The organism is Sphingobium sp. TKS (assembly GCF_001563265.1).
Classification (GTDB): domain Bacteria; phylum Pseudomonadota; class Alphaproteobacteria; order Sphingomonadales; family Sphingomonadaceae; genus Sphingobium.
Genome location: NZ_CP005083.1, coordinates 3,452,663 through 3,565,952 on the forward strand (window position 1 = coordinate 3,452,663; position 113,290 = coordinate 3,565,952).

114 protein-coding genes, 2 tRNA genes and 3 pseudogenes (1 of these 119 only partly in view) are annotated in these 113,290 nt (G+C 61.0%); 48 read left to right on the forward strand and 71 right to left on the reverse strand.

Annotation, left to right across the window (positions count from 1 at the left end; all coding sequences use genetic code 11):
* Window positions 1-26: 26 nt before the first annotated feature.
* Window positions 27-1,727 (reverse strand): long-chain-fatty-acid--CoA ligase, encoded by a 1,701-nt coding sequence (locus tag K426_RS17060; RefSeq protein WP_066561924.1) that lies wholly within the window; start codon window positions 1,725-1,727, stop codon window positions 27-29.
* Window positions 1,728-2,810: 1,083 nt separating this feature from the next.
* Between K426_RS17060 and K426_RS17065 the strand changes: the two genes are divergently transcribed.
* Window positions 2,811-5,006, forward strand: coding sequence for a TonB-dependent receptor (locus K426_RS17065; RefSeq protein WP_066559593.1), 2,196 nt, complete (start codon window positions 2,811-2,813; stop codon window positions 5,004-5,006).
* A 136-nt stretch (window positions 5,007-5,142) separates the two neighbouring features.
* Here the strand turns inward: K426_RS17065 and K426_RS17070 are convergent, their stop codons facing one another.
* Window positions 5,143-6,795 carry an acyl-CoA synthetase gene (locus K426_RS17070; RefSeq protein ID WP_066559595.1) on the reverse strand — a complete coding sequence of 551 codons (1,653 nt, stop codon included), beginning with the start codon at window positions 6,793-6,795 and terminating at the stop codon, window positions 5,143-5,145.
* A 258-nt stretch (window positions 6,796-7,053) separates the two neighbouring features.
* Here K426_RS17070 and K426_RS17075 point away from each other — a divergent pair, with 258 nt between their 5' ends.
* On the forward strand, window positions 7,054-7,833 hold the full coding sequence (locus K426_RS17075) for an SDR family NAD(P)-dependent oxidoreductase (RefSeq protein WP_066559597.1): 780 nt from the start codon (window positions 7,054-7,056) through the stop codon (window positions 7,831-7,833).
* Between the two features lie 46 nt (window positions 7,834-7,879).
* Here the strand turns inward: K426_RS17075 and K426_RS17080 are convergent, their stop codons facing one another.
* From K426_RS17080 to K426_RS32945, 17 genes are all read right to left on the reverse strand, one after another.
* The gene (locus K426_RS17080) at window positions 7,880-8,938 is read right to left on the reverse strand and encodes a LacI family DNA-binding transcriptional regulator (protein ID WP_066559599.1); all 1,059 of its coding nucleotides are present in this window, start codon (window positions 8,936-8,938) and stop codon (window positions 7,880-7,882) included.
* Between the two features lie 37 nt (window positions 8,939-8,975).
* Window positions 8,976-9,941, reverse strand: a complete 966-nt coding sequence (locus K426_RS17085; RefSeq protein ID WP_197672724.1) for an MBL fold metallo-hydrolase — start codon at window positions 9,939-9,941, stop codon at window positions 8,976-8,978.
* Window positions 9,942-10,012: 71 nt separating this feature from the next.
* On the reverse strand, window positions 10,013-10,930 hold the full coding sequence (locus K426_RS17090; protein ID WP_066559601.1) for a hydroxymethylglutaryl-CoA lyase: 918 nt from the start codon (window positions 10,928-10,930) through the stop codon (window positions 10,013-10,015).
* Between the two features lie 15 nt (window positions 10,931-10,945).
* Window positions 10,946-11,737: an enoyl-CoA hydratase/isomerase family protein gene (locus tag K426_RS17095; RefSeq protein WP_066559605.1), complete on the reverse strand. Its 792-nt coding sequence runs from the start codon at window positions 11,735-11,737 to the stop codon at window positions 10,946-10,948.
* Window positions 11,734-12,888 (reverse strand): CaiB/BaiF CoA transferase family protein, encoded by a 1,155-nt coding sequence (locus tag K426_RS17100; protein ID WP_066559609.1) that lies wholly within the window; start codon window positions 12,886-12,888, stop codon window positions 11,734-11,736. The genes K426_RS17095 and K426_RS17100 overlap by 4 nt, the downstream gene beginning before the upstream one ends.
* 293 nt (window positions 12,889-13,181) lie before the next feature.
* Window positions 13,182-14,039: a fumarylacetoacetate hydrolase family protein gene (locus tag K426_RS17105; RefSeq protein WP_066559612.1), complete on the reverse strand. Its 858-nt coding sequence runs from the start codon at window positions 14,037-14,039 to the stop codon at window positions 13,182-13,184.
* 30 nt (window positions 14,040-14,069) lie between these two features.
* Window positions 14,070-14,495 (reverse strand): nuclear transport factor 2 family protein, encoded by a 426-nt coding sequence (locus K426_RS17110; protein ID WP_066559615.1) that lies wholly within the window; start codon window positions 14,493-14,495, stop codon window positions 14,070-14,072.
* Window positions 14,496-14,602: 107 nt separating this feature from the next.
* Window positions 14,603-15,229 carry a VOC family protein gene (locus K426_RS17115; RefSeq protein WP_066559618.1) on the reverse strand — a complete coding sequence of 209 codons (627 nt, stop codon included), beginning with the start codon at window positions 15,227-15,229 and terminating at the stop codon, window positions 14,603-14,605.
* A 5-nt stretch (window positions 15,230-15,234) separates the two neighbouring features.
* Window positions 15,235-16,770: a class I adenylate-forming enzyme family protein gene (locus tag K426_RS17120; RefSeq protein WP_066559620.1), complete on the reverse strand. Its 1,536-nt coding sequence runs from the start codon at window positions 16,768-16,770 to the stop codon at window positions 15,235-15,237.
* A complete protein-coding gene (locus K426_RS17125; protein WP_082748662.1) occupies window positions 16,767-18,392 on the reverse strand; it encodes a spinster family MFS transporter in 1,626 nt (541 codons plus the stop codon). The genes K426_RS17120 and K426_RS17125 overlap by 4 nt, the downstream gene beginning before the upstream one ends.
* A 145-nt stretch (window positions 18,393-18,537) precedes the next feature.
* Window positions 18,538-20,880, reverse strand: coding sequence for a TonB-dependent receptor (locus K426_RS17130; RefSeq protein WP_145907368.1), 2,343 nt, complete (start codon window positions 20,878-20,880; stop codon window positions 18,538-18,540).
* Window positions 20,881-21,044: 164 nt separating this feature from the next.
* Window positions 21,045-21,464 (reverse strand): nuclear transport factor 2 family protein, encoded by a 420-nt coding sequence (locus K426_RS17135; protein WP_145907371.1) that lies wholly within the window; start codon window positions 21,462-21,464, stop codon window positions 21,045-21,047.
* Between the two features lie 103 nt (window positions 21,465-21,567).
* Complete coding sequence (locus K426_RS17140; protein ID WP_066559627.1) at window positions 21,568-21,999, reverse strand: nuclear transport factor 2 family protein; 432 nt, start codon at window positions 21,997-21,999, stop codon at window positions 21,568-21,570.
* Window positions 22,000-22,039: 40 nt separating this feature from the next.
* Complete coding sequence (locus tag K426_RS17145) at window positions 22,040-22,630, reverse strand: hypothetical protein (RefSeq protein ID WP_066559631.1); 591 nt, start codon at window positions 22,628-22,630, stop codon at window positions 22,040-22,042.
* A gap of 80 nt (window positions 22,631-22,710) precedes the next feature.
* Window positions 22,711-23,403 carry a nitroreductase gene (locus K426_RS17150; protein WP_066561929.1) on the reverse strand — a complete coding sequence of 231 codons (693 nt, stop codon included), beginning with the start codon at window positions 23,401-23,403 and terminating at the stop codon, window positions 22,711-22,713.
* 138 nt (window positions 23,404-23,541) lie between these two features.
* A complete protein-coding gene (locus tag K426_RS17155; RefSeq protein WP_066559633.1) occupies window positions 23,542-23,916 on the reverse strand; it encodes a DUF1330 domain-containing protein in 375 nt (124 codons plus the stop codon).
* A gap of 657 nt (window positions 23,917-24,573) precedes the next feature.
* Window positions 24,574-24,966 carry an NAD(P)H-dependent flavin oxidoreductase gene (locus tag K426_RS32945; protein ID WP_066559641.1) on the reverse strand — a complete coding sequence of 131 codons (393 nt, stop codon included), beginning with the start codon at window positions 24,964-24,966 and terminating at the stop codon, window positions 24,574-24,576.
* Window positions 24,967-25,662: 696 nt separating this feature from the next.
* On the opposite strand from K426_RS32945, the gene K426_RS31370 reads away from it, so the two are divergent.
* The 3 genes from K426_RS31370 to K426_RS17170 are packed head-to-tail and all read left to right on the forward strand — an operon-like array spanning window position 25,663 to window position 27,715.
* Window positions 25,663-26,061 carry a surface-adhesin E family protein gene (locus K426_RS31370; RefSeq protein ID WP_145907374.1) on the forward strand — a complete coding sequence of 133 codons (399 nt, stop codon included), beginning with the start codon at window positions 25,663-25,665 and terminating at the stop codon, window positions 26,059-26,061.
* A gap of 2 nt (window positions 26,062-26,063) precedes the next feature.
* Window positions 26,064-27,221 (forward strand): hypothetical protein, encoded by a 1,158-nt coding sequence (locus tag K426_RS17165; RefSeq protein WP_145907377.1) that lies wholly within the window; start codon window positions 26,064-26,066, stop codon window positions 27,219-27,221.
* A 47-nt stretch (window positions 27,222-27,268) separates the two neighbouring features.
* Window positions 27,269-27,715 (forward strand): hypothetical protein, encoded by a 447-nt coding sequence (locus K426_RS17170; RefSeq protein ID WP_066559645.1) that lies wholly within the window; start codon window positions 27,269-27,271, stop codon window positions 27,713-27,715.
* 37 nt (window positions 27,716-27,752) lie between these two features.
* Here K426_RS17170 and K426_RS31375 read toward each other — a convergent pair whose 3' ends face one another.
* The 4 genes from K426_RS31375 to K426_RS30390 form a co-directional block, all read right to left on the reverse strand.
* Window positions 27,753-28,049 carry a hypothetical protein gene (locus tag K426_RS31375; protein WP_145907379.1) on the reverse strand — a complete coding sequence of 99 codons (297 nt, stop codon included), beginning with the start codon at window positions 28,047-28,049 and terminating at the stop codon, window positions 27,753-27,755.
* Between the two features lie 180 nt (window positions 28,050-28,229).
* Entirely contained in the window at window positions 28,230-29,579 is a 1,350-nt protein-coding gene (locus tag K426_RS17175) for an IS1380-like element ISSp1 family transposase (RefSeq protein ID WP_013039775.1), read from the reverse strand.
* Window positions 29,580-29,657: 78 nt separating this feature from the next.
* A complete protein-coding gene (locus tag K426_RS17180; RefSeq protein WP_066559647.1) occupies window positions 29,658-30,050 on the reverse strand; it encodes a hypothetical protein in 393 nt (130 codons plus the stop codon).
* A 298-nt stretch (window positions 30,051-30,348) separates the two neighbouring features.
* Window positions 30,349-32,301, reverse strand: a complete 1,953-nt coding sequence (locus tag K426_RS30390; protein WP_082748664.1) for an AAA family ATPase — start codon at window positions 32,299-32,301, stop codon at window positions 30,349-30,351.
* A 310-nt stretch (window positions 32,302-32,611) separates the two neighbouring features.
* On the opposite strand from K426_RS30390, the gene K426_RS17190 reads away from it, so the two are divergent.
* Genes K426_RS17190 through K426_RS17200 form a run of 4 tightly spaced genes read left to right on the forward strand, consistent with a single transcriptional unit; the run spans window position 32,612 to window position 33,763 of the window.
* Entirely contained in the window at window positions 32,612-33,085 is a 474-nt protein-coding gene (locus K426_RS17190) for a hypothetical protein (protein WP_066559656.1), read from the forward strand.
* 2 nt (window positions 33,086-33,087) lie between these two features.
* On the forward strand, window positions 33,088-33,378 hold the full coding sequence (locus K426_RS30395) for an excalibur calcium-binding domain-containing protein (protein WP_082748666.1): 291 nt from the start codon (window positions 33,088-33,090) through the stop codon (window positions 33,376-33,378).
* On the forward strand, window positions 33,378-33,578 hold the full coding sequence (locus K426_RS17195; protein WP_066559659.1) for a DUF5818 domain-containing protein: 201 nt from the start codon (window positions 33,378-33,380) through the stop codon (window positions 33,576-33,578). The genes K426_RS30395 and K426_RS17195 overlap by 1 nt, the downstream gene beginning before the upstream one ends.
* Window positions 33,575-33,763, forward strand: a complete 189-nt coding sequence (locus K426_RS17200; protein WP_066559666.1) for a DUF6961 family protein — start codon at window positions 33,575-33,577, stop codon at window positions 33,761-33,763. The genes K426_RS17195 and K426_RS17200 overlap by 4 nt, the downstream gene beginning before the upstream one ends.
* Before the next feature lie 3 nt (window positions 33,764-33,766).
* Here K426_RS17200 and K426_RS17205 read toward each other — a convergent pair whose 3' ends face one another.
* The 12 genes and pseudogenes from K426_RS17205 to K426_RS30400 all read right to left on the reverse strand — a co-directional run.
* Complete coding sequence (locus tag K426_RS17205; protein WP_082748668.1) at window positions 33,767-34,252, reverse strand: thermonuclease family protein; 486 nt, start codon at window positions 34,250-34,252, stop codon at window positions 33,767-33,769.
* Between the two features lie 35 nt (window positions 34,253-34,287).
* Window positions 34,288-34,887 (reverse strand): SOS response-associated peptidase, encoded by a 600-nt coding sequence (locus K426_RS17210; protein WP_066559675.1) that lies wholly within the window; start codon window positions 34,885-34,887, stop codon window positions 34,288-34,290.
* A gap of 9 nt (window positions 34,888-34,896) precedes the next feature.
* Window positions 34,897-35,259, reverse strand: a complete 363-nt coding sequence (locus K426_RS17215) for a hypothetical protein (protein ID WP_066559677.1) — start codon at window positions 35,257-35,259, stop codon at window positions 34,897-34,899.
* A gap of 331 nt (window positions 35,260-35,590) precedes the next feature.
* Entirely contained in the window at window positions 35,591-35,782 is a 192-nt protein-coding gene (locus K426_RS17225; RefSeq protein WP_066559686.1) for a hypothetical protein, read from the reverse strand.
* 214 nt (window positions 35,783-35,996) lie between these two features.
* Entirely contained in the window at window positions 35,997-36,287 is a 291-nt protein-coding gene (locus K426_RS17230; RefSeq protein ID WP_145907382.1) for a hypothetical protein, read from the reverse strand.
* A gap of 88 nt (window positions 36,288-36,375) precedes the next feature.
* The gene (locus K426_RS17235; RefSeq protein ID WP_066561932.1) at window positions 36,376-37,536 is read right to left on the reverse strand and encodes a tyrosine-type recombinase/integrase; all 1,161 of its coding nucleotides are present in this window, start codon (window positions 37,534-37,536) and stop codon (window positions 36,376-36,378) included.
* 295 nt (window positions 37,537-37,831) lie between these two features.
* On the reverse strand, window positions 37,832-39,097 hold the full coding sequence (locus tag K426_RS17240) for a VapE domain-containing protein (RefSeq protein ID WP_066559692.1): 1,266 nt from the start codon (window positions 39,095-39,097) through the stop codon (window positions 37,832-37,834).
* A 5-nt stretch (window positions 39,098-39,102) separates the two neighbouring features.
* On the reverse strand, window positions 39,103-39,447 hold the full coding sequence (locus K426_RS31385; RefSeq protein WP_145907385.1) for a hypothetical protein: 345 nt from the start codon (window positions 39,445-39,447) through the stop codon (window positions 39,103-39,105).
* Between the two features lie 119 nt (window positions 39,448-39,566).
* On the reverse strand, window positions 39,567-39,899 hold the full coding sequence (locus K426_RS17245) for a hypothetical protein (protein WP_145907388.1): 333 nt from the start codon (window positions 39,897-39,899) through the stop codon (window positions 39,567-39,569).
* A gap of 390 nt (window positions 39,900-40,289) precedes the next feature.
* Window positions 40,290-40,526, reverse strand: coding sequence for a hypothetical protein (locus K426_RS17250; protein ID WP_066559698.1), 237 nt, complete (start codon window positions 40,524-40,526; stop codon window positions 40,290-40,292).
* On the reverse strand, window positions 40,517-40,732 hold the full coding sequence (locus tag K426_RS31390) for a hypothetical protein (RefSeq protein ID WP_145907392.1): 216 nt from the start codon (window positions 40,730-40,732) through the stop codon (window positions 40,517-40,519). The genes K426_RS17250 and K426_RS31390 overlap by 10 nt, the downstream gene beginning before the upstream one ends.
* 218 nt (window positions 40,733-40,950) lie before the next feature.
* Window positions 40,951-41,745, reverse strand: a pseudogene (locus tag K426_RS30400) (IS110-like element ISShsp1 family transposase); the annotation flags it as partial.
* Between the two features lie 139 nt (window positions 41,746-41,884).
* Here K426_RS30400 and K426_RS17265 point away from each other — a divergent pair.
* The 3 genes from K426_RS17265 to K426_RS17275 are packed head-to-tail and all read left to right on the forward strand — an operon-like array spanning window position 41,885 to window position 45,482.
* Window positions 41,885-43,117: a site-specific integrase gene (locus K426_RS17265; RefSeq protein ID WP_048574961.1), complete on the forward strand. Its 1,233-nt coding sequence runs from the start codon at window positions 41,885-41,887 to the stop codon at window positions 43,115-43,117.
* Window positions 43,114-44,481: a tyrosine-type recombinase/integrase gene (locus K426_RS17270; RefSeq protein WP_053085586.1), complete on the forward strand. Its 1,368-nt coding sequence runs from the start codon at window positions 43,114-43,116 to the stop codon at window positions 44,479-44,481. Before K426_RS17265 ends, K426_RS17270 begins: the two co-directional genes overlap by 4 nt.
* Window positions 44,478-45,482 carry a site-specific integrase gene (locus K426_RS17275; RefSeq protein WP_048574814.1) on the forward strand — a complete coding sequence of 335 codons (1,005 nt, stop codon included), beginning with the start codon at window positions 44,478-44,480 and terminating at the stop codon, window positions 45,480-45,482. The genes K426_RS17270 and K426_RS17275 overlap by 4 nt, the downstream gene beginning before the upstream one ends.
* A gap of 111 nt (window positions 45,483-45,593) precedes the next feature.
* On the opposite strand, the pseudogene K426_RS30405 reads toward K426_RS17275, so the two are convergent.
* Window positions 45,594-45,848: pseudogene (locus K426_RS30405) on the reverse strand (IS110 family transposase); the annotation flags it as partial.
* A gap of 88 nt (window positions 45,849-45,936) precedes the next feature.
* Here K426_RS30405 and K426_RS31395 point away from each other — a divergent pair.
* On the forward strand, window positions 45,937-46,167 hold the full coding sequence (locus K426_RS31395; protein WP_066559708.1) for a hypothetical protein: 231 nt from the start codon (window positions 45,937-45,939) through the stop codon (window positions 46,165-46,167).
* 94 nt (window positions 46,168-46,261) lie between these two features.
* Here the strand turns inward: K426_RS31395 and K426_RS17290 are convergent, their stop codons facing one another.
* The 3 genes from K426_RS17290 to K426_RS30410 all read right to left on the reverse strand — a co-directional run bounded on the left by K426_RS17290 (window position 46,262) and on the right by K426_RS30410 (window position 47,583).
* Window positions 46,262-46,660, reverse strand: coding sequence for a hypothetical protein (locus K426_RS17290; RefSeq protein WP_066559711.1), 399 nt, complete (start codon window positions 46,658-46,660; stop codon window positions 46,262-46,264).
* A gap of 72 nt (window positions 46,661-46,732) precedes the next feature.
* Window positions 46,733-46,924, reverse strand: a complete 192-nt coding sequence (locus K426_RS17295; protein ID WP_066559714.1) for a hypothetical protein — start codon at window positions 46,922-46,924, stop codon at window positions 46,733-46,735.
* Between the two features lie 41 nt (window positions 46,925-46,965).
* Window positions 46,966-47,583: a DUF805 domain-containing protein gene (locus K426_RS30410; protein WP_082748670.1), complete on the reverse strand. Its 618-nt coding sequence runs from the start codon at window positions 47,581-47,583 to the stop codon at window positions 46,966-46,968.
* Between the two features lie 495 nt (window positions 47,584-48,078).
* Between K426_RS30410 and K426_RS17305 the strand changes: the two genes are divergently transcribed.
* Together K426_RS17305 and K426_RS17310 are read left to right on the forward strand one after the other, a co-directional pair.
* Window positions 48,079-49,821 carry an AIPR family protein gene (locus K426_RS17305; RefSeq protein WP_158511754.1) on the forward strand — a complete coding sequence of 581 codons (1,743 nt, stop codon included), beginning with the start codon at window positions 48,079-48,081 and terminating at the stop codon, window positions 49,819-49,821.
* A 114-nt stretch (window positions 49,822-49,935) separates the two neighbouring features.
* Window positions 49,936-50,580, forward strand: coding sequence for a UPF0149 family protein (locus K426_RS17310; RefSeq protein ID WP_066559719.1), 645 nt, complete (start codon window positions 49,936-49,938; stop codon window positions 50,578-50,580).
* A 121-nt stretch (window positions 50,581-50,701) separates the two neighbouring features.
* Here the strand turns inward: K426_RS17310 and K426_RS31745 are convergent.
* Window positions 50,702-50,806, reverse strand: a tRNA-OTHER gene (locus tag K426_RS31745).
* A gap of 202 nt (window positions 50,807-51,008) precedes the next feature.
* Here K426_RS31745 and K426_RS31400 point away from each other — a divergent pair.
* Both K426_RS31400 and K426_RS31405 read left to right on the forward strand, forming a co-directional pair.
* Window positions 51,009-51,407 (forward strand): surface-adhesin E family protein, encoded by a 399-nt coding sequence (locus K426_RS31400; RefSeq protein ID WP_145907398.1) that lies wholly within the window; start codon window positions 51,009-51,011, stop codon window positions 51,405-51,407.
* 5 nt (window positions 51,408-51,412) lie between these two features.
* Entirely contained in the window at window positions 51,413-52,570 is a 1,158-nt protein-coding gene (locus tag K426_RS31405; RefSeq protein WP_145907401.1) for a hypothetical protein, read from the forward strand.
* Window positions 52,571-52,682: 112 nt separating this feature from the next.
* Here K426_RS31405 and K426_RS31410 read toward each other — a convergent pair whose 3' ends face one another.
* Window positions 52,683-53,021: a hypothetical protein gene (locus tag K426_RS31410; RefSeq protein ID WP_145907404.1), complete on the reverse strand. Its 339-nt coding sequence runs from the start codon at window positions 53,019-53,021 to the stop codon at window positions 52,683-52,685.
* Window positions 53,022-53,281: 260 nt separating this feature from the next.
* On the opposite strand from K426_RS31410, the gene K426_RS31415 reads away from it, so the two are divergent.
* Genes K426_RS31415 through K426_RS33110 form a run of 4 tightly spaced genes read left to right on the forward strand, consistent with a single transcriptional unit; the run spans window position 53,282 to window position 54,454 of the window.
* Window positions 53,282-53,728 carry a hypothetical protein gene (locus K426_RS31415; RefSeq protein WP_145907407.1) on the forward strand — a complete coding sequence of 149 codons (447 nt, stop codon included), beginning with the start codon at window positions 53,282-53,284 and terminating at the stop codon, window positions 53,726-53,728.
* Between the two features lie 50 nt (window positions 53,729-53,778).
* Window positions 53,779-54,021, forward strand: coding sequence for an excalibur calcium-binding domain-containing protein (locus K426_RS30415; RefSeq protein WP_237230067.1), 243 nt, complete (start codon window positions 53,779-53,781; stop codon window positions 54,019-54,021).
* A complete protein-coding gene (locus K426_RS17320) occupies window positions 54,021-54,221 on the forward strand; it encodes a DUF5818 domain-containing protein (RefSeq protein WP_066559723.1) in 201 nt (66 codons plus the stop codon). The genes K426_RS30415 and K426_RS17320 overlap by 1 nt, the downstream gene beginning before the upstream one ends.
* Window positions 54,218-54,454, forward strand: coding sequence for a DUF6961 family protein (locus K426_RS33110; protein ID WP_066559734.1), 237 nt, complete (start codon window positions 54,218-54,220; stop codon window positions 54,452-54,454). The genes K426_RS17320 and K426_RS33110 overlap by 4 nt, the downstream gene beginning before the upstream one ends.
* A gap of 12 nt (window positions 54,455-54,466) precedes the next feature.
* Here K426_RS33110 and K426_RS17330 read toward each other — a convergent pair whose 3' ends face one another.
* From K426_RS17330 to K426_RS17380, 12 genes are all read right to left on the reverse strand, one after another.
* A complete protein-coding gene (locus tag K426_RS17330) occupies window positions 54,467-55,066 on the reverse strand; it encodes an SOS response-associated peptidase (RefSeq protein WP_066559737.1) in 600 nt (199 codons plus the stop codon).
* Window positions 55,067-55,074: 8 nt separating this feature from the next.
* Window positions 55,075-55,437, reverse strand: a complete 363-nt coding sequence (locus K426_RS17335; protein ID WP_066559739.1) for a hypothetical protein — start codon at window positions 55,435-55,437, stop codon at window positions 55,075-55,077.
* Window positions 55,438-55,441: 4 nt separating this feature from the next.
* Window positions 55,442-55,765 (reverse strand): hypothetical protein, encoded by a 324-nt coding sequence (locus tag K426_RS30420; RefSeq protein ID WP_082748674.1) that lies wholly within the window; start codon window positions 55,763-55,765, stop codon window positions 55,442-55,444.
* Between the two features lie 3 nt (window positions 55,766-55,768).
* Window positions 55,769-55,960, reverse strand: a complete 192-nt coding sequence (locus tag K426_RS17340) for a hypothetical protein (RefSeq protein WP_066559741.1) — start codon at window positions 55,958-55,960, stop codon at window positions 55,769-55,771.
* A gap of 830 nt (window positions 55,961-56,790) precedes the next feature.
* Complete coding sequence (locus tag K426_RS17345) at window positions 56,791-57,111, reverse strand: hypothetical protein (protein WP_066559743.1); 321 nt, start codon at window positions 57,109-57,111, stop codon at window positions 56,791-56,793.
* A gap of 257 nt (window positions 57,112-57,368) precedes the next feature.
* Entirely contained in the window at window positions 57,369-58,400 is a 1,032-nt protein-coding gene (locus K426_RS17350) for an IS110 family transposase (protein WP_066561936.1), read from the reverse strand.
* A gap of 147 nt (window positions 58,401-58,547) precedes the next feature.
* Window positions 58,548-59,720, reverse strand: coding sequence for a tyrosine-type recombinase/integrase (locus K426_RS17355; RefSeq protein ID WP_066559746.1), 1,173 nt, complete (start codon window positions 59,718-59,720; stop codon window positions 58,548-58,550).
* A 265-nt stretch (window positions 59,721-59,985) separates the two neighbouring features.
* Complete coding sequence (locus tag K426_RS17360) at window positions 59,986-61,326, reverse strand: VapE domain-containing protein (RefSeq protein ID WP_066559747.1); 1,341 nt, start codon at window positions 61,324-61,326, stop codon at window positions 59,986-59,988.
* A 373-nt stretch (window positions 61,327-61,699) separates the two neighbouring features.
* Window positions 61,700-62,098, reverse strand: a complete 399-nt coding sequence (locus K426_RS17365) for a hypothetical protein (RefSeq protein ID WP_066559748.1) — start codon at window positions 62,096-62,098, stop codon at window positions 61,700-61,702.
* 68 nt (window positions 62,099-62,166) lie between these two features.
* Window positions 62,167-62,511, reverse strand: coding sequence for a hypothetical protein (locus K426_RS17370; RefSeq protein WP_066559750.1), 345 nt, complete (start codon window positions 62,509-62,511; stop codon window positions 62,167-62,169).
* A 209-nt stretch (window positions 62,512-62,720) separates the two neighbouring features.
* Entirely contained in the window at window positions 62,721-62,957 is a 237-nt protein-coding gene (locus K426_RS17375) for a hypothetical protein (RefSeq protein ID WP_066559752.1), read from the reverse strand.
* A 10-nt stretch (window positions 62,958-62,967) separates the two neighbouring features.
* A complete protein-coding gene (locus K426_RS17380; protein ID WP_066559755.1) occupies window positions 62,968-63,495 on the reverse strand; it encodes a DUF4352 domain-containing protein in 528 nt (175 codons plus the stop codon).
* Window positions 63,496-63,974: 479 nt separating this feature from the next.
* On the opposite strand from K426_RS17380, the gene K426_RS17385 reads away from it, so the two are divergent.
* The 4 genes from K426_RS17385 (at window position 63,975) to K426_RS17400 (ending at window position 66,110) form a co-directional block, all read left to right on the forward strand.
* Window positions 63,975-64,343: a PH domain-containing protein gene (locus tag K426_RS17385; RefSeq protein ID WP_066561938.1), complete on the forward strand. Its 369-nt coding sequence runs from the start codon at window positions 63,975-63,977 to the stop codon at window positions 64,341-64,343.
* Window positions 64,340-64,714, forward strand: coding sequence for a hypothetical protein (locus K426_RS31420; RefSeq protein WP_145907419.1), 375 nt, complete (start codon window positions 64,340-64,342; stop codon window positions 64,712-64,714). Before K426_RS17385 ends, K426_RS31420 begins: the two co-directional genes overlap by 4 nt.
* Window positions 64,715-64,810: 96 nt before the next feature.
* Window positions 64,811-65,557 (forward strand): hypothetical protein, encoded by a 747-nt coding sequence (locus K426_RS17395; RefSeq protein WP_145907421.1) that lies wholly within the window; start codon window positions 64,811-64,813, stop codon window positions 65,555-65,557.
* A gap of 190 nt (window positions 65,558-65,747) precedes the next feature.
* The gene (locus K426_RS17400; RefSeq protein ID WP_066559772.1) at window positions 65,748-66,110 is read left to right on the forward strand and encodes an HNH endonuclease; all 363 of its coding nucleotides are present in this window, start codon (window positions 65,748-65,750) and stop codon (window positions 66,108-66,110) included.
* 170 nt (window positions 66,111-66,280) lie between these two features.
* Here K426_RS17400 and K426_RS17405 read toward each other — a convergent pair.
* A tRNA-Thr gene (locus tag K426_RS17405) sits at window positions 66,281-66,356 on the reverse strand.
* 182 nt (window positions 66,357-66,538) lie between these two features.
* Between K426_RS17405 and K426_RS17410 the strand changes: the two genes are divergently transcribed.
* Both K426_RS17410 and K426_RS17415 read left to right on the forward strand, forming a co-directional pair.
* Window positions 66,539-67,810, forward strand: a complete 1,272-nt coding sequence (locus K426_RS17410) for a PAS domain-containing protein (RefSeq protein WP_066559788.1) — start codon at window positions 66,539-66,541, stop codon at window positions 67,808-67,810.
* A gap of 373 nt (window positions 67,811-68,183) precedes the next feature.
* A complete protein-coding gene (locus tag K426_RS17415) occupies window positions 68,184-72,839 on the forward strand; it encodes an NAD-glutamate dehydrogenase (RefSeq protein ID WP_066559791.1) in 4,656 nt (1,551 codons plus the stop codon).
* 45 nt (window positions 72,840-72,884) lie between these two features.
* On the opposite strand, the gene K426_RS17420 is transcribed toward K426_RS17415, so the two are convergent.
* Entirely contained in the window at window positions 72,885-73,850 is a 966-nt protein-coding gene (locus K426_RS17420; protein ID WP_066559793.1) for an MlaA family lipoprotein, read from the reverse strand.
* Between the two features lie 257 nt (window positions 73,851-74,107).
* On the opposite strand from K426_RS17420, the gene K426_RS17425 reads away from it, so the two are divergent.
* From K426_RS17425 to K426_RS17440, 4 genes are all read left to right on the forward strand, one after another.
* Complete coding sequence (locus tag K426_RS17425) at window positions 74,108-74,764, forward strand: PepSY-associated TM helix domain-containing protein (RefSeq protein ID WP_066559796.1); 657 nt, start codon at window positions 74,108-74,110, stop codon at window positions 74,762-74,764.
* 17 nt (window positions 74,765-74,781) lie between these two features.
* Complete coding sequence (locus tag K426_RS17430) at window positions 74,782-75,312, forward strand: DUF2271 domain-containing protein (protein ID WP_066559799.1); 531 nt, start codon at window positions 74,782-74,784, stop codon at window positions 75,310-75,312.
* 75 nt (window positions 75,313-75,387) lie between these two features.
* Window positions 75,388-76,272, forward strand: a complete 885-nt coding sequence (locus K426_RS17435) for a DUF4198 domain-containing protein (protein ID WP_082748678.1) — start codon at window positions 75,388-75,390, stop codon at window positions 76,270-76,272.
* Window positions 76,273-76,373: 101 nt separating this feature from the next.
* Window positions 76,374-77,246 carry an FAD:protein FMN transferase gene (locus tag K426_RS17440; protein ID WP_066559803.1) on the forward strand — a complete coding sequence of 291 codons (873 nt, stop codon included), beginning with the start codon at window positions 76,374-76,376 and terminating at the stop codon, window positions 77,244-77,246.
* 87 nt (window positions 77,247-77,333) lie between these two features.
* Here K426_RS17440 and K426_RS17445 read toward each other — a convergent pair whose 3' ends face one another.
* Window positions 77,334-78,014, reverse strand: coding sequence for an OmpA family protein (locus K426_RS17445; RefSeq protein ID WP_066561943.1), 681 nt, complete (start codon window positions 78,012-78,014; stop codon window positions 77,334-77,336).
* Between the two features lie 153 nt (window positions 78,015-78,167).
* On the opposite strand from K426_RS17445, the gene K426_RS17450 reads away from it, so the two are divergent.
* On the forward strand, window positions 78,168-79,484 hold the full coding sequence (locus K426_RS17450; protein WP_066559806.1) for a hemolysin family protein: 1,317 nt from the start codon (window positions 78,168-78,170) through the stop codon (window positions 79,482-79,484).
* Window positions 79,485-79,486: 2 nt separating this feature from the next.
* On the forward strand, window positions 79,487-80,296 hold the full coding sequence (locus K426_RS17455; RefSeq protein ID WP_066559808.1) for a kinase: 810 nt from the start codon (window positions 79,487-79,489) through the stop codon (window positions 80,294-80,296).
* 22 nt (window positions 80,297-80,318) lie between these two features.
* Here the strand turns inward: K426_RS17455 and K426_RS17460 are convergent.
* Together K426_RS17460 and K426_RS17465 are read right to left on the reverse strand one after the other, a co-directional pair.
* Window positions 80,319-80,768 (reverse strand): annotated as a pseudogene (locus K426_RS17460) (GNAT family N-acetyltransferase); the annotation flags it as partial.
* Between the two features lie 89 nt (window positions 80,769-80,857).
* On the reverse strand, window positions 80,858-81,493 hold the full coding sequence (locus K426_RS17465) for a c-type cytochrome (RefSeq protein ID WP_066559810.1): 636 nt from the start codon (window positions 81,491-81,493) through the stop codon (window positions 80,858-80,860).
* A 188-nt stretch (window positions 81,494-81,681) separates the two neighbouring features.
* On the opposite strand from K426_RS17465, the gene K426_RS17470 reads away from it, so the two are divergent.
* From K426_RS17470 to K426_RS17495, 6 genes are all read left to right on the forward strand, one after another.
* Window positions 81,682-82,572 carry a prephenate dehydratase gene (locus tag K426_RS17470; protein WP_066559813.1) on the forward strand — a complete coding sequence of 297 codons (891 nt, stop codon included), beginning with the start codon at window positions 81,682-81,684 and terminating at the stop codon, window positions 82,570-82,572.
* A 45-nt stretch (window positions 82,573-82,617) separates the two neighbouring features.
* Window positions 82,618-83,343, forward strand: coding sequence for a sterol desaturase family protein (locus K426_RS17475; RefSeq protein ID WP_066561946.1), 726 nt, complete (start codon window positions 82,618-82,620; stop codon window positions 83,341-83,343).
* Between the two features lie 35 nt (window positions 83,344-83,378).
* A complete protein-coding gene (locus K426_RS17480; protein WP_066561944.1) occupies window positions 83,379-83,777 on the forward strand; it encodes a DUF2141 domain-containing protein in 399 nt (132 codons plus the stop codon).
* A gap of 200 nt (window positions 83,778-83,977) precedes the next feature.
* The gene (locus K426_RS17485; protein ID WP_066559816.1) at window positions 83,978-84,889 is read left to right on the forward strand and encodes a tetratricopeptide repeat protein; all 912 of its coding nucleotides are present in this window, start codon (window positions 83,978-83,980) and stop codon (window positions 84,887-84,889) included.
* A 13-nt stretch (window positions 84,890-84,902) separates the two neighbouring features.
* Window positions 84,903-85,511, forward strand: a complete 609-nt coding sequence (locus tag K426_RS17490; protein WP_066559818.1) for an LON peptidase substrate-binding domain-containing protein — start codon at window positions 84,903-84,905, stop codon at window positions 85,509-85,511.
* A complete protein-coding gene (locus K426_RS17495; protein WP_066559820.1) occupies window positions 85,508-85,687 on the forward strand; it encodes a Trm112 family protein in 180 nt (59 codons plus the stop codon). The genes K426_RS17490 and K426_RS17495 overlap by 4 nt, the downstream gene beginning before the upstream one ends.
* Window positions 85,688-85,771: 84 nt before the next feature.
* Here the strand turns inward: K426_RS17495 and K426_RS17500 are convergent, their stop codons facing one another.
* The 11 genes from K426_RS17500 to K426_RS17550 form a co-directional block, all read right to left on the reverse strand.
* Window positions 85,772-86,455, reverse strand: coding sequence for a Fe2+-dependent dioxygenase (locus tag K426_RS17500; RefSeq protein WP_066559823.1), 684 nt, complete (start codon window positions 86,453-86,455; stop codon window positions 85,772-85,774).
* Window positions 86,449-87,210: a tetratricopeptide repeat protein gene (locus tag K426_RS17505; RefSeq protein WP_066559826.1), complete on the reverse strand. Its 762-nt coding sequence runs from the start codon at window positions 87,208-87,210 to the stop codon at window positions 86,449-86,451. Before K426_RS17505 ends, K426_RS17500 begins: the two co-directional genes overlap by 7 nt.
* The gene (locus K426_RS17510; protein WP_066559828.1) at window positions 87,210-89,705 is read right to left on the reverse strand and encodes a TonB-dependent receptor; all 2,496 of its coding nucleotides are present in this window, start codon (window positions 89,703-89,705) and stop codon (window positions 87,210-87,212) included. Before K426_RS17510 ends, K426_RS17505 begins: the two co-directional genes overlap by 1 nt.
* 116 nt (window positions 89,706-89,821) lie before the next feature.
* Window positions 89,822-90,580: an energy transducer TonB gene (locus K426_RS17515; protein WP_066559830.1), complete on the reverse strand. Its 759-nt coding sequence runs from the start codon at window positions 90,578-90,580 to the stop codon at window positions 89,822-89,824.
* A gap of 177 nt (window positions 90,581-90,757) precedes the next feature.
* Complete coding sequence (locus tag K426_RS17520; RefSeq protein WP_066559832.1) at window positions 90,758-93,346, reverse strand: TonB-dependent receptor; 2,589 nt, start codon at window positions 93,344-93,346, stop codon at window positions 90,758-90,760.
* An 85-nt stretch (window positions 93,347-93,431) separates the two neighbouring features.
* The gene (locus K426_RS17525; protein ID WP_066559835.1) at window positions 93,432-93,707 is read right to left on the reverse strand and encodes a ribbon-helix-helix domain-containing protein; all 276 of its coding nucleotides are present in this window, start codon (window positions 93,705-93,707) and stop codon (window positions 93,432-93,434) included.
* Window positions 93,707-94,429 (reverse strand): acetoacetyl-CoA reductase, encoded by a 723-nt coding sequence (gene phbB / locus K426_RS17530; RefSeq protein ID WP_066559837.1) that lies wholly within the window; start codon window positions 94,427-94,429, stop codon window positions 93,707-93,709. The genes K426_RS17525 and phbB overlap by 1 nt, the downstream gene beginning before the upstream one ends.
* A 36-nt stretch (window positions 94,430-94,465) precedes the next feature.
* On the reverse strand, window positions 94,466-95,437 hold the full coding sequence (gene hemH / locus K426_RS17535) for a ferrochelatase (protein ID WP_066559840.1): 972 nt from the start codon (window positions 95,435-95,437) through the stop codon (window positions 94,466-94,468).
* Between the two features lie 5 nt (window positions 95,438-95,442).
* Entirely contained in the window at window positions 95,443-97,713 is a 2,271-nt protein-coding gene (locus K426_RS17540; RefSeq protein WP_066559842.1) for a xanthine dehydrogenase family protein molybdopterin-binding subunit, read from the reverse strand.
* Between the two features lie 39 nt (window positions 97,714-97,752).
* Window positions 97,753-98,187: a CoA-binding protein gene (locus K426_RS17545; protein ID WP_066559844.1), complete on the reverse strand. Its 435-nt coding sequence runs from the start codon at window positions 98,185-98,187 to the stop codon at window positions 97,753-97,755.
* 101 nt (window positions 98,188-98,288) lie between these two features.
* A complete protein-coding gene (locus K426_RS17550; protein WP_066559846.1) occupies window positions 98,289-99,257 on the reverse strand; it encodes an Mrp/NBP35 family ATP-binding protein in 969 nt (322 codons plus the stop codon).
* Window positions 99,258-99,477: 220 nt separating this feature from the next.
* Between K426_RS17550 and hflK the strand changes: the two genes are divergently transcribed.
* The 8 genes from hflK to K426_RS17590 all read left to right on the forward strand — a co-directional run bounded on the left by hflK (window position 99,478) and on the right by K426_RS17590 (window position 108,963).
* Window positions 99,478-100,602, forward strand: a complete 1,125-nt coding sequence (gene hflK / locus K426_RS17555; protein ID WP_176392232.1) for an FtsH protease activity modulator HflK — start codon at window positions 99,478-99,480, stop codon at window positions 100,600-100,602.
* On the forward strand, window positions 100,602-101,447 hold the full coding sequence (gene hflC / locus K426_RS17560; protein ID WP_066559848.1) for a protease modulator HflC: 846 nt from the start codon (window positions 100,602-100,604) through the stop codon (window positions 101,445-101,447). Before hflK ends, hflC begins: the two co-directional genes overlap by 1 nt.
* A 123-nt stretch (window positions 101,448-101,570) precedes the next feature.
* Entirely contained in the window at window positions 101,571-103,088 is a 1,518-nt protein-coding gene (locus K426_RS17565; RefSeq protein ID WP_066559853.1) for a Do family serine endopeptidase, read from the forward strand.
* Between the two features lie 118 nt (window positions 103,089-103,206).
* On the forward strand, window positions 103,207-104,835 hold the full coding sequence (locus K426_RS17570; protein WP_066559856.1) for a helicase HerA-like domain-containing protein: 1,629 nt from the start codon (window positions 103,207-103,209) through the stop codon (window positions 104,833-104,835).
* A gap of 21 nt (window positions 104,836-104,856) precedes the next feature.
* Window positions 104,857-105,255 (forward strand): hypothetical protein, encoded by a 399-nt coding sequence (locus K426_RS17575; protein WP_066559858.1) that lies wholly within the window; start codon window positions 104,857-104,859, stop codon window positions 105,253-105,255.
* A 129-nt stretch (window positions 105,256-105,384) separates the two neighbouring features.
* A complete protein-coding gene (locus K426_RS17580) occupies window positions 105,385-106,689 on the forward strand; it encodes an MFS transporter (RefSeq protein ID WP_066559860.1) in 1,305 nt (434 codons plus the stop codon).
* Window positions 106,686-107,603: a cysteine synthase A gene (gene cysK / locus K426_RS17585; RefSeq protein ID WP_066559863.1), complete on the forward strand. Its 918-nt coding sequence runs from the start codon at window positions 106,686-106,688 to the stop codon at window positions 107,601-107,603. Before K426_RS17580 ends, cysK begins: the two co-directional genes overlap by 4 nt.
* A 31-nt stretch (window positions 107,604-107,634) precedes the next feature.
* Window positions 107,635-108,963, forward strand: a complete 1,329-nt coding sequence (locus K426_RS17590) for a cell wall hydrolase (RefSeq protein WP_066559866.1) — start codon at window positions 107,635-107,637, stop codon at window positions 108,961-108,963.
* Between the two features lie 9 nt (window positions 108,964-108,972).
* On the opposite strand, the gene K426_RS17595 is transcribed toward K426_RS17590, so the two are convergent.
* Window positions 108,973-110,067, reverse strand: a complete 1,095-nt coding sequence (locus tag K426_RS17595) for a helix-turn-helix transcriptional regulator (RefSeq protein WP_237229829.1) — start codon at window positions 110,065-110,067, stop codon at window positions 108,973-108,975.
* A gap of 202 nt (window positions 110,068-110,269) precedes the next feature.
* On the opposite strand from K426_RS17595, the gene K426_RS17600 reads away from it, so the two are divergent.
* Entirely contained in the window at window positions 110,270-111,406 is a 1,137-nt protein-coding gene (locus K426_RS17600; protein ID WP_237229830.1) for an MFS transporter, read from the forward strand.
* Here the strand turns inward: K426_RS17600 and K426_RS17605 are convergent.
* Window positions 111,386-113,290, reverse strand: partial view of a TonB-dependent receptor gene (locus K426_RS17605; protein ID WP_082748680.1) — the 3' portion only. Its footprint extends 396 nt past the window's final position; the window shows 1,905 of its 2,301 coding nt (coding positions 397-2,301); its start codon lies beyond the right edge, outside the window; it ends in the stop codon at window positions 111,386-111,388. The genes K426_RS17600 and K426_RS17605 overlap by 21 nt on opposite strands.

Genomic DNA, 113,290 nt, shown 5'->3' on the forward strand with positions numbered 1-113,290 from the left:
CATTCCCTCGGCAGGTTGAACCGCCCCTAGCTGACCGGGCTTGACGCCCGTTCACCCTGCACGCTGGACGCGCCGATCGCACTGTCCGAAGCGGCTGCACCATATTGGGCGCGAAGCCGCTTCTTGTCGATTTTGCCGACGCTGGTCTTGGGCAATGCATCAACGATCACAAAGCGGTCCAGCTTCGCATAGCGCGTGATGGCGCTCTTCGCGATGGCCTGTTCGATGGGGGCGTTGATTGCCGCCAGCGTAACCTCGGCCATGAAAGCAGGCACGATGACCGCGAGCGGACGCTCGCCCCAGTGATCATCCGGTACGGCGACTACCGCCACTTCAGCGACACCTTGGGCATTCGCCACGATCCCTTCCAAAAGAATGGAATCGATCCACTCGCCGCCGCTCTTGATGACATCCTTCAGACGGTCGCAAATTGTGATGTTTCCATGCGCATCGATCGAGGCCACGTCCTGCGTGTGAAGCCAACCGCCACGCCACAGCGCGGCGGATCCCGCTTCATCGCCGACATAGCAGGGCGTGAGCCAGGGCGCGCGAACAACAAGTTCTCCCCGCGTCCGGCCGTCATTGGGCAGCGTGTTCATGTTCTCATCGACGATCCGCGCGGAAACGAGCGGGATCGGCACCCCTGCCCTGGTCAGCAGACGCCCCTCGTCTGCGCTGCCGGCCTCGGTTCCGGGAAGCCGGCGGGTGATGGTCAGGATCGGTCCGCTCTCCGACATGCCATAAGCACAGACCAATTCCATACCGCGGCGGCGCCCTTCCTCAAACAGCGCGGGTGTCAGCGCGGATCCGCCAATCACCATCATCCAGCCCGAGAGGTCAGTGCCGGTTCGGTCCGCTGCCGAAATCAGCAACTGGAGGATGGTGGGGACGCCGTGCGAATAGGTCACGCCGTGCTCCGTCCGCAGCTTACAGATCAAGTCGGCGTCATATCGACCGGGATAAACCTGCTTCAGGCCCAGCATGATCGCAACATAGGGCATGCCCCAGGCGTGGACGTGAAACATCGGCGTGAGCGGCATATAGACATCGTCGATGCCGAAACCGCGATGGCGGGTGTCTCCGGAATGTCCGCATAGAGCAAGCGCATGCAGAACCAGTTGCCTGTGGCTGAAGCAAACGCCCTTCGGATTTCCCGTCGTGCCGGACGTGAAGAATGTAGTGGCGATGGCGTTCTCGTCGAAATCCTTGAACTCGAACGCAGGATCGGCGGCCTGGCTCAAGGCTTCATATTCGCCAACCGCCCAATCGGGCAGAGGATCGTCCGTCCCGTCCATGATCGCAATGATCGCCTTTAGCCCAGGCACGGCGCGCCGAATGTCTTCCACGAACGGGAAGAAGTCATGGTGGATAAGGATGACACCGGGGCTCGTGTGGACGAGCGTGTAGAGGATCTGCTCGATCGGAAGGCGCACGTTCACCGATTGCAAAACCGCACCCATCATGGGGACGGCAAAATAGGCCTCCAAATAGCGGTGGCTGTCCCAGTCCAGGACGGAGATCGTCATCCCTTCCTCCCCGCCAAGTGACGAGAGGACAGAAGCCAGCCTGCGGATGCGGTCGGCGAACTCACGATAGGTGAAGCGAGCCTGGTCGCGATATATGATCTCCTGATCGCCCGAGGTGATCAGTGCCCGGTCCAGCAAATGCTTGATTGTGAGAGGGTATCGGTAGGCTTCATCGGCTACTTCAGCAAAACGCAGGGGCATTTCCCTCTCCATTCGTTTATCCACTTGACCCTGCCGCCAGTTCCGATCGGATCGCGCTGATGATAACCATCCCGCGTTCGTAGCCGTCACCCTCCGACGGACCGACGTGAAACCTCCCGAAGATACGGAGCCAACAGCTGTCATCATCAAAGTAGCGCACATGCCACGGGCATTCGTTCCGAAGAACACCGCCCAGGGCCACTGCCCGAGCATTATCTAACGTGATTAGAGGGTTTGGCGGAAAGCAATGCCGCAAACCGCGTCCGCGCGTCGGCGTCTGCCGCTCATCGCTCGCTCCTGGTGCCCAGCGGATTTATCTCAAGATATTCGCGCGCGCGGAACCGGGGAGCTGGCTCCGTCCTCCTCGCATGGGAGCTGCGAAGCTCAGGTTTTGCGACTTTGGATCAGGCCGCGCGCGGCACACTAACACCCGCGCAGCCCCTTTCGGCGCGTGTTCGAGTCACCATTCACCTTAAAATCTGGGATCACTGACGCATTGATTCGCTGGAAACTTGTCCAAAGGAGGGACGGAGTGACAGGCGCTCAGTGACTTCAACTGGCCGATTCCGGCCTGTCAGGTTCAGAGAGGCAAAAGCGATAGCTGCCCTTCATTGGCACGCGTTTTGCCGAAAGTGGGCAACATAGCGCTACGCACGCAAGCAGATTTCCCGCCATCCCGACGGACAATCCCTTTAGTTCGCTTCCGCCGCCAGCGGTGGATCAGGCTCGGATGCATGTCCGCCGGTGCTCCCGCCCAGAAATAAACGTCATCCGATCCGTCGCGTCCTCGCTAACTCCAGTGCAAACCACGACGCTTGCACTCACGCTAACTCCGACGCCGGTCACATCAGAACAAGGCGGCACCTAGCGGCGGCATATGCCTCTAGAGACTCACACAAAGCAGCCGCTGTGTGTAGATGCCCCGCGTCCATCCACCACCATGATAGGGCTTTACACCATCAGCGCTCGCTGGCATTAGAAATGAAACGTTTCATTCTTAGCGGATAAAAAGATGGAGAACCGTAAGAAGAGATTGCTTCGACAAATCACCAATGCTCCAGCAACAAAAAGGGGAGAGGCATAATGACCATGGACGACCCGGCCGACCGGAATAATTGGTTCGCGCCGCCGCTAACCGAGCCACGTCACCGATACCAGCCGATCATCGCGTGCGCCTCCGCAGCCGCGCTTGCCGTCACGATGATGAGCGGGTCCACTCTGGCACAAACCTTGCCATCCGCTACCGGCGGAAGCGGTGTCCAGACGTCCGACGCACAGCTTGAGGAGATCGTCGTCACCGCACAGCACCGCAGCCAGCGGTTGCAGGACGTTCCTGTGGCGGTCACCTCCCTGTCCGCGACCGCTCTGGAACAGCAGGGCGTATCGGGCACATCCGACCTCGCCCAGGCGGTACCCAGCCTGATCTTCACCAGCCAACTCAGCGCGGCGAACCCCTATATTCGCGGCGTCGGTTCGCAATTGTTCGACCCGGTGTCGGAATCTCCCGTCGCGGTTTATGTCGACGACGTCTACATAGCCAATCCGCAGGGCAATGTCTTTTCACTGGCCGGAACAAGGCAGATCGACGTTCTCAACGGCCCGCAAGGGACATTGTTCGGCCGCAACGCGACCGGCGGCGTCATCCAGATCCAGACACTCGATCCCGAACAGACGATGCGGCTGGATCTGTCGGGCACCTATGGCAATTACGATATGACGGGCGCGTCAGCCTATCTGAGCGGCGGCCTCACCGATGGAGTCGCCGCGTCGATTTCGGTTCTCTACGAAAATCAGGCCAAGGGGTTCGGGCGCAACCTGCTGTCGGGCGACTATGTCAACCAGCAGGCGCGGCACAATATTTCGCTGCGCAGCAAGTGGCTGTTCGAACCGTCCGACAGCACCACCATCCGCCTGTCGGCCGACTATGCGCGGCTGGGCAACACTAACAGCTACCAGCGGCCACGCGGATCGGTTTCGCTGCTGCCTGACGCCATTCCGCCGATCGGCTATCCCGGCGAATATAACAGCAATGGTGGCCTGCCCAACTTCACCCGGCTGAAAACCGGCGGCGGATCGATGAAGATCGATCAGGACATCGGATCGCTGGCACTCACCAGCATCACCGCCTATCGCGAGTTGCGGAACAGCAATTCGCTCGACCAGGATCAAACCTCGGTCGTGGCACTCGACCTCACCTGGCGCACGAAGTTCCATAGTTTCTCGCAGGAAGTGCGCCTGCAAAACGCCTCGGCGGGCAAGTTCAACTGGATTCTTGGCGCCTTCTATTACAATGCGCTGGGCGCCTATGTGGATCTGCGCGCCGACGGCATGAGCTTCATCGATTATGAGCAGCAGCGCAGCGAATCCTTCGCCGTCTTCGGTCAGGCGACGCTGGAACTGTTCCGCAACCTCAATCTGACGGGCGGCATTCGCTACACGACCGACAAACAGACACTGAGCTTTCCGACCTTCGCCATAGCCGCCAGTCAGAATGTGAAGAAACTGACCTATCGCGTGGCGCTGGACTATCGCTTCTCGTCCGACATCATGGGCTATATTTCCTATAATACGGGCTTCAAGAGCGGCGGCTATAATCTGCTGGCGCCCGGCAACGCCTTCCAGCCGGAGGAACTGGACGCGCTGGAGTTCGGGCTGAAGACCGAATTGTTCGATCGCTCTGTCCGCCTGAACCTGGGCGCCTTTTTCTACTGGTATCATGACCAGCAGGTTTCGCTGCCCGACATTGGCGGCAATCTCATCAAGAATGCGGCTGGGTCACGGATCAAGGGGCTTGAGGCCAGCCTCGACTATCGCGCCAGCAGCCGGCTGAAGATCAGCGGCGGACTGTCGCTGATGGATGGCCATTATACCGACTATCCGGGCTTCCAGGCCTATGATCCCAACGGCCTGCCGCTTGGCCCGCCGGCCAATATGAAGGGGCGAACGACGGTGCAGACACCCGATTTCGTGGGGAATATTTCCGGCCAATACACCTTGCCGACGCAGGTCGGGGATTTTGCCGCCACTCTGGGCGTCCAGCATAATGGCGGCTTCTTCGCGACGCCCGACAACCGGCTGGAGCAGCCGTCCTACACGCTCGTCAACGCCAGCCTGTCGTGGCTGTCCAACGACAAGCGGATAGGGGTAAAATTGTGGGGCAAGAATCTGTTCGACGACACTTATTATGTGATCCAGTCGGCCAGCCCACAGCCGGTCGCCGATACCCAGATTCAGGCGCCGCCCCGGACGGTCGGGGTCACGCTGTCCTATCATCTTTAGGGCAGCGTGGACCCATCCAGCTGTAGAATGGCTGCATTGGGTGGAGAGCGGACCTTTCCAAATCCTCCCCATCGTTAGATGGGGAGGATTTTATTTCCGCAATGCTCCAACGTCAGACCTCCCAACTTCGCCTTGTTCAGAGCCTTTCGGCCGCTTCACGCAGGGAAAATTTCTGCACCTTCCCCGTCGACGTCTTGGGGATAGCGCAGACGATGAAATGTTTCGGTATCTTGTATCCGGCCAGATGCTGACGGCAAAAAACCTTCAGCGCATCGGCGTCCGTTTCGGCGCCTTCCCGCAATTCCAGGAAGGCACAGGGCACCTCGCCCCACCGCTCGTCCGGCTTTGCGACCACCGCCGCCAGGCTGACGGCCGGATGCCGGTGCAGCACCTCCTCCACTTCGAGCGAGGAGATATTTTCGCCTCCCGAAATGATCACATCTTTCGCCCTGTCGGTGATCCGGACATAGCCGTCGGGTTCGACCACCGCGAGATCGCCGGTGTGGAACCAGCCTCCGGAAAATGCCGCCTCGGTCGCGGCGCGATTCTTCAAATATCCGCTCATCATGATGTTGCCGCGGAACATGATTTCGCCGACGCTCCGCCCGTCGGCAGGAACCGGCTCCATGGTTTCGGGGTCGAGCACGCACATCGCCTCCTGCAACATGCTGGCGACGCCCTGGCGCGCGTTCAACCTTGCACGTCCTTCCAGCGGCAGTGCCCCCCATTCCTCCTGCTTCACGCAAATGGATGCGGGTCCGTAGACTTCTGTGAGGCCATAGACATGGGTGATTTCAAATCCTGCCCGCTCTGCCCCCTCAATCATCGTCGTTGGCGGAGCGGCGCCCGCAACCAGGCCGCTCACCGGATGATCGAGCCGTTTCCCTTGCCGTTCCGCCTCGTCGATCACCATCGAATAGACGATGGGCGCGCCGCACATATGAGTGACCCCATGCGCCTCGATCAGGTCGAGTATCAGCGGCGGATCGACTTTCCGCAGGCAGATGTTGACACCGGCATGGGCGGCGATCGCCCAAGGAAAGCACCAGCCGTTGCAATGGAACATCGGCAATGTCCAAAGATAGACCGGATGGGCGGCCATGCTCCAGCTGACGATCTGCGACAGGGAATTGAGATAGGCTCCGCGATGATGGGTGACGACGCCCTTGGGATCCCCGGTCGTGCCGGACGTATAGCTCAGCGAGATAGGATCGCACTCGTCGGCGGGCAGTGACCAGACAAAGCCGGCGTCGCCGCCGCGCAGGAAATCTTCATATTCGATCTCGCCGATCCGTTCGTTGCGGCCGTCGTAGAGCGGATCCTCTATGTCGATGACCAGCGGCCTTTCATGAACCAGTTCCAATGCGCGTGCGATGGTCCCGCTGAATTCGCGATCGGTCAGCACTATGCGCGCGCCGCCATGATTGAGCTGGAAGGCGATCGCTTCCGCGTCCAGGCGGGTGTTGAGCGTGTTGAGCACGGCTCCAGCCATGGGCACGGCGAAATGCGCCTCATACATTGCTGGGATGTTCGGCGCGATGATGGCCACCGTGTCGCCACGGCCGATCCCCTGCTTCTGAAGCGCGGAGGCGAAGCGGCGGCAGCGCGCATAGGTTTCCTCCCAGCTTTGGCGGAGGCTTCCATGGACGATGGCCGTGCGGCGGGGATGGACGGCGGCGGCCTTGGGCAGGAAGCTCAGCGGCGAGAGGGGGACATGGTTCGCCGCGCATGGCTGAAGACCGGAATGAAACGGAGAATTCGCTTCAGACGATTTGGGCGCGCTGGTCATGTTAGGCTCCTTTCCGCCAATATTGCATATATTTTGGGCCCCGCCCCAGAGGGCTTCCGCCGGCGCCGGACCACTTCATTGTCCGCCAGCGTGGCAATCGCCGCAACTATACAATGAAACGTTTCATTGCAACATCAAAGAAGGACTGATAGATAGTCCGCGGCAGGCGCGATGCCGCCTGTATTGCACACCGGGCGCGGCTCTGGCGCCAGTCCGCCCGGATCGCCTATAACCCGGACGCCAAGGAGGGATATTCCAATGTATCTTGAGAGATTTCGGCTCGATGGCCGCAAAGCGGTGGTGACGGGCGGCGGCCGGGGAATTGGCGCGGAAATCTCGCGGGCGCTGGCGGAAGCGGGGGCGGAAGTCGTGATCGTCGACATCGACGCCGAAACCGCGGAACGCAGCGCCTCGGCACTGAATGCGGCCGGTCTTGCCGCGCATCATCGCCAGGCGGACCTATCGGACGCGGATCGCGTCGAGGCGCTGGCCGAAGACATTGCCGGGGCCATCGGCGTCGTCGACATATTGGTGAACAATGCCGGCATCGTCCTCGTCTCCGACCCGCTCGAAACATCGGTGGAAGACTGGAAGCGCACGATGGAGGTCAACACCGACGCGGTCTATTATTGTTCGAAGGCATTTGGCCGCCGCATGAAGGACAAGGGCGCCGGGGCCATCGTCAACATCGGATCGCTCGCCGGATTCGTGGCGACGCGTCCGCAAAATCCGGTCGCCTATGCCACCAGCAAGGGCGCGGTCCATATGCTGACCAAATCGCTCGCCGTTGCGTTTGCGCCCCATGGGATACGCGTCAATGCGGTCGCGCCCAGCTACGTCGCGTCCGACATGATCGACCCGGAAAAGGCGAGCGGCGAATTCGCTGAATGGTACAGGATCTGGATGGACATGACCCCGATGGCACGCCTTGGCCAGCCCCATGAGATTGCGTCGGCTGTGCTTTTCCTCGCCAGCGAAGCGGCCAGCTTCTGCACCGGAGTGGTGCTTCCGGTCGACGGCGGATATGGGTCGATCTGACCTTTCCGCATACAGCCGCCGCCTGAACTGGCCGATCCCGACCAGTTCAGGCGCGGCGTTTTGCACCCTTGCTTATCGCCGGAGCCGGTGAAGGCGGGCCGATGGATGCCCTCTCGATGAACTGTGTCGGCACGATGACATGGCGCGCCTCGTCCCCGCCGCCCCGGATGCGGTCGAGCAGCAAATTGGCGGCGATCTTGCCGACATTCGCATAATCCCAGTCGATCATCGCGATCGGCGGCGAATACAGTTCCGCCAATTCCGAATCGCCCGCGCCGATCACCGAAAGATCGCGGGGAATCTCCAGCCCGCGTGCGCGAACGGCGCGCAACACGCCGGACAGCATGTCCATGCCCCCGGCCACGATCGCCGTCGGCGGCTCCGGCCGCTGCACCATCTCCGTCACCACGCCGAAAGCCGCATCGGACAGGAAGCTTTTGGCGCTGATCATGCCTTCGTCCGGTGCCAGCCCCAGCGCGGCAAAGGCGTCATGATAGCCCTGCACACGCTGGCTTGCCGGATAGAACCGCTGTTCGCCGGTGATAAGCGCGATGCGCCGATGGCCCAGCTCCAGCAGCCGCTTGACCGCGCGATACATCCCGTCGCGATGGTCGATCATGACCGAATCCAGCCAGGCAGCATCGTTACGGTCGAGTAGCACGATGGGCACTTTAAGTTCCGACAGAAAGTCCCGGAACTCGCCCGCGATGCGCGTATAGGGGGCGATGATGATGCCGTCGACCCGGCGCTGCGCAAGATTGACCAGAAGCGTACGCTCGCGCTCCTCCCGCCCCTCCGTATTGGAAATCAGCAGCGAAAAGCCCGCGCCGTGGAAAGTGTCGTGCGCAGCCCTGACAAAGTCCGTGAGCAGCGGAATCGTCAGGTCGCGCAGAATGCATCCGATAGTGTGGGTCGAACCGACGCGCATGCTCTGCGCGATGGCATTGGGCGCGTAGCCGAGCTGCTCAATCGCCTGGCGGACCTTTTCGCGGATGGCGGGCTTGACCGATGCGTGGTTGTTGACGACGCGGGAAGCGGTGCCCAGAGACACATTCGCCAGAATAGCGACATCCCGGATCGTCGGCCTGGAATCTCGTTTCGGCACCCTGTCATCGCCCCTTATTCCGCCGAACCGATCTGCCTCACATATCGAGAAGCTCCGGTTTCTGGACAAGCCTATATCCCGCCCCGTTCCGGGCAATATTGCCAAAGCCGGGGAAATGCAAATGGGCGCCCGCGACGGTCAGCCCCTCCGTCACGACCTTCTCGATAAGCTTGCGCCGCGACGCCCTGGCGTCTTCCGGGGTCCAGTCGAAAATGACCGTCACATCGGGAAAGGGAAGCTGCACCTCCTGCACATGCACGGTGTCGCCCCACACCAGAATGGCGCCGGGGCCGAAGCCGATCTGATAGGCGGTATGGCCGGGGGTATGGCCCGGACAGGGGACCGCCGCGATGCCGGGAAGTATCTCGCCCTCGGTGAAGGTGCGAACCCGGCCAGCATCTATATAGGGCTGCAACTGCCTGCGGCCCATTTCGAAATAGCGCACCCTCGCCCGCTCATCAGCGCGCGCCATCTCCCCATCGTCGAACCAGTGGGCGAGTTCCTTCTCATGCAGCAGAATGTCCGCATTGGGGAACATCCGCACGCCGGTCTGGAGATCGATGAGGCCGTTGCTGTGATCGGGATGAACATGAGTCAGCATGATCATTTCGACCTCGGCAGGATTCATACCGGCGGCCTTCATGCTTTCGAACAGGCGGCCGCAGGTCGGACCCATCGTATCGCCCGAGCCGGTATCGATCAGGTAGATTTTCCCTTCCACCCGGATCGCATAGGCATTGACCGACGCTCTGGGCGGGCCGTCCCGATGGCCCATTTTCAGGAGCAGCTGGATATTTTCATCCGGAATGTCGCGCAGAAACTTGAAACCGGGATCAAGATAGCCGTCGGTCAGCGGAATGACCGTCATATTGCCGGCCTGCCGGTCGAAGCAGACCTTCAACGGCTCCATGGGAACGGTTTCCGGAACGCCGGAATGGCCATCGACCTCCGGTCCCTTCATCTGAAGGCCGAAACCAGGCTTGGGGGCTTCTGTCGGGTTCATGTTACGCGCCTCCTCTTCCCTGCGCCGCAGCTTAGCATATTTTCCGCCGGCGGCCGCACCATCCTCCCCCATTATCCAGCCTGCCTCCTCGGCAGGCCCGCGACCCCCACTCCCCGTGCGAATTGTTCGCCCGGCAGCCATTTTTCGATATCCTGCCGCAGCGCCATCAGCGCCTCCAGGTCGACGCCGGTGCTGAGCCCCAGCCGTTCCAGCAGGAATATGGCGCCTTCCATATCGACATTGCCGGAAGCGGATGGCGCGAACGGGCATCCGCCAATGCCCGCCAGCGATGCGTCGAAGGAGCGGACACCGATATCGGCCGCCGCCAGAATATTGGCGAGACCCAGACCGCGCGTGTCGTGAAAATGGCAGGCCACTGGAAGCGGCGCCACTTCGTCCATCACCGCCTTCACCAGGCGCCTTACCTGCGCCGGGTCGCCATAGCCCACCGTATCGGCGACATTAATGCCATCCGCCCCCGCCTCAGCAAGCCGTGCCGCGATTTCCAGTACCCTCGCTTCGGGCACCTCGCCCTGAATGGTACAGCCGAACGCGGTGGCGATGCCCGATCCGATCCACGCTTTCTCGCCGGGCAGCGAATTGCGATAGGCGATGATCCGCCCGAATTCCTCGATCGACTCCTCAGCCGTGCGGCGGACATTGGCGCGGTTATGCGCATCGCTCGCCGACATCACGAAATAGAGCGACCTGATACCGGCATCGAGGGCAAGCTGGGCGCCCTTGAGATTGGGAACGAGGGCCGCCGGACGGCAACCTTCAATCTCCAGCGCTCCCCTCGCCACCTCGGCCGCATCCGCGAACTGAGGCGCTATCCTGGGCGAGACGAAGGAAGTGACTTCGATATCGGCAAGGCCGGCCGCGACCTCCCTCCGGCACCATTCCAGCTTCCGCTCGGTGGGAAGGATCGTCTTCGTCATCTGCAGGCCGTCCCGTGGGCCGACCTCGCGCACCTGCACAGTTTCGGTCATGCCGATGTCCTCAACTCAGAGCCCTCTGAAGACCGGGCGCCGCTTCTCGTTGAAAGCGAGCACGCCTTCGCGCCTGTCCTCGGTCGGAACGCACCGATTATACGCCTCTATCTCGAAGGCGAGCCCGTCCCAGATCGACATCTGACCTCCACGCGCGATCGACTGTTTCGCCTGACGCACCGCGATGGGGCCGTTGCCGGCGATCCGCCGCGCCGTCGCGACCGCCGCCTCCATCAGCTCGCCTGGCTCACAAATGCGATTGATGAACCCCCAGGCCAGGGCTTCCTCCGCAGAGAAGGGAAGCCCCGTAAGGATCACTTCCTTCGCCCGGCGGTCCCCGATTGCGCGCGGAAGAGTCTGCGTGCCGCCCGCGCCCGGTATGATACCCAGCGTCACCTCGGTAAGCGCAAAGCGCGCATGGCTGGCCGCGTAGATGAAATCTGCCGCCGCCGCGATCTCGCACCCGCCGGCATAGGCGGCGCCGTTCACCGCCGCGATGATCGGCACCGGACAGCCCAGCATGGCGCGTATGAGCCGCTCAAAGACGAGATGCTGGGCCTGCCATTGGGCGTCGGTCATCCCCTTGCGTTCCTTGAGGTCACCGCCCGCGCAGAATGCCTTCTCGCCGCGAGCGGTCAGGACGATGCAACGCGCCGCGTCAGGCTCCACCGAAAATTTCTCGAACAGCGCGACCAGTTCACGGCCCATTACCGTATTGGTGGCATTGGCCGCTTCGGGACGATCCAGCGTGACGACGAGCACACCGTCATCTGTTTCTTCCAGCGCAATCGCTTCGAAAATGCTCATCCTGCCGCCTCCTGCCGCCTGGCGTCCGACAGAATGGCATTATGCTGGCCAAGGGCGGGCGCCGGCATTGCCGAACGAGGGCGTGCGCCATCCAGGCTGATCGGAATGCCGGCCAGATCAAGTTCGTCCCCGTCGCATTTTTCCAGCATTTCCAGGGCCAGAGTCTGGGGATGAACGGCGACCTGATCCACGGTCAGCAAGGGTGCGTTCGGAACCCCCGCCTCGTCGAGCAAGCTCCCAAGCTCGTCCATGGTGTAGCGTTTCACCGCCTCGGCGATCACGGGTATCAGCAAGTCCCGGTTGACGACTCTCCCCGGATTGGTCGCAAAAATCGGATTTTGCGCCTCGGCCTTCAGGTCCAGGGCATGCATGAATTTGCGGAACAGATTGTCATTGCCCGCCGCGATCATGATCCAGCTGTCGGACGTCTCATAGGCCTGATAGGGCACGATTTCGGCCGTACCCGATCCATAGGGACGCCGCACCTCACCGGAGGCCGCAAAGCCGGCGAGCGGCACCGTCATCCAGGACAGCCCCGTTTCATAGAGTGATGTCGACACGCGATGCCCCTCCCCCGACTGGCGGCGATCGAGCAGGGCTGCCAGCGCCCCTATGACGGTCCACATGCCCGATCCCATATCGACGATCGACACCCCGACGCGCACGGGCGGACGATCATGTTCGCCCGTCACGCTCATGATGCCGGTGCTGGCCTGGACCAGCGGATCATAGCCCGGCTTGTTGCGCAACGGCCCGTTCGCGCCGAACGCACCGATATCGCACCAGATCAGCGACGGCTTTTCCTCGCGCAGCCGCTCATAGGTCAGCTCGAACCGTTCGAGGATACCGGGACGCAGATTCTGGATGACGACATCCGCCTCGGCCAGGATGAACGCCCTCAGCCGCTCTACGTCCTGCTCCTTCGTGAAGTCGGCCGCCACGCCCTCCTTGCCGCGATTGAGCGAATGGAAGGAACTGGAGGTATCGCCCCAGAAGGGCGGCCCCCAGCCGCGCGCATAGTCTCCGCCCTCGGGGTTTTCGACCTTGACGACCCGCGCGCCGAGATCAGCGAAAATTAGGCCCGCATAGGGCGCGGCAACGCTGTGGCCAAGCTCGACGACCACGATCCCTGCAAGAGGCTTGCTCGTCATGCCTGTACCCACGCACCGGAACGGCCGTGCACCCCGTCAAATCCAAATGGGATCGGCACAAAATAATGTGGCGCCTCGATCATGACTAATTTCCCAAATTATGTTTCTCGGTGAACCTGAATTGCGGCAAGAGACGGGCGCGTGGCGGCGAACGGACGCCTGCCGCATCAGGCACTGACCGCACCGGCTTTTGAACGGCGCCAGTCCCTCCAGAACCTTCTCTAACCTTATGGAACAATTCGCCTCGGCTTGTCAATGAAACGTTTCACATTGGTCGATCTATTCGGAAATCTTCAGCTTTCCGCCCGCACCGGGTTGCGCAGGGTTCCGATGGCTTCGATTTCTACCTCGCATATGTCGCCCGCTTTCATCCAGAGCTGGGGCGTCCGTGCAAAGCCCACGCCCGAAGGCGTGCCGGTGGCGATCACATCGCCGGGCAGGAGCGTGAATGCCTCGCTCAGAAGGGAGATCAGCTTGGCCACGCCGAAAATCAGTTCCCCGATCGAGGAGGATTGGACGGTCTGGCCGTTCAGCCTTGTCCGGATCGCCAGGCCGGCGGCGCCCGCGGGCAGGGAATCCGCCGTCACAAGCGCGGGGCCGAGCGAGCCGGAACGATCGAAATTCTTTCCGACGGTCCATTGCGATCCGTGGAACTGGTAATCGCGAATGCTCCCGTCGTTGAAGCAGCTGTAACCGGCGACGTGATCCAGCGCCTCGGCAGGGCAGATATAGCGACCCGCCTTGCCGATGATGACGGCAAGCTCCCCTTCATAGTCCAGATCGCCGGAGACCTTGGGCAGCATGATCGGCGCCTCCGGTCCGACGATGGACGACGGAAAGCGGGCAAACACGGTCGGTTTTTCCGGGATCGGCAACCCCGATTCCCTTGCGTGGTCCGCATAGTTGAGCCCTATGCAGATGATCTTGGACGGGTTCACCGGCGGCAGCAATTCGACATCCATGAGACTGATGCCCGTGCCGTGCCGGCGCAATATTCCCGCCGCGTCTGCCAGCGCCGTTCCGCCCCTCGCAAGAAGATCGTCGATGATGCCGGGAAAACAAGGCTGACTCTCGTCCAGCCCCTTATACGTCCCGCCCAGGTCCAGGGCGGTGCCCAAGCCATTTACGGATCGATAGGAAATGAATTTCATGCTTTCCCCCGCCTGTTCAATCCCATGAAATCATTCATATTCGGGCAGGCGGGTCATCTTGGTCCCGAACAGCGCGACCTCCAGCTGAACGGTGTCCAGATATTCGATGATCTCCGCATAGCCGTCGCCTTCGACCCGGAAATAATAGCCGTAATAGGGTTGCTCATAGACGCCATAAATGCCTTCGCCCTTTCCGGACGCGCGTAGAAAGGCCTGGTCGCCGTCCACAAGCACATGGGAAAAGGCGATCGCCGGGCGGTTCTTGTAATTCGCCAGCAACGGCGCAAGGCGGTTGAACACATCTTCGCGGTTGAAGAAAATGCCTGACGCCGGCGTCTTGCCGATCATGATGAAACGGCCATCCGGATTGAGCTTGGCATAGACATTTTCATATGTCTGCGCTTCGACATTATCGATAAAATACTGGACCAGCTCGCGGGTCTTTTCTTCAGGCATTTTTCTCTCCCTTGGCGACTGCCCTGTCTGTGATTCCCATTTGTGTCCGCCAGCCTATCGATGGACGCCCAAATCGTCAATGAAACGTTTCATTTCATGTGCGCATTTTAGCCCTCCAGCCCCAGAACCTCGCCCATCCGGGCCATGTCCAGGATTTCGATGACCGCTGGCGTGGTGCCGTCCCACTGCGCGTTCAACAGCTGGATCTTGTCGAAAACGGGTACCAGCGCCGGATGCCGGACCTCGCTGATCTCAAACTGCGGAAATCCGCCATTGGGGTGCGAAAAATAGGCAAAGCGGAACGGCGTGCCCTGCATCCGACCCTCATGAACCAGTTCCAACCCGTTTCCGATCAGCTTCGCAAAGGCGGCGTCATAATCCTCAGGCGAAGAAAATTGGGGCGAGACATGCTGCATGCCTTCCATGCCGGCGTCGATATAGTCGCGAAATCCGCTCGGCGCGTCATTGAGCTGCTGGATCAGCTCGAACTGAATGTCCCCGGAATAGCCCAGGGCCAGGTCGACGACCGGCGGCTTCGCCGGTTTGCCGCGGTAGCGATAATCGTCCTCCAGCTCGACGTTGCGGAAGACCACGAAGGGTCCCACGCCCGTCAACTCGCTCCAATAGCGCATGGCCGCGTCGATATCGCGCACGATCACACCGATCTGCCGGATCGGATTCGGCAGCTTGTTCAGCCTTCTCACTCCCTGGGGCCATTGCGCTGTGTTGGTCATGATTTTCAGCCTTTCTTCGCTTCCTGCATGCTGGACAGCATCGGGATTACCTCCCGTCGCAGGACTTTGCCCGATGGATTGTGGGGCAGTTCCTTCACGATGCGGATGATGCCAGGAATCTTGGCCTCCGCCAGCCGCGCGGCACAATGCGCCCGCATCGCCGCTTCGTCCGCCGTTGCGCCCCCGCGCAACACGACCGCCGCCGCGACCGATTGTCCATGATCCGGGTCGGGCAAGCCCACCACGGCGACCTGTGCCACAGCGTCCAGCTCGCTCAGAACCTGCTCGACCTCAGCGGGGAAGACCTGCGTCCCGTTCCTGACGATGGCGTCGCTCGCCCGGCCGAGAATATAGACATAGCCGTCCCGGTCCACACGGGCGCAATCACCGATGCGATACCAGCCATCCGACGTCATCGCCTGGGCGGTCAGTTCCGGCTCTTTCCAATATTCCATCAACATGCAGGGCGCGAGACCCTGGGCCTCCCCCACCTCACCGGGCGCGACCTCCTGCCCCTCTGGCCCGACCAAGCGCAGCCTGGCGCCTTCCACCAGCTTCCCGGCGGAGCCTGGGGGCGGAAGGGTGGCGATGCCCGGATCATGGGTCACGAAAGGCCAGCATTCACTCGCCCCGTAGGAATCCAGCACCGGAATACCGGTCAAGTCCCGCCACTCACCGAATATGGCCTCATTGCGGGCCTCGCCGCCGGAAATGCAGCAGCGCAGCCGGAACTCGCCCGTCGCCCCCCTTTGATGCCATGCATTGAGCATCTTCACATAGCTGGACGTCGGCCCGAAGAAGAAGGTGACGCCGTGGCCGGTCAGCGCGTCGAGCGCATCCTCGGCCGTCAACCGGCGCAGCAGGTGGATTTTCGCGCCGCAGCTGGTGGCCGTGGTCGAAAGGATGATCAGCCCCGCGAGCCAGGAAAGCGGCATCGACACCAGAATCGTGTCGGCGGAATCGATCCGCCAGATTTTCGCGCAGGCCTGGGTGCCGTGTCCGATCGTGCCATGGGACAGGGCGACGGGCTTGGGCATGCCGGTGGTGCCCGACGTATATCCGATGACGCCGGCGGCGGCTGGGTCCGCCTTCGGCAATTCTCCGTCGAACGCCGCCATGCCGCCCATCGGTTCGACGCACATCTCCAGGTCGATGATGCGCGCCGGCGTGCCGGTTCGTTCGAGGGCCGCTTGCGCCGCCGCCCGATATTCCACTTCGGCAAACAGGAAATGCGGCTCGGCATTCCTCACCGCATAGTCCAGTTGCTCCGGCGCGAAGGATGCATGGACGACCGCCATCGTGCCCGCGGCTCGCCACACGGCGAAGCAGCTGATAAGGAATTCGGGTGAATTTTCGCTCAGGATCATGACGCTCTGGCCTGGCGCAAGCCCGGCGGCGACCAACCGCCGCGCGAGACGCTCCACTGCCTCGTCAAACTCGGACCAGCTCAGGGCGCGGCCGTCATTTTCGATCGCGATCTGCCGTGGATAGGATAGCGCCGCTTTCCTCAGATGATCGCTCGCCAAATCCGTCAAACTCATGCTCCCTTACCTTCGGCCATCCTGTCACCGGCGGCCCTTGCCCGCTCGACCTTGGAAGTCTCAGCCGACTGGACCCGGGAGCCCGCCAGCCACAACGATATCAGCGCCACGGGCACGGCCAGCAGGCCCGCCAACACGCCGGTCGCCAGATCGCCTTGCGAGGAGGACACCTTGCCCACCAGATAGGGGCCGAGCGCCGACCCCAGCAGCGTGCTCACCAGAAAATAAGTGACCGATGCCGTGCCGCGCATGCGGGGCATCACCAGTTCCTGAATGGTCGCGGCGCCTGCGGCCATCCACATGATGCCGATGAAGACCACCGGAATGTTGAGCAGGAAGAAAATCCATGGATTGTGCGTCAGGCACATGCCTATGACGAACGGCACCGGGATCGATGCTGAGGCCAGCCCGACATGGATGCGCCCGGCGGGGTGGCGGCGCAGCATCATGTCCGACAGCTTCCCGCCCAGAAAAACCCCGGCCATGCCGCAAACCGCCGCTGTGATGCCCAGCACCAGCCCGACGGTCGCCTTATCCACGGGAAGGGAACGGAGCGCCAGCGGCGCGGTCCAGAATCCCATGTTGAGATTGAGCATCGATGCGAAGCCGAAACCCACCATCGTGAAGAGGAAGGCAGGTGTCCTCCATGTCAGGGCGAAGGTTGCTGGATCCCGGTGGTACAGCATCTGGGCCGACGAAAAGGCCGCATAGCCGCCAACGCCCAGCGCCATCCATTGCAACGGATCGCCGCTCAGCCGGACAAGCCCCAAGGCGAGCAGCGCCACCGCCACCGCAACGGCGAGATTGAGGGCGAGCGTCTTCCTGCCGCAGCGCGCGGCCTGATAGACCGTGAACGGCGGGATGACGCTCCCCATATCGTCGAAGAAGCGCGGCCAGATATTCTTCTCTTCGGGCGGATAGCTCTGGTCGGACAGCCCCCGCCGAGGCTCGCGAAGCCTGCTCACCAGCGCCGCCATGATGACGCCGGGCATGCCCACGATGAGGAAGGCCGCCTGCCACCCCTGCAATCCGAACGGGCCGGAATCCCCGAAGGACGCGGCCCATTGGGCGAGCGCCAGCCCGCCGATCGCGAAGGCCAGCCCCTGCCCCAGATAGAAGCCGCCGCTGTAGATACCCAGCGCCGTGCCGCGCCGTTCGCGGGAAAACCAATCGGACAGCAGCGAATAGGCGGAAGGATTGGCCGACGCCTCCCCAATCCCGACGCCGATGCGGGCCGCGATCAACTGGCCGACATTGGCCGCCAGGCCGCAGGATACCGTCATTGCCGACCACAGGGTGATGCAGATGGACAGCAGGCGTACACGGTTCCAGCGGTCCGCCAGGCGACCGAGCGGATAACCGAACAGGGCATAGAATACGCCGAATGCCGTCCCGTGCAGGAAGCCGAGCTGCGCGTCCGTCAGGCCGAAATGCGCCTTCAGATCTTCGGCGAGGATGGACAGTATGGTGCGATCCATCCAGCTAAACGTGTAGACGCCCATCAGGACGACAAGGACATACCAGCTATAGCGGCTGTCGGCTGCGTTCGGATCCGTCACTACCGCCGCCCTGCCGCTTCTGTCGGCTGCCGCTGTCGATCCGGTCGCTTCCAATCCTGTCATATCACTCTCTTTCGGTCCCGGCGGCCGGAGTCGGGCAAAAGCTGGCGGCCGGACCATCATCCGGCCGCTGCACCGGAATGAGGGAGGGAAATCCACTTGTGCAGAGTGCATCCCCGTCCATCATCGGCAACCTCCCACGCGTTCACTACATATTGAAGCCCAGCTTCACGCCAATCTGCCGGCCGCGCGAATAGGAACCGACGGTGGAGGTGCTGCTGCCCGGCACGACCGACGAATATTCGACGATCCGCTGATCGGTTAGATTGCGGCCGAAAAGCGAAAGTTTCCAGCGGCCATTTGCCGGGCCATAGTCGATATGCGCGCCAAGCTGCGCATAGCCTTTCTGGACCATGCGGGGGTCATTATAGAGGCTTGAGTCGTATTTGCTGCGCGCGAAGACCGACAGGCCGACGCCCAGTTCATTATCCCCCGATCCGATCGGCGTCACATAGTCGACATAGAGCGAGCCGGTCCATTTGGATGTGAACTGGGTCGGCACCCCCGCGAAATTCTGTGCCCGGCTGACGCAGCCGGGGGCAAGCCCGGCATTCTGGGCGGAATTGCACGGTCCCTTGTCGAAATCGATATATTTGGCGTCGAGATAGGCTCCGTTGAAGCCGACATGCCAATGGTCGTCCGGACGGAGATGAAGCTCCAGCTCCACCCCCTGAGAACGGGCCTTGCCCACATTGGTCACGATGAACTGGAGGTTGGACTGGGCCGATGTCTGCAAGTCAGCGAAGGTCTCGCGGAAGACGGCGATCGAATATTCCAGCATATTGTCCAGCAACAGCCCCTTCGCGCCGAGTTCCACCATCCAGGCGGATTCCGGCTTGAAACCGATGCCGGACACGCCGACCTTCAAGGGGTCCGTATAGGCATAGTCGAACCCGCCGACCTTGTAGCCCTTCACATATTTGGCATAGATCATGTTCCGGGGCGCGACTTCATATTGCGCGATGAACTGCGGTTGCCAGTGATTTTCCGACAGGCTCATGGCGCCGAACGGATATACATGCCTCTCGCCACCCAGCACCGGGTTGTAAACGACGTTCACCGCAGTGCTATCGGCCGCCAGCAGGTCGGCGCGGGTCGTATCGAACGAGGTGTGCGGGACGATATTGCCGCCCCACACCGAATGCGCCCCGCGCTTTTTCAGGTCCGTATAGCGCACGCCGGCGGAGAGGCTGAACCGGTCCGTCACATGATAGCTGAGGTCGACAAAGCCCGACCAAGTCCTGCTCTTCTGATCGAAGGTGAAGAAACGCGCAAAGGGCGTGGCGAAGGCTCCGGTGAATCCCAGCCCTGCCAGCGTAAATTCCTGCGCCACGTCGAGGTTTAGCGTATTGCGTTCATAATATCCGCCGACCTGAACATCCAGCTTGCCGAACGTACCGTTGTAGCGGAGTTCCTGGCTGAACTGCTTGTAATGCGTCCATTGCGGATTGAAGTAGAATTGCGTGTGATTGAGGCCGTCGAGGCCCCATTGGACGAGGCCGTCCGACTTTCGCCACGCGGTGGTCGAAGACAGCGTCCCGCCAGCCACGTCGTAATTGACGTCGATCTGGTAGAGTTCGGCTTCCAGTTCGCTGATCTCGTCCGAATAATAGGGGGCCACATCATAATTGGCGTAGCGGTGATCGTCGTCGCGGATCACCGGATAGAGCGAGGTGTTGCCGACGAGCGGCTGGTTGGTCGGCACCAATGTGCCGCCCCTGTCCTTGAGCCGGTCGATCTCCGCACGCAGCATGATTTCCAGACCATCGACGGGCTCCAGGCGCAGTGTCGGGCGGATGGCGAAGTTGCGCGTGGTCGGCTCATGCTCGCCCTTGATCGGGTTGTAATAGCGGCCCTTGTTGAGATCCTGGAACAGGGCGGCCAGGCGGAAGCTGATGCCATCCGTCAGCGGAACGGTGACGCCCATCTGCGCCTGAAGCTCTTGCCCTTCAAATTCATAGCCAATCGATCCGTCCGCCGAAAATTCCTTTCCGGGCTTCCGGGTGGTGATGTTGATCGCCCCCGCGGTCGCGCTGTTGCCGAACGCGATCACCTGCGGCCCCTTCAGAACCTCGACGCGTTCGACATCGAAGATCGGAATGCGGGCTTCCTGGTCGCGGCCATAGGAGACATTGTCGACAAACTTGCCGACGGACTGCTCGAAGCCGGCGTTGCTGCCCGAACCGAAGCCCCGGATATAGGCATAAGCATTAGCGGCACCATAGCTGTAGGTGAAATTGGGCGTGGTCTTGGACAGGTCGATCATCTGGGTGATGTTCTGCTGAACCAGCATATCACCGCTGATCGCCGTGATGGCGACTGGAACATCCCGAAGGCTTTCCGCACGCTTACGCGCAGTGACGATGATGTCGCCGACACCAGCCCCCTCTTCGGCCGCCGTCACCCGGGGTGTGGCGGAGTCCTGCCCATAGGCGCCGGTGCTCAGAGCCGTAGCCGAAAGAATAAGGGCTTTTACCAATAACCTGTTCACTTTCCCCTCCTTAATGACGTTATATTTGCTGCTGTATGATCAATTATTTCCGCCCCAGGCCGCGTGGAAAACATTCCCTCGGCGGGGCGGGCGGAAGTCAATCCGCCCATCGCAGGATCAATCATATCCAACCGTTCACAGGCTGTCAATGAAACGTTTCATTTTTATGTTGCGCGAAGAGACGCCTTGCCGGCTTTCGCGTCGACCAGTTCCTTCCCGAACAGCGAAATTTCGAGTTGAAGGGGATCAAGATATTCGATCATCTCGGCAAAGCCTCCGTTTTCCACGCGGAAATAGAAGCCGTAAAAGGGCTGCTCATAGCGCCCGTACAGACCGCATCCCTCGCCAGAAGCGCGAAGAAACGCCTGGTTGCCATCCACAAGAATGTGGGAAAACTGCATGCGCGGACGCTCAGTGAAGTTCGACAGCAACGGCGCCAGCCGTGCGAAGACATCGTCCGGACCGATATAGGTACCGGACGCCCTGGTCTTGCCAATAAGGGTATAGCGCGCATCCGGGTTGAGCATGCGATAACATTCCTCAAAACGACCGGCCTGGTTATGCTCGATGAATTTCTCGATCAACGCGCGTGTCTTCTCGCCTGACGCGGACATTGCCTCGCCCTCCTCATGTCAGTGAAACGCCCGGCCCGGTCCGATCGCAAACCGACCTGCGCCTGGGAGCCAGTCACGCTTTCCCGGGTGTCTCCGCAGGCACCAGCTTCTTGCCGTAAAGCGCGATCTCAAGCTGAACGGTGTCAAGATATTCAACGATTTCGGCCAACCCTTCCCCCTCGACACGCAGGAAATAGCCATAATAGGGCTGGTGATAGGGGCCATAGGCGCCCGCTCCAGCGCCCACCGCGCGTATAAAGGCTCTGTCTCCGTCGATCAGGATGTCGGAGACTTTTATCATCGGCAATTGTGTGAATCCCGCCAGCTTGGGCGCGAGCCGGGCGAAGATATCCTCCAGCCCCTCATATACCCCCGAAGCGGGCGTATCCCCGATCATTACGAACCGTCCGTCGCGGTTCAAAAGGCGATAGGCCTGTTCGAAACGCTGGGCTTCGAGATGGTCGACAAATTGCCGAACCAGCGCGCGCGTTTTTTCCTCTGCCATCCATTCTGTCCCCGTCGATGCGCTCGGTCACTGACCGCCGTCAGGACATCCCCGGTTCCGGAACCTTGTCGAGCAGCGGCATCAGCTTTTCAATGCACTCTTCCCTGGAGATCACCTCCTCCGGGGGACATTTGCGGAAGGTGCCGCCGCCGACCCAGATATTCTCGCCGATCAGGCGGCTGTCCTCCGCATAATCCCACACCATGATACGGTCGCTCGTCTGAATGAAGATCTCATCCATGTCATCAACACCAACCGAAGCACCGAAATGCAGCGCCACCTTGCCCGGCATGAATATCTGGAAGGTCGCTCGGCTCGAAAAGCCGTTGTCATCGACACGTAGCACCTCATTTTCGAAGTGCATGACGCTGGCGTTGATCTCGACCATCGATTTGTAGAGTGCCTTGACCCGATCCATGCCATGATATTCGATCGGGAAACCACCCACATACATGAGATATTTGGGATCTTCGACCATCGAATCGGGCGCGCATATTTCCTCATACATACCGCATACTTCCCACATCGCGTGACGGCGGTAATTGATGAGGATCTTGCGATGGCGCGGATTGGTGACCGTCCGGAGCAGATCGTCGGCGGCCTTCGTCAACAAACGGATATCATATTTCATTTCGATCTCCCTCCCAGCCTAAATGCTGCATCCGAACAGAATTAATTGCCCCAATTTTTGGCGTTTGGATGCGCCGGGCATTAATTATGGAAAACGACATTTTCCCCAATCGGTGCTCTACCTATGCGGTATTTACTGCCGTTCGAATTCAGATCGGGATAACCGAACGAAATTCCAAACAACATCTTCATCTTGGGATCGATGTCGAGTACCTTGCGGACGGTACCGGCGAAAAAGCCGAGCAGGGTCTGTGGGCATCCTTGGAGACCGTGCGCGGTCAGCGAAAGCAAAAATGTCTGGCCATACATGCCGACATCTCCCGCGATGCGGACGCTATCATAAAATGGCGGCATGAATAGGAGACAGACGTGCGGAGCCCCGAAAAAGTCCAGATTGCGGAGAAATTCCACACGGCGCAGGTCTTTCGCTTCGCGCGGAACCCCAATTGACTGGTAATATTCCGATGCCTGCTTGATCTGACGCTCACTATAGGCGCCGTAAAGCTCATCATAACCAAAGGGATAGTCTGGCGACAGCTTTCCTTCCAGTTCATCGGCGAGCATCGCACTGCTTAACTCGTCACGCGCCTTCCCCGAGACGATGTGTGTTTCCCAGGGCTGGATATTGGCATTGGACGGCGCGGTTTGCGCATCCTCGAGCACCGCCCGGATCGTTTCCTGTGGGACGGGATCGGGAAGATAGGTTCGAGCAGAATAACGTTCGCGGACCACATCCTGAAAAAATTTGGCCTCGGGCACGTGAAGAATCTCCATTTTCTGTTCCGTCGAAGGTTCCGAAACCATCCTTCAACGAGTCTGGACGCCGGGATATCTAGTGCGTTGGACAAGGGCGTGCAAGCATTTATTGAAACGTTTCATTTTTTAAATTTAGCCTTGGCGCAGTCCTCGAAGTCATTCTCTTCGCGACGCCGGGCCGCTCAGGTGCACAGCATTGTTGATATCACCATCTGGCCCAACGGCATAATCCCCGCCAATAGCGTCAACGAACATAATCTGTGATTGCGCCGCTTCCATCCGCAGCTTTTTCAGCGGCGCATATTCCTCGCTATCGTAAAAACGATCTGCCGCCTCTCGCGAGTCAAATTCGATCAGGATAACCCGCTTGATGCCAAGGTCGCCCTCAAGCGGATGCACCGCACCGCCACGAACAACATATCGCCCGCCATATTGGGCGATGATCCGGGGAACCTGCGCGAGATATTCGCTAAAGCGTTCCGGCTCGGTTACCACGACATTCCCCAGCAAATAGCACTTCATCTTCCACATCTTCCACCTTCTTTGAGCGGGTGTGACATCGGACGAATCCTATGCCATGGGCTACTCCGCACGCCATAGTTCATCGATTAGGTTTGCCTTTCTTGCAACCTTACTCGGGCAATCCATCAAACGCAATGAAACGTTTCATATAATCAATGTTCCGTCACCGAATACAAATTGCCTCCATTCCTCGCGCATTCGGTGCGCGTAATGAACAGATTAATGATAAAGCAAGGGGGTAGTTCTTCTCACAACGAAATGGAGTTCGGCAGGCAATCTCGTCGGGCGAGACACGGTCCCATCTTGTCCTGTCCGGGGACATGCAATCATCCATGATGACCAAGCGTGAGAGAAGCGCTGGACGATATCATATGCCTTGGAAAGCGACGTGCCGCCCTTGAAGGTCTATGGCCCGCAAGGTCCAGCGCACGAACCCAGCGCTGCAAGGTCCAGCAGACTCCGCAAAAAATTCCATAATATCCTTATTTTCCAAACAATTATGGCGGATAATAATGAGCATGACGCCAAACCTATTGCCTATCGGAAGTAGCAACCTGAATAAAAGTTGATCTTGTTCGGTTCATCGCAAAATTTCGCCATAGGATTCGCGCTACCCGGAGGTTCTGGCTTGCAGGGTGGCAGTCGTCGTCACTTCATCGATGATGCCTAGACCTGGCCGCATCCCCCGATGTTGCGCCACGCTTTGGCTTCCATGTTCCCGCCGCTCTGGAAGTTCATATCCCTGGGGTTGCCCACCGGCATGCTTTCCGGATCGAAGCCAGCCCGAATGAGCGAAGGGATCAGGTAATTGCCGTGGACCCCAGTGATCGCGTTCGTGTACAAGATATCTGCCGCCGAGCTATCGACGATCATCTGCTTGTAATCGGGGGTGGCCGTAGCCTTGTCGGTCGCGATGAATGTCGATCCCACATATGCCAGGTCTGCCCCGGAGGCTTGGGCCGCAAGGATCGACGCTCCGTGCGTAATCGCTCCCGACAGCACCAGCGGTCCATCGAACCAGGTTCGTATTTCGCGCAGGAGCGCGAACGGTGACAGCATGGCCCGCCCGCGCCAGCCGCGACCCCTATGAGGCCGGTCGCTCCACGCTTTATCTATCGCCTTGCGCGCGAAACGTCGTTAATGACGTCGTGGAGGGCGATCCCGCCATATCCCGTGATCGCCTCGTTGACGTCAAGTCACGATCCCAGCGACGTGATGACGATGGGATCTTGCACTTCACACAGAGCTCGACGTCGTGTTCAAGGCGATCGTTGCTCTTGTGGACGATCTGGTTGACCGCGAACGGGCGTCGTCCCTCCGGGATAGAGACTCCTTCGCAGATTTCTGCGTCGGGGATTTTCTATGATGTCGGGAACGACCGATTGCCGGTTGTGATCGTGTCACACCGGGAAGAAGTCGGAAGACTGATAGGTTTCAAATGAGGACTGATGGTGCCGCTTACGTGACTCGAACACGTGACCCTCGCATTACGAAGGCCTCTGACGCATTTCTGGAATAGTCAGGTTTTCCGCCAATTTTTGGACGAAATGGAGAGCCACTTCCGCCTTATCCCACGGCAGACCCAAGCGCAGCGGAAATCCGGTTTGGGCGGCTTCCTAGTGAAAGCATTTTGATAGGAAGCAACGTCGAAATTCGACCTGCGCTATACCTGCGCAAAGCATACGCCCCTACGCTAGAAGATTAATCTCTTTCAGTATATTGGCATGATTCGGGAGATGAATGGGGGATCATCAGATGTTCAAGAAGGTCATGCTTATCTGCCTTGGGTTAGCAACGATTGCTGCACCAGCCCACGCGGAATGGGTAAGCATTGGCTCGGCGACGAACGGAACCGAATGGTTCATGGACGCAAACAGAATAAAAACGGTCGGCAGCAAAAAACAAGCGTGGATTCAGTTGGATCATTCACGAAATAGATCCGTTTCATGGCGACAAACTTTACAACTCATTAGCTTTGATTGCTCTGCCAGTAAGTATAGAACGCTTTCAATCATCGCGTATGATGCATATGGAAAAGTTGTTTCTAGTGAAAATTACACAGATTATAGCTATAGTGTCGGATACGATCCTCTCGTTCCCGAAAGCATGGCCGAGTCAGCATCGCTGGTCGCCTGCGCCTACGGCCAGGAATAACATTGGTGCTTACGTTCGGAAGAAAGCGATGCCCTCAATGTGCCGAAAAGGTTCGAAATGAGGCGCTGGTTTGTCGCTATTGCAAGGCTGCCCTTTCCGCTGACGTTAGCCAACATTCGCGAGGAAAGTGGGGTGGCAAGGCTATCATCACCGCATCGGCTCTTGCCTTCGGCTTAGCGGGCGCTGTTGCCTTAGGGATGTGGTCTGCACCCAAACCCGTCGCCAAGGAGAACACGCCTCGCAAATCTCAAAGGCCAGCCGCCCCGGTTGAAGCACAACTCCCCTCCCCTGATCTCGCCCCATTCCCTGTCGACTCTGTCGAATGGCGTGCGGATACGTATCCAACTGCAACTTCATGGCGGTTGGGTCCCATGGTCGTAACTGCCTCCGCTCGCCAGGAAGGCGAACTCTCCGCGCCGGTCATCGACATCGAATATGCTGGAACCAAAGTCTCTATGGAGGGAGAAATGGTTAGCAGTTCATATACTCATCGGCTTAGCGCGATCGCCAACCGCGCGGGCGCATATCCCGTCATACTGCTACAAAGCTTCAGCGGCGGCGCACATTGCTGCAATTCCGTCCAAGTCGCGGGACTTTCTGATGGAAAGCTCAAGGTTGTTAACTTAGGTGCTTGGGACGGCGACCAGATAGAACTGCCAAAAGACATTTCGGGCGATGGGTTTGCCGATTACATCTTTTACGATAATAGCTTCCTGTACGCCTTTGCACCTTATGCATATAGCTATGCACCACCGAAAATCCTCAATGTCCGGAACGGCCGGGCGATAAATGTATCTTCAAGTCGGGCGTTTCGACGCTTGTTCGAGAAAACCTTCCGGGAGACTGAAGGGCTGTGCGATCCCAGCCAAGATAGCTTCACCCGCAATGGGGCTTGTCCTGCTTTTGTAGCGGCGGCAGCGAAATTGGGGAAGATCGACTGGGCATGGAGCAAGATGGTAGCGTCTTATGATGCTTCGGCAGACTGGCAGCTACCAACGGGATGCCGGATTCAGACGAACGATCTTTGTCCAGAGAACTTGCAAATTCAGTTCCAAAGCTATCCTGATGCACTTCTACATTTCCTTAAAGAAAATAAATATATAGCTCAGAATTGGTACCCGAAGTCAGATAATGAACTATCTTCGCGCGGGTTTCTCTAAACATAATACTGTGTTCTCGGCATTCTCAGGTTACGGGAGAACTTCCGGTGGCAGACGATTTAAAGCAGATTATGGACCACGTGATTGCCGTGCTTGGGACCAGCGAAGCCCGCCTCTACGATGAGGTGAACTCCAGCTTTAATTGGCTTCTGGCGACCCTATTTGCTGCGAATGGCGGTGCGGTTGTGGCGATTGTAAGCCGCGACACCCTCGCCTACCATATTCCGTTGACGTTCTTCGCGGTCGGCGTAATCTTCAGCATCCTAATGGGCATGGGGAAAGCATTTTACGCAGCGAAAGCCATTATCCCAATGACCGACCTCAAGATGACCTTCGCGACGTTCGTAGCAGGGCAGGCATCGTTTGAGCAAGTGCAGGAGAAAATGTCCGCCCTCGATGATTTCGGTTCGTACAAATGGGCGATGTATTCTGCGGGCGGCCTCTCACTAGCTGCGCTGATCGGCGGGATGCTCTCCTTCGCTTGCGCTATGTAACGACAGCGTTTGGCTTGGATGGAAAGCTACCTTACTTCTAATTTTCACCAGTATAAGCTAGCTGAACACGATGCCAGAACTGGAATACAGCCTGAGCATAGAGTCCTAGACGTTCTTCGCTTACCTGCAATCGCTCGGGCAATTCATCATCATCCTCGTGTGCCGGACCATCATCGAAAATGGGAACCGGAGCGAACAGAAACGGATAACGCTCATACGCTTGTCGTGCAGATGGCCCATCCCCATGCCGAACCACATTGCCGATCAACGCAAGTTCAAGAATTATCGGCCCTTCTATCACTTCGGCGAAATGAACCCCTCTTAAGGCGGCCATAATAGCACCTAGCCTCTCTTATTCACGACGCTCGGTTTCGGGCCCGCTCTGGGCATTTGCTGCGGCTGGCTGTATTGCGCGGACGACCGGCATCGCTGGCGTTTGTTTCACCGCATTCGGATTGATGGGCTTTTCGGGTTGAAGGGCTGGGCTCGGAGTTCTGCGGCGCTGCCGCATGGGCTACGTCGGCGCAGGCTTCAGCCGGAGAACGAGGGCGCGGAACAGGTCGGCATCCGGACAGGCGGAAGCGAAGGCAATGCGGATGCGGCTAGCACTTTCTACGACGCGCGCAGCGACCTTGAGCAGCCGCAGGCGCAAGGTGGTAAACTCCGCGCTTGCCAGAGCAGCGGTCCTGGGCATCGCCTGCTGGATGCGCCATAGCAGCCAGTATGCGGCAGTGTGCAGTATCAGGCGCATCTGATTGGCATTGGCCGAGCGGCACGAGGTTCGGTCGCTGGCGAGCTGGGACTTGTGGCGCTTGATCAGGTTCTCGGCCTGACCACGCGCGCAGTAGAGCGTGTCGTAGATGTGCTCGGCCGATCCTGTTGCCAACGAGGTGACGACATAGCGGATGTCCATGCCCAGCGTGCTGGCCTCGATCCGTGCAACGACGCGACGCTGGCACTTCCAGGTCTTTGCCCCATAGCGGGTCTCGGCATAGTTGCGCAGGACGGGACACTGACGCTGGGCGCGCTTGACCGCGCAGGCATCGGCGACCGCAACAATGGCGGGATCGGCGCGCAGCGCTGAATTGGTGGGCAGGCCGAACACGTAATCGACGCGGGCCGCATCGCAGTAGGCCATGACCTCGGGTCGACCATAGTGCCCGTCGCCGCGGATAGTGATGTGGGTATCGGGCCAATTACGGCGCAGGTGACGCACCAGGCGTCGGATGTGCCCCGCCGCCTCCTTTCCAGAAGGCGTCTTGCCTGTGCGCAGCAGCATGGCCACCGGCCTGCCGGTCGCGGTGTCGTAGATATGGATCGGTAGGAAGCAGCGCTCCCCATGATGCCCGTTCCAGAACGAGAGCTGTTGATAGCCATGCACGACGTCGCACGTGTCGTCGATATCCAGCGTGACCGCTGTCGGAGGGGCGGGATAGCTGGCGCAGTAGATGTCGATCATCGCGGCCATCATGCTGGCCAGTTCGCGCGTAGTCGGTGCATTTTCCCACCGGCTCATCGTCGGTTGGCTGGCCAGCCCCGCGCCCGATTCCGGCAGCTTGCCGAGCGCCAGGCGGAAGCCTGGATCGTCGCGCAGAGCATCGAGATCATCGGCATCCTCATAGCCGCACGCAATCGCGAACACACGGGCACGCAGAATGTCATCCAGGCGATGGATCACCCGCGCTGGATCGCGCGGATCGGCAATACAAGCCGCCAGGCGCTGGCAAATCCCCATCGCGCGCTCGGCCTGTGCAAGCAGTAGAACACCGCCATCCGAGGTAAGCCGGCCACCGTCGAACGCAGCTGTGATTTTCTTGCGGCCGACTGCTGGGAATCCAAATGAGCTTGCGATATCATCGTTCATGGCGGGTGTGGCCCGTGGCATTTTCTGCCCTGCGGCAGGTTCGGCTTAGACACCCAGTTCCTAATTCAGATCAGAGGCTTACGCCACTCCCGCCAACCCTTCAGGACACTTTTGGTGAATAAGGCGGGCTAGATCGCGCCGAGGCGTATTTGGATTGGACCACTGAGCCTTGACAATATCGTCATCCGTTATTGCACTGTTCTCGACAAATTGCAGGCTATTCCGTAGCCAACGTCTAAAAGCCTTTTCAAAATGGCCCTGTACCGCCAACGTGAGCAAGTTATATATTTCTTGTTCGATTGGCTGAAGGATAAGGTGTGCTGCACCACCAGTAATCTTTTTCATTTTATTTCTGGCCTTCAGGCTTTTCTGCTCAAAGCGTGACATTGTAGCCTTTATCCCTCGAACAGCACTCCCAACCCCGAAGTTGAATGTCAGTTGCATATCGTTACGATACATGCGTGCCGCCATGTCGCTCTCCAGGGTTTGCCAGCCTTCACATGGTGGCGCGTCGAAAGAACCGTCCGGCGGAGCGATACCGATTGCGGTCGGTTCAGGCAGCCGATTTAGACCGAAAAATCTCAAACCAAACACAGCCAACCCTCTAATCTAGAATCGATTTTCTGCCATCAGAATAGCAGGAAGCCGATGCCACTTGGCAGCCTCCCCCCCCTTCGTCCCCATCTGATCGAACCCGTCCAGGCATATTCCCGCGCTGCTTCTGGCAGGCAGGGCGATCGAGCTAACGATACAAAGCGCAGTTATCGCGCTATATGTGAGCATCACGATCCAGAAGATCCCGAATTGTTTCGACCAACATAAGCGGAATGAGGCCCGGCTTATCTGAAATAACGCTGGAAATCATGTGCTGCATCAACTTTCCGGCCTGCTGCTTAGATAAAGCCTGGAGATAAGGGAATGCTGTAAGAATTTTACTCTCTAGGGCATGATCATCTTCTTCGAGCCATCGTTTATCCAATGAGAGAGAAAAGCCCCCCCAGTACTCTACCACCGCTTGCTGTGTTGCAGCCTCACCAAAAACCTTTTCACAAACGGCATCAACGACAACCTGCAAAGTGGCAGGCTCTTTCTCGATGAACGCGGGATATCCGATCGATTCATCAATCCCAATATCGCCCTTTTGAGTCGACGAATCGCGGCAGATCAACGCAGCTATTAAAAGGGGATCAAAGACGAAGTTTTCTAAACCGTTGCGCTCACACTGACCCAGAACAGCAATACGATTAGTGCTTACGTGATGACCATCGTAGTCAATAAGGCCGAAGATGGACTGATTTCCTGCTTCAACGAGCGACGCCACAAGCCTCTTAACTACATCACATCCAACATTAGTTAAACCTCCAGTGGCCACAAATTCCAATGACCTCTCTGATACTATTCTATTTTTAATTAACTTATAAATTGCATCATAGGTTTTGGCATCAGCCGGACTTTCTACGAACACCTGTCTTCTACCATCAAAGGATATCGCCAGAGTTGGGACACCGAAGGTCAGGATATTGAGTGCTTCTGATTTTGTTATGTGCTGTAGACCCGCTTTACCCGGCCGCATGATAAACATAGCTTCAGGGGGTGCCATGGCAACTGTCGATGGCGAATGAGTGGTTGCCATGACCTTGATCCCAAACTGCCGAACCAAGGTTCCAGTGATAGTATCTACAAGACTTCGTGTCATCGACGGATGCAAAGGAGCATCAATTTCATCGAATAAAATAATCTTTGGATAAACCGCCAATTGTCTACGATCATTTGCATAGTATACACAAAATGCAAATGACATCAGTATTTTTTCTCCCGACGACAAACTGGAGAATGGGATGATAGCGCCACTAGAATTTTTTGTTAGTTGCGGCGTGTAGGGCGAGAAGTCGTGCAATCTCGGACTATTGATGGTAAAATCCAGCCCTGCACTTTGAACGGTTTGGTTGACGAAATCCCAAGGAGGTGGACCGTTCTTCTCGATAAAATCGGCTTCTGTTAGATACTCTGTCGTAGAGTGACCCCTTGATGCCTCAAACTCCGCCAACAGATTAGTTAATCTGGCATCACGATAAGCGACAAAGAGTCGGGCGAAGGATTGCTGAAAAAGGTCGGACCTTCCCCAGTTTGGAATACCCGATGCCTCGATATCCTTCGCCTCTAACAATATGAGCGGCCGCTTCGCCGAGGCACTCACCGCCATCAATGTTGCCTTGGTGTTATCATCCGCTTGCTGGAGTATCCATTGGCTTGCCGCCTCCGTCGCACCGGAAATTTCATCCATCACTGATGCAACATCGCCATGTTCTGGGATCAGGGCCTGGAGTTCCGTTCGTGAAACGGCCGCCAATTTTACAGGATTATCGATGAATTCGGCTGGCAGATTCAACTGCCGACCTATAGCACGTAATGGCTCGGCAGCTTGATGATGTTGCCGCCAATTAATAAAATTAGTGCGAGCCCCTTCCCTTTCGTTTCGAAGATTTTCGCTAGAAAATACACCCGTATCTTGAGGAACTAGAGTGTTCCAATCAAATAATCTTATTTCTTGCCCCGGCGTATGAGGCTGTGCGATATTAGATCGAATGCAGCCATTGGTTATTGCTTGAAGCAAATGACTTTTCCCTGCGCCATTTGGTCCCGTTATCAGGGTGAAATCTGGCACGTTAATTGTAGGAAAACTCGTAATCGATAGATGCGTTTTCTGAAAAGTCAGTTCCATCTTTAAAACCCACCGCCCACTTCATCAGCCTAGATTAACTTACACGACCCACTCACTATATTACCGCGCCCCATTAGAAGGCCGCCAACCAAAGCAGTGATCGCTCGCACGTCCCATATGATGCCCCCCAAAGCTGCCCCGGAGACAGCTTTAATTGATGATTTTAGAAGAGTAAATTCCGAGCATCTTTCTTGCGACTGGCTCAATGTCGGCTATAGCATCCAGCTCATGTAAAGACGTAGCCGGTTCAGAATTTGGATACCGTCAGCCGTTAGTACCATTCGCATAGCCTGTTTGGGGGAAACGCATCATGGTCCGATCAGCCGCAATCTTTATCGCCGGAGCACTGGCAACAGGCACCGCCGCAGCGGCCCCGCTACACCTTGTCTGCATAGGCAATGGCTCTGCAAACCGGATCACCAGCACCTACGGCTCCGCGTGGTCCAGCAATGGCACGTCAGCATGGGGGCAGGCGATCGGTAATAAAGATGTGCCGTTTGATGATCAGGTGAACATCGAGTTGGGCGACGATGAGCTGGGCCGCATCAGAATGCCGCGCGCCATGCTTCCTCCGATCCGAGGCGGCAAAGATGGCTGGTTTGAGGTCAAGGACGTGGTTAAGGGTCAGGACGAGATCACAGGAACGGTCCAGGTGAACGTCTTCAACTCGCCCAAAATGCGGATTGATCGAATCCGGGGCCATATCAGCCTCAGCGGCAAGGCGGGCGACTATGCAGGGGTTTGCCAGCCCTATGATCCAACAACGGTGCAACGAGCATTTTAGGCATGGGCGGCTATTTGAAACTCGCTCTCTTTGCCGCCTTGCCTGTATCTGCGGCATCAGCGCATCCCGGTGGCCTCAACGCTGAAGGATGCCACAACAATCGCAAGACAGGCGATTATCATTGTCACCGCGCGCCCGCCGCACCCGTCCGACGACAATCACTCTTGGCAGGCGGTGGTGCATTCCCTAACTGCACTGCCGCTCGGGCTGCGGGGGCAGCGCCGGTCAGGATAGGCGATCCAGGCTACGGCCGCCATTTGGATCGCGATGGTGACGGAATTGGATGTGAATAATGCACCGCCCTACCCGGCATGAACTGGAAGGCGTTTTGCTGGAAAATGGCCTTTATCCCATCCTGCGAATGCCCGACGGTGGGGAGTGGCGGCTGGAAATTTTGAAGCGTCATAGGCATTTGTTCGGCACCCGCGTCAAAGTCATCGGCACTCGCGACGGGTTCGATCTGCTGGCCGTTGATCGGATCGAACCGGCGTGACCCGTGATCAGGAGCTGTGGGGCATGGCCTCCATGCTGTTGCGTCAACATGGCGAGCTTGCCCCATTGAGGGTCGCTGCGCGTATAGGCGAATTGGCTGCCTTGGGCGAAATGAACGGCGTCACCCTCTGGCGAGAGGTTGCCCTGCGCCTGGATGCACTGATGGCCCAAGCCCACAAGGCCTGAACCTCAGCACCACGGCTCCCGCTGACCTGTCCAGGTTCGGGCCAGCCCTTCGCTTACCAGCACGTCGCCGAGCGATTGGCCGCCGCGAGTCAAAACGCGGAGCTTTCGACCATATTTGTCAGCTTCGCGATCCAGCGTGGTCACGGCGAATGGCCCGGCATTGACCAACTCATGAAGGCGATGGGTCGCCCGAGTCCCAAGGTCAGCTTCGAGCGCGCACCGGGGCGGATGGGTCTCGGGAGCATCTATATCGGCAATGCGGATTTTTTGCCCGTCGAGCCAGATCGTATCGCCATCGACCACGCAGTTGGTGCCACCGCCTGTATGGCAGAGCGTGAACACGCGAGACACCTCATCCTTGGCGGTCGCGCGATCAGGCATCGATAAAGAGGCAAGCCCACCGGCGACTCCCAAGATTGCGAGGCTCGCCAGCAGGATAGGCGAACGTGACGCCTTTTTACGACGGCGGAATTTTACGACGTTAGACATTGCAGCGGCTTAGGACTAAAGCGCCCGTGGGTAAATCACCCATCGCCGAGCGCCATCAACTGACTTGGATAGGCGCAGGCCAGTGATAGTGCATCGTCAACGTCAGCGTGCAACCAGCGGTCATAATCTTCCGGGTGGAGGATGACGGGGCAAGCCTTGGGATGGATCGCGCCAACGACGTGCGCAGCGGGATCGCCCTCATAACCACAAGTGAGGAAGGAATAGACGGGCACCTTTTCTGTCGGTCGCCATATGCCCGAAAAGGCGAAGACCGGCTGGCTGGGGACGTTGAACCAGAAGGGCTTTTTCTTCCCCGTGTCGGGCATCGGCTCAACTGACCATTCCTGAAACTCGGTGACGGGCACAAGGCAGCGCCGGGATGGGTTCGCCAGCGCCGATTTCCAGAACGGGCTGGTATAGTTGCGGACGTTGGTGACGGGCCTGCCCTGAAAAGGAAAGCCCCAGTTCATGGCAGATAGGAGGCGCTGGCCTTGCTCCTCCCGCACGACGTGACCCGGTTTACCGGGGGCGACATAATCCTTCTCGACCGCGATCTGGTCGGCCGGATCGGGAACCGCACCGAACAGGCGGGCCATCTCTTCGGCGCTGCTCCGGGCCTTATAGAGATTGCACATGATGCCCCTCTAATTGAGCTTCGTTCGACTCACTCCCAGCATATCCAGCAACTGGTCGCCTGTCGTGTCGTTGCCATTCTGCAAGATGGCCGCAAAGCCACCGATCAGCTTGCCGAAATGCTCTCCAGCCATCCGAATGTCGCGGGGCGTCTTGTTGGTCTCGTCGGCCGTGATCAGCATGGCAACACCCATGGCTAACGCCTCCGCCAGCATCGGCATGGCGATCGAAGCATGCCCCTCCTTCACCTCGCGTGAACCCATGGCATAGGTGACAGCCTGAATGGCTACCTGCGCGCAGACATGGCGATATTCGCCCGGCGAAAGATTGTCGGGAATATCGAATAGTTCTTCGGGGACGGCCTTGTAGCTCATTGTCCTATCCTCTGAAACGACTCACCGCGCGCTTCCATTCCCGCTCATCGGGCAGGGGAAAGCAATGGCGCGGTGGTTTGTTGCTTGTTTCAATGATGACCGGACGCACCTTCCGACCGTATCGCTGCGAACACGACTTGCAATAAAAGCGCCGTCGTGCGTCCCTGAAATCATCACTCCAGCCCATCCGCTGAAATTTCCACCACAGACCATGGGCCTCGAACAGCCCTTCTTGTCGGCATCGGCATTCCACCCTGACGGCATAGTGCCAGGCCGCCGCCTCGAAGATGCAGGTCGCCACCTTCAGGCCATCCCGATAGCGGGCCACGGGTCACAACAATGAGCCCTGCTCAACCGGCTGGAAGTAGCGGGCTGCGGCAACGGCATTACGATAGTGGATGGTCTGAAGGCGCTCGGCTTCATCAAACGGCACCGGCGTCCATTCTTCTGACGGATACACCGTGTCGTAAATCGCTCGGGCGGCACATCGCAGAGGAGTTTGTTGGGGGGTCTGCTTCATCATCGCAGAATCACCTTTCCTACATGAGAACAAATATGGAACATGCCTCACAGGAAAGGAGTCGGCAATGGTCATTATCGACGGTGCATTCTTGGTCGGGGTCGCGGCGGTCTTGACGGGCGTGGCGACGCTATGGCGGGCTGTTCGGGGGCGCTGATGACGACGCCCCATCCCGATGCTCAACATCTCGCCAAAGTTGGGATGGGGCTCGCGTTGCTTAGTTCAGGAGGCTGTAACGCCCCGACGAATCTCGCTGCCATCGATAGCGGCTTGGATCGCAGCCCGTGGCCTCATTCAATATCATCGCGGCATGAGCGGTGCTGAATCCGAGATGCTTCATCGCACCTATAATTCGCGGGCGTGTGTTGAGTCCCTCATCAATGCAAGCAGCGATGACAGCAATCGCTTGGTCATGCTTGTTCGCCTCGGTGCCACAGGCCTGGATAAGTCCGCGCAGCCTGTCGAAAAGTTCGGCATCATGGACGGGCGGATCGATTGCGGTAGTCATGTAATTTCCTTGGTCGAAAAAATAATAGGAAGTTGCCCCATCCACGCGCCAGCCGCTTGGGCCAGAACATGGATGGGGTGAGGCCCGGTTAGGCCCGATTGAGTTGCATCTTCTTCGCCCCGGCCTCTACGGCGGCCAGCAGCGTATCATGGGCGAGGTGGCTGTAGCGCATCGTGCTCTTGTGATCGGCATGACCCAGCACCCGCCCAACGGCAAAAAGATCAATGCCCGCGTTGACCATCGCGGAGGCCGCACTGTGACGCAGATCATGCAACCTCAGCCCCGGCAGCTTCGCTTCATCCCGCGCCGTCTGCCATGCGTGTTTGATCGACACGAAGGGCAGCTTGGTTTCGGGATTCGGCAGAACATAGGGGCATTTGTCAAAGCGAGGAACCGCTTCCAAGATCGCGATCGCTGGCTGCGACAGTGGAACATGCCGGGCCTTGCCGGTTTTGGACATGGGGATCAGCCATTGCCGTTTCGCCAGATCGACGTCCCGCCATTGCGCGTGCAGCAGTTCCGACAGCCGTGCGCCGGTCAGTAGCAGCAATCCGACGATATGCTTGAGTTGGGGGTTCAGGGAGGCCTCACAGGCCGCCATCAGCCGCTTCGTCTCGGCAGCGTTCAAATAGCGTTCGCGGGCATTGTTGATCGGCTTGCGGGGAATGCCCTTGATCGGATTCTTGGTGATGCCGGGCATGTCCCAGCGCAAGGCGAGTTCAAAGGATCGGCTGAATATCACCCTGATCTTTTCGACGGTCGCGGGAGCAAGCCCCTCCCCTGCCTTCTCAGCCAGCCATTTCGCCACATCCTGTTGCGTGATTTCCGACAGTCGCAGCTTGCCCCAGCGAGGGGTGATGTGGTTTTCGATGTAGCCCCTGATGGTCGTATAGCTGCGCACATAGGTCTTGGCATGGTCGAGATGCTGCTGGGCGAGCGTCGCATAGGTCGGCACCGCCCGCTTCTCTTCACGCTTCCCGGCTGGATCACCGCCCAGGACCACCTCTGAACGTAGCCGTTGGGCCTCCTTCCGGGCCTTGTCGAAGCTGATGTCACCATAGGCCGCGATCTTGTGCTGCCGCTGGCGACCATGCTCGTCCTGATAGCGCAAATAATAGCTTTTCCCGCCGGAATTTCGGCATTCCAGCACGAAGCCGGTGATGGCGGTATCGTAATAGTCGGTCTTCTTCTTGCCCGGCCCACACTGAGCGAGCAGAGCAAATTGAGCATCAAGCCGATGTTTCGGCATAATAAGGTCCTTTTCGATTTTTGGAGTTTGAGGCACCGCCAGCGCGCGAGAGGCGGCGCGCATGGGTCAGGTCCGGAAATTGGGCGATCGGCGCTCTGGCATTACGCAAATCGCCCGGAATGATGCCCCCCACAGCCTCACCTCGCCCCCGACCGGGGCGACGTCACAGCGGATGCCAGAGGACAGCGGGTAGTTGGTGGGGGCGGGGGCAGCGGATTTTCCCACATTCTATTATAGCTCATTTTATTTCAGCCATTTTTGAGGGTTTCCCCTACCCCTCCCCCCACCGGGCCGGTCAGTATTCGTCCGGCTGTTTGGTCGTGATCGACTTCATGATCTCGACGGCGTGGCCATGAAGATCGATGAGCGGAACAGTCCATTTTTCGCGGCCCTGGATGCGTTTGGGCGGCCCCAGCAGTTCCCTGAGCAGAGTACCGCACTCTCGGCATTGGGCATTATTCGGCCGTTCGATGCCCGCGATCTTCAGCATTTCCGTAGCCGTCAGCTTCTGATTGGACTTGTGGCCCAGCCGGTCCAGGTCGATCCAGGCCATGACCATGTCGTCAACAGCGCTTACGATCTTGTGGCGGCTGTTCCATGCTTCCAGTTGTGTTTCTTCCGCCTTGGTCAACCACCACTGCCCGCCATCGGCCAATTCGACCGCCAGTTGGGCATAGAGTTGCTGCATGTCGATGCCGTGATCCTTCCGTAGCTTCCTTGCCGCGATCGTCCACCAGCGCGTGTTCCCGGTCGGATCGACAAGGAACTTGCAGTCGTTGACGGTTGCGACAAACACGGTCCGGCGGGGATATTCCGATTCAGCCCGCGCATAGGGTCGTCGGACGCGATCGGAGTCCGAGGTCAGAAACCCCTTCAACCGGGCGATATCCTTGCGGAAGGAACTGTCGAGTTCACCGATTTCCACGATCCAGTTCGTCACCGCACCGATGATCGAGTCCTTGTTGCTGCCGTCGAGATGGTGGTCGAGCTTGATCACCGCCTCCCGGAGCACCGGATCATCGATCAGCGACCGGACCCAACTGGTCTTGTTGATGCCCTGCGGCCCCTGAAGGGTGAGGACACCCCGGCAATGGAACCCGCTGGGGACCATCACCGCCGCCACTGCGCTGAGCAGCCATTTATGCAGCAGCGTCTCCTTGAGGCTTTCGGGATAGTCCTCTTCGGTCCAGACGGTCGCGTACATTTCGCCCAGCCGGTCCTCTCCATCCCAGGGCTTGCTGTTGATCCAGTCGGCGACCGGATTATAGGCATTCTGGTCAGAAATGGCCTGCACGAATTCCGGCACGAGTCCGGTTGCAAGTCCATATTGGGCGGCAAGGCTGAGCACCTTGGCCATGGTCACATTGCTGCGATTGTCCGAGGTGCCGCTATGGCCGGGGATGATGATTTCATCCTTCTTTTTTATGATGTTGTACCGGGGCACGATGCCAGCGTGGTTCAGAATATGTTCGACGTTGGCGATCGTGGTCGGCGGCTGATTCTTCATATTGCGGGGCTGGTCGGGAAAGCCCGCCGACACCGCATCTTTGCTATTAAACATTCAATTTATCGCATTCTTCCGGGTTGGTTATACCGCCCGGCGGACGATCCGGGCACCGAAGGAGCAGACAAAAGGGTTAGGCGGCCATTCCCGTCTTGACGCCAAAGATGCCGCATCAGGTCATCGCCGCAAAGCAAGCCAAGCATACGTTTCACGGTGACGGGATTTGAAGGCGGCAATTGGTGTGACCGTTCAACAATGCGATCCGCATTCCCTTCTCCGCCGTCGATCAGGGCAAAGGCGATGGCTACGGAAGCGTCGAGTTTGGACCAGAAGGCAGGCTGCGTTCCCTGGAGTGCTGCCCTACCGAGAGTCAGCAGGCGGCGATGGTCGAATAAATAATCAATCATGTGAGTTCCTTTGATTTGTGCGTTTTGGTCGGCACATGCCGAAGGAACGGAGGCCCGAAGGCCCAAGGCTCAATGGGATGACGGAGAAAGGGGCTTACCTCCTCCCTCCGCCGAATTGTTCAGTAGTGCAGGCGGTAGTGCAGGATGTTCGGCGCTACCTCGCGGGTGAACCAGAGATGTCGGCTCGGGTCTGTTCCGACATATTCATCGAGGGTCTGCCCGACCATTCTTGAGGTTGACCCACAGACCTTACCGGCGGTTTGCAGCAAGTCTCGGCGTGAAACCAAGCCATGTTGGATGCAGGCCGCGATAGCGCCTATCTCGAGAGACATTCGCGTCCGTCCCAGCAATGCCTCGTCACAGGTTTGCCGAGTGGCCAGATAGCGATCCAGGTACATCTCGCCCTTCCGGAACAGATGGGCCTTGTGATTGATCATAGCGTTCTTTTGCATTTCATTTTCCATTTCCACAGCGCGAGTGGGCTGAGAAAGAACCGTCCGGCGCGCGATTCCGGATGGGCAACGGAATGCGGTCGTTGCGGCCGGATATCAGCATGCAGACGGGGAAAATGCCCGAGGTTCAGACGGAAACAGATTGGGAGAGCGCGCTTTGATCCATGACAGCGAATCCCTCATCCCAAGCCGCTCAGTCGAGCCAGCATGAAGATATCGATGGGGTCAGCACTTGCTGAAGAAACCGCTGTTGACAGCCTGCCCGGAAGCCCACTGCACTTGGATCACTTTCGTGACGTGGCGCTCGTATAGACGCCCGCGATGTAGTCGGTCAAGACTTCGTGATGCATTTGCAACATATTGTTGCCTATAAGCCAAGCCCGAACCGTTCTACCAACTGATCGCCGCCGCTATTGCCGTTGCAACGAAACCCACCAGCGCAATCCACGGATGCGCCTCAATCAGCGAGACGGTCGCCAGCATCAGCATGAACCCAAACGCCTCACGCGGATGCCTGATCGTCACGGCCAGCAGCCATAGGCCAAGGATGATCAGCAACGCCATAACCGCCAGTTTCATCACCGCGAACGCCGTGCAGATGACAAGCAGGGTGCCGATCAGTCGCATGGGATAAGTTCCCGGCACATTGCGCGCAGCACCGGGTCGATCCCTTCGCTGTCCGACACCAGCATGATAAAGGCGAACCCATCATTGCCAACCGTGCGGATGAACTCCCACCCCCAGCCGTCCAGGCGATCGGCCCAGTCCCATATGTGGACGGCTCCCTCTTGCAAGGGCTGAACGGAAAATTTGATCGGATCGCTTGCTTCCATATGTCCGGCCTTTCGGTGCGGTCGCACGTGACCGCTGGCCAAGATGGTTTCCGCGGTGTGTGTTCCCAACAAGGCAGCGGCCTGTGATGGCCATTGGAACTGACGGAGTGTCACACGCCTCGGATCGATCGATCGCACCATCTGCTCTCTTCATGCAAGATCACGGATCAGCTCAGTACGATAGCATTGATATTTTGCTCATCGTCCCTGGCTAATTCTTATGCTGCTACCGCAGTTAGCGCGGGCGGCGCGACGCACTGGTATCGCTCGCCGCTCACCATGAGTTTCCACGCGACACGTGCGGCTTTGTTAGCAACGGCAACCGCAACGAGCTTAGGCGATTTTCGTGCAATCAAGCCGATAAGCCACGGTGTTAGATTCCTGCCTCGCCCATTGCGGGCGTGCTGAACGACTGCGGTGGCTCCGACCACGAGCGTGCTTCTGAGAAGCTCATCACCAGCGCGAGTGATAACGCCGTGTCTTGTCTTGCCGGCGGTCGAGTGATCTTTGGGGGTCAGGCCCATCCATGCCGCAAAATCCCGACCGGATTTGAATAGATGCGGATCGGGCGTTTTCATCATGAGCAAGGTCGCGCCGATAGGCCCAACGCCGGGAATTTTGGCCAGTCGCTGACTACATTCGTCGTTGCGATGCCATTCCATCAGCTTCGCGTCGATCCGTTCGATCTCGCACTGGAGCTGCGCATATTCCTTTCCCTGCAGCGCAAAAAGTTCGCGCGCCAATTCGGGTATCGTTTCATCTTCCGCGATGCACTCGAGAAGCGGTACGACGCGACATGCACCCGTCGCCGCGGTGATGCCGAACTCCGCGCCATACCCTCGTATAGCGTTGACGAGCTGGGTGCGCTTCTGAATAAGCCTTTCGCGCACCCCGACCAACATGAGCGCGGCCTGTTGTTCTGCAGTCTTTACCGGAACGAAGCGCATTGTTGGGCGGCTCACCGCTTCGCAGAGAGCTTCGGCATCCGCAGCGTCGTTCTTGCCGCGCTTGACTAATCATCAGGTTCTCAAAATGCGAAGGAATGCGGGCTCGGTGTAGGAAATCCGCGCATTTCTGGCTTGGATCGGCAATTTGCTCCGCATTATTTTGCTGCGAACCTCTGCGGTCGTTTGACCAGCAGAGGAGGAATTGATGTTGCAATCCGAGCATGAGCTGCTCACCGAGCTCAGAGCCATACTGACAAACCAGCGTTACAATCCGACGGTAATCCGAAATCACTGTACCTATGCGCAGGAGTTTCTCGACTATCTCCAGCATCGAGGAATCTGTGTCACGGACGTGACTGAGGCGCAAGTTGAGCGATATCTGGATTATGCGATCGCGTTATTCCGGAAACGTCGTGGCAGGCATCCCAGCGAGCGCTGGCACGCAGTTCCGCGATCTGCAATTCACGCGTTGCTACGGCTTGGGCAGGGTCAGTGGCCACCCTCTGAAAAAGTAACATGCGACGCCGATGCGCTGCGGATTACGATCTGCAATGAATATGAAACCTGGCTTCGTGAGGAGCGTGGCCTTGCCCAGGCCAGCATCGACGCGTTCCTGTGGGAAGCGCGCTACTTCCTTGCCTGGCAACTCAACCGGTGCGGGGCCGATGGCCTCGAGGCAGTGACCGTGGGTGAAATTGACAGCTACATGGACTTGCGCGGTTCGAAACTGACGCGCAGTTCTCTGAAATCCACAGCCGAGCGGCTGCGCTCGTTGCTGCGTTACCTGCATTGGACGGCCCGCGTTGCGGAAGACCTGACACCGCATATCATCGCGCCGCGGCTCTACGCTTACGAAGGGGTGCCGTCGATTTTGGAGCGCGACCAGATCGCCGCGGTTCTGGCAAGTGTGAGCAAGGACAAGACGGCTGCCGGTTTGCGTGACCACGCGATATTACAGGTCCTCGCCACCTATGGCCTTCGCGCAAGCGAAGTCCGCAACATGCGGATCGAAGACATAGACTGGCGGGCCGAAGTCATCCGCGTCCGCCACAATAAAACGCAAGCCTACACGTTCCTGCCATTGATGGGACCGGTTGGCGAAGCGATCCTCGCCTATCTGCGGTCTGGTCGGCCCGCCACTGATGCCAGGGAACTCTTCATCCGAACGCGCGCGCCCTATTGCAAGCTTGAGAAGATATACAGCCTGATTCGGCAGCGGCTCCGGGATGCCGGCGTCAAACCCTCAGGCAGGAGCGGGCCTCACATCTTCCGTCACGCTCGTGCGACCGAGTTGCTGCGCGCCGCAGTGTCGAAAAAGGTAATCGGTGATCTGTTGGGACATCGCTCCGTTGGATCGACGGCGCCCTATCTCAAGCTCGCCACGGAGGATCTGAGAGCCATCGCTCTGGATGTGCCGGGACCGGAGGTGCTGGCATGACCTCCCGTTGGCCCGATTCCGATCGCGCGTGCATTGGCCGCTTTGTCTCAAGCCTTGATCTGCGCAATCCCAAAAGCCGCGTCTGCTATCAACAGGTCCTGCATAGCTTCCAGGATATTGTCGAACGGCATGGAGCGCTCGATCAGCAAGCCCTGCAGGCCTGGTTGCGCGAATTAGCCACTCGCTGGGCGACATCTACCCTTCTGCATCGCACCCGAATCATCGACCGGTTCCTCGATCATCTGCTCGCAACCGGGGGGATCGATCACCACCCGGTCAAAGCTCTACGCGAGGCATGTCATATCAAGCAGTGCATGCCGATCTGGCGCGCGCTGATATCGCGTGATCCAGAACAGGCTCTTGCCAGACTGCGCAAGCCCAAACCGTTCGGCAGCGTGCTGGGCGAGGCCATGGCCGAACATGTCGCGATGATGCGGCGCAGGGGGTACAAATATACTTCGCAACCCGAGCGGTTCTTGCAGTTCGACCGGTTCCTACAGTTGAATCCGCAACTGGAAACCGAGCCGCTGAGCGTTATGATCGATCAATGGGCGGCCACAAAGGGCACCCGCAACCATGCATATGAACGCGAAAACCTCGAACGTATCTTCGCAAAAATCCTACGGCGCCGCGACCCGTCAGTTCCTCGGCGTCGGCCGGATCCGCGACCCCGGAAAGAGGTGCGCAAGCAGTGGCGCCAGCCCCATATTTACTCTCCTGGTGACGTTCGGCGAATGCTCGACATTGCCCGTTCGTATCCCTCGCCACGCGCAACCCTTCGACCATTGTGCATCTACACCATGCTGTTGCTGGCCTACTGTGCGGGTCTGCGACGCGGAGAACTGGCCCGGCTGGATCTTGGTGACGTTAATCCCCGAGACGGCACCATCACGGTTCGGCAGACCAAGTTCTTCAAGACCCGAATCCTGCCGCTCCCCGACAGTGTGATGAACGAGTTGCGGACCTACATCGCAGCCCGACGTCGGGCTGGTGCATCGCAGGATCCGCACTCCGCCCTGTTCTGGCACGTCCAGGGTAGGTCCCGCTACACGCCCGAAATGATAACCTGGGTGCTTACAGACGTCATACGTCGCGCCGGGTTGAAGCCATTGCAGGGGCACGACGGACCTCGCGTTCATGATCTTCGGCACTCGATGGTCGTGAACCGCATCCTTGAATGGTACCGTCTGGGGATCAACCCGCAGGATCGGCTGCCGTTCCTCGCGACCTACCTCGGACATCGAGATATCAACTCCACGCTGGTCTACATCACCGTTACGCAGGATCTGCTGCATCTCGCGAACGAACGCTTCAGGGCCCTGGGCGCGCCATGCCTCAATCCTGAACGGGAGGTGCGGCCATGAGCAGGACCAATCCATTCCCGGAACTGATGCGCGCATTCTTCTACGAATGGCTCGTTGAGCAGCGCAATGCGTCGGTCAACACGGTCCGTTCCTACCGCGACACTTGGCGGCTCTTCCTCCGGTTCGTCGCTGATCGCGCGGAAAAGAAGGTTGCGATGATCTCGCTGGCCGATCTGACTGCCGCGCAGGTCACGGCGTTCCTGAGGCACGCCGAGCACGAGCGCGGTGGTACGATCGGTACCCGCAACTGCCGGCTTGCTGCAATCCGCAGCTTCTTCAACTTCGTGGCTACCAGGGATCCCGCATCGATCGCGCAATGCGTCGAAATCCTCAACATCCCGATCAAGCGGGCGCCGGTATCGGAACCCTGCTATCTGGATCCGCCGGAAGTGGCGGCGATCCTTGCCCAGCCAGACCAATCGACCCTAAAAGGCATGCGCGACCATGCGTTGCTCTCGTTCCTCTACAACAGCGGCGCGCGAATACAGGAAGCGCTCGATGTGTGCCCCGAAGCGATCCGGTTCGATAGTCCCAGTTGCGTCCGACTTATGGGCAAGGGCCGAAAAGAGCGCATCTGCCCGCTTTGGCCGGAAACCGTACTGTTGCTGGAAAGGCTGCTTGACCGGCAGCCGCGAGCACCAGACCAGCGGCTGTTCGTTAACCGCTACGGCGAGCCGCTCAGCGCTTCGGGCGTCCGGTTCAAGCTTGCCGCCTATGTGAAGGCGGCGGCTGAAACCATGCCGTCGCTTCAAACAAAGCACGTAACGCCTCACAGCTTCCGCCACGCGACCGCCGTCCACCTTGTATCGGCGGGCGTGGACATCACGGTCATCCGCAGTTGGCTTGGACATGTGAGTCTCGACACCACCAATCACTATGCCAAGGCCAATCTGGAAACGAAGCGGAAGGCGCTGGAGCAGGTCGCCGTGCCGTCGGCGACGGGGCGTTCACCATCCTGGAAACGCGATACGAGCCTGCTCGCCTGGCTTGATACGCTGTAAAATAATGCGAAGGAGTGTTGGGCAGAAACGCCGATAATCGGCCGATCTGTCCACGTTCCTTCGCATTTTGAGAACCTGATGATTAGTGAAGTAATGCTCACCTATCCATTACTTGACGTAGGGCTTCGCTAATTGCGGCGCGATCAACCTTACATCATGCCCGAGCGATCCGAGAAGACGAGCCCAATGATGTGAACTGCCGCATGCCTCGATAGCGACGAGGGTGGGTGGCAGCTTTTCGAAAAACCGAATCATCTCTCGGCGCGTCAACTTCTTGCGCAGCACTGGCTTCTCCGCTGCATCGACGCCATGCAGTTGAAAAACGTTCTTTGACGTATCCATGCCTATGCGGGTAATTTGCTCCACGGGCGGCTCCCTTGATTGAGTCTTGCAACGCACTCACTCTGGCACATTGCGATGCCGTTGGGAGCCGTCCACCCCAACAAGGCGGAATATGGGCAGGATCACCGAAGCGGGTTTCGGACAGCGGGTTCCAGAAGGGCGAGAAGGCCGCTTCCCTTATGAAGTCGCCCTCCTCATCGCCGGGCATGACGACGATAAGATGGGTCAATCCTTCCAGCCCACAGGCGATGGCGTCCTTGATGTGATCGGACAGCAGGCAATGAAGGGCCGGATCGAGCGGCAGCAACAGGGCCGCTTTCATGGTATCGATGTCGTAAAGTGACAGCATAGTCGGATTCCTTTGGGCAAAAAGAAGGCGCCCCGGAGGACGCTTCGTTGGGTTTTGAGCTTCAAGAGGGTGGCCGGACGGCCTTGGCTTAATTACCCTCTGCCCTGTCAGTTGAATCGCCATTCGGCTGATCGGCATAGGCGCGGCACAGAGCAAGTAAGGTAGGATCTATGCCTTCTGCATCGGGGACGATCAGCACATGCCCTGCCCCTGAATCGGACAGCACAAAGGGCATTTCAAATATGGTGCCATGCCGCTGGACCCATTCAAAAGCTGGGATGCCGTCTATCAAGATCGGCCAACCGACTGCCTCTTCGATCGCCGTCATGGTGTCGCCCGGCTGGACGATGACGAAGACGCCCAACTCGGAAAGGTCGCCATATTCCATCAGCTGGTCATGGCGGGTTTGCAGAAGGCATTTCAGATCGGAGGCAATGGGGGTATCCAGATATGCGGCTAGTTCCTGCCACGTGTGGATAATGTGCATGAGGTAGCTCCAATAAAAAAAGCCCCCGACCGTTAGGCCGAGGGCGCGTTGCGTTTGAATAATGGGTTGGGATCAGGCGGGCTTGGTCATCGCCTTATAGATGCCGATCAGTACCAGGATGCCGATAGGAATCCCCGCTGCGAGCGGATAGTGCAGGAGCAGATGCCATCCGCCCAGCACCAGCAGCAGACCCAACGTTTCCTTGGTACGGAAGATCAGACCAGCCAGGATCAGGAGAATGATCGCCAGCTTCAGGGCCATCATTATTGCCCCGAATAGTAGCAATGCCCCGATAACCCCTGCCATCAGGCGTCTTTGGGATTGGGTCCGAAACGGTTCTCGCCGGGCGTCCCATCGATCACCATCATGACCAGCACGATTAGCGCGCCGATGTAGGGAATGAAGTTCAGCAGGACGAACCAGCCGGACCGATTCTGATCGTGGAACCGTCGGGCCTGCACCGCCAGTTGCGGAATCAGTAGACCGAGCAGTCCCAGGACCAACACCACCAACATGAGGTTGCCGATCAATCCGCTTTCGCCAAAGTCGTTCTGATCGATGGCTGCGATCGTCACTGTCAGCAGCACCAATGCGACCGACACCAACTGGAACATCCAAAATTCCTTACGGCTCGCGCGGCCGGTGAACTGGGCGTACCGCTTCAGTGGCAAAATCATCCAGCCGACATGGTCGTCCGGCGCAAGATTACCCGATGACGTGGGTTGCGCTGGTTTCCTTTCAGTCCGGCCAAACAGCAGCCGTTCCTTGGACCGTTCGAACTCGGCGTCGGAAATGATGCCGTCATTCTTGAGCTGATTCAGTTTTTCGAGATTCTGCAAGGCCTCAGTATCGACCATCTGCGTTTCCTTTATGCATGAGGTAATGAAACCGAACCCGAACGGGCACGGCTGAACAGGCAGCATCGCTATGGCTGTTGATGATTCACTGCTCGCCCCCTCACGCCTTGGAGAGCGACCTTCGGCTTCAACCTCACGTCGCCCTATGTACCTCTCGGAGCGACGGCCGAAGCCGGATGTTCAGAACCTGTGGAAACCGCAGGCGCGCACACCTTTACCGTCACCGGCTGGACATACGTGTACGCCACCCGGCCTCCGAATTTCGGCGACCGAGCTGTTTCCAAATGAGGTTCTGACGCCCCACCCTCCGGCTTTCACGGAAGGCAGAGCTTTTCTGACGGGATTAGAGCAGCTTCGCAATAGGCGTTTGCTTCCGCCTGTTCATATAAGATGCCGGATTTTGCGCGATCGCCACGTCAACAAACTGATCAGCCTAGAGCAGGCGTGTTCCTCAAAGCGCAGGCCAGGGGCACAGCGAATGCTTAGGGTAAACGATTGAGATGATTGAAGCTCGATGCTAGGCAATGCCGCAAGCAAGTTCTAAGCCGCATGGAGATTGCATTGGATCGTATTACCGAAGCCTTGCTGGCCGGATTCTCAAAAGAACATTCCCTAGAACATTTGCCTGAAGACAAGCGCTTTGAACATCTTACTGCGTTCGCGATGATTCGTCGTCACTACAATAGATCATTTTCAACTGCAGATGTTGTACTCGGCGGTGGCGGCGATACTGGTGTCGATTCAATTGCAATAATTGTCAACAACCGCCTCGTCACCGACGCTGATACTGTACACGAACTAGCCGAACAAAATGATTATATAGAACCAACCTTTATTTTTGTTCAAGCAGAGCGAAGCTCATCTTTTGATGGTCAAAAAATCGGAAATATCTCCTTCGGCATTGTGGACTTTTTCAGCAAATCCCCCAAAATTCCTCGATCAGTTGAGGTAAGCAATTTGTCTGCGATCACCGACGTCATCATCGGGGAGTACGCGGCTATCCTTAAGCCTCCCCGGTGTCATGTTTACTATGTCACCACCGGGCAATGGGTGAATGATCCTCACCTAGTAGCACGCAGGGACGCAGCGATCCAAGACATCAAGAATTTGTCGATTTTTGAGAATCCCGACATTTTTTGCATGGGAGCCACTGAGCTACATGGCGCTTATCGCCGTACAAAAAGTCCGATCAGTCGAACATTCCTTTTTGACCGGCGGGTCGAAATCCCCGCCACGGCGGGAGTAACTCAAGCAGCGATCGGTTTTCTTCCATTCGCTGAGTTTGAGAAATTACTATTGGACGAGAGCGGCACTGAGATGCTGACCAGTATATTCGAGGACAACATCCGAGATTGGCAAGGGTACAAGACCGTAAATTCAGGAATACGTGAAACCTTGCTTTCAGAAGCAAAATCGAATTTTGTTCTCATGAACAATGGGATCACTATTATCACGCGCAACTTAAACAGAGTTGGCGATATATTCACGATTTCTGACTATCAAATTGTAAACGGATGCCAAACGAGTAACGTACTTTTTGAACAGAGAAAAAATATCGATAATAGCGTTACAATTCCCGTGAGATTAATTCATACTTCTGAAGAAAATATTAAAGAACTAATTACAACCGCTACAAATAGTCAGACTGAAATAAAGCCAGAGCAGTTCGCTTCCAGTAAAAATTTTGCTCGTGGATTAGAGCAGTTTTTTCTTACTTTTCCTGACGACCGAAAACTTTATTACGAGCGGCGGGACGGTCAGTATGACCGAGGCTCAGAACCTAAAATCCGTATAATCGATATCGCTACGGTGCTGCGGAGTTTTGCAGCGATCTGGATGGAAATACCTCATACCGCCACCAAAAATTATAAGTCGATCCGGGAGGAAATCGGGGAGAAAGTTTTCGCCGATGGGCATAAGTATGTAGCATATTATTATGCTGCGTATGCTTATTTCCTTTTGGAAGGGCACTTCCGCGCGAAGACTATCGATCCGAAATACAAGTCCGCTCGCTTCCATATTCTCATGACCGTAAACCTTATGTTGGATAGCACATATCCACAACGCCCAAACTCGAAGGATCTCGAAACCCGATCGAACAAGGCACTGGAAGCTTTATGGGACACGGAAAAGGCAGACGCCCTGTTTGCGGGTGCCGTCGCAATTATAGATGAGGTCACGGAAGGGAATCTCGATCGTGATCACGTTCGCACAGAGGCAATCACCCATGCGATTATTACGCGATTTCGTGCGCAAGTATCGCGCGCGCCTGCCGACGCCGCCGCGAAAGCAGCGCCTTCCTAAGTACTGGACAGGGCAACTGAGCGCCTTAGTTGGCGCTTGGTCCACTGCCGCCTAAACCATCCGCTGCGCAAAACATGATCGTCAACACATCAGCCACGCGCTAGAGGCAATCGCATGGGCGGCTACCTAGACGAACTCGACGACCTGCTGATCAACCAGTTCGACCAAGGCATGCTGCTGTCGGAGTTAGACGGCTTTCTGACTGGCATCATCGTCAGCCCCGACATGGTGCCACCTTCGGCTTGGTTGAAACAGGTGTGGGGACCGGACACGCCAAAATTCGACACACCAGAGGAATTGCAGCGCTTTTTCGACCTTGTGATGCGGCATTATAATGAGATTCTCGCCAGCCTTGACGAGCCGGACGGGTTTGCGCCGATCCTGGAAGTCGACACCAGAAGCAATGAAACGCTTTGGGAACTGTGGATTGAAGGCTTCTCCAAGGCCATGAAGATTGCCCCTCGCGGCTGGAACCGCGTGCGGGCAAGCGATGACGAAGGGCCGAAGTCAGCAATCGCGGGTATCTCTGAGCTAGCGGCGTTCGCGGACGGCCGACATCAGCTAACCGAGGAGGAAGAGGATCGCTGGGATCGGGAAACCCCTGACCTCATCCCCATCTGGGTCCAGATGCTCCATGAATGGCGCTTGGATAACGATCAGCACCGACCAACGTCCGCCACGGGCGGAAAGCTCGGCCGCAACGATCCATGCCCCTGTGGATCTGGCAAGAAATACAAGAAGTGCTGCGGTTTGAACTGAGGGGGCCTTTCCTTCAGTCCCGCCGAATCATAAGCCCAAAGTACCTCCCATAGGGAACCCATGACGGACCCATGTTTAAGCGCTTTCAGTAGGGAAAATTCGGCCGATAAGGCCAAGGTACTGGTGCCGCTTACGTGACTCGAACACGTGACCCTCGCATTACGAAGGCCTCTGACGGATTCTACAAATAGCTAGGTTTTCTGCCGATTTTCGGATCAAAGCGGGCGGTATTTTCCCATTGTCCCACGGCAGACCCAAACGCAGCGGAAGTCCGGTTTGGGCCGCTTCCTATTGAAGGCATTTTGGTAGGAAGCGATGTTGAAATTCGACCTGCGCTATACCTGCAAGCCCCGGCATTAGCCTCACGCTAGAAGATTAATCTTATTCAGTATATTGGCGTGATTCGGGAGATGAACGGGGGTCATCAAATGTTTAAGAAGGTCATGCTTACCTGCATCGGATTGGGGGCGATTGCTTCACCGGCACACGCGGAATGGGTGAGCATCGGCTCAGCGACGAACGGAACCGAATGGTTCATGGATTGGAACAGAATTAAAACGGTAGGCAACAAAAAGCAGGCGTGGATACAGTTAAATCACTCTCGAAATCGGTCCGTTTCATGGCGACAAACGTTACAATTGGTTAGCTTCGATTGCTCTGCTGCAAAGTATAGGACTCTTTCCATCATCGCCTACGATGCATATGGAAAAGTTGTTTCTAGCGAAAATTACAACGATTATAGTTACGGCGTCGGGTACGATCCTCTCGTTCCAGAAAGCATGGCCGAGTCAGCATCGCAGGTCGCTTGCGCCTTTGGTCAGGAATAACTTTAGTGTTGACCTTCGGAAGAAAGCGGTGCCCTCAGTGTGCCGAATGGGTTCGAAATGAGGCGCTGATTTGTCGCTATTGCAAGTCTTCTCTCACGGTTGGCGTTCACCAGCATCCGCGAGGAAAATGGGGCAGCAAGGCGGTCATCATTGGCTCGGTCCTCACCCTATGCTTAGCGGGAGCTGTTGCCTTAGGGATGTGGTCTGCGCCCAAGCCTGTTGCAAAAGAAAACCTGTCTCGCAAACCGCAAAGGTCAGCCGCTCCGGTGAAGGCACAGCTTGCCGCCCTTAACCTCACCGCATTTCCTATCGACTCAGGCGTCGAATGGCGCGCAGATAGCTATCCAAGCCCAATCTCATGGCAGTTAGGCCCCATGGTCGTGACTGCCTCCGTTCGTCGGGACGGCGAACTCTCCGCACCCCACATCGAAATCGAAGCTGCTGGTACCAAAATCTCGATGCAGGGAGAAATGGTTAGCAGTTCATACACTCATCGGCTTAGCGCAATCATAAACCGAGCGGGCGCATATCCCGTTCTAATGCTGCAAAGCTTCAGCGGTGGCGCGCATTGCTGCAATTCAGTCCAAGTGGCGGGACTTTCTGGCGGCAAACTCAAGGTGGTCAATCTCGGCGCTTGGGATGGCGACCAAATAGGGCTGCCAAAAGACGTTTCGGGCGACGGCTTTGCTGATTACGTTTTTTACGACAACAGCTTCCTCTACGCCTTTGCACCTTATGCATATAGCTACGCGCCACCAAAAATCCTCAACGTGCGGAACGGCCGAGCAATAAATGTGTCATCAAGCCGGGCGTTTCGACGCTTTTTCGAGAAAACTATTCGGGAGACCGAGGGGCTGTGCGATCCTAGCCAAGATAGCTTCACCCGCAATGGGGCTTGCCCTGCTTTTGTGGCAGCCGCAGCGAGATTGGGGAAGATCGACCAAGCGTGGAGCAGGATGGTAGCATCCTATGATGCCGCGGCAGACTGGCAGTTACCCACGGGCTGCCGGATTAAAACCCGTGATTCATGTCCTGAGAATTTGCAGATCCAATTTCAAAGCTACCCTGATGCACTTCTCAGTTTCCTCAAAGACAATGGGTATGTAGCGCAAAACTGGTATCCAAGATCGGGCGTGAACCTATCCGAACCTGCGCTATTCTAAATAATATAAGCCTTCATTGTTGCTCTATAAATGGATTGAGCGAGACGCTCGATTCAGCGTGGGCGACATTTTCGCCCTCTTTGATGGGAGCATTTCTCGCGCAACCCTGCACTTAGAAGTTGTAACTCAGTGGACAAAGCTCGATCGAACCAACGCGCAGTGCCTGTTTCTGACCCATGACGTTATAAACGCACACTTTTGTCATGCCGTCTTGATATTCTCCGATTTTGAAACCAGTCGAATTACCAGAACTGAGTGAACTATCCTCAATACTCAATTCGCAGAGTTTTGTGGAATTGAAGGAATATACCTTCCCATTACTATAACGGCAGAGATGCTGATTGTTATGAACACCGAGATCGGCTTGCAAAAAATATGTCATGGCCATCAGAGGTGTTGAGGACGCACCAAGCACCGCAGCCGCTAAGGAAAGTATCTTAAACCTCTTCATTTTGCCCCCGGTTATACTGCATTCGTCCGCCCGCTACTCGCAGGTCCGAGGTCAAATAAACGCGCGGCGGCCACTGTGGCAAGCACCTCTAAGAGAATGGATGTCGATCCGAAGAATTGCAATTATCGCGGTAGGAACACGGCCGCCACACACGAGCGAAACGGATTCAGCTTTTGATTACTCAAACCATCTGCCTGGTCAGAGAAAGTTGAAAATCGAGGGGGAACAAGGTGATTTTTTCGAGGATTGTTGCGTTTGGCTTGAGCTTGACGGTCACAACAGCCGCCACAGCCGCGCCGCTTCATCTTGTTTGTGTAGGGAACGGCTCTGCAAACAGGATCACCAGCACTTATGGTTCAGCGTGGGCAAGCAACGGAGCGTCGGCTTGGGGGCAAGCAATCGGCACCCGTGACGTTCCCTTTGACGATCAGGTGAATATCGATCTTGAAGATGACGGAACAGGTCGGATCAGGATGCCCCGTGCGATGCTTCCGCCAGTGCGCGGGGGCAAAGACGGCTGGTTCGAAATCAAGAACGTGGAGAGGGGTGAGAACGAGATCACCGGCACCGTTCAGGTGAACGTCTTCAATTCACCCAAAATGCGCATTGATCGCATTCGTGGACATATCAGCCTCAGCGGCAAGGCAGGTGACTATGCAGGCATTTGCCAGCCGTATGACCCGGCGACCGTTCAGCGGGCTTTCTGATGATGAAGACAGGCTTGCTAGTCGCCAGCATGGTCGCCCTGCCCGCAACGATGGCCCTAGCCCATCCGGGCGGCCTGAATGCTGAGGGCTGCCACAACAACCGAAAGACGGGAGACTATCACTGTCACCGCGCCTCAGTTGCGCCGGTTCGCAGACAAGCATTGATAGGTGGCGGTGGGGCATTCCCGAATTGCTCTGCTGCACGTGCGGCTGGCGCTGCTCCGGTGAGGGTTGGTGACCCCGGCTATGGTCGCCACTTGGATCGCGACGGCGATGGTGTAGGATGTGAGTGATGCATCGGCCCACGCGACATGAACTGACCGGGATTCTTCTGGAGAATGGAATGTATCCCGTCCTGCGAATGCCCGATGGCGGAAAATGGCGTCTGGAAGTCCTGAAACGCCACAAGCATCTGTTCGGCACTCGCGTAAAAGTGACCGGCACCAGAGATGGGTTCGACCTCCTGGCCGTCGATCGCATTGAACCGGCGTGACGCGCGATCAGGAGCTTTGGGGCATGGCTTCGATGGTCCTGCGGCAATATGGCGAACAGGCTCCCTTGAAGGCCGCTGAGCGCATCGGCGAACTGGCAGCAGCGGGTGAGGCAGGCGGGGTCCAGCTGTGGGGTGAGGTCGCATTTCGGATGAACGCGCTGATTACCCCGACGATAAAGAATAGGTGGTCCGGCGATCGATCGTGGGGAAGTGGCTGCTCGAGGTTCGGATAGCCCCTCCGTCAATCAGTCGTCACCGACTGCCATCAGCTGGCTGGGGTAAGCACAGGCGAGCGAGAGAGCATCGTCAAGATCAGCACGCAGCCAGCGGTCATAATCTTCCGCGTGGAGGATGACAGGACAGGCCTTGGGGTGGATGGCACCGACGACGTGCGTAGAAGGATCGCCGTCAAAGCCACAGGTCAGGAAAGAATAGACTGGCACACCCTCCGTGGGCCGCCATATCCCGGCGAAGGCAAAGACCTGCTGACTTGGAACCCGAAACCAGAATGGCTTCTTCTTGCCTGTCTCCGGCATCGGTTCGACCGACCATTCCTGAAACTCCGTTACCGGCACAAGGCAACGGCGGGAAGGGTTCGCAAGTGCAGATTTCCAGAACGGGCTGGTATAGTTGCGAACGTTGGTGACTGGCCGTCCCTGAAATGGAAAGCCCCAGCTCATCGTTGACAACATGCGCTGACCATCTTGTTCCCGCACGACATAGCCGGGCTTGCCGGGGGAGGCATAGTCCTTCTCGACGGCGATCTGGTCAGCCGGATCCCGCTGCGCGCCGAACAGGCGAGCAAGCTCATCGGCGCTGCTCCGGGCCTTGTAGAGGTTGCACATAGGCGCGCCTAGTTCAGCTTAGTCGGCATCACCCCTAACATATCCAGCAGCTGGCTGGCTGTCCTGTCTTCGCCATCGTGCAGGATCGCGGCGAACCCACCAATCAGCTTGCCGAAATGTTCACCGGCCAAGCGGATATCGCGCGGCGTCCGCTTCGTGTCATCGGCGGTGATCAGCATGGCAATGCCCATCGCAAGTGCTTCAGCCAGCATCGGCGTGGCAATCGAAGCATGGCCTTCCTTCACTTCCCTCGAACCCATAGCGTAGGTGACAGCCTGAAGAGCAATCTGCGCACAAACATGGCGATACTCGCCGGGCGAAAGGTCGTCGGGAATGTCGAACAGTTCTTCAGGAACGGCTTTGTAGCTCATGACCCTATCCTCTGAATCGGTTCACCGCGCGCTTCCATTCCCGCTCATCGGGCAAGGGAAAGCAATAGCGCGGCGGCTCTCGGCTTGTTTCGATGATCGTTGGACGCACTTTTCGGCCGTGTCGTTGCAAGCAGGCCTTGCAGTAGAAGCGTCGCCTTGCATCCCGGAAGTCGTCGCTCCAACCTTTCCACTCGAACTTCCACCACAGACCGTGAGCGTCGAAGAACTCTTCTCTGCTGCATCGGCAGGCCACCCTCACCGAATAACGCCAGGCCGCAGCCTCGAAGATGCAGGTCGCCACCTTGAGCCCATCTTGATAGCGGGCCATAAATCACAGCAACGCGCCTTGCTCGACGGGCTGGAAATAACGGGCAGCCGCCACAGCATTGCGGTAGTGAACTGTCTCAAGACGTTCCGCCTCGTCAAAGGGCACCGGGGTCCACTCCGCTGAGGGATAGACGGTATCGTAAATGGCCTTGGCCGCACGTCGAAGCGGCGCTTGATTGGGGGTCTGCTCCGACATCGCAGAATCACCTTTCCTACATGAGAACAAATGTGGAACATGCCTCACAGGAAAGGAGTCGGCAATGGTGATTATCGATGGGTCGTTCTTGATGGGCGTCGCGGCCGTGCTCACGAGCGTGGCCACTCTTTGGAAGGCGCTGCGGCGACGTTAAGCCCAGCCGTTAAGGTTATAACAGCAGCCTTGTTCTATCCGCTACCTGACTGGGATGAAGGGGCGAAAAATGCGAAGACATAATCCTTGGTCAGCTGCCGATACGCGGCGTCGGATGGAGCAGAAACGGCGGTCAGCTGGCAAGTCCAATGCCGATCCCATCTTCATGCTTCTATCGGCTGCATTGGCGGTCAGCGCGGGGCTCGTTGTCTTCTTTTGGCCCAGCTCTCCAACAGCAGCGATCGGGAAATCCGCCACCCTAAGCAGCGGCTTTGCTTGTCAGGTCGCCTCCGTCACGGATGGGGATACCCTTCGTTGCACCGATGGCACTCGCGTTCGGCTTCATGCGGTTGCGGCTCGCGAGAAGGACGAAAGCTGTTCGCCTGGACACCCCTGCCCCTCTGCTTCGGGGGCAGCCGCCACCGCCAAACTAACCGAACTGGCCGGAGGACAGTCGCTACAATGCCAGCCTACTGGATCCAGCTATGGCAGAGTCACGGCGATCTGCGACAACGCGGCGGGCGTGGAAATCAACTGCGCTATGGTGGAAAGCGGCGTGGCCTTGGTGTGGCCGAAGTTCAATCGGCAACAGCCGATCTGCTCATGAAGGCGGGCGTTAGCGGAATCCATCTCATTGTCGATCCGCAGTCTCGCCCGCCCTTGTACAGGCAAAGTCGTCAGCCGGACAAATCCTTGTAAACGCCTACGGCATCCACGGTCCAATGAATCCCAATGCCGTGTTTCAGCCTGATGGGAACATGACCGTGGCTAAAGCCAAGCCGTGCCGCAATCTCGAAGATTCGCGATGCCGTATTCACGCCCTCGCCTATGCAGGCCTTGATCAGAATGTCGGCACGATCGTGTTTGTTCACCTCCGGGCCGAGCCTGTCCAACATCGCCCTCAGACCCCCGATGAGGTCGGAAGGATCGCGCTTGATGATCTTGATCGAAGCAGCGGATCGCTTCGCATTGGTTTGCATCGTCATGAAGAACTCCAAAAAAACGTATGGCCCGCCCCGTTTGCAAGTAGGATTTTACGGTGTTCTGATCAGTCTGCGTCAACGTATGCGGTCTCACGGGAGCATCCCGTGGCCAAGATGGACATCCGCACGTCTGGAGCCACAATAAGGGAACCGGCAACAGGTGCCATTTTTTTGCCCGGGCTTTCCAGACGCCGATCGACTGTCAGGCCATCTTCACGATCCTTCCTGCAAACATCGTTGGGCTACGCGTGCAGAAGCACGCAGCCGATCCGTTATGCCGCTGCTGGATAGCCGCGTTCGAAGCTCACTTCTTTGCGGAGGGCTGCCCAAGCGATCCGCGCCAGTTTATTCGCCAATGCGACGACGATTGCGTTGCGATGAACTCCTCGCTCGATCATTCCTGTTAACCAACGTCCCAGCGGGGTTTCGCTGCGCGCCAGTGACGGTAATGCTGCCCGGGCGCCATGGATGAGCAAAGTGCGCAAATAGGTGTTGCCACGCTTGGAGATGCCGAGCAGCCGGGGCTTGCCGCCGGTAGTATGTTGCCTGGGTACCAGGCCGAGCCAGGCACCCAAGTCTCGCGCTTTGGCAAAGCTGCTGGCATCGCCCACGGCTGCAATCAAAGCGGTTGCGTTCAATGTACCGATGCCGGGGATGGACGTGAGCCGCCGGGCAGCTGCATCATTGCGAGCCAGTTCGACAAACTCGCCGTTCAGTGCCTCGACCTTGGTATCAAGTTCGTGCCATTCGGCACGCAGTTCACCCACCAGTTGCTTCAAGCGTGGTGATAGGGTCGTATCTTCGGCGGCCAGCATGGCATCAATGCCCAGCTCCAGCTTGCGCCGTCCGGCCGGGAAAATGGTCCCCCGCTCCAGCAGGATCGCCCGCAGTTGGTTGATGAGGTTTGTGCGCTCGGCTACCAGGCGGGACCTGACGCGGTGGAGGGTCTGGATGTCCAACTGCTCCTGAGTCTTGAGTTCGACGAAGCGCATCGTCGGGCGCGAGGCGGCCTCGGCAATCCCCTCCGCATCACGATCATCATTCTTCTGCGCTTTAACATACGGGCGCACGTACTCCGGCGACATCAATCTGATTTCGTGCCCCTGCGCGGCGAAAAGTCGACCAAGGTGGTGGGCACCACAGCACGCCTCCATTGCAATCACGCAAGCCGGAAGCTTGGTCACGTAATCGATAAGTGTCTGTCGGCGCATCGACTTACGCACGATGACAGCGCCTGCTGCATCAACGCCTACGACACTGCAGGCATTCTTGCCCAAATCAACGCCAAGGATCACAATAGACATCGGTCCGCTCCTTTCCCTTTCAAGCACCAGCATCATACCTGATGCTGGTGAAAAGGGGCGGGCCATCCCATAAAGAAAAATATGATTGGGGGATTGCCCCCGCCCACGCACCAGCCGCAAGGCCAGCACATGGACAGGAGGAAAGTTTTAAAGGCGCGGCGAACCCCGCATTTTCTTCGCACCGGCTTCCACAGCCGCCAGCAGCGTGTCGTGGGCAAGGTGGCTGTACCGCATCGTGCTCTTGTGATCGGCATGACCGAGCACCCGTCCCACGGCGAACAGGTCGATGCCCGCGTTGATCATGAAACTAGCCGCACTGTGGCGAAGATCATGAATCCTCAGGTCAGGCAGCACGGCCTCTTTACGCGCCGTCTGCCATGCATGCTTGATGGTCACGAACGGCTTCTTCGTTTCCGGGTTCGGCAGTACGTAGGGGCACTTATCGAACCGGGGCACCGCTTGCAAAATATCCAGCGCGGGCTGGGACAAAGGCACGTGCCGAGACTTGCCGGTCTTGGACATGGGGATCAGCCACACCCGCCGCTCCAGATCGACATGCCGCCATTCCGCATGCAGCAATTCCGACACCCGTGCGCCGGTCAGCAACAGCAGCCCAATGATATGCTTCAGCTGCGGATTTAGAGAAGCCTCCGCCGCATTCATCAGGCGCTTGACCTCAGCGGCATTTATGAACCGCTCACGGGCGTTCTGGAAGGGCTTGCGCGGGACGCCCCTGACCGGGTTCTTGTCGCTGCCGGGCATGCCCCACTGCTTCGCCAGTTCGAAGGACCGGCCGAAGATCATGCGGATTTTCTCGACCGTGGCGGGGGCAAGGCCTTCTTGCTCCTTCTCCGCAAGCCATTTCGCCACCTCCTGCTGCTTGATGCTGGTGAGCTTGGCCTTGCCCCAACGGGGAAGGATGTGCCGACGCATATACCCGTCGATCGTGGTGAAGCTGCGGGCATGAAGCTTGGCATGCTCCAAATGCTGTTCAGCCAGCACCGAATAGGGCGGGACCGCCCTCTTCTCGTCGCGCTCCGCAGCCGGGTCTCCGCCAAGCACGACTATCGAACGAAGTCGCTGGGCTTCCTTCCGGGCCTGATCCACGGTTATGTCACCGTAGGGAGCGATCCGTATCGCTTTCTGCTCTCCGTCGGCGTTCTTATAGCGGAGCCAAAACGTCTTCCCGCCGGATGGCCGCGTTTCAAGAACGAAGCCGGTGATAGCGGAATCATAATAATCCGTATGGCCCCGCTCTTTCATGCATTCCGCATCACGGCAGAAAGCAGCATCCAGTTTGTAGGTCTTTTTCGCACGCATATCTGTTCCAATCCATGTTTGGTGATCAAGGGGCCGCACAGCGCGGCTCCGGTCGGTTGAGGGGGTGAGGCAGCCGGACGCCCGCGTCGGGCCTCCTGGCTTTGGCAAACTGGCTGGTTTCAATGCTGCGCCCCGACAGGGACACACCGCTGCTGCAGCCGGGTCGCCGGTGGTGGGGGGAGGGGAGCAGAAAACCGAACTTTTCGGGGCCAGTGACGACGCCTTCAAATCCGATCCGCCTTCCCTCCCGATCATCCTGGAATTATTAGAAAATGGGCTTGCGGTTTGGGCGATCCGCTACGTCATCTGGAAGAGGATGAACGCCCTCTTCACCAAGGAACGGGACGCGCCATTTCTCCCTGCCGTTGATCCTCTTCGGTTCCCCGAACAGTCGCCGAAGGATCGTTCCCGCTTCCCTGGCCTGCGCATTGGTCGGACGTTCAATCCCGATCGCGATCAGCGCGCCTGACGCCGTGAAGGCACGGGCTTTCTGCCGGGCTTCCTCATCGGCCTCTGCATCGATCGCGCTCATCATGAGGTCTTCGACCACACTGGCCATGCGATGCTGCTGGTTCTCCTGTTCCAGCGCATGCTCAAGAACGCTATCCAGCCACCACTCAGCGCCGCCCTCCAGGGCGACGGCAAGCTGAGCGAACACCTGCTGCATGTCGATGTCATGCATGTAGTTGATCCGCTTCGCCCGGATCGTCCACCAGCGCGTATTGCCGGTCGAATCAACAAGGAAGTTGGCCTCGTTGACGCTCGCCATGAACACCGTCCGACGAGCATATTCAGCTTCGCGTCTCGCGTAAGGCCTGCGAACCTTGTCCTTGTCGGCGGTGATAAAGCCCTTCAGGCGAGCAATATCTTTCTTGAACGATGAATCGACTTCACCCAGTTCAACAATTGCGTGTCTAATCGCACCAAGGACTGAATCCTTGTTGCTGGGGTCGAGATGGTGATCCACCTTGATGGCTGCATCGCGCAGGTGCGGATCATTGATGAGGCGGCGCAGCCAGCTGGTTTTGCCGATGCCTTGGGCGCCTTGGAGGGTCAGGACACCCCTTCCGTGAAAGCCGTTCGGCAGAAGGACAGCCGCGACGACGCTTAGCAGCCATCTGCGGATCAGTTCATCGCGGAGAGGTTCAGGGTAGTCGTCGGCAACCTCGATCGTGGCGCAAATTTCGCCGAGGCGATCAATACCGTCCCATGCCTTGCCCTTTATCCAGTCGGCAAAGGGATGATATGCATTCGCGTCGGCAATGGTGTCCATGTACAGGGCCACATTGGCGGTGGACATGCCATAGCTTGTCGCCAAGCTCATGACATGCGCCAGTGATGTTTCGGCGACGTTGTCGGTTGTTCCCTTGTGACCTGGGATACGAACCACGACTTCCTTTTTCATCATGTCATATTTGACGTCGATACCATGGCCGTCGAGCAGCGCACCAACATTTGCAATGGTGCAGGGAACACTGCCTTCCCTGAGCTGCTCATCGGGAAAGGTCAGAACTTTCCGTGGTTCTGGGATAATTTCCTTTGGTTCGGGACTTGATTTGCGCTGTGCTGCATTCAGCTGCGGCGCTGACTTCTTCACTTCATTCATGCGGAACTCCGGACTTTGAGAGTTCACCGAAACGAGAGCAGCGCTCCCGTCAGGCGATCTAGCGTAGTCAGTCCAGGAACAGGCAGGGAAGGCACGACAAATGACCCCGACAAGCCGAGGTCACAGTCGATTTAATAGCAAGGGGAGATGAGGCCCGGCATACTATAGATACACTTCTTCCGTCAGTTCACTTGGACTGGACCGGAACCCGATGGGTTAGAAGAAGTAGTATGTTTTCGAGCCTGCAGCGATGCCGGTGATGCTGAAAGCTCACCGCCGCAAGGGAGACGGCAGATAGGCCTGAGCAAAGAACACTTCAAGAGGGTTGATGAATTTTTTCGTGTCGCCCCTCACCGGCCGGGGAAAGTTGCATTCACCGCCCCCCTCCCCCCACCTCCCGGCGGCACGCGGCGCGCAACTCCGGCCAGCCGCTCCCCGGCTCATCCTGCACCAACAGGACAAAGGCGAAGCCGTCATTGCCGACACAGAAGATCAGCTCGAACCAGCCGCCGTGATCTTCCAGCCAGTCCCACTGATGAATGAAGCCGGGTGAGCCGTATCGGACGCCTTCAACCTCCAGCGGTGAAAAGGCGACTTCCTCGCGCACCATGGCTTCGGTATCGCTCGCCTCGATCACCAGCAAATGCGTCAGGTCGGCCAGCCCGTCATCGAGAATCTGATGAATGCGCTTGTGCAGCAGATCCTTTAGGTCAACTCGCAGCGAGCGGGTAAGGGCATGGCGCAGCGATGCGCGGTCGTGGAAAGAGAGCATGAGATTTCTCCAGACATAAAAATAGCGCCCACGAGGGACGCCGCTTGCGACTGGTGATGGTGGGTGACTCAGCCGTATTGACGGCAGAGAGCCAAAAGCGTGGGATCGATGCCGTCACGGTCAGGGATCAAGATGATATGGCCGAACCCATCGTCGGACAGAATGAAGCAAAGCTCCCAGCCGCCCTGATGCCGCTCGCAGAACTCGAAGCTTGGGACGAAATCGGGATGCCCGAAGGCGAGGCCGTCAACGAGGTTGATTGTGGGATCAGGCTGAATATCTCCCGGCCGGTCGCCCGGCTCTACGACGATGAAGGTGGCAAGATCGCTGTATTCGCCCAGCTGATCCAGCCGGGCATTCCGCACATCGGCCAGATCGCCGTGATAGGCGTCGGCATGTTGAAGAATGATCATAGGGGTATCCTTCGTGGACAAAAAGAAAGCCCCCACGGAGCATGTCCGCAGGGGCTAAATTCTTGCTAGTGACGCTGCTTAAAACAGCATCTTTAGCAGGAGTGGAATTCCATATACGGTGACAAAGTATATTGCCAAAAGGTTAGCAATTCCTATCAAACCAAAGTATAGAGCGACATATAATGAATGACTGATTATTGCTTTCATCATTACATTTCCACACCCTTAAGCTCTTCCAACAGTTCAAATATTTTCTGTGTGTTTTGCGCTTGTACATCTGGCGACGCTCCGTCAAAATTTTCCTGAAAGAGCTTGTTGATCTGAGTGTGGATCGCCATCTGCTTGTTGACGCTTTTTTCAATCTTGCTGGTGGCAGACAGAAGGCTGCCGAACAGCTTGAATTCGCTCAACGGAAGCAAGCGTGTAATGCTTTTGACCTTCGGCATGGCTCCCACCTCATTTGAGCGCAAAGATGTGCTGCGGGCTGGTGTCGGCCACGATCTTCCATGTCGCCTTGTCGAAGCCATTCTTTGCGATCTTCCAGACCATGACCCACTTCGTTCCGACGCCGGGATTGAGATCAGTGGAAATGGACGACTCTGCTGTTGCCATTGCGGCTGCCATTGCTGTTGCCGTGTCATCTGCCACGTAGCTTGCGCCTCCAGCGTCAACCAGATTCAGTTTCGGCCACTCGAATATGCTAAGCGGCTCCTTTGATGTGTTCTTCAGATGATAGTTGGCGACCACATAGGTTTCGCCCTCACCCAACTTGGGACCGACGCCAGCCATACCGATTTGGTTGGTGACCTTCACGGAATTGAGCGTCAGGTCCACGCCCTCGGCTTGGCCGGTTTGACCAATGGCCAACGGTTTGGCGGGAGGCACGTCACTGATCACGGTCCCGGGGTTGTCGAGTTGTTGCGTTGGGGCTTGGTCGCACGCAGACAGGACCGCCAGACACAATAAAGGCACGATCTTCTTCATAGGATTTCCTTCAGATGAGAATTGAACCGCACCCTTCTGGGCGCGGCTGAACAGGCGATCGCTATTGCTGCTGATGATCCACGTCTCGCCCCGGTTTGCGGAGCGACCTTAGGCTTCAACCTCGTGTCACCCCTATGTACCTCTTGGAGCGACGGCCGAAGCCGGATGTTGGAAACCTGACGAATGTACAGGCGCATGCGCCTTTATCGGCGAACCGACTGGACATGCGCGCATGCCACCCGGCCTCCGTATTCTGGCGACCGAGTTCATTCGTTGGGGTTTCCACGCCCCACCCTCCGGCTTTCACGGAAGGCAGAGCTTTTCTGGCTGGATTAGAGCAGCTTCGCAATAGGCGATTGAAATCGCCTCTTCATATAAGATACTGAAATTGCCGCGCGATGGTTTCCCGGCCGAACAAAATCATCTTGCTCTCCGCCACAAGCTGGACAATTAATCCCGTCCAGATTCAGGGGGATGGGATGATTGATTTCAAGAGCGGTGCGATTTTCAAATTGAAGGCGAATGAAGAATATCGGCACACTGTAGATAGGCTTTTGGTTCAGGGCGAAACGGTCGTCGGTTCGTTCAAAGGAATTCGTGATGGTGTCGTGTTCACCGACAAGCGCATCATCGCGGTCAATGTGCAGGGCATAACCGGCAAGAAACGGGATTTTTCATCCCTTCCGTACAGCAAGGTTGTCGCCTTCTCCGTCGAAACAGCAGGCACCTTCGACCTCGACGCCGAGTTGGAACTTTGGTTTTCTGGCCTTGGTAAGGTGAAGTTCGAATTCACTGGTCAGACCGACATAGCCGAGATTTCTCGCCTGATCGCAGGCTTCGTTCTTTGAGGATGCAAAAAGTGAGAACAGCTCGACTTGCAGCAATCTTCGCCGCCATCGCTTGCGCGTCGGCGGGAAGCGCCCACGAAATCACCGAGACGATGGCTACGCCTGTCCGCGCCACACTTTCCAGCCCAAAGCGGCCAGTGGACCTTGAGCTTTGCGTCGCCGATGCCATTACGCAAATTGGTGGTGCAGTTCCGGTCCCCATCCGTGACGGCGAGCGGAACGTCCATATGCTGGGCTATGGTCATACGCCGAAAATCATCGTGTCATTGATCGCATCCGATCGCGGCACCACCATCGAGCTGCGCACGAAAAGCGGCGACATGGACGATAAGATGGTCAAGCACCTGAAGGTCGCCTGCCAAATCGCCTGAGAAGGGGCGCTCGGGCTTGCTGCCAAGTCATAAGATGGAAAATTGACCCTGCTGCGAAGGATCAACCTTGTGCGGCTTGTTTGAGTGATCACCGAAATGACAGATGAAATTTGCGCTTACTGGGACGAAGTCAGCAATCCGCAGGTGTTTCCAGATTGGTGTGATGGCGGTGATCCCGGCTCGCCCGAACGGCCCTCAATCTGGCTTTTCGGAATTGAACCCGGCAACTCCCGGGCCGACCAAGCGCATGAAAATTCCGGCAAGACATTGCCCGGCCAGGAAAGTTATTCGGTCGATTTCCAGTTGGCGCGCGGCTGGATATTCAATCGCAACGCATTCAAGCTCCTCACCGTCCTCAAGGGTGAACCGCTGGAGGCTCATGTCGATTTTGCCCAACGCGAGCGCATTTTCGAGAACGGCCAGCCCGGTTATTTGAAGGGCAACCTCTTTCTTGAGCAATTCAGCGAAGTCGCCACATGGAGCGAGGAAGCTGCCGCCCGCACCGGCTGCGCTACCAAAGAGGCATACTATACACAAATGCGGGAGGCCCGCTTCTCCATCATGCGGGCATGGATAGAAAAATGTCGGCCCAAGCTCATCATCGGCAGCGGCCTTGGCAACCGCAGTGATTTCTTGAAAGTCGTTGGCGTCAATGAAATGCCTGAACGCCACAATTGGGTCAGCGCCAACGGCGTCAGCAAGGGCGTATATTTCACATCAGCCGGTGTCGCTCCACTTGCGATCATACCGCATTTGAGCGGGCAAGGGCCGCATGTCCTGCGCCATGACGACGAAGGCATCGCTTATACTGCGAACCACATTCGCACCGCACTTGGATGGTGAAGCGCAGTCCTCTTGCGGTGGCCAGAAAGATCACATAGGATAACTATCGGAAAAGGCAGTAGCCATTCCGCTAAGGACCACGGGGCGACAAACCAGTTGCCACGAACGCGAGCAACAGCTTCTGCCTTAGGGGCGGCTCCATATAGCCGTTGCGTTCCGTTTTCACCCTCACCGGCGAAGCGAGAACTCAATGACCAAGCTGCAAAAAATTCGACAGAACCAAGTCAAGGCTCAGGCTGGCTGCTGCTATTATTGTGAGCAACCGATGTGGCTGGAGAATGTCACCCGATTTGCCAAGAAATATCGCCTTTCAGCCAAGCGGGCCGCCTTCCTTCGCGCCACTGCTGAACACCTCATCGCACGGTCGGAAGGCGGAAAAGATAGGGAGGCAAACATCGTTGCCGCCTGCCACTACTGCAACTGGCAACGGCATCGTGCGCAGACGGCCTTGGAGCCTGCCGAATTCATGAAGCGCGTCCGAATTCGGCTGGCGCATGGACGATGGCACGGCTTACAACTGCGCGGTCCTTCCTTCAATTCCGCCGAATCATGATGCCAAAGCGCCTGCAGCTGGGCGTTCGCAACGCTCCCCATTACGCCCCACGCTTCACCCACTAGGAACCCACAGGATCAATGCCAAAAGGCACATAAACAAGACAACCTCTCGGCCATAAGCCGAAAGGCACTTTCGCTAGGTTTTTCAGGGATTTCCTACTGAAGGAATGGTGCCGCCTAGAGGACTCGAACCTCCGACCCTCGCATTACGAATGCGATGCTCTACCGACTGAGCTAAAGCGGCGTTGGGGCGGGCAGATAACAGTGCTTGGGCTGGAGGACAAGCCGACAAATGCGATTCACCCGTCCCATCCCTCATCAAACCGCATCGGACCATCATTTCGCCCCGCCTTTACGGCCTGTTTACCATCCCGTGGCACTGTCGAGTCTGAAGGAAAAGCTTTTACCTGGGCTAAGGACCGATTGATGGACACTCTGCGGGGGCATGAAGTCGCGGATGACGAGGATGATTTCGGTCCTGCCGACGACGCAGCGATCGAAACGCCGCCCCTCGTCGGCTCCGACGAGCGCCGGATGCAAGTGCGCGCCTATAATTATTGGGCGTCGCTGCTGGGCGACCGCAGCTTGCCCTCGATCGAGGATCTGGCGCCGGAGGATCTGGAGGATTTCGGCCCGTACAGCGTCCTGCTCGACTTCAGCACGGGCCTTGAAAATCCCGCCATCGTCTATCTCGGCACCGCGCTGCGCGAGGAGTGCGAGATCGAAGGGCAGATTCAATATATCAACGATGTCCCTTCGCGCTCGCTGCTGTCGCGGCTGACCGATCATTATCTCCAGATCATCGCCAACGCCGCGCCGATCGGCTTCGAGGCGGGCTTCGTCAATCAACGCGGCGCGGAAATTCTCTATCGCGGCATATTGATGCCCTTCTCCTCCGATGACGAGACGATCGATTTCGTCTTCGGCGTCATCAACTGGAAGGAAGCGGCCAGCCAGGCCGTCACCGCGGAAATCGACCGGGAGGTGGAAGCCGCCCTGCTCGCCAGCCCTGCCGCGCCGCCGGTCGCGCCGATCTGGGCCGACGGTCCAGCCGCCGACGATTTCGACACGCTCGACCTCACCGGCATGGAAAGCCCGGATGAGGACGCCCCGTTGGCCGACTGGCTCGCCCTCGCGCGCGACAGCGCGGAGCAGGCCCGCACCAGCGAAGCGCGCAGCCATGCCGCGCTCTACCGCGCCATCGGCCTCAGCTACGACTTCGCGCTGGTCACCATTGCCCGGCCGGAGGAATATGCTGAGCTGCTGGAAAATAGCGGCCTCAAGGTTCAGGCACGCGCTCCGATGACCGCTGTGGTGAAGCTGGTCTTCGGCTCCAGCTACGACAAGACGCGCATCACCGAATATGCGACCGCGCTGGATCATGCCCGCGCGAACGGCATCCAGCTTGGCGCCTTTGGCGACTATCTCGCACATTATGATGGCGGCCTCAAAGCCCTGGTCCGCGACGAGCGCGCCCAGCGCCGCACCGACGGCCCAGCCAAGCCAGACCGCCAGCAGACCGCCCGCGCCGCGATGAAGGCCGCCGCCGTGCTGGACCCCTACGCGGTCGCCACCGATGGCGACGGCCTGGCCGTGGTCATCGCCCGGCGCGAGAAGGACGGATCGCTCGCCATTGTCGGCGCCCTACCGGAAGGGTCGGATCTCAGCCAGCGCGCGATCATCGCCGCGGCGAGTTAGGGTTCCCCAAACCCACGTCCAACCTTTGGCCCGTGCTCCTGCCTCCGCAGCGGAACGAAGATATTGCCATTCGAATAGAACACGCCTTAATCACGGCCCAAACCTCTTTTATCGGCAGAAACCGCCGCGCCGGATTGACAGAACGGGATCATGGTCCGATTCCGTGCATTATCCTCCGGGACGTTCGTCCCCCATGCTGCGCTGCATCATATTGTTACAACTTTAAGTAACTTTATTTCTCACCCTGGGTTGAGCCTCAAGACGCAGTGGCGCATAGTGGATGGCATCGGTTTGAGAAGTCGCGTGGCGGTTCTCCGGCGCCTTCTCCGTTCACAAGAAGCGGGAACAAATCCCGCGGGTAAGAGGCAAGCGCATGACGGCATTGGCTGAATCGAGGCAGGTTGACCACAGCATTCACGACGCGCTGGAAGCGGCGCTGGCACGCGGCGCGCTCCCGGGCGAGAGTGAAGGCTTCGATCAGGACGCGATGCTGGAGGCCGCCGGCTTCATAGCGCGCGCCGCCGCGACCCGCCGCCCCGGCCATGTCGCCATCGCCATGGAGACGCTGGGCGAAGGGGCGACGGGGCGCTTCATGCGGATCGCCATCGTCAATGACGACATGCCCTTTCTGGTGGATAGCATCGCCAATGCGCTGGCCGCCGCCGACATCATCATCCACCGCCTGCTGCATCCCGTCCTTTCTGTCGAACGTGACGCCCAGGGTCATTTGAAGGCGATATTGAAGGATGACGCCGCCGGCGCGCGCCGGGAATCGATGATCTATATCGAGGCGGACCGCGCCGACGCCAAGGCTCGCCGGGCGCTGGAAAAGGCGCTGGAAGGCACGTTGGCCGATGTCCGCGCCGCCGTCACCGACTGGCCGAAAATGCGCGAGGCGATGGCCGCCGATGCCGACGCCGTGCCCGATGAGGAAGGCGCGGCGCTGCTCCGCTGGTTCCTCGCCCGCCATTTCACCCAGATCGGCCATGAACGCCGCGACCGCGGCGGCAAGGCAGATGTGCGCATCGGCATCTGCGGCCTGCACGACCAGCCGCTGCTGGCCCCCGCCACGATCGAGGCCGCCTTCACCTGGTTCGAGGAAGGCAAGCGCACGCCGCTGATCATCAAGTCCAATCGCCTCTCCCGCGTCCACCGCCCGGTGCTGCTGGACCTGATCGTCGTCCCCGTGCGGGAGGGCAAGCAGGTCACCGCCCTGTCCATCCACGCCGGCATGTGGACCAGCGCGGGGCTGGCGACGACGCCGGACAAGGTGCCGCTGCTGCGATCCGCGCTGTCGGCGCTGATGGACAAGTTCAATTTCGATCCGCACGGCCATGCGGGCAAGGTGCTGACCCATGCGCTGACCGCCCTGCCCCATGATATTCTTATCGGTTTCGACCGCGAGACGCTGGAACGGCTGGTGCTGACCTTCATGTCGCTGACCGACCGGCCGCGCCCGAAGCTGGTGCTGGGGACAAGCGCGCTCGCCCGCCATCTCTACGCCTTCGCCTGGCTGCCGCGCGAGGAGCTGACCACGGCCCGGCGCGTGGCGGTGCAGGACATGCTGTCCCAGGCCTGCAACGGCCCGGTGTTGAGCTGGTCGATTGCGCTGGAGGAAAGCGGCCTCGCTTTGCTGCGCATCACGCTCGACCTGCGCGGCGAAGGCATGGTGCCGGACGAACAACCGCTCGACCGGCAGTTGAAGCAGATGGTGCGCGGCTGGCTGCCCGCCGTGGAGGAAGCGCTGGCCGACGGCGAGGAGGCGGGCCGCGCGGCGACGCTCGCGCAACGCTACGCGCCTGGTTTCCCCATGGGCTATCGCAATGGCGCGGGTCCGGTCGAGGCGGCGACCGACATCCGTCTGCTCCATGGCCTGTCCGGTCCCGGCGACAAGTCGATCCGCATCTACCGAAATGGAGACGACGCGCCCGAACGGCTGCGGCTCAAACTCTACAGCCATGACGCCATCGCGCTTTCCGAAGTGGTGCCTGCCTTCGAGAATTTCGGTTTCCGCGTGATCGACGAGATGATGACGGCGGTGGAGGGCGGCACGCTCGGCCATGTCCAGCGCTTCGTCCTGGAACTGCCCGCGGGCGGCAATGCCGATGCGGTGATCGCCCGTGCCGACATCGTCACCGAAGCCATTGCGCAGGTCACCGAAGGCGTGGCGGAAAATGACCGTTTCAACGAACTGATCGTGACCGCCGGCCTCGACCAGCGATCGGTCGTGCTGCTGCGCGCGCTCTTCCGCTATCTGCGCCAGACCGGCATGGCCTACGGTATGGCGACCTTTGCCGAAACGCTGCGGCGCGAACAGGTCATCGCCCGCCAGCTCATCGAACTGTTCGAAGCGCTGCATGACCCCGATGCGAAGGATGGCGCGGCCCGCGCCCAGGCCGCGCAGACCGCCATTGACGAAGGCCTCGAAAAGGTCACCGCGATCGATGAGGACCGCGTGCTGCGCCTGCTGCGCGCCGTCATCACCGCGACGCTGCGCACCAATTTCTACGCCCCCGCGGCGCAGGAAGCGCTGGCGTTCAAGCTCAACAGCGCTCTGATCCCCGGCCTGCCTGCACCACTGCCGTGGCGAGAAATCTGGGTCTACAGCCCCCGTGTCGAGGGCATCCATCTGCGCGCCGGGCCAGTGGCGCGCGGCGGGCTGCGCTGGTCCGACCGGCGTGACGACTTCCGCACCGAGATACTGGGGCTGATGAAGGCGCAGCGCGTCAAGAACGCCGTCATCGTGCCGACGGGCGCCAAGGGCGGCTTCTATCCCAAGCAGCTCCCCAGCCCGCAGACCGACCGCGACGCCTGGTTCGCGGAGGGCACGGAAAGCTATCGCATCTTCATCCGTTCGCTGCTCTCCGTCACCGACAATATCGACAAGGGCAAGGTCAAGCATCCCGCGCAGGTCGTCATCCATGACGGCGACGATCCCTATTTCGTCGTCGCCGCCGACAAGGGCACGGCGACCTTCTCCGACGTCGCCAACGCCATCGCATTGGAGCGGAATTTCTGGCTGGGCGACGCCTTCGCCAGCGGCGGCTCCAACGGTTATGACCATAAGGCGATGGGCATCACCGCCAAGGGCGCGTGGATCAGCGTGAAGCGCCATTTCGCGGAAATGGGCGTCGATGTGCAGAGCGAGCCGGTGCGCGTCGTCGGCTGCGGCGACATGTCGGGCGACGTGTTCGGCAACGGCATGCTGCTGTCGAAAGCGATCAAGCTGGTCGCCGCCTTCGATCATCGCCACATCTTCCTCGACCCCGAACCCGATCCGGCTAGGTCGTGGAATGAACGCAACCGCCTGTTCCAGCTCCCCCGGTCTAGCTGGGACGACTATGACAAGAAGCTGATCTCCAAGGGCGGCGGCGTCTTCTCGCGCAGTCTGAAAAGCATATCGCTGACCCCGGAAGTGCAGGCCATATTGGGCGTCACCGACACGGACATGGAGCCGACCGCGCTCATCGCCGCGATCTTGAAAAGCCCCAACGACCTGCTCTGGTTCGGCGGCATCGGCACCTATGTGAAGGCCGCCGCGCAGAGCCATGGCGACGTCGCTGACCCGGCCAACGACCGCCTGCGCGTCAATGCCGAACAATTGCGCGTGAAGGTGGTGGGCGAAGGCGCGAATCTGGGCACCACCCAGGCCGCGCGCATCGCCTTCTCCCTGCGTGGTGGCCGGATCAACACCGACTTCATCGACAATAGCGCGGGCGTCGACTGCTCGGACAATGAGGTGAACATCAAGATCGCGCTCAACAAGGAAATGGCGGAAGGCCGCCTGCCCTTCGATGATCGCAACAAGCTGCTGGTCAGCATGACCGACGCGGTGGCCGACATCGTGCTGGAGGACAACCGGCTCCAGGCGCTGGGCCTCTCCATCGCGGAGGCGGGCGGCGCCGCCGACCTTGCCAGCTATGTGCGCCTGATCGAAACCTTCGAAGAATCAGGCCGGCTGGATCGCCAGGTTGAGGGTCTCGCCGCCAACGACCAGTTGCTGCGACGCGGGCAGGATGGACTTGGCCTCACCCGCCCGGAACTGGCGGTGCTGCTGTCGACGGCCAAGCTCGCCTTGCAGGACGCGATCGAGCATGGCGATCTCGCCACCGACGCCAGCATGGACGGCGAACTCGCCGCCGCCTTCCCCCCCGCGATGCGGAAGAAGGAAGCCGACGCCATCGCGGCCCATGCGCTGAAGAAGGAAATCATCGCCACCAAGGTCGCGAACCGCATCGTCAACCGCCTCGGCCTTATCCATCCGTTCGAATTGACGGAGGAGGAGGGCTGCTCGCTGGCGGATCTGGCCAGCGCCTTCCTGATCGCGGAGCGGCTGTACGACATCCACCGGCTATGGGACGATATCGACGCGGCAGAGATGTCCGAAGCCGCGCGCCTCGCCCTGTTCGGTGACATCGCCAGCGGCATGCGGGCGCAGATCGCGGACATATTGCGCAGCCTGTCCTCCGGCACGCTTCCGCAGGCAGGTCATGCCGCGCTGGCCAAGGGCGTGGGCAAGCTGGCGAAGCAAGTGGACGACCTGCTCACCAGCGAAGCGCTGCGCCGCGTTACGGCTGTGACGGATCGCTTGCTGTCGCTCGGTGCGCCGGCAGAACTCGCTCGCCGCACCGCAGGGCTGTTCAAGCTGGACGGCGCGGTCGGCATCGCCGCGCTGGCGGGGCGCCTGTCGGTCGATGAGGTCGCCCTCACCCGCGCCTTCACCCATCTGGGCGAAGCGGTCGGCATCGATTGGGTCCAGTCCACCGCAGCGCGCATGGAGCCGTCCGATCCGTGGGAGCGGCTGCTGATCTCCGGCGTGGCGCGCGACATGCAGCAGGTCCGGCTCGATTTCCTTGCCCTGGGCAAGGGCAAGGACATCGGCCATCATGTCGAAGAATGGCTGAAGGAAAAAGGCGCCCGAATCCAGCAATTCCGCGCCCTCGTCCACCGCGCCAAGGCCGCGGCGACGCCCAATGTCGCGATGCTGGCCGAAATCGCCGGTCAGGCGCGCGGGTTGTTGGGAAGGTAAAACTGCCCGTCATTCCCGCGAAAGCGGGAATGACGGCTTGCCGGATTATTGCGGCGCGTCCGCCGTTCCCTCAATCACATCCTGCGGCGTGACCTTGCCCAACCCCGGCCCATAGACCGGCACCACAGGTTGCTCGGGCTTGCGTCCATGCAGCGCCTCGATCTCGGCCTTGCGCTGGTTCAGATACAGCTCGCGATAGAAGGCATAAGGGTTTTCCTCATCGCGGATCTGCTGGATCGTCTCGTCAAAGGCAGCGCGCTGGCCCAACTGGTTCAGGATCGTCGCCGGGATCACATATTTGGGCTCGTTGAACGGCTTGCCGATCGCGAAGGGCACGATCATCTTGTCCACCGTATCCCCGATAACGTCGCGCAGCGTCGTCGGCCCGATAATCGGCAGATACATGTAAGGCCCCGGCCCCACGCCATAATAGCCCAGCACATTGGCAAGCCCATTGGGCCGGTAGGGCAGGAAGAAGGGCTTGCGTTTCGCCACGTCGAACAGCCCGGCCACGCCCAGCGTCGTGTTGACGGTGAAGCGCCCGACCGTCTCCATCGCCTTGCCCGGTTTGAACTGGAGCATATAGGCCAGGAACACCACAGGCTCCTGCAGGTTGGAGAAGAAGTTGCGGAACCCCTTTCGCACCGGCTTGGGCAGACCCTTGTTATAGGCCTTGGCGACCGGCTCCACGACGGCCTTGTCGACCGCCTGTACCGTCTCGAAACTCTTCATGTTGAGCCGTTCCATCGGGTCGCCCGGCGGCGGAGTCGTGCGACCGGTGACGATGATGTCGCCCGTCCGCGCCGCCGGAACGGCAGGCTGGTTGCCGGTGCCGGGCAGGTTCGGCATCACCGGCGGCGGTGGCACGACCAGCACTTGCGGAGCGGCCTGCGGACTGGACCCTGCTTCGGTCGCCTGCGTCGCAACGGGTGTCGCGGGTTGCGACGCACCGGCCGCCTCCGCTTGCGCACCCATCATCAACATTCCAGCGGCAATGGCTGGCGTCAGCATATGTTCGTCCTTTGCGGGTAAGCCATCGGAACCGATGACGTTTTCATGTCACCCCCGTTTCAAAGGCGGCTAGTTGGGATGGCGCCACCCGTCAATAGCAGGACGCCGCAACCCCCAGCCAGCCGCCGCCGCCCGGCAACGATCCGGCTTCGCATCGTACATTTTGATACAATTTTGGCACAGCGGCAGGTTTGCAATTGCGAGTCGTTCGCGTTATGCCGCCAGCCTCATCCCCTACAGGACTCGTCCCGCTCCCGATGCACGCCCCCGTCCGCGCTCAGCCGAACAAGAAGAAGAGCCCCAAGGCCTTCTGGCTGAAACAGCTTCACACCTGGCATTGGGTGAGTTCCGCCATCAGCCTGATCGGCCTGCTGCTGTTCGCCTTCACCGGCATCACGCTGAACCACGCCGCCGATGTGGAGGGTTCGCCGCAGACGGTCACCAAATCCGCCACTTTGCCGCCCGTCCTCTTGAAACGGGTCGCTCCGGATGATGCGGTCTCCGACACGCCCGACGCCAAGAAGCCCCTTCCCGCCCCCGTCGCGCAGTGGATCGAAAAGCAGATCGGCCAAAGCGGCAAGGGCGAAGCGGAATGGTCGGCGGATGAGGTCTATCTCGCCCTGCCTCGCCCTGGCGGCGACGGCTGGGTGTCGATCGACCGGCATAGCGGCGAAGTCACCAGCGAAGCGACCAGCCGGGGGTGGATCAGCTATTTGAACGATCTGCACAAAGGCCGCAATGCGGGCGAGGCGTGGAAATGGTTCATCGACATCTTCGCCGTCGCCTGCTTCCTCTTTGCGCTCACCGGCCTGCTACTGCTGTGGCTCCATGCCAGGAAGCGCCCGACCACCTGGCCGCTGGTCGCCATGGGCCTCGCCATTCCGGCGATCCTCGCCATCATCTTCATCCATTAAGCGGGAATTTTCACCTCATGCAGATCAGCCACAAGATCGTCCTGACCGGCGGCGCGGCATTGGGCGCGGCCACCGCCCTCGCCGCTCCCGCGACCGCGCAGACGCTGGACGTCACGCTCACCCTGCCCCGCTTGTCGGTGGCCGAATATCACCGCCCCTATGTGGCGATCTGGCTGGAGAAGGAGGGCGCGCCCGCCCGCACCCTGTCGGTGCTCTACGATGTCGACAAGCGCAACAATGGTGGCGCCAAATGGCTGCGCGACATTCGCATGTGGTGGCGCGCCTCGGGCCGATCGCTGACCTTGCCCGCCGACGGCATATCCGGCGCCACCCGCGCGCCCGGCACCCATAAGCTCAGCTTCACCGTCGGCAAGGGCGGCATGCCGACGCTGACGCCTGGCAAATATACGGTGGTGGTGGAGGCCGCCCGCGAAAATGGCGGCCGCGAACTGGTGCGGGTGCCGCTCAACGTGACCGTCGCAGGGGGCAAAGGCAGCGCCACAGGCAAGTTCGAACTGGGCGCGGTCAGCGCCGTCCTGTCACGTTAAGCCTGCCTCCTCCGTGTTCCTGCGCAGGCAGGAATACGGCTTAAATTATTCGAGATATCCCAAGGAGATAAGCCGATGACCAAATTCCGCAAGCTCCTGCTGCTCGCCGCCGCCACCGCTTTCACCCTGCCGCAAATGGCAGGTGCCGCGCGCCCCTGGATGCTGCCGTCCGAAACCATGTTCGCAGGATCGGGCAATGAATGGCTGACGGTCGACGCCGCCATTTCCAGCGATCTTTATTATTTCGACCATCCGGGCCAGGACTGGCAGCCGGTCGTCACCGCCCCCGACGGCAGCACGGCGCAGGTCGAGAATCGCACCATCGGCAAGCTGCGCCAGACCTTCGACCTCGGCATCAAGGCCAAGGGCACGTACAAGATCGCCATCACCAACGAGATGCTGATGGGCAGCTATATGCTGAACGGCGAGCGCAAGATGCTGCCGCGCGGCACCACTGCCGTCACACTGGCGACCGCCGTGCCGCAGGGCGCGACGGAAGTGCAGACCGCGACCGCAACGACGCGCATCGAGACCTTCGTGACGGCAGGCGAACCGGACCGGAAGGTCTTCGCCACGACCGGCAAGGGGTTGGAAATGGTGCCCGTCACCCATCCCAACGATCTTGCCGTGGGCGAAGCGGCCACCTTCCAGTTCCTGCTCAACGGCAAGCCGGCCGCCGGGCTGGACGTGGTCGCCATCCCCGGCGGCATCCGCTATCGCTCCGACCTCAAGCAGATGGATGCCAAGACCGATGGGCAGGGCAAGGTGACGTTCACCTGGCCGGAAGCAGGCATGTATTGGATCAGCCTCAGCACCGGCGGACGGCGCGGTCCGGGCGAAAACCCTGGCGCTGGCAATCCGCAGAGCCAGGCCAATCCCGCAGGCGAAGGCGCCCCGCGCCCCATGGGTCCGCCGCAGGACCGCGCCACCTATGCCATGACGGTCGAGGTGCAGGGCTGACCCCCACCCCCATCCGCATCGCCATCCCGCCCGGCCTGTCGCCCGACGCCTTCGGGCCAAGGAAAGGGCTGGGCCGGATCAGCGACTTCGGCGGGCCGACCATGGGCACAAGCTGGTCGGCCCGCATCGTCGATGCGCCGCCGGGCAGCGCGATGGCGATCGAGGCAGTGCTGAACCGCGTCATCACGCAAATGAGCAATTGGGAAGCGGATTCCGCCATCAGCCGCTTCAACGCCGCGCCGGTCGGCCAATGGGTGCCCTTACCTGCCGACATGATGACCGTGCTGCGCGCAGGGCTGGACATGGCGCGGCTGTCCGGCGGAGCGTTCGATCCGGCGGTGGGCCGCCTCGTCGCGAGATGGGGCTTCGGGCCAGACGGCCTCACAGGTCTGTCCGCCGCGCCCAACCACCCCGCGCCATGGACCGCGATCGAGGTAGAGGGCGACCGCGCCCGCCGCACCGCCGACGTGACACTGGACTTTTCCGGCATTGCCAAGGGCTTTGCGGTGGATGCCGTGGCGATGGCCCTGCAAGGCCTCGGCGCCGCGCATTTCCTCATAGAGATTGGCGGCGAATTGCGGGGACAGGGCGTCAAGCCCGCCCTCCAGCCCTGGTGGGTCGATGTGGAAGCCCCTCCCGGCCTGTCCCTGCCCACGCTGCGCATTGCGCTATGCGGCCTGTCGGTCGCGACCTCCGGCGACTATCGCCGCTTCCGCGAGGTGGACGGCACCCGCCTCTCGCACAGCATAGACCCCAAGACCGGCGCCCCGATCGCAAACGATGTCGCTTCCGTCACGGTCCTCCACGAAAGCGCGATGCTGGCGGACGCCTGGGCTACCGCGATCATGATATTGGGCCAAGACCGGGGCATGGCCCTCGCAACGCGCCAGGGCATCGCCGCCTGCCTGATGCAGCGGACGGCATCCGGAGGGCAGGAATATATGACCCCCGCCCTCGCCGCCATGTTGGAGTGACTGGATTGGGTGGATTTCAGACACGCCCCCTCCCGCACGCGGGAGAGGGAATGTCTTGGAATGGCCCATTGCAGTTCTGGGTCAGCCTCAGCTCCGCACATCCTGCTCCGTCACCGGAGCAATCTTGATTTCGACCCGGCGGTTCGACGCCTTGCCTTCCGCCGTCGCGTTGGAGGCGATCGGCTGGGTCTCACCAAAGCCGCGCGTCGCGATGCGCGCCGACTGGACGCCGTGAGTCGTCAGATAATCGCCCACAGCCTGCGCGCGCCGTTCCGACAGGCTCTGGTTATAGGCGTCGGTGCCGTCGCTGTCCGTATGGCCGTATACGTCGATATAGGTCTTGGGATATTGCGCCAGCACCGATGACACATCGTTCAGCGTCGGCTGGAACTGCGGCTGCACGGCGGAGCTGTCGGTGGCGAAGGTGATGCCCGACGGCATGCGCAGCACCAGATTGTCGCCATCGCGGATCACGTCCACGCCGCTGCCGGCGGTTTCTTCCCGCAATTTCTTTTCCTGCGCGTCCATATAGGCGCCGATGCCCGCGCCCGCGACCGCGCCGATGCCCGCGCCCAATATCTTTTCGGTGCGGTCATGCCGCCCACCGACCAGATCGCCCAGCAAATAGCCGCCCAGCGCGCCGCCGATGCCGCCGATCGCGGCCTTGGAAATGGTGCGGTTGCCGGTGTTGGGATCGGTGGTGCAGGCGGTGGTGGCCAGCATGGCGGCCAGCCCGGCCGCGCCGATGATGCGATGAAAATTCCGCATGGATTCAATTCCCTTTTTTTGTGCGTCCGACAAGCGACGGATGCATCCCCAATGGTCGAGACGGAGCATTTGTTCCACAAGCGAACTGAACTGTGGCTGATGGAACGGTTGTGAAATTGTAAGAATCAAGGTTATAGGTGGCCCTTGACCGCCATGGCCAATATCCCCCCGCACGCTCCGACGCCCTTTCCCTGGGTCGACCTCGTCATCATTCTGGCGCTTGTCGCGCTGAATGGCGTTTTCGCCATGTCGGAACTGGCTATCGTGTCCGCCCGCAAGCCGCGCCTTCAGGCGATGGAGAAAGCGGGACGGCGCGGCGCGCGCTCCGCCCTCGCGGCGCAGGCCGATCCGGGCAAGTTCCTCTCCACCGTTCAGATCGGCATCACGTTGATCGGCATCGTCGCGGGCGCCTATTCGGGCTCCAGCCTGGGCGGACCGACGGGCGAGCGGTTGCAGGTGCTGGGCCTGTCGGCCAATGTCTCGGAAAATATCGGCTTCGCGCTGGTGATCGGGCTCACCACCTATGCCTCGCTGATCATCGGTGAGCTGGTGCCCAAACAGTTCGCCCTGCGCGCACCGGAACCGATCGCCGTGGTGATGGCGGCGCCGATGCTGTGGCTCGCGCGGATCACCGCTCCCATCGTCTGGCTACTGGACAGGTCGAGCGCGCTGATCTTCCGCCTGCTCAGAATGACCCGCGAATCGGAACATCATGTGACGGCGGAGGAACTGCATCTGATCGTGGCCGAAGCGAGCAAGTCCGGCGTGATCGAGGAAAGCGAGCGCGCCATCATCTCCGGCGTGGTGCGGCTGGCCGACCGCCCGGTGCGCGAGGTGATGACGCAGCGCATGGATGTCGACTGGATCGACATCCATGCCGATGAGGAGGCGATTCGCGCCAAGTTGCTCGATACGCCGCACACACGACTGCCGGTGGGCCGGGGCACGGTGGAGGACATCATCGGCGTCGTGCAGGCGCGCGACATCATGACGGCGCTGTTCCGGGGCGAAGGGCTGAACCTGGAAACGCTGATGCGCAAGGTGGAGATCGTGCCCGACCAGGTCGACGCCATGGACGCTCTGGAAGTGCTGCGCCGCGCCGAAGTGCCGATGGTCATGGTCCATGACGAATATGGGCATTTCGAGGGGATTGCGACGCCCGCCGACCTGCTGTCCGCCATCGCCGGGCATTTCGTGTCCGATCTGGGCAGCGAGGATGAACCCGATCTGGTCGAACGAGAGGATGGCAGCCTGCTGGTGTCGGGCCAGATGGCGGTCGACCTGCTGGCCGAGCGGATCGGCATCGACCTGCCGGATGATCGAGATTATGCGACGGTCGCAGGCCATGCGCTGTGGCTGCTCAAGCGCTTGCCCGAAGTGGGCGATTTCATCGACGATCAGGGCTGGCGATTCGAGATTGTGGATATGGACGGGCGCAAGATCGACAAGCTGCTGATCGCGGCGCGCTAGCAATGGCGCATGAGGCGCTGGATGCGGTCGACGAACTGGTGCGGCGGGCGCTGGCGGAGCGCGGTGACCGGCTGCTGGTGATCGGGCTGTGCGGGGCGCAGGGCAGCGGCAAATCGACCCTGGCGGACGGATTGCGGACGCGGCTCGCGCAGGACGGGGTTCCAGCGGCGATCCTCTCGATCGACGATCTGTATCGTACGCGGGCGGAGCGGGAGGCTCTGGCCAGGGCCGTGCATCCGCTACTGCGCACGCGGGGGGTGCCGGGGACGCATGACGTGGCGTTGGGATTGCAGGTGATCGAAGCGCTGGAGCGCGGCGAGGCGGCGTTGTTGCCGCGCTTTGACAAGGCGTCGGATGACCGCTTGCCAGAGGCGCGGTGGGAACGGGCGGCGGCGGGGACGCGGCTCCTGTTGCTGGAAGGCTGGTGCGTGGGTGCGCGACCTCAGGAGGCATCGGAGCTTGCGGCGCCGGTCAATGCCCTGGAGCGGGAAGAGGATGCGGACGGTGTCTGGCGCGCTTTTGTGAATCGGGCGTTGGCGGGCGATTATCAGACCCTGTTCGGGCGGCTCGACCGGCTGGTGATGCTGGCCGCGCCGGGCTTCGAGGTGGTACGGCGCTGGCGAACCCAGCAGGAGCATGGTCTGCGAAAGGCGGCGGCGGGTGGCATGTCCGATGCGGAAGTGGCGCGCTTCATCCAGCATTATGAGCGGCTGACCCGGCATATGCTGGTGGAGATGCCGGGCCGGGCGGACTTGGCGATCGCGCTCGACGCGGCGCGGCGGGTGACGGGGATCGGCGGCACGCGAGTCTGACGAAGCTCCGTGCGGCGGCCGGTCAATCCATGCCGAGGGACTTGACCCAGAATTGCATGGGATGGCTGGTTTCGGTGGGCTCGCCCAGATCTTTCCAATCAAAATGGCCGACCAGCCCCTCAGCCGGGGCATAGCCGCGGGCCCGCCAGAAGGGATCGAGCGGCGCATAGCCGGTGGGGCGGGCCAGGTGATCCGGTGGACGGACGACAGCGCAGAAGCTGGTCATGGCGAAACCCAGTTCCCGTGCCTTGGCTTCGCGCCGGTCGAAAAAGGCGTGGCCGATGCCGCGCCCTCGCCAGTCGGGCAGCAGCACCGATTCGCCAAAATAATAGATTTGGCCGATGTCCATGCCGCATGTCCGAAAGGGGGCGGCGAATTCGGCGGCATGGTCGGCCATGGGAGCGGCAGTGGCGGCGCCGACCAGCCGATTGCCCGCAAAAGCGCCGGCGATCAGCGCGCCCGGGCTGTTCGCATAGGCGGTGAGATAATCGCGCTCATAAGCGCGGCCAGCAGGGCCGCGCCCGTCAGATCCTCGACCCGAACGGGGTCGCCGGTCAGCTTTTACTTGCCCGTGGCGGCTTTGGCGGCGGGAGCCTCGGCCACGTTGGACGCAGCGGCATTGCCGCCCTCCACCGCTGCGGCATTGTCGCCGGCAGCAGCCGGAGCCGCATCGGCGGCGGGCAGCGGCAGGTTCGAACCCTGGGTGTTCAGCCAGGCGATCAGATTCGCGCGATCGGCAGGATTGCCCAGGCCCGCGAAGGTCATCTTGGTGCCAGCCGCGAATTCACGCGGGGAAGTCAGCCAGTGATCCAGGCTCTCGAAAGTCCAGTTGCCGCCCTTGCTCTTGAGCGCTTCGGAGAAGGCGAAGCCGGCCTTGCCCTGGCCGATCGGTTCCCCGACCGTGGCATAAAGGTTCGGGCCGATGCCGTTGGCGCCGCCCTGGTTGACGGTGTGGCAGGCCGCGCACTTGGCGAATATCTTTTCGCCCGCCGCGACATCCGCGCTGGCGAGCAGGGTGTTGAGGCCGGGACCGCTCGCCGCGCCGCCCGTGCCTTCCGCCTCGACGCCTTCGATGGCGTAGCCCAATTTCTCGGGCCGTTCCTCATGGAAGAATTTGGAACTGACGATGGCACCGCCCAATGCGATGATACCCGCGAACAAAGCCCAACCGGCAGCGGTGTTGAAACGATCGCCCATTCGCTCGAATTCCCCTGGATTTCTATTCTGGCCGCTGGTTGTCGCGTCCCCTCTAGCGCGCTGCCATAATGGCGCAAGTGCGAACGCGCAAGCGGGGTTGAGAGGGATCGCGCACGCTTTTTCATGGCTTTGCATCCAGACAGGATGCTTGCGCGGGCACGATGAAGCGAATAAGCGCGCTAGCGCCCATGGAAAATTATCCCGCCCCCGCCCGCGATCTGGTCGCGGACCTCGCCGCAAAGGCCGCCGTCGATCCCGCGCGCGCGGTCGCCTTTCAGGGCGCGCCGGGCGCCAATTCGCATCTCGCCGCGCTGGATTATGCGCCCGATTGCGTGCCCCTGCCCTGCTTTGCGTTCGAGGATGCGATCGATGCGGTGCGGGAAGGACGTGCGGCGCGGGCGATCATTCCGATCGAGAACAGCCTGCATGGGCGCGTGGCCGACATGCATTTCCTGCTGCCCGAATCCGGGCTGCACATCATCGACGAATATTTCCTGCGCATCCGGCACTGCCTGATGGCGGCCGATATCGCGCCGGTGACGAGCGCGGTCAGCCATCCGCAGGCGCTGGGCCAGTGCCGCCATTATCTGCGCGAGCGGGGCATTCAGCCGGTTTCCTATGCCGATACGGCGGGCGCGGCGGCGCTGGTCGCGGAAACCAGAGTGGCGGGCGAAGGCGCGATCGCGCCCTATCTGGCGGCGGAACTCTATGGCCTGCGCCTGGTGGCGGAGAATATCGAGGATAGCGACGACAATATGACGCGCTTCCTGGTCCTCTCGCGCGAGCCGAAAATGCCGGCGGCAGGGGTTGGCCCGGTTATGACCACCTTCCTGTTCGAGGTGAAGAATATTCCGGCCGCGCTCTACAAGGCGATGGGCGGCTTTGCCACCAACGGCGTCAACATGACCAAGCTGGAAAGCTATCAGCGGGGCGCGAGCTTCGCCGCGACGGAATTCTATTGCGACATCGAGGGGATGCCGGGCGATCCGGCGATCGACCGGGCGCTGGCGGAGTTGGAATTCCATACCAAATGGGTGCGGATACTCGGCAGCTATCGGCAGGCGCGCCCCCGCACCTGAAGCCTGTGGGTGACGGCGGGCTTCGGACTGCCTAAGGTCAGCGCCATGCCTGCCACCATCTTTCTGTCCACCCTGGCCATGAGCATGATCGTGGGCGTGCGCTATTTGCTGGCCAGCGGGGCTTTCGCGCTGGCGACCCGCTATCGCAAGCCGGGCCTTTATGCCGGGCTGCACCAGCAGATCCGGCGGGAAATCACCTGGTCGCTGGCGTCCGCGCTGATCTATGGCGTGCCTGCGGGCGTGGTCGCCTGGGGTTGGCAGGCGCATGGCTGGACGCGGGTCTATACCGACGTTCACGCCTTACCGCTCTGGTATCTGCCGCTGTCCGTGCTGCTCTATCTCGCCGCGCATGACGCCTGGTTCTACTGGACGCATCGCTGGATGCACCGGCCCCGGCCGTTCCGGATCGCCCATGCCGTGCATCATGCCAGCCGCCCGCCGACGGCCTGGGCCGCGATGAGCTTCCACCCCTGGGAAGCGCTGACCGGCGCGGTCGTGATCCCGGCGCTGCTGTTCCTGATTCCGATCCATGTGGCCGCGCTGGGCGTGGTGTTGACGATCATGACCGTGATGGGCGTCAGCAACCATATGGGGTGGGAAATGTTTCCCCATTGGATGGTGCAGGGTCCAGCCGGGCGCTGGCTGATCACCGCCAGTCATCATCAGCGGCATCATGAGCAATATGCGTGCAATTATGGGCTCTATTTCCGCTTCTGGGACCGGCTGTGCGGGACCGACAGGGGATTGGGCAGCTTCGAGGAGGCGACGTGAGAATCAAGGCAGGGTTGACGATCGTCGCGGCGGCAATGATGGCGGGCGCCGCTCCCCCCGACCAGGCGCAGCCGCTCAGCTTGGACGTGCGGGGCTTGCGATCGGTCAAGGGCGATTTCCTGATCTGCGTCACGCGGCAGGCAGCGCATTTTCCCGATTGCCGCGACGATCCCGAGGGACGGCATTTCACCGTGCCGGTGACGTCCGGCGCCATCGCGCTGGGGCGGATGGAGCCGGGAACCTATGCCATTGCCATCATTCACGACGAAAATGGCAATGGGAAGCTGGACACCTTCGCAGGCATTCCGCGTGAAGGGGTCGGTTTTTCGCGCAATCCGGCGATCCGTTTCGGCGCGCCCAGCTTCCGCTCTGCGCAGTTCGCCATGGCGGGGACTGCGGTGCGGCAGGATATAAAGGTCAAATATTTCCTTTAGGGCGAGGCAAATATGCGCTGATTTTGGCCGATCATGCCGACTCGACCATCATTTCCTTCGCCGGATCGAGGCCCGGCCGATCGGCGCGATCGGCACCGGCCACGCCTTCCAATCTCCCTTGTTCCTATGGGGTGACGCCCCACATAAGGCGCTGTATGAGAGCGGCTTGGCAACCGCGTTTGCAGCAGGAGATAAGTGAAGTGGCGACCCTTGGACTGAGCGAGGCCGACAAGGCATCGGTGGAAACATTCCGCCGCGATGTGGTGGAGCCGTCGCGCACCAGCCTGGTGATCGTCGATTTCTGGGCCGAATGGTGCGGGCCGTGCAAGCAGCTCGCCCCGGTGATCGAGAAGGTCTGCGCCGATTATGCGGCAAAGGGCGTCAAGCTGGTCAAGATCAACGTCGATGAGGACAAGTTCATCGCCGCGCAGTTCCGTGTCCAATCGATCCCGACCGTCTATGCGGTGTTCCAGGGCCAGCCGGTAGCCGACCTCAGCCAGGCGCGGACAGAGGGGCAGTTCAAGCAGTATCTCGACCAGTTGCTGGGCCAGTTGCCGATCGAATCGGATGAGAAGGCGCAGCTTCAGGAAATCGCGCCGTTGATCGCCATGGGCGAGGAGTTGCTGACGGGCGGCGAAGCGGAGCGGGCGCTGTCGGTGTTCCAGCAGGTCGCGCAAATGGTGCCGGACAATGCCGATGTCGCTTCGGGCGAGGCGCGGGCGCTGGTGGCGCTGGGGCAGTGGGACGAGGCGGAAGCGGTTTTGGCGGCTCTCCCCGCCGATATCGCCAAGGATCAGGCGGTGGAGCGAGCCCGCGCCGCGATCGCCCTGGCACGAGACGCCAGGCCGGTGGCGGACCTGTCGGGCGTGGAGGCGAAGGTGGCGGCCGATCCCGACGATCATGAAGCGCGCTTCGAACTGGCCAATGGCTTGATGGCCAATGGCGACCGCGACCGGGCGGCGGAAGAATTGCTGGAACTGGTGCGGCGCGACCGGGCATGGAATGACGGCGCGGCGCGGGCGCAGTTGCTCAAGCTCTTCGAGGCGACCGGGCTGGAAGACCCCTGGGTCGCGGGGCAGCGGCGCAAGCTTTCCCAGATACTCTTCTCCTGATCGGCGCAGGGTCATGTCGCGCATCTCGATCTTTCCCCTGCCCGGCGCGCTGCTGCTGCCGGGCATGGAACTGCCGCTGCATATTTTCGAGCCGCGCTATCAAGCGATGATTCATGACGCCATGGCCCGCGACCGGCGCATCGGCATGATCCAGCCGCGCGAGGAAGGCGTGAAGCCGGCCTTGTTCGATGTAGGCTGCCTGGGCCATATCACCCATATCGAGGCGCTGGAGGGCGGACGCTACAATATCCTGCTGAAGGGGCTGGCGCGCTTTCGGGTGGTGCGGGAACTGGACGTGCCCACCGCCTTTCGCCAGATCGAGGCGGATGTGGAGCCGATCGGGCAAGAGGATGAAATCCTCTCTGCCGTCGAGCGGGCGGCGCTGGAGCAGGAATCGCGGCGCTTTGCCGATGCGCTGGGCTATGTGGTGGACTGGACGGCGGTGTCGCGGCTGGACGACATGGCGTTGGTGAATGGGATTGCGCAGATCGTGCCCTTCGATCCGGCGGCCAAGCAGACCTTGCTGGAAGCGGACACTCTGAACGAGCGGGCGGACCGGATCATCCAGCTCATGCAGATCGTCGGGCGGATCGAGCGCAACGGCGGAGCGACGATGCAATGAGCGAGGCGCCCGATCCGGCGCTGCTCGCCAAGCTGGTGTGCCCGGTAACGCGCACGCCGCTGCGTTGGGATGCGGAACGGAGCGAGCTGGTGTCGAAGGCCGCGGGGCTGGCCTTTCCGGTGCGGGATGGCGTGCCGGTGCTGGTGGTGCGCGAGGCGCGGGCTATCGGCGGTTGATTCGGGCTGGAAATGCCCGGGTTGAGCAGATGGTGGCCCATATTCCACCTCACAATTCTTCGCTGTCCCGCAACCCTTATGCGATCAGGCGTCGGCCCAGCGCCGCAGCAGATTGTGATAGACGCCCGTCAGACGGATGACCTGCGCATTATCATGCCCCAGATCGACCGCCAGTTGTTGGATGCTGCTGTCGAGATCGAACAGCATCTGCCGTGCCGCATCGTCCCGCACCATGGACTGAAGCCAGAAGAAGCTCGCCACCCGCCGCCCGCGCGTCACCGGCTCCACCCGATGCAGCGAGGATGACGGATAGAGCACCGCATGCCCGGCGGCCAGCTTCACCTGCTGTACGCCGAAATTGGTCTCGACCGTCAGCTCGCCGCCGTCATAGCTGTCCGGCTCCTCCAGAAAGACGGTGATCGACAGGTCCGAGCGCACGCGAAAGCCGGTCCCGGACTGAATCCGCACCGCATTGTCGACATGGGTGCCGAAGGCCTGTCCGCCCGCATAGCTGTTGAACAAGGGCGGAAAGACCTTGAGCGGCAAGGCGGCGGCAATGAACAAGGGCGAGCGGCCCAGCGCATCCAGCACGATCTGTCCCGCCTGCTTCGCTTCAGCGCAGTCTTCGGGCAATTGCAGATTGCGCTTGGCCAAGGCCGATTGATGCCCGGAGGTGACGTTGCCGTCGACCCACTGCGCCGCGTCGATCAGCGCCCGGACGCGTCCTACGGTATCGGCATCCAGCAGCTCGGGAATGACGGTCAGCATGTCGGCAACTCCTGTTCCAGCAGGGCAGCCAGACCCGCCTGCCGCGCTATCTCATCGGACGAATGGCGCAGATAGTCGGCCGCCTTGGCCATGAAGGCGGGCGTAGCCGTCTCCCGCACCCGGCCAAGCCAGCGCAGCGCCTCTTCCATCGCGCCATCCTCGGCCAGCAGCCGGGCGAGATTGAACTGACCGCGAAAATCCCCGCCCTCGGCAGCGATACGATAATGGCGCAGCGCCTCGGCCCGGTCGACCGCGACCGCCCAGCCGTCCTCGTGAAAGCTGCCGATATAATTGGCCGCCTTGGCCCCGATCAGCCCCGGATCAAGCGCCGCCCGCCGAAACCAGTCCAGCGCCGTCTCGTACTCCTCCACCAAAGCGAGGCGGGTCGCATAATTATACATGGCCTCGGCCAGCCCCTGCCCGGCGGCGACGCGATAACATTCGGTGGCGCGATCCAGATCGATGGCGATGCCCCAGCCCAGCTCATAACAACGCCCGACCATGTTGAGCGCGAACATGTCATGGCTGGCCGCCGCCCGGTTGAACCAGCCGAAGGCCGCGCGCGGATCGGCGGGCAGTTCGGTCCCGTCCAGCAGCATCTGCCCCAGCAGCAGTTGCGCCTGGGCGACGCCACCCTCCGCCGCCACGCGGATCAATGCGGCGCGATCCGCCCCCGGCTCCGCCAGCCGCGCGGCAAGTGCCTCGGCACTCATCGCGCTCAGATCGGCCAGCGAAGGCGGGGACGCTTGCGCCATCAATATTTGACGCTGAGCGTCGCGAAGGCCGACCGCCCTGCTGCCATCGTCGCATAATGGTTGGAGAAGGCCTGGCTGAAATAGAGTTTGTCCGTCAAGTTCTGGACATTGACGCTGAGGCTTACCTTGTCGTTGAACTCATAGCTGGCGCGGGCGTCGAAGCGCCAGTAGCTCGGCACCGACCGGGCGATGATCCTGCTCGCGGGGCTGACCGTCACCGCGCCTGAACTGTCCTGCGTGGCCTTCCGGTCGTCGGCATAGCCGCCGAACACGCGGCTCATGTAGAAGGCGCCGCCGCCGATGTTGAGCTTGGGCAGCACTTCCACATTGGTCCAGAGCGAGAAGCTGTGCTTGGCGGTCTGCGGGAACTGGCGGCCGGTGTTGACGGATTCCACCAGCACCGTCTTGGTCGTCGGCTGCCCCGGAACAGCGGCCGCCGTCAGCGCGGTGAAACCGCCGTCGACAATCTTGGCGTCCATATAGGTATAGCCGCCGAAGACGCTCCACTTGGGCAGGATTTCGCCGTTGAAGCCCAGTTCCACGCCCTTGATCCGGCGCTCACCGACGAACTCGACCGTATTGTTCGGGCCAGTGACGCGAGCGTTCTTCGTCTCGGTCCGGAACAGCGCGACGTTCAGCGACAGGCGGGAGTTGAACAGATCCGCCTTGGCGCCGACCTCGTAGCTTTTGGTCCGCTCGGTCTTGAGCGCGTCGACGCCCGCCGCATTGTTGACCGTGCCGAAGCTGTTGCCTTCCTGCCCCTCGCCCACCAGGCTGTTCGGCGGCGTAGCGGCGGTGGAATAGGAGGCGTAGATGCTGGTGTTCGGTGTCGGCTTGGCCACCAGCCCCGCCTGCCAGTTCCAGATATCGTCCTCCCGCGTCAGGCGGAAGCTCTGGGTCGCCGCGATCGGCTGACCGGGCAGGACCGAGGATTTGAAGCTGTCGAAGCGCAGGCCGAGATTGGCGATCAGCCAGGGCGTCAGCGTGATCGAATCGAACAGATAGGCCGATTGCGTATCGGCGTCGGTCTGCGTTTCCGCGATTGGCAGAGTCCTGGAGATCGCCGCCGGAACCGGGGAGGTTTCATTGGCATAGTTGACCCAGGGATCGGCCGGATTGGGCGCGAACAGGCTGGTGCAATTATAGCGCAACTGGGCTGCGGCGGAACAACGGGTGGAGGCGCCCTGAGTCCCTCCGGTCGTCAGCGCCTCGCTCCCCACATTATTGCCGCTGGTGTTGAGCAGGCCGCGGGTGACATAGGAACCGCGCCGCGCCTTTTCCCAGGAAAATTCGACGCCGGCGGCGAAGCTGTGCTCGATGCCGCCAGTGTTGAACTTGCCGAACAGGTCGGTCTGGTTGGTCAGCGTATCGACATAGCCGTAGCGGCTGTTGGCGCGGCGCCACACCAGGCCGTTATTATAGACATTGCCCAGGCTGTCGTCGGGCTGGGTATAGATATAGGCCTGGTTGTTGTGGCTGTAGCGCACCGTGTTGCGCAGCGTCACGCCGCCGAAATCATGTTGGGCGCGAACCGTGAACTGGTCCGTCTTGCTCTTGCGGAAATCGCGGTTCTCAAGGCCGTAGAAAGTGTCGCGGCCGACATGGCCTGTGGTGCCGTTGGCCAGCGTCACATCCCCAATCGCCGGTTCCGAAAAGGTGAAGCCGGTCGGCGCGTTGCAGGTCGTGGTCGAGCAGACATAAGTATAGGGAATGCCGCTGTCGGGCAGCTCGTCCGTATCGAGATGATACCAGGACAGGGTGAGCTGCGTCGGAGAGTTCATCCCGATGGTGAGCGAAGGCGCCACGCCCCAGCGCTTCTGCCAGATGGCGTCGCGACCGGCCACGTCCTGATCGTGCCACATGCCCGCCACGCGGAAGGCGACCGAGTCGGTCAGCTTGTAATTGATGTCCGCCGTGATCCGCTTGTAGTCGGCGGTGCCGTAGGACAGGTCCATGCTGGCGAAATCGCGGTCGCGGGGCAGCTTGGTAATGATGTTGAGCGACCCGCCCGCGCTGCCGCGCCCGCCCAGCGAGCTGTCGGAGCCGCGCACCACCTGGATCTGCTCGATCGCGAAGGTTTCCCGCGACTGAGCGGAGGTATCGCGCACGCCGTCGACATAGGTGCTGCCCTGGCTGTCGAAGCCGCGGATGAAAGGACGGTCCCCGATCGGATTGCCGCCCTCCGCCGCGCCGAAGGTGATGCCCGGCACGGTGCGCAGCGCCTCCACCAGCGTGGCCGATCCGGTATCCTTGATCACATTTTCGCTGACGATCGCGATCGACCGGGGCGTGTTGATCAGGGGCGCGGTCGCCTTGGGCGAGATGATTTCCTGATTATAGCGGCCATTGACGATGATCTGACCTGCATTCGTCTGCTGATCGGCCGCAGCGTCGTCAGCCTTGTCGATCGCCAAGGCGGGACTCGATGCAAAGGCTCCGACGCAGCCCAGCGCCAGAAAGGCGGGCGCCACGCGGCGGCGGTTATCGGATTGCATGACGGATAGTCCCCTTTTTCTGCCTTCTTTTGGGAGGGCAGTTATTGAGACGCGTTCTCAGAGTCAAACACTATTGAGAAACAAAAGCAGAATAGGGTGGGAAGGCCGCCCCTCTCCTACCCCGCTTCGCTGCGCAGAATGAAGGGGATTTCGACTACTCCTTTGACGCGAACGGCCTGCCCGTCGCGCATCACAGGCTTCCAGCGCCAGCCGCGCACCGCGTCACGGGCCGCATGGTCGAGTCGGGGGAAGCCGCTGCTCTGCGCGATGCCGAGGCTGTCCACCGCGCCATCGACCCCCAGCGTCAGGGCGAGAACGACCGTGCCCTGCTCGCGCTTGCGGCGGCTTTCGATCGGATAGCGGGGCGGCCTGCCCGCGACCATCTGCGTGCCGAGGTCGCCGCCCTGAACGATGCCGGTGCCTGGCGATGCGACCGGTGGAGCGGGCGGAGCAGCGATCGCCACAGGGGGAGCCGGTGGCGCAGGGGGCAAGGCGTCCGGCGTCGTCACCACGGTCGGAGCGGGCGGCACAGGTACCTGGACCAGTGGCGGCGGCGCGACGACCTGCGGTGGGGACGGCGGTGGTGACGTATCGGCTGCCGGTGGAGGGGGCAGCGGTGGCAACAGGTTCACGACCGACAAGCGCGTTTCCCGCACGCGCTGCACATGATGCCGGGCCTGGATCAGCGCGGCGATCAGGACGGCATGGAGCAGCGCGATCAGGATGACCGCCGGCACATTTATCCCGCTCCGCGCTCCATAACGGGCGGGCGGCACGTTGGGCTGGACAGCCGCGCTGGAAACGAGGGCCAAGCTTGCCGGTGGCGAGATAAACAGGTCATCCGCCGCCTCAAATCCATCCGCTACGCGAAGCATGCCAGATTCCCTTTGAGCCGTGCGGGCGAGAGGCCCGCTCATAACGATAAATCTAATACGAATCAATCGCATCATTGAAAAGGGACCGGACGGGTGGCGACCCGAGGAGGAGAGGAGTGCATCGCCACCCGCCCGTTTCCCCCGGCAAGGGACAAGTGCCGGGGGTATGAGGCTTGATCAGAACATATAGTTGAGGCTGAACACCGCCGACCGGGTCGGGGCCGGCTGCGCCCAGCTATTGCCGGTGTTGTTGCGCACGGTCGTCACATATTTCTCATTGGTGAAGTTCTGCACATTCACCTGCGCCTTCAGATTCTCCGTGATCGGATAGGAGGCCATGAAGCGGTGAATGGTGTAGCTCGGCACCCGATAGCCGACATAGCCGTTGGCGACCAACTGGGCGAGCGTCGGCTGGTTGAGCAGGAAGCTGCCCTGATAGGTCAGGCCATAGCCCAGTTCCAGACCGAAACCGAAGCGATAGGTGGTGAACAGGCTGCCCGAATGCTTGGGCGTATTGGTGAGCGAATAGCCCGCCGTCGGATCGGGGAAGGCGGCGCTGTTGGCGCAGGTGCCTGCCGCCGGATCGGTCGCGCCGGGATGGGCAAGGCAATAGTCTGAAACGCCCTGCTTGATCCTGCTCTTGAGGTACATGTAGTTGGCGGAGATCGTCCAGTTGCTGGTGATGTTGCCCGACGCGCCGAAGGACACGCCCTCCACCCGCTGGAAGCCGTCCGTCGCCTGATCGGGCAGGGTCGGATCGCCTGACACCACCTTGATCTGGTCGCGGTCGTTCCGGAACAGGGCCAGCGTCAGCAACAGCTTCTTGTCGAACAGGTCCGCCTTGGCGCCGATCTCGTAATTCTTCGTCGTTTCCGGCCTGACGTTGCAGGTGCCGCTCCCGCCCGACGCGTTGTCCGCCGTGCAGCTCCCGTCGACGGAAGACTTGGAGGGCAGCTTGCTGTTGCCATAGGCGACATAGAGGCTGGTGTTCGGCGTCGGCTTCACGACCGCGCCGATACGGAAGGAGAAGAGATTGTCCTCCACCTTCAGATAGGTGGGATTGGTCGCTCCGGCGGCGGGCGGCGACAACTGGCCCAGCGTGGCGCCCGGCGCGGTCACATAGCTGAAGGTCCGGTTGAAACCCTTCACCTTCTCGTAGCGCAGACCGCCGTTGATTTCGAACCAGTCGGTGAACTTCAGCGTGTCGAACAGATAGGCGGCGTAGCTGGTCTGCTCACCGACATTATGCGTGCCGAGGATGAAGTTGACGGGACCGACATAAGCGTTGCTGCCATAGACGCGCGCCAGGCCGCTGGTGGCGGCCGGGCCGACGATGCCCGAAGACGGATCGGCTATGTTGACGAGCGGAAGGTAGAAGCCAAGGCTGCTCCCGGCGCCGTAGGTCGGAGTGGCGGTGCCGTTGCCGCTGGCCGGTGCGCTGAACGGCGCGGCATAGGGATCGAAACCGTTGGCGGTACGGCCAAGGCTGCCCTGCAACTGATCGTAGCGCTCCCACAAGGCCGAGCCGCCGACGACCAGCGTATGGCCAATGCCGCCGGTATCGAAATCGGCGCTTAGGTCGATCTGGTTATAGGCCGTCTCATTGGTGATGAAGCGCTGGTTGCCGCGACCGCCGGTCGGGACATAATAACCGACCGGAATGGTGAGCGTCTGGCCTATGGCGGTCGATCCGACGCGCAGCGTGCAGGCGCCGCCGGTATCCGGGTTGAAGCCGCCCGCCGTGCCGTTGTCGAGGCAGAAGACGCCGTTCGGCTGGCTCGTGACCGTGTCCTGGCGGATATGTTCGTAACGCGTCAGGTTGCGGATCTTGACCGTGTCGCTGAAGGCATGGCTGAAGATCGCCTGCAGCGACTTCGTCTTGCTGTCCTGATGGTCGAGATTGGCGAAGCCATAATAGCCCGACCGATCGAAGTCCTTGACGATGCCGCCCAGCGCCGGGAAGTAGCGAATGCCATATTGCGGCATTGCCTTGTCATCCAGATATTCGCCCTGGAGCGTCAGGCTGGTCGGCCCGTCGATACCAATGGTGATGGCGGGCGCGATGCCCCAGCGTTCATAATCCTCGACATCGCGGCCCGGCACGTCGTTCCTGTGGTAGACGGCGTTCAGGCGCACTGCGATCAGATCATTGACCCGTTTGTTGGCGTCGATCGTCGCGCGATAATAATTATCGGTGCCGATGCCTGCATTCAATATGGTCTGATCATCGGCCAGCGGACGCTTCGTCACCAGATTGATCGTGCCCGCGACCGAACCACCGCCGTTCATGACCGAATTGGCGCCGTTGGTGACTTCGACCTGCTCGATATTATAGACTTCATTGCGGTTCAGGAACGCGCCGGAGCGCACGCCGTCAACCGTGACGTCGTTCTTGGCGTCCTGGCCGCGCAGGATGATGCGGTCGCCATAGCCGAAGCCGCCCTCACCCGCGCCGAAGGTGATGCCCGGCACAGTCGACAACACTTCGCGCAGCGTCAGCAGATTCTGCTGCTGGATCGTTTCCTTGCCGATCACCGTGATGGTCTGCGGCGTGTCGAGCAGCGGGCGGGTATATTTGGGCGACTCCGCCTTCTCGACCTTGATCGATGACTCGTCGATCGCCGTGTCGGTGACCGTCATCCCGCCGAGCTTGGCGCCCCGCGCGCCGTCCTGCGTAGCATTTTGCGCATGGGCGGTGGAGGCGAAGGCCATCGCGCCGACGCAACTCAGCGCCAGGAAGGAAGGACGTGACATTGCTTTGGACATGAAAACAGAACCCCTTTTTGAACCTTGGGGATCCTGCTATTGCGACTCGTTCGCATAGTCAATGCTATTGCGAATAATTATTATATTATGGCTGCATATTATCCCTGAAAAGCCAGCATCTTATCGCGCTCGCCAGATTGGGGGGATCGGCCGCCGCCATGCGCGCGACGTCGATGCGCGCGATCAGCGCATTGACAGGCAAGCCCTCGCGCGCGGCGACCGCACGGAGGGCTTGCCAGAATATCGGTTCAAGACTGATCGCGGTCTGATGGCCCGCAATGGTCACGCTGCGCTTGACCGGCGGAGCGAAGGGCGATCCCGCCAACGCCGAGGCGTCATCGGAAGCGCCCCCTTCCTCCATCAGTACATGTGCTGGCCGCCGTTGATCGACAGCGTGCTGCCGGTCACAAAGCCGCCATCCTCGCTGCAGAAGAAGGCGACGCCGCGCGCGATTTCATCGGCATGGCCCAGACGGCCTACCGGAATCTTGGCGACGATCTTTTCCAGCACAGCCGGAGGAACGGCCGCGACCATGTCAGTGTCGATATAGCCGGGCGCGATCGCATTGACGGTAACGCCATATTTCGCGCCTTCCTGGGCCAGCGCCTTGGTGAAACCATGAATGCCGGATTTGGCGGCGGCATAATTGACCTGGCCATATTGGCCCGCCTGCCCGTTGATTGATCCGATATTGACGAAACGGCCCCAGCCGCGCCCGCGCATCCCCTCAAAGGTCGCCTTCGCCATGTTGAAGCAACCGCCCAGATTGATGCGCATCACTTCGTTCCAGTCATCGAAGCTCATCTTCGCCAGCACGCCGTCCCGCGTGATGCCCGCATTGTTGACGACGACATCGATCGGGCCGAGCGCTTCGGCCACATGCGCGCAGCCGTCCAGGCAGGCCTGGTGATCGCCCACATCCCATTTGAAGGATGCTATGCCCGTCTTGTCCGAAAAGGCCTGCGCCTTGGCATCATTGCCCGCATAATTGGCAGCGACCGTGAACCCCATCTCCCTGAGCGCCAGGCTGATCGCCTCGCCAATTCCACGCGTTCCGCCCGTGACGACTGCAACCTTGCTCATAGTGGCTCTCCTCAGCAAAAAATGACGGGACGAAACTTACCTCTCCAACCAACCAGCCAGTTCGCGACGGGCCAGATTCTCATATAGGTTCATAGCGTCCGGAGACGCGTTCAAACAACTCAAATGGACAAAATTATTACCACCGAAAGAGATAAAATCCTCTTTGCCGCGCAGGGCGATTTCCTCTAGGGTTTCCAGGCAATCCGCCGAGAATCCGGGGGTCAGGACAGCAACATTTCCGACACCTTCGGAGGGGAGCTGACGCAGCACCGCATCGGTCGCCGGACCCAGCCATTTCGCACGACCGAAACGCGATTGAAACGTGACCCGCACCTCCCGTCCCAGAGCCTCGCCCAGCAGCCGCGCACTCTCGACGCACTGGTCGCGATAGGGGTCGCCCAATTGCCGCGTCCGTTCCGGCATGCCGTGGAAACTGGCGATCAGCAGGTCCGGCGCGAAATCGAGCGCGGCGAGTTGCGCCTGCGTCGATGCGCGCAGAGCCTCGATATAAGCGGGATCGGCGTAATAAGGCGGCAGGGTGCGGACCGCCGGCTGCGCCCGCATCTTCGCCAGCGCCGCATAAGCGGCATCGAATGCGGTGGCCGTCGTCGCCGCGCAATATTGGGGATAAAGCGGCGCCAGCAGGATGCGGTCGCACCCCGCCGCGATCATCGCCGCCAGCCGGGTGTCGATCGCCGGATTGCCGTAGCGCATGGCCCAATCGACCATCACGGCGGCCCCCATCCGGTCTTGCAACGCGCGGGCCGTATCGCGGGTGTAGACGGCGAGCGGCGATCCCTCCTCCATCCACACCTGGCGATAGGCATGGGCGGATTTCTTCGGCCGGGTCAACAGGATCGGGCCGCGCAATATCGGCTGCCAAAGCAGTTGCGGGATCTCCACCACCCGTGGGTCGGACAGAAATTCGGCCAGATAACGCCGCACTGATGCGGGGTCAGGCCCGTCGGGCGTGCCGAGATTGATGACGAGGATACCGATCCTGCCCATGGCCTTCACCCTTCCATCAACAGGGGCAGGGTGCGGTACCGTTGCCCGGTGGTGGTGAACAGCGCATTGGCGACCGCCGGAGCCACCAGCGGCACGCCCAGATCGGTCAGTCCGGCGGGCGGCGCGGTGCTGCGGATCAGTTCCACGGTCACTTCCCCGACATCCCCCAGACGTGGCAAACCCATGCGGCCCAATATCGCCCGCGTGGGCATGCCCTTCGCATAGGGCACGGACGCCCCCATGGCGAGCGCCAAGCCATGGATCAGGCCGCTTTCGATCTGCTGCCGGGCGATGTCGGGATTGACCTGCTCCCCACCATCGACGGCGGCGACGATCCGCCCGACCTGCAACTTGCCTTCGATGATGCCCGCCTCCACCATGATCGCAATGAAGGCGCCGTTCATGACATGCGCCGCCAGCCCCTGCCCGCTCCCGACGATACCGCCCTGCCAGCCGCCCATGGCGCCGACGGTGGTCAGGCAATGCGCCAGCCTAGGATTGCCGCCCAGCATCTGGATGCGGAAGGACATGGCCTCCATCTGCGCCTGATGCGCCAGCTCGTCCATGAAACTTTCGGTGAAGAAGGCGCCGTGCAGATGCGCGTTGCCCCGCGCAAAACCCAGCGGCAGGCCGACATCGGCGGGAAAATGATCGACTGCCCAATTGGGCACCGCATAGGGCAGTTCCATGCCCGCCACCGCCAGCCGGGTCGAAACGTCCGAAGATTCCGCGCTGGCTTCATGCGGCAGCTTGCCATGAGCGATGCGCGCCCAGCTCTGGCTCATGGCGCAGGGCGCCGCGATCTTCGCGGACCACCCTTCGATCGCGCCGTTGCGGCCAAGCTTCCCTGCCATGCGCGCATGGGCGGGGGCGCTGGGGCGATCCTGAATCACATCCTCCAGCCGCGACCAGAGCAATTGCACCGGCCGCCCCATGTCGCGGGAAAGAAGCGCCGCCTGCACGCCCGCCTCGAAATCCATCCGGCGGCCATAGCCCCCACCCGCATGCAGCGGATAGAGCGTCACCGCCTCCGCCGACAGGCCCAGCGCCTTGGCGATGGCGGCGCGGGCCAAGCCGGGCGCCTGGGTCGCCATCCACACTTCCGCGCCGTCGTCACTGATCCGCGCCGTGGCGCACATGGGCTCCAGCGCCAGATGCAGACCCGGACCCACCCGATATTCGCTGGCAAGGATGGTCGCATCCTCGAACAGCGGCTTCAAATCCCCGCGCGCATAAAGCCGCTCCCCGGAGGAACCGGCAAAGGCCTGCTCCAGCGCCGCCTCGATCCCGGCGCTGTCCACCGGACTGCCGGATAGTTCAAACACCGGATCGGCCAGGTCCAGCGCCTTGTTCGCCGCCCACCAGTTGCTGGCCACCGCCGCCACCCAGCGTTCCTGCCGGACCAGCTTCAGGAAGCCGGTGACGGATTTCGCCGCGCCCTCATTGACGCTTTTCAGCACGGCGTCCCCGATCGGCCCCTGCCGGATCGAGGCGAAGACCATGTCGGGCAGGCGGACGTCGGCGGCGAAATTATGGCTGCCGTCAATCTTGGACGGGGTGTCGAGCCGCGGCAGTTCCTGCCCCGCCAGCCGATCCACATCGCCCTGACGGAAGGGCAATATGTCGGGCAGGTCGAAGGTCGCTGCGTCCTCCACCACCTCGCCCAGCTTCAGCCTGCGCTGCCCGCCGTCGGAGATGATGCCGTTCTGGATGTCGCAGCTTTCCCACGCCACGTCCCAGCGCGCCGCCGCCGCCTTGCACAGCAGCACCCGCGCAGCCGCGCCCGCTTCCTGATAGGCCTGGTGGAACATCGGGATCGAGGTGCCCGCCCCGGTCAGCATCAATGCGCGCCGGGTCGCATATTGATCGATGGCCCAGTCGCCCGCTTCGCCCGCCAGCCGGCTCCAGTCATTGGCCAGCCATTCACGCGCCAGCAGGCTATTGGCGTAAAGCGGGCTGACCGGCGCGCTCTGCACCCCCACGGTGCGCCAGTCCGCGCCAAGCTCGTCGGCCAGAATCTGCGGCAGCAGGGTGCTGACCCCCTGTCCCATCTCCGTCTGCGGCACGATGACGATGACCTGCCCGGACCGGTCGATCTTGAGGAAGGCGTTGAAGGCGGTTTCGCCCGGCGCGGTGTTGAGATTGGGGCGATAAGCTCGCGGCCACACCGCCCATGCCAGCAGCAGCCCCGCCGTCGCGCCCCCGCCGATCAGCAGCGTGCGCCGGTTCAAACCCTTTTCCGTCTGCTGACCCTGCTTCCGCGGTGCGCGCCCCATAAGTCCGCTGATAAAGAGGCTTGCAAGCTCTGGAAAGCCCTATTGCGCGTCGACCGGCTGGAGCTGGAGACGGCGTATCTCGATCACCGGACAACGGTCCATCACCACCTTGAGCCCGGCGGCCTCGGCACGGGCTGCCGCGGCTTCATCGATCACAGCGAGCTGCATCCATACCGCCTTGGCGCCAGTGGCTATGGCATCGTCAACCGCGTCCCCAGCGGCCTCGCTGCGGCGGAAGATGTCGACCATGTCGATCGGCACGCCGACGTCGGACAGTCTCGCCCAGACGAACTCGCCATGGACATGCTCGCCCGCGATCTGGGGATTGACCGGCAGGACGCGATAGCCGTGGCCCTGCAAGGTTTTCATCACGCCATAGCTCGGCCGGTCCGGCCGATCGGAAATACCGACCAGCGCTATGGTGCGAGTTTCGTTCAACAGATCGGCAATGTCCTGCGCGGCGGTAAGTGGCATCGGCCAGTCTCCTCGATATCCTTCCGACATGGGAAGGACGCGGGAGGGACGCAAGCCGTTCCCTTTAAATGAAGGACTTTGGGATGGGTCTTGGGTTGGTTTTAGAAGCCACCCCTCTTCAGCCAGTCCGCCACCTTGTCCGCGATCGCGCGGAAGGCGGCGCCATGCACATCGTCCCCCGCCGCCGGAGGATCGCCCGCATCGGAGCGGCGGCGAATGTCGATGGCGAGCGGAATGCGTCCCAGGAAAGGCATCCCCATCTCCCCGGCCGCTGCCTCCGCGCCGCCTTGACCGAAGGGATCGGACGACTCCCCGCAATGGGGGCAGACATAGCCCGCCATATTCTCGACCAGCCCGATCATCGGCACATGGGTCTGCTCGAACAGGCTGACGGCGCGGGTCGCGTCGATCAGCGCCAGATCCTGCGGCGTCGAGACGATGACGGCCCCGGCAGGCTTATGCTTCTGCACCATCGACAACTGCACGTCGCCGGTGCCCGGCGGCATGTCGACGATCAGCACCTCCGCATTGCCCCAGTCCGCCTCGATCAACTGGGCGAGCGCGTTGCCCGCCATCGGCCCGCGCCAGGCCAGCGCTTTGCCCGGCTCGACCAGATGTCCCATGGACAGCATCGGAATACCCAGCGGGCTTTGCACCGGGATGAGCTGCTTGTCCTTAGCCTGCGGCTTCCTGTCCTCGCTCGCCATCAGCCGCGCCTGCGAAGGGCCGTAAATATCGGCGTCTACCAGCCCGACCCTGACGCCCAGCCGCTGGAGCGCAACGGCCAGATTAGCCGACAGCGTCGATTTGCCCACCCCGCCCTTGCCGGAAGCGACGGCGATGATCTTCAGCGGCTTGCGCTCTGCCGTCATGGCGATGCGCACGTCGCTCACGCCCGGCACGGTCAGCGCGCCCTCGCGGATCGCGGCGGCCACGGCGTCGCGCTGATCGGACGACAGGCCCGCCACGTCCAGCGCCAGCGTCATAATCCCGTCCTTCAACCGCGGCGCGCTGGCGCGCCCTTCAGTCAGCGTTTTCAGGCGGGCGGCGAAATCTTCAAGCTCGGTCATAGGAGCGCCATCTAATGGCTTTCGACATCCAGCGAAACCGGCCCAACCCCTTTTTTGTCAGGAAGATTCTCGTTTGCCGTGATTTAGCTTCGCTGGCCTTCGGCTCCAAGTCGCCAGATGTGTCCCATCTGGCTCGAAATCACTCTAGCGACATCATTCGAAACAATAATCGTTGCGAAGGGCACTGTTTTTCGCCGGAAAGCCTTCCTATAGAGGAGCGATGAAGAGAATTTTCGGGTGGATGCCGGGCATTGCGAGCGCCATGGCCCAGGGTCCCTGGGGCGGCAAGAGCGACGGGCCGGACGGCAATGACAGCCAAGGCAAAGGGGGCGATGGCGGACGTGAAGGCGGCCCGCGCAATCCCTGGACGCAACCCGGACGCCCTGGCGCCAAGGGACCTTCCGCGATCGAGGAACTGCTCCGCCGCAGCAAGGAAAGCTTCGGCCCGGGCGGCGGCTTCGGCAACCTGCCCCCCCGCCCCTCCGGCAAAGCGCTGTGGCCCGCCGCGATCGGCATATTGGTCGTGCTGTGGCTGGTGCTGACCTGCTTCCACCGCGTCGGCCCGCAGGAGCGCGGCGTCGTCACCCTGCTCGGCAAATATAGCCGCACCCTCTCGCCCGGCATCAGCCTGACCCTGCCCGCGCCGCTCGAGAATGTGACGACCGTCGACGTGGAGGAAATCCGCACCATCGACATCGGATCGACGCGGGCGGAGAGCGAGAATCTGGTGCTGACCGGCGACCAGAACATCATCGACCTTGCCTATTCAGTGCGCTGGAACATCCGCAGCCCGGAACTTTACCTCTTCCAGCTTTCCGATCCCGACGCATCCGTGCGCGAAGTCGCGGAAAGCGCGATGCGATCCGTCGTCGCCAGCGTCAGCCTGGAGGATGCGCTGGGCGCCGGCCGCACCGAGATCGAGCAGCAGGTCGAGCAGCGGATGCAAGAAATCCTCGACGGCTACAGGTCCGGCATCCGCGTGCAGGGCGTCGCGATCAAGCAAGCCGACCCACCCACCGCCGTCAACGACGCGTTCAAGGCCGTGTCCGCCGCGCAGCAGACCGCCCAGACCTATCTCAACGAAGCCCGCGCCGCCGCGCAGCAGGTGACGGCCAAGGCGCAGGGCGAAGCCGCCGCCTTCGACAAAGTCTATGAGCAGTACAAGCTCTCGCCCGACGTGACCCGCCGCCGCATGTATTATGAAACCATGGAGGGCGTCCTGTCGAACGTCGACAAGACCATCGTCGAAAGCGGCAATGTGACGCCGTTCCTGCCGCTGCCCGAACTCAAGCGCCGGGCGCAGGCCAGCGCCGCGCAGGGCGCCGCCGCCGGGGAGGGCCAGTGATGCAAGGTCTGATCCGTCATCCCGTCGCGCTCGCGCTGCTCGCCATCGCCGCGCTGCTGCTAATCGGCAGCACCATCGCCATCGTGCCCGAAACCAAGCAGGGCGTGATCGTGCGCTTCGGTGATCCCAAGAAGATCATCAACCGCTACCGCCCGAACGAGGATTTCGGCAAGACCGGCGCGGGCATCATCCTGCGCTGGCCGTTCATCGACCAGGTGGTCTGGATCGACAAGCGCGTGCTGTCGGTCGAGATGGAGCGGCAGCAAGTCCTCTCCACCGACCAGTTGCGCTTGCAGGTCGACGCCTTCGCCCGTTACCGCATCGTCGATCCGCTGCGCATGTATATCGCGGCGGGCAGCGAGGAACGCGTATCCGACGCGCTGCGGCCCATTCTCGGCTCCGCGCTGCGCAACGAATTGGGCAAGCGTCCCTTCGCGGCGCTGCTTTCGCCCGAACGCGGCCAGGTGATGGACAATATAGAGGCGGGCCTGAACCGCGTCGCCCGCCAATATGGCGCGCAGATCGTCGACGTGCGGATCAAGCGCGCCGACCTGCCCGACGGCGCGCCGCTGGAAAGCGCCTTCACCCGCATGCGCACCGCGCGCGAGCAGGAAGCGCTCACCATCCGCGCCCAGGGCGCCAAGCAGGCGCAGATCATCCGCGCCGAAGCCGACGCCAACGCCGCGCGCATCTATTCGGACAGTTTCGGCAAGGATCCGCAATTTTACGATTTCTATCGCGCCATGCAGGCCTATCGCTATACTTTCTCACCTGACAAGCAGGGGTCGACCTCCATGGTCCTCTCCCGCGACAATGATTTCCTGAAGCAGTTTCAGGGACGTTGAGTAGGCGTTGAATTCATTACGGAACCAGCGCCATTCAAAGTCGGTTAAGGCAAGGCGGCGCATCCCGCTCTCTTCGCAGAGTCCCGCCTTTCCTTCGCCCAGTTCATGAGAGGACCGTCACGAGTGCGTTACGCTTATGCCATTACCGGCGCCCTGCTGCTCGGCGGCACCGCCATCGCCGTTACGACCAGCTCCAATGTGGGCGCGCAAATCGCGCAAAATGAAGGCATGCAGGCCGCCGCCCCCGCCGGCGCCCCGGCCAGCCTGGCCGACATGGTCGAAAAGCTGCAGCCCGCCGTGGTCAACATCTCGACCCGCCAGCGGGTGCAGGTGCAGAATCCCTTCGCGGGCACGCCCTTTGGCGACCTGTTCGGCCAGGGGCAACAGGGCGGCAAGCCCCAGACCCGGCAGGCCCAGTCGCTGGGGTCCGGCTTCATCATCTCGGCCGACGGTTATATCGTCACCAACAACCATGTGGTGTCGGCGGGCGCGGAAGGCGCATCGGTGGATTCGATCACCGTCACGCTGACCAACCGCGAGGAATATCCGGCCAAGCTGATCGGCCGCGATCCGGCGACCGACATCGCCGTGCTGAAGATCGAGCCGAAAAAGGCTCTGCCCTTCGTGAAGTTCGGTGACAGCACCAAGGCGCGCGTGGGCGACTGGGTGATCGCCATCGGCAATCCCTTCGCCCTGTCGGGCACGGTGACGGCGGGCATCATCTCCGCCGTGCATCGCGGCACTGGCGGCACTTACGACAAGTTCATCCAGACCGACGCGTCGATCAACCAGGGCAACTCCGGCGGCCCGATGTTCGACATGCGCGGCAATGTGATCGGCATCAACAGCCAGATCCTTTCGCCTTCGGGCGGCAATGTCGGCATCGGCTTCGCCATCCCGTCGGAACAGGCCGCGCCGATCGTGGACACGCTGCGCAAGGGACAGGCCGTCAAGCGCGGCTATCTGGGCATCCAGATCAGCCCGCTGGGCGAGGATTTGGCCGATTCGCTCGGCCTTGCCAAGAATCGCGGCGAGTTCGTCCAGGGCGTCGAGCCCGGCAAGGGCGCCGACAAGGCCGGGATCAAGGCGGGCGACGTGATCGTCAGCGTGGCGGGCCAGGAAGTGACGCCGGACCAGAATCTCTCGTCCATCGTCGCCAACCAGCCCATCGGCGGGCGCGTCCCCATCGTGCTGCTGCGCAACGGCCAGCGCCAGACGGTGACCGCCATAGTCGGGGAGCGTCCTTCCGAGGACGAACTGAACGCCTTCGCCCAGCAGCAGGATGACGATTTCAGCCAGCAGCAGCAGGACGACCAGTCCAGCAGCGGCCAGGCGACGCAACAATCGCTCGGCATTTCCGCCATCCCGCTGACCTCGACCATCATCCGCCAGCTCGGTATCGCGGCCGACACGCGCGGCATCGTGATCACGGCGGTGGACGGCTCGACCGATGCGGGCGCCAAGGGGCTGCGCCGTGGCGACGTCATCATCACCGCCAACAATCGTCCGGTCGCCACCCAGGCGGAACTCGACGCGCAGGTCAAGGCCGTGTCCTCGCAAGGCCGCAGTGCGATCCTGCTCCAGGTGCTGCGTCGCGGCCAGCCTGCGGTGTTCCTGCCGGTGCGGCTGCGCGACAAATAAACCGCTGATAATCAGCGGATCGTTACGGGCCGCGCTTGCCGGGAACCCTGCCTCCCCTCTACACTGAGGCGACAGACTCCGGCGGGCGTGGCCCGAAGCTTTTGGGGAGCATGACGGAATGAGCGACGGCATTTTCATCGGCCTTGGCGCACCGGACAAGGATGGCGGCATCCCCCAGACGCTGAACCTGCGCAGGGCCAATCGCCATGGCCTGATCGCGGGCGCGACCGGCACAGGCAAGACCGTGACGTTACAGGGCATTGCGGAGAGCTTTTCGGCGCTCGGCGTCCCCGTCTTCCTTGCGGATGTGAAGGGCGACCTGTCGGGCATTTCCATGGCCGGCTCTCCCACCGCGAAAAATGCCGACAAGCTGGTCGCCCGCGCCAAGGAGATCGGCCTCGAAAATTACAGCTATGCCGATAATCCCGCCATCTTCTGGGATTTGTATGGCGAGCAGGGCCATCCCATCCGCACCACCGTCAGCGAAATGGGACCGCTGCTGCTCTCCCGCCTGATGGACCTCAACGAAACGCAGGAGGGCGTGCTCTCCATCGCCTTCAAATATGCCGATGAGCAGGGGCTGCTGCTGCTCGACCTGGGTGACTTGCAGGCGATGCTGGCCTATTGCGCGGAAAATGCCGACACGCTCTCCGCCCAATATGGCAATGTGACCAAGGCCAGCGTCGGCGCGATCCAGCGCCAGTTGCTCCAGCTCGAAAGCCAGGGCGGCGCGCATTTCTTCGGTGAACCCGCGCTCGACATTCACGACATGCTGCAGGTCGACGACAAGGGGCGCGGCTATGTGAATGTGCTAGCCGCCGACAAGCTGATGCAGAGCCCCAAGCTCTACGCTACCTTCCTGCTCTGGCTGCTGTCCGAACTGTTCGAGACGCTCCCCGAAGTGGGCGATCCAGACAAGCCCGTCCTGGTCTTCTTCTTCGACGAGGCGCATCTGCTGTTCGACGACGCGCCCAAGGCACTGACCGACAAGATCGAGCAGGTCGTGCGCCTGATCCGTTCCAAGGGCGTCGGCGTCTATTTCGTGACGCAGAACCCGATCGACATACCGGAGGATGTGGCGGGCCAGCTTGGCAACCGCGTCCAGCATGCCTTGCGCGCCTTCACGCCCCGCGACCAGAAGGCGATCAAGGCCGCCGCCGACACTTTCCGCGTCAATCCCGACCTCGACGTCGAAACCGCCATCACCGAACTCAAGGTCGGTGAAGCGCTGGTATCGCTGTTGCAGGAGGATGGATCGCCCGGCATCGTCCAGCGCACGCTGATCGCCCCACCCCGCTCACGCCTCGGTCCGGTCGATGCCAAGGAGCGGGCGATCATCCAGTCCATTTCGCCCTGCGCGGGCAAATATGACACGACCGTAGACCGCGAATCCGCCGAGGAAATCCTCGCCGCGCGGGGGCAAGCCGCCGCTGCCGCCGCGCAGGCGTCCAAAGCGCAAGCCGAAGCCGACAAGGCCGCCGCCGCCCAAGCCAAGGTCGAGGCCAAGCAGCGCGAGGCGCAACTCAAGGAACAGGCCCGGCAGGACGCCGCGGCGGCCCGCGACGCCGCCAGGCCATCCGGCATCGACAAGGCGATCCAGTCGGCCACCCGTTCCGCCGCCTCATCGGTCGGGCGTCAGGTCGCCAATGAGCTGGGCCGCGCGGTGTTCGGCGGGTCCAGCCGCAAAAGCTCGGGCGGGATCGCGGGGCAGTTGGTGCGGGGCATATTGGGCAGCCTGTTCAAATAGGCTGCGGGAGAGGAGAAGGTCATGCAAAAGGCGCTTATCGCCACTTTGGGTCTGGCGCTTGCCATTCCCGCTCATGCGCAAGATTATCGCGACCTCCACCGCGCCGCCGATGCCGCCATCGCCAGCGACATCGCCCGCGACCGTCAGGCTGAGCGCGACGCCAAGCGCCAGCCCTATGCCTCGCCCGGCTATGGCGCGATCCACACCGCCACGGCGGCCCGCAACGCCTGCGCCGCCAAGGCACGGGAAGAGGCTGGGCCCGGCACGAAAATCCTCGGGCGGATCGCCGCCAGCACCATGTCCACCGGCTGGGAAGTGGAAGGCGAAGTCGGCCCCTTTGGCAACCAGCGTTCCGTGCCCTTCGTCTGCTCGGTCCGCAACGGGTCGGTGAGTGGGATCATGTTGCAGCCCGATCGCTAGGATACTCACACGCCGCAATTCCATCTGCGATCCAACGTAAAGCCAGACCATCAACACCCCAAATATTGCTGCGCCTTTTCTCTACCGATCAGGTTGCGAAATTCATTGTGCAGGCGCTAAGGAGGGCCGATGCATAGCCCTTCCATCCCCAGCCATCCTCTGCGCTTCGGCAATTTCCGGGCCTATCTGCTGGGGCGGCTGACGGCGGTGCTGGCGCAGTACAGCATGATGATCGTCCTCGCGTGGCAGGCCTATAATGTCGCCCGCGAGACGATGAGCACGGGCGCCGCCTCGGCCCAGCTCGGCCTCATCGGCCTGGCCCAGTTCTTGCCCCTGTTCTTCCTGACCCCGGTGACGGGCTGGGTGGCCGACCATTTCGACCGGCGCAAGATCACCTGCTTCACCCTGATCCTTCTGGTGCTGGCGTCGGGAACCCTCGCCTTTGCGACCTATGAAGGCAGGGTCAGCCTGCCGCTGATCTTCGGCATCGCCGCCATCGTCGGCATCGCCCGCGCCTTCAACGGCCCGGCCTATAGCGCGCTCGCCCCCAATCTGGTGCCGCGCGAAGTGCTGCCCAACGCCATCGCCATTTCCAGCGTCGTCTGGCAGACGGGGATGATCGCAGGCCCGGCGCTGGGCGGCTATGCTTATGCGATCCAGCCCTGGGGCGCCTATGCGCTGGCATCGGGCCTGTTCGCCGTGGCGTTCCTTTGCATGCTGCTGATCGGCCCGGTGCCTCAGCCGCCCCGTGACACCAGCCGCCATCCGGTGCGTCAGATGATCGACGGCCTCACCTATGTCCGCGGCAACCGGCTCGTTCTGGCGACCATCACGCTCGACCTGTTCGCGGTGTTGCTGGCCGGAGCGACGGTGCTCCTGCCGGTTTATGCCCGCGACATATTGCATGTGGGATCGGCGGGGCTTGGCCATCTCGCCGCCTCCCCCGGCATCGGCGCGGGCATCACCGCCCTCTTCTTCTCCTTCCGTCCCATGAGGACCGAGGTGGGCCTCAAGATGCTGGGCTCCGTCATCCTGTTCGGCATCGCCACGATCATCTTCGGCGCCACCGCCTTCCTGCCGCGCAACATCGCGCCGGAAGTCGGCATCGGCGCGCTGATCCTGCTGGGATCGGCGGATATGGTTTCCGTCTATGTCCGACAGTCGCTGATCCAGCTCCACACCCCCGATGAGATGCGCGGCCGGGTGTCCAGCCTGTCGCAGCTCACCATTTCCGCCTCCAATGAATTGGGCGAGGCGGAATCCGGCTTCCTCGCCGCGCTGGTCGGCCCGGTCGCGGCGGTGATCGGCGGCGGCATCGGCGCCATCGTGATAACCCTAATCTGGGCACGGCTCTTCCCAGAGCTGCGCCTTGCCCGTACCTTCGACCCACCTGAAACAAAGGCGGCCGAATCCAAGCAGGAGAAAGCGCAATGAAGGCATCCAGCATTTTGGAAACTATCGGCAATACGCCGCATATCCGCGTCAACCGGCTGTTCGGTGACGCGGAGGTGTGGATCAAGTCCGAACGTTCCAACCCCGGCGGGTCGATCAAGGACCGAATCGCCCTGTCCATGATCGAAGCGGCCGAAGCATCGGGCGACCTGAAACCTGGCGGCACCATCATCGAGCCGACATCGGGCAATACCGGCGTCGGCCTGGCCATGGTCGCGGCGGTCAAGGGTTACAAGCTGGTCCTGGTCATGCCCGAAAGCATGAGCCTGGAGCGCCGCCGCCTGATGCTGGCCTATGGCGCCAGCTTCGACCTGACGCCGCGCGAAAAGGGCATGAAGGGCGCGATCGAGCGCGCCTTGGAACTGGTCGAACAGACGCCCAATAGCTGGATGCCGCAGCAGTTCGAGAACCCGGCCAATATCGACGTCCATGTCCGCACCACCGCGCAGGAAATCGCCGTCGACTTCGCGGACAGCCCGATCGACGCGCTGATCACCGGCGTCGGCACCGGCGGCCATATCACCGGCGTGGCGCAGGTGCTTAAAACACTCTGGCCCCACCTCAAAGTCTATGCGGTCGAGCCTACCCTGTCCCATGTCATCAGCGGCGGCCAGCCCGGCCCTCATCCGATCCAGGGCATCGGCGCGGGCTTCATCCCGGCGAACCTCCATACCCAGTTGCTGGACGGCGTGATCCAGGTCGACCCCGCCGACGCCAAGGAATTCGCTCGTCGGGCGGCGCGGGAGGAAGGCGTGCTGGTCGGCATCTCCTCCGGCGCGACACTGGCGGCGATCGCGCAGAAGCTGCCGGAACTTGCCGAGGGCAGCCGCGTTCTGGGCTTCAACTATGACACCGGCGAACGCTATCTGTCGGTACCCGATTTCCTGCCCGAATAAGGCCCAGAAACAGGCACGATCCGGACCGGGCATGACCGACGAAACCTCCAACGGCCAGCCGCATCGCGCGATGTGGCTGTTGTGGCTCGTGCTGTTCGTCGGCCTGCCCGCCCTGGTCGCTGCATGGGAGGCTCGGACGCCTTCGGGCAAACCGCGGCTCGACGCCGTCGCCGCCGCCCGGTTCAAGCGCCCGACGACCCTGCCCCCGGCGGTCGCGCCGGTTCAGATCTATGCGCTCGACCGCGATGAGGCGGAAGCGTTCAACGCCGCCATTCCCTTTTCCCGCCTGCCCAATCCGGCGGCACGGCCCTTCATCTTCTCAGGCTCGCAAACCGACCTCGCCCGCGCCACGGACTGCCTGGCCGCAGCGCAGATCTATGAGGCGGGCGACGACGCCGTGGGCGAGCGGGCCGTGGCGCAGGTGGTGCTGAACCGGGTGCGGCATCCGGCCTTTCCCAAGACCGTCTGCGGCGTCGTTTTCCAGGGGCAGGAACGCGCGACCGGGTGCCAGTTCACCTTCACCTGCGATGGTGCGCTCGCCCGCACGCCGACCCAGGCGGCGTGGGAAAGGGCGCGGGACATCGCGAAATCGGCGCTGGCAGGCAAGGTTTACAAGCCGGTCGGCTATGCCACCCATTATCATACCGACTGGGTCGTGCCCTATTGGAGCAGTAGCCTGGACAAGATCTCTTCCGTCGGCACGCATCTCTTCTTCCGCTGGCGGGGCTGGTGGGGGACGCCGCCCGCTTTCCGCCGGACGGGGGAGAATGGCGAACCGCTGGTCGAGCGCATCGCGCGCCTGTCAGCCGCGCATCAGGGCGGACCCGCCGGTCTGCCGGTTCTGGCTGGCGGCACGGTCGTGGATCTCGCGGCGCTGCCCCAGCAGATGATCGGAATGGAATCCCTGGGCCAGATGATGGCGGGCGTACGGTTGATCGCCATCGCGCCGGGGGCGAAGAGTTTTCTCGTCGAACTGGGCCACACGGCTTCGCCCGACAATTGGCCGACGATGGCGCAGACCTTCTGCGCCGGGCGGCCCGAATGCCGGATCATGGCATGGCGAGCCGGAACCGCGCCGACTGGCCTGCCACTGTCGGGCGATCAAATGGAAAGCATGGCCTTCGCCTATATCCACAACAGCGCGACGGGGTTGCAGCGGTCGCTGTGGAACTGCATCCAGACGCCGCGAGCCAACAAGGATGAATGCATGCGCCAGCGGATTCCGGCGGCGACCGCCACTGCACAGCCCGCTGCCGCTCCGGAGTTGGCCGGAGTCCGGCGCAAGGAAAGGTTCGAGGTGGTGAAGATCGTGCCGCCTGCAACGCCACCCCAGGTCATGGTGCCGCCGGTCAAGCCGTAAGAGGGGAGTCTATTCTTCCTCGAACCCGCTCAAACGCGGCAGCGCGCCGATGCGGGCGACCAGTTCGGACTGGCGGCTGCAATCCAGCTTCACATAGATATTCTTGATCTGCGTCCGCACCGTGTTGAGCGCCACGCCGCGTTCCTGCGACAGCTCCTCCAGGCCACGGCCCGCGCAAAGCGCTTCGGCCACCTCCGCCTCCGCCCGGGTAAGGCCGTAGAGCGCGCGGATGCGGCTGGTAAGGCTCAGATCCCGGTCAGCCGGATCGGTCACGATCACGACGATCTGCCGTTCCATGCCGACGCGCACCGAAGCGATCGACAGCACATAGGGCAGACCCTGTTCGCGATGGACGAAGATCGCGCTCGCCTGCCCGCCCTGCCGCGCCGCCGCGCCCCTCAGCGCAGTCTGCAAGGCTTCATCATCGCGCGGCGCGCGCGCCTTCAATTGCCGCTGCCGCAAGCTCAGCGCATCGGCACGGCGCAACAGCGCGTCCGCCAGATGATTGCAGTCGATCAGCACGCCGTTGGGGCGGAGAGTGAAGACCGCATGGCCCACCATGTCGAGCGTCGCATGCAGCGACCGGCCATAATGATTGGCGCGGTCCAGCTTGCTGCGGATCGCGAACATGCGGCCGATATGGTCGATGCTGCCCTGTACCGCCCGCACCTCACCCTCGCTGAAGGGCTTTTGCGTGCGCCCGCGGTGCAGGCCGATATGGCCCGTCGTCCCATCCTTTTGAATCATGCCGCCCAGGCAGCGAAAGGTGTCGTCACCCATCCCCCTGATCCACTCATTGTAGATCCGGCTGCCTTCATAGGTCTGGGCTGGCACGAAGGCTTCGATATTCCAGACGCGATTGATCGCTTCGGCCCGGTCCAGCGCCACGCCCCAGATATCGTCATCCTGAAATTGCTGGTCGTAAACCGCCATCTGCGCATCGGAAAAATAACCGGAATAGGATATTTCCGCGACATGTTGGGGCGCGCGCCCCCAATGCAGGACGCCCGAGCGCGCGCCGACCGCCTCCGCCAGCGTCGAAGCCAGCCGGTCGAACACTGCATCGTCGGTCGCCGCGTCGTAGATTTCCTCCGTACGGATCACAATCCTGCCCCAACTCCCCATGCCATCTGGCAATAGGGGAATATACGCAGCTTCCGCTTGCCGCATTGCACAAATCGGACATCAGCCCATTCAAATCACTGAAAAAACGGATAATGCTGCTGCCATGTTCCGCCGGTTCTCCCCTTTGCCCCCGGTTTCTGCGGATAGTGAGGCGCAAAACGCCTGGCTTCCAGTCGGCGCATTGTCTGCGATCACCCTACCGATCCAGGGCTGCACGCTGATGTCGCTGGGCGTGTTTCTGCCTGCCCTCGCGGTCGATTTCGGGGGTCAGGCGGGCGGCGCAGCCACCGCCTTCTTGCTGGCGATGAGCCTTGCCAGCCTGGCGGTCGGCTGGGCGCTGGGGAAGGTGGGCGCCCGGTCGGTCCTGCTGATCGGCATCGCGCTCAGCGCCGCCGGATATGAGCTTGCCGCCATGGCGCAGGACCGGCTGGCCCTGACAGCCGCCATGGCCTTGACGGGCCTAGGCGTCGGCGCATCGACCATCGTGCCCGGCATCGCCGTCATCACCCGGCATCATTTGGCGCGGCGGGGCATGGCGCTGGCGATCTTTCTGGGCGCGGCGGTCGTGGCGGGCGCGCTCGTGCCGCCTTTTGTCGGGGCGGCCATGGCGATCTGGTCGTGGCGCACGGCCATGCTGCTCTGCGCGGCGGTCATGGCGCTGGCCTGCCCGCCGCTGGTCCTGATGGTGCCCGGCGGCCGGATCGACAGCGGCCAGCCGACGGCCGGTCCGGACGCGACCAGAGCCGCGCTGCGCAGCGCGAATTTCTGCCGCATCGTCCTGGCGATGACCCTGTTGCAGCTCGCGATCAACGGCGTGCTGTTCGCGACGGTGGACAGCCTGATGGCGCAGGGACTGACGCAATCCAGCGCAGTGCTTGCCTATAGCAGCGCCAATCTGCTGGGTCTGCCCGCGCTGTTGATGGGCGGTATGCTGGCCGACCGGCTCGGCGCGGGGCGCAGCCTGATCGCGACGGCCCTGCTGCTGGCGATGGGGACGATGGCGCTGATGGGGGTTCGCGCCCTGGATATGGCCGGGGTCTGCCTGTTCGTCCTGATCTGGGGCGTCGCGAGCGCGCTGCCCGGCCAGTCGGGATCGATGCTGCTGGCCGATGTGGTGGAGGCGGAGGCGTTCCCCAGGCTGCTTGGCCTCAATACCGCGATCATCAGCCTGGTCGGCGCGCTGGCGCCGCTCTTGACCGACCAGATGCGGGCGGCGGGCGGCGGCTATGGCTTGCCTATATTGGTCTATGCCGCACTCGCGCTGATAGCCGCCCCGGTCATCGCGCTGGTGCGCCCGTCAAAGGCCGATGCTGGCTGACAGGCCGATGGTGCGCGGGCGCTGCGCCATTTCGCGCAGCGGCGATCCGGTGACCGGCACCAGTTCCGCATTGCGGTAGAGAACCGCCCGGCTGTCCAGCAGATTGTCGGCAAAGGCGGACAACCGCCAGCCATCCCGGCCAAGCCCCACGCGCAGGAACAGCAGATCGCTCCCCTCCCCCGCATAGACACGGGGATCATAAGCGACCGACCGGGGCGAAGGCGCGCGGCGATAGCGGCCCGCATGCCGCCATTCGGACCGGATGAAGCCGTCCACCCGGCCTGGCAGCACGAAGCCATATTCCGCCGCCAGCGTCCCCGACCAGCGCGGCACATAAGGAACACGATCCCCGGCGGCAACGATGCTACCCGCTCCGGCAAGCCCGACATCGCGGCGAAAGCGCGCATCGACAAAGCCCAGCGAAAAGTCGAGCTTCAGCGCACGCAACGGCTCGGCCTGCACCGCCAGCTCGACGCCCCGGTTGCGCGCCGTGCCCAGATTGTCGACATAGGAAAAGCCGCAATTGGGCAAGGAGACCGATTGCTGGATGCGTTCCCAATCGATGCGGAAGGCGGCCAGCGACAGATGAAATCCCTGCGCCGGAAATCCAGCCTTCACCCCTGCCTCAAAGCTCCAGAGGGAGTCCGAATCATAGCTGTCCGGCGCGGCGATGCGTCCCATGGCGGACAGATCGGCGGCGCAACTCGCCGCCGGAACCGCCCCATTGGTGCCACCGCTGCGAAAGCCCTTACCCGCGCTCAGATAGACCAGGCTGTCGTCCGCCGGACGCCAGGACAGGCTGGCATGCGGGATGACGGGCGTGCCGCTCTGGCGGCGGGGGCCGACGGCGTTGCTCCCGCCTGCGAACGGCCCCTCGGACATCAGGCGGAAGCTCAGCGGATTATGCGACACGCGCAGCCCCGCCGTCACCTCCCAGCGGGGTGCCAGCGCCCAGCTCGCCTGCCCGAAAGCGGCCAGCGTGCGCTCGCCAATCTGTTGACGGCTATGATAGCTCTGGCCGCCGGGCAGCAACGGCAGGCCGAAAATCTCCTCGATCGACAGGCCGAGCTGCGATTGCGCGAGATCAGCGATCCCCGGTTCGACCACGCGCTGCTCCATGACGATCCGCGACCGGCCGTAAAAGCCCCCGATCAACCAGCGGACCGCCCCCTCCGCGCCGGAAGCGAGCCGCACTTCCTGCGTGAAATTGCGCTGGCCGACGGTGGTGCGGCTATAGCTGCCGCCCGGCGTACGGATGCCGGGCACGGCGCCGCCCAGCACGATCTCGCCAAAGAAGCCGGAATAATCGACGATCTGGCGGTTCCGGCGATCCAGCCAAGCGGTGACGCTGGTCAGCGTGGCCCCACCCAGATCCAGCCGGGCGGTCAGGCTGGGCAGCAGGAAGCGGTCGCGGCCGGGCTGGCGCAGGGTTGCGGACTGGCGGAATCGGCCAAGGGTGCTTTCGTGGAAAGGCAGGTCGCCTCGCTCCGTCCTCTGGTAGAAAAGCGACGGCGTCAGTTCCAGACGCTCGCTCGGGGCCGCCTTGACCGCCAGGCGCAGGCCCAGCGCCGCGCCATGATCGACATTCTTCGTCAAAAGCGCGCCGGAAGCGGGGTCGAACCGGTCGATGACGCCGGCATCGCGCCGATAATAGGCGCTGACCCGCGCACCGATCCGGCCCGGCAGGATGGCGCTGCCCAACGCCGCCTGCATCTCGCGGGTGAGGCCGCCGCCCCTGACCGCCGCCGCCTCGCCGCTGATCTGCGCGTCCATGCCCTCCAGTTGCGGCTGACGGGTCAGGGTGCGGATGGTGCCGCCCATGGAATCGGCGCCGAACAGCGTCCCCTGCGGTCCGCGCAACACCTCCACCCGCTCCAGGTCGAA

Excerpts from the sequence above, each read along its gene's own strand:
- K426_RS17245 (WP_145907388.1), bottom strand. The coding sequence starts at position 39,899 with ATGCAAAAGAACGCTATGATCAATCACAAGGCCCATCTGTTCCGGAAG.
- K426_RS17230 (WP_145907382.1), bottom strand. The coding sequence starts at position 36,287 with ATGACTACCGCAATCGATCCGCCCGTCCATGATGCCGAACTTTTCGAC.
- K426_RS17095 (WP_066559605.1), bottom strand. The coding sequence starts at position 11,737 with ATGAGCATTTTCGAAGCGATTGCGCTGGAAGAAACAGATGACGGTGTG.
- cysK (WP_066559863.1), top strand. The coding sequence starts at position 106,686 with ATGAAGGCATCCAGCATTTTGGAAACTATCGGCAATACGCCGCATATC.
- K426_RS17525 (WP_066559835.1), bottom strand. The coding sequence starts at position 93,707 with ATGGAGGAAGGGGGCGCTTCCGATGACGCCTCGGCGTTGGCGGGATCG.
- K426_RS30420 (WP_082748674.1), bottom strand. The coding sequence starts at position 55,765 with ATGGCCCGCTATCAAGATGGGCTCAAGGTGGCGACCTGCATCTTCGAG.
- K426_RS17505 (WP_066559826.1), bottom strand. The coding sequence starts at position 87,210 with ATGGCGCAAGCGTCCCCGCCTTCGCTGGCCGATCTGAGCGCGATGAGT.
- K426_RS17190 (WP_066559656.1), top strand. The coding sequence starts at position 32,612 with ATGGTCCGATCAGCCGCAATCTTTATCGCCGGAGCACTGGCAACAGGC.
- K426_RS17510 (WP_066559828.1), bottom strand. The coding sequence starts at position 89,705 with ATGCAATCCGATAACCGCCGCCGCGTGGCGCCCGCCTTTCTGGCGCTG.
- K426_RS17340 (WP_066559741.1), bottom strand. The coding sequence starts at position 55,960 with ATGTCGGAGCAGACCCCCAATCAAGCGCCGCTTCGACGTGCGGCCAAG.
- K426_RS17540 (WP_066559842.1), bottom strand. The coding sequence starts at position 97,713 with ATGGGGCGCGCACCGCGGAAGCAGGGTCAGCAGACGGAAAAGGGTTTG.
- K426_RS17455 (WP_066559808.1), top strand. The coding sequence starts at position 79,487 with ATGGCGCATGAGGCGCTGGATGCGGTCGACGAACTGGTGCGGCGGGCG.
- K426_RS17365 (WP_066559748.1), bottom strand. The coding sequence starts at position 62,098 with ATGCTCTCTTTCCACGACCGCGCATCGCTGCGCCATGCCCTTACCCGC.
- K426_RS17205 (WP_082748668.1), bottom strand. The coding sequence starts at position 34,252 with ATGTCTAACGTCGTAAAATTCCGCCGTCGTAAAAAGGCGTCACGTTCG.
- K426_RS17110 (WP_066559615.1), bottom strand. The coding sequence starts at position 14,495 with ATGCCTGAAGAAAAGACCCGCGAGCTGGTCCAGTATTTTATCGATAAT.
- K426_RS17195 (WP_066559659.1), top strand. The coding sequence starts at position 33,378 with ATGCACCGCCCTACCCGGCATGAACTGGAAGGCGTTTTGCTGGAAAAT.
- K426_RS17320 (WP_066559723.1), top strand. The coding sequence starts at position 54,021 with ATGCATCGGCCCACGCGACATGAACTGACCGGGATTCTTCTGGAGAAT.
- K426_RS17475 (WP_066561946.1), top strand. The coding sequence starts at position 82,618 with ATGCCTGCCACCATCTTTCTGTCCACCCTGGCCATGAGCATGATCGTG.
- K426_RS17515 (WP_066559830.1), bottom strand. The coding sequence starts at position 90,580 with ATGCTTCGCGTAGCGGATGGATTTGAGGCGGCGGATGACCTGTTTATC.
- K426_RS17590 (WP_066559866.1), top strand. The coding sequence starts at position 107,635 with ATGACCGACGAAACCTCCAACGGCCAGCCGCATCGCGCGATGTGGCTG.
- K426_RS31385 (WP_145907385.1), bottom strand. The coding sequence starts at position 39,447 with ATGATTGATTATTTATTCGACCATCGCCGCCTGCTGACTCTCGGTAGG.
- hemH (WP_066559840.1), bottom strand. The coding sequence starts at position 95,437 with ATGGGCAGGATCGGTATCCTCGTCATCAATCTCGGCACGCCCGACGGG.
- K426_RS17520 (WP_066559832.1), bottom strand. The coding sequence starts at position 93,346 with ATGTCCAAAGCAATGTCACGTCCTTCCTTCCTGGCGCTGAGTTGCGTC.
- K426_RS17090 (WP_066559601.1), bottom strand. The coding sequence starts at position 10,930 with ATGACCGAAACTGTGCAGGTGCGCGAGGTCGGCCCACGGGACGGCCTG.
- K426_RS17330 (WP_066559737.1), bottom strand. The coding sequence starts at position 55,066 with ATGTGCAACCTCTACAAGGCCCGGAGCAGCGCCGATGAGCTTGCTCGC.
- K426_RS31400 (WP_145907398.1), top strand. The coding sequence starts at position 51,009 with ATGTTTAAGAAGGTCATGCTTACCTGCATCGGATTGGGGGCGATTGCT.
- K426_RS30395 (WP_082748666.1), top strand. The coding sequence starts at position 33,088 with ATGGGCGGCTATTTGAAACTCGCTCTCTTTGCCGCCTTGCCTGTATCT.
- K426_RS17575 (WP_066559858.1), top strand. The coding sequence starts at position 104,857 with ATGCAAAAGGCGCTTATCGCCACTTTGGGTCTGGCGCTTGCCATTCCC.
- K426_RS17290 (WP_066559711.1), bottom strand. The coding sequence starts at position 46,660 with ATGCACATTATCCACACGTGGCAGGAACTAGCCGCATATCTGGATACC.
- K426_RS17410 (WP_066559788.1), top strand. The coding sequence starts at position 66,539 with ATGGACACTCTGCGGGGGCATGAAGTCGCGGATGACGAGGATGATTTC.
- K426_RS17100 (WP_066559609.1), bottom strand. The coding sequence starts at position 12,888 with ATGACGAGCAAGCCTCTTGCAGGGATCGTGGTCGTCGAGCTTGGCCAC.
- hflK (WP_176392232.1), top strand. The coding sequence starts at position 99,478 with ATGAAGAGAATTTTCGGGTGGATGCCGGGCATTGCGAGCGCCATGGCC.
- K426_RS17225 (WP_066559686.1), bottom strand. The coding sequence starts at position 35,782 with ATGATGAAGCAGACCCCCCAACAAACTCCTCTGCGATGTGCCGCCCGA.
- K426_RS31390 (WP_145907392.1), bottom strand. The coding sequence starts at position 40,732 with ATGGAAGCAAGCGATCCGATCAAATTTTCCGTTCAGCCCTTGCAAGAG.
- K426_RS31370 (WP_145907374.1), top strand. The coding sequence starts at position 25,663 with ATGTTCAAGAAGGTCATGCTTATCTGCCTTGGGTTAGCAACGATTGCT.
- K426_RS17440 (WP_066559803.1), top strand. The coding sequence starts at position 76,374 with ATGGGCACAAGCTGGTCGGCCCGCATCGTCGATGCGCCGCCGGGCAGC.
- K426_RS17240 (WP_066559692.1), bottom strand. The coding sequence starts at position 39,097 with ATGTTTAATAGCAAAGATGCGGTGTCGGCGGGCTTTCCCGACCAGCCC.
- K426_RS17350 (WP_066561936.1), bottom strand. The coding sequence starts at position 58,400 with ATGTCTATTGTGATCCTTGGCGTTGATTTGGGCAAGAATGCCTGCAGT.
- K426_RS17420 (WP_066559793.1), bottom strand. The coding sequence starts at position 73,850 with ATGCTGACGCCAGCCATTGCCGCTGGAATGTTGATGATGGGTGCGCAA.
- K426_RS17105 (WP_066559612.1), bottom strand. The coding sequence starts at position 14,039 with ATGAAATTCATTTCCTATCGATCCGTAAATGGCTTGGGCACCGCCCTG.
- K426_RS17465 (WP_066559810.1), bottom strand. The coding sequence starts at position 81,493 with ATGGGCGATCGTTTCAACACCGCTGCCGGTTGGGCTTTGTTCGCGGGT.
- K426_RS17125 (WP_082748662.1), bottom strand. The coding sequence starts at position 18,392 with ATGACAGGATTGGAAGCGACCGGATCGACAGCGGCAGCCGACAGAAGC.
- K426_RS17295 (WP_066559714.1), bottom strand. The coding sequence starts at position 46,924 with ATGATGGCCCTGAAGCTGGCGATCATTCTCCTGATCCTGGCTGGTCTG.
- K426_RS17425 (WP_066559796.1), top strand. The coding sequence starts at position 74,108 with ATGCACGCCCCCGTCCGCGCTCAGCCGAACAAGAAGAAGAGCCCCAAG.
- K426_RS17430 (WP_066559799.1), top strand. The coding sequence starts at position 74,782 with ATGCAGATCAGCCACAAGATCGTCCTGACCGGCGGCGCGGCATTGGGC.
- K426_RS17495 (WP_066559820.1), top strand. The coding sequence starts at position 85,508 with ATGAGCGAGGCGCCCGATCCGGCGCTGCTCGCCAAGCTGGTGTGCCCG.
- K426_RS17250 (WP_066559698.1), bottom strand. The coding sequence starts at position 40,526 with ATGCGACTGATCGGCACCCTGCTTGTCATCTGCACGGCGTTCGCGGTG.
- K426_RS17270 (WP_053085586.1), top strand. The coding sequence starts at position 43,114 with ATGACCTCCCGTTGGCCCGATTCCGATCGCGCGTGCATTGGCCGCTTT.
- hflC (WP_066559848.1), top strand. The coding sequence starts at position 100,602 with ATGCAAGGTCTGATCCGTCATCCCGTCGCGCTCGCGCTGCTCGCCATC.
- K426_RS17335 (WP_066559739.1), bottom strand. The coding sequence starts at position 55,437 with ATGAGCTACAAAGCCGTTCCTGAAGAACTGTTCGACATTCCCGACGAC.
- K426_RS17275 (WP_048574814.1), top strand. The coding sequence starts at position 44,478 with ATGAGCAGGACCAATCCATTCCCGGAACTGATGCGCGCATTCTTCTAC.
- K426_RS17070 (WP_066559595.1), bottom strand. The coding sequence starts at position 6,795 with ATGACCAGCGCGCCCAAATCGTCTGAAGCGAATTCTCCGTTTCATTCC.
- K426_RS17085 (WP_197672724.1), bottom strand. The coding sequence starts at position 9,941 with ATGAACCCGACAGAAGCCCCCAAGCCTGGTTTCGGCCTTCAGATGAAG.
- K426_RS17145 (WP_066559631.1), bottom strand. The coding sequence starts at position 22,630 with ATGAAATATGATATCCGTTTGTTGACGAAGGCCGCCGACGATCTGCTC.
- K426_RS17375 (WP_066559752.1), bottom strand. The coding sequence starts at position 62,957 with ATGCCGAAGGTCAAAAGCATTACACGCTTGCTTCCGTTGAGCGAATTC.
- K426_RS17395 (WP_145907421.1), top strand. The coding sequence starts at position 64,811 with ATGACAGATGAAATTTGCGCTTACTGGGACGAAGTCAGCAATCCGCAG.
- K426_RS17065 (WP_066559593.1), top strand. The coding sequence starts at position 2,811 with ATGACCATGGACGACCCGGCCGACCGGAATAATTGGTTCGCGCCGCCG.
- K426_RS17380 (WP_066559755.1), bottom strand. The coding sequence starts at position 63,495 with ATGAAGAAGATCGTGCCTTTATTGTGTCTGGCGGTCCTGTCTGCGTGC.
- K426_RS17175 (WP_013039775.1), bottom strand. The coding sequence starts at position 29,579 with ATGAACGATGATATCGCAAGCTCATTTGGATTCCCAGCAGTCGGCCGC.
- K426_RS17235 (WP_066561932.1), bottom strand. The coding sequence starts at position 37,536 with ATGCCGAAACATCGGCTTGATGCTCAATTTGCTCTGCTCGCTCAGTGT.
- K426_RS17210 (WP_066559675.1), bottom strand. The coding sequence starts at position 34,887 with ATGTGCAATCTCTATAAGGCCCGGAGCAGCGCCGAAGAGATGGCCCGC.
- phbB (WP_066559837.1), bottom strand. The coding sequence starts at position 94,429 with ATGAGCAAGGTTGCAGTCGTCACGGGCGGAACGCGTGGAATTGGCGAG.
- K426_RS17140 (WP_066559627.1), bottom strand. The coding sequence starts at position 21,999 with ATGGCAGAGGAAAAAACGCGCGCGCTGGTTCGGCAATTTGTCGACCAT.
- K426_RS31375 (WP_145907379.1), bottom strand. The coding sequence starts at position 28,049 with ATGGCCGCCTTAAGAGGGGTTCATTTCGCCGAAGTGATAGAAGGGCCG.
- K426_RS17545 (WP_066559844.1), bottom strand. The coding sequence starts at position 98,187 with ATGCCACTTACCGCCGCGCAGGACATTGCCGATCTGTTGAACGAAACT.
- K426_RS17075 (WP_066559597.1), top strand. The coding sequence starts at position 7,054 with ATGTATCTTGAGAGATTTCGGCTCGATGGCCGCAAAGCGGTGGTGACG.
- K426_RS17360 (WP_066559747.1), bottom strand. The coding sequence starts at position 61,326 with ATGAATGAAGTGAAGAAGTCAGCGCCGCAGCTGAATGCAGCACAGCGC.
- K426_RS17215 (WP_066559677.1), bottom strand. The coding sequence starts at position 35,259 with ATGAGCTACAAGGCCGTCCCCGAAGAACTATTCGATATTCCCGACAAT.
- K426_RS17500 (WP_066559823.1), bottom strand. The coding sequence starts at position 86,455 with ATGCTGACCGTCATTCCCGAGCTGCTGGATGCCGATACCGTAGGACGC.
- K426_RS17570 (WP_066559856.1), top strand. The coding sequence starts at position 103,207 with ATGAGCGACGGCATTTTCATCGGCCTTGGCGCACCGGACAAGGATGGC.
- K426_RS32945 (WP_066559641.1), bottom strand. The coding sequence starts at position 24,966 with ATGCTGTCACCGTTCGCGCTCCTGCGCGAAATACGAACCTGGTTCGAT.
- K426_RS17550 (WP_066559846.1), bottom strand. The coding sequence starts at position 99,257 with ATGACCGAGCTTGAAGATTTCGCCGCCCGCCTGAAAACGCTGACTGAA.
- K426_RS17150 (WP_066561929.1), bottom strand. The coding sequence starts at position 23,403 with ATGGAGATTCTTCACGTGCCCGAGGCCAAATTTTTTCAGGATGTGGTC.
- K426_RS31410 (WP_145907404.1), bottom strand. The coding sequence starts at position 53,021 with ATGAAGAGGTTTAAGATACTTTCCTTAGCGGCTGCGGTGCTTGGTGCG.
- K426_RS30415 (WP_237230067.1), top strand. The coding sequence starts at position 53,779 with ATGGCCCTAGCCCATCCGGGCGGCCTGAATGCTGAGGGCTGCCACAAC.
- K426_RS17310 (WP_066559719.1), top strand. The coding sequence starts at position 49,936 with ATGGGCGGCTACCTAGACGAACTCGACGACCTGCTGATCAACCAGTTC.
- K426_RS17355 (WP_066559746.1), bottom strand. The coding sequence starts at position 59,720 with ATGCGTGCGAAAAAGACCTACAAACTGGATGCTGCTTTCTGCCGTGAT.
- K426_RS17155 (WP_066559633.1), bottom strand. The coding sequence starts at position 23,916 with ATGTGGAAGATGAAGTGCTATTTGCTGGGGAATGTCGTGGTAACCGAG.
- K426_RS17435 (WP_082748678.1), top strand. The coding sequence starts at position 75,388 with ATGACCAAATTCCGCAAGCTCCTGCTGCTCGCCGCCGCCACCGCTTTC.
- K426_RS17580 (WP_066559860.1), top strand. The coding sequence starts at position 105,385 with ATGCATAGCCCTTCCATCCCCAGCCATCCTCTGCGCTTCGGCAATTTC.
- K426_RS17490 (WP_066559818.1), top strand. The coding sequence starts at position 84,903 with ATGTCGCGCATCTCGATCTTTCCCCTGCCCGGCGCGCTGCTGCTGCCG.
- K426_RS17445 (WP_066561943.1), bottom strand. The coding sequence starts at position 78,014 with ATGCGGAATTTTCATCGCATCATCGGCGCGGCCGGGCTGGCCGCCATG.
- K426_RS17060 (WP_066561924.1), bottom strand. The coding sequence starts at position 1,727 with ATGCCCCTGCGTTTTGCTGAAGTAGCCGATGAAGCCTACCGATACCCT.
- K426_RS17265 (WP_048574961.1), top strand. The coding sequence starts at position 41,885 with ATGTTGCAATCCGAGCATGAGCTGCTCACCGAGCTCAGAGCCATACTG.
- K426_RS17400 (WP_066559772.1), top strand. The coding sequence starts at position 65,748 with ATGACCAAGCTGCAAAAAATTCGACAGAACCAAGTCAAGGCTCAGGCT.
- K426_RS17180 (WP_066559647.1), bottom strand. The coding sequence starts at position 30,050 with ATGGCGGCACGCATGTATCGTAACGATATGCAACTGACATTCAACTTC.
- K426_RS30410 (WP_082748670.1), bottom strand. The coding sequence starts at position 47,583 with ATGCTGCCTGTTCAGCCGTGCCCGTTCGGGTTCGGTTTCATTACCTCA.
- K426_RS31395 (WP_066559708.1), top strand. The coding sequence starts at position 45,937 with ATGGGCAGGATCACCGAAGCGGGTTTCGGACAGCGGGTTCCAGAAGGG.
- K426_RS17120 (WP_066559620.1), bottom strand. The coding sequence starts at position 16,770 with ATGAGTTTGACGGATTTGGCGAGCGATCATCTGAGGAAAGCGGCGCTA.
- K426_RS17470 (WP_066559813.1), top strand. The coding sequence starts at position 81,682 with ATGGAAAATTATCCCGCCCCCGCCCGCGATCTGGTCGCGGACCTCGCC.
- K426_RS17450 (WP_066559806.1), top strand. The coding sequence starts at position 78,168 with ATGGCCAATATCCCCCCGCACGCTCCGACGCCCTTTCCCTGGGTCGAC.
- K426_RS17370 (WP_066559750.1), bottom strand. The coding sequence starts at position 62,511 with ATGATCATTCTTCAACATGCCGACGCCTATCACGGCGATCTGGCCGAT.
- K426_RS17415 (WP_066559791.1), top strand. The coding sequence starts at position 68,184 with ATGACGGCATTGGCTGAATCGAGGCAGGTTGACCACAGCATTCACGAC.
- K426_RS17480 (WP_066561944.1), top strand. The coding sequence starts at position 83,379 with ATGATGGCGGGCGCCGCTCCCCCCGACCAGGCGCAGCCGCTCAGCTTG.
- K426_RS17115 (WP_066559618.1), bottom strand. The coding sequence starts at position 15,229 with ATGACCAACACAGCGCAATGGCCCCAGGGAGTGAGAAGGCTGAACAAG.
- K426_RS30390 (WP_082748664.1), bottom strand. The coding sequence starts at position 32,301 with ATGGAACTGACTTTTCAGAAAACGCATCTATCGATTACGAGTTTTCCT.
- K426_RS17385 (WP_066561938.1), top strand. The coding sequence starts at position 63,975 with ATGATTGATTTCAAGAGCGGTGCGATTTTCAAATTGAAGGCGAATGAA.